The sequence below is a fragment of the Mesorhizobium sp. CNPSo 4689 genome, assembly GCF_057784325.1.
In genome coordinates this window covers 1-115,343 of record NZ_JBWLUZ010000009.1, presented here as the reverse complement: position 1 = coordinate 115,343, position 115,343 = coordinate 1, and the positions used below count along the sequence as shown (strand labels likewise).

The window sequence follows — 115,343 nt, the reverse complement described above, 5'->3', positions numbered from 1 at the left end:
GCCGCCGCCAGCTTGACCGGGTCGTCGTAGCCGTCGGTGACCAGTTCGTTGGACCATGTCCCCTTCGGCAGAGCCTTGATCCGTTCCAGCATGGCGTTATGCGTGCGCGAGAAGATGAACGCGCCGAGACCATCGAGCGATGCCAGGCCGATCTCGGTCATCATGCCGACAAGCCGCCGATGGCCGACCTCGTTGCACGCTGCAAGCGAATAGAAATCGCCGACAACCTGGTTCGGCTCGCGGACGTTGCAGCGCAGGATCTTCACCAGATCGCGGTTGACCACGCCCTTCTCGGCGAACTTCATGATTGGGATCTGGATGCCTTCCTCGTAGACCGACTTGCCGTCGGCGCCAAAGCCCCGCCCGCCGACATCAACGACATGCGCGGTGCAGGCGAAGAAGGCGACGAGTTCGCCATTCAGGAACGAGGGCGAGACCATCGTGATGTCGTGGAGATGGCCGGTGCCTTGCCAGGGATCGTTGGTGACGTAGGTGTCGCCCTCGTACATCTCCTCGCGCGGAATCTCGTTCATGAACTGCAGCACGGCCTCGGCCATGGTGTTCACATGCCCGGGCGTGCCGGTCACCGCTTGCGCCAGCATTTCGCCGCGCGGGTTAAACACGCCGGCGGACAGATCGCCCGACTCGCGCACGGAAGTTGAGAAGGCCGTGCGCAGCAGGGTCAGCGCCTGTTCCTCGACGACGGAGATCAGCCGGTTCCACATGACCTGCATGCGGATTTCGCCAATGTCGCTCATGCCGCGCTCTCCTTGCGGATCATCAGAATGGCACCGTCGCTCTGCATGACGGCGTCGAATGGTGTGGTGACGACCGTCGATGTCTCGCGCTCCACGATCACGGCCGGTCCCTTCACGCGGTCGCCTGCCGAAAGGCTGGTGCGTTCGACAATCGCCGTAGTCTGCATCGTCCCGGTACCCGGATCGAAGACCTCCCGTGTCACCGAGACCGGCACGTTGCGCGTGCCGGTCGTGATCTTGTGCTTTGCGGAGGCGGGCCGCTCGTCGCTTGCCTTCACGGACCAGGTGACGACCTCGATCTCGAGCCCGTCGAGCCCATCGATGGCGCGGCCGAAAAAGCGCTCGTAATTCTTGCGGAAGGCATCCGCCAGGGTGACGGCGGCGTCTCCGGCGAAAGGCTTGTCGGGCAGAGCAACGGGGATTTCCCAGCCTTGGCCCGCATAGCGCATGAAGGCGGTGATCTCGCGCACGATCTTGCCGCTGGTGCCGGCACGCACGAAGCTCTCGGCCGAAGCTTTCAGATCGTCGAGCAGCGCATTCGCCTCATCCGCCTTGAACTGCGAAAGCCGGATCAGTTTGGACGCCAGCGCCTCATAGCCGAAGGGCGCTTTGAGGAAGCCGATCGCCGAGCCGACGCCGGCACCCTGCGGCACCAGGCATTGGTCGAGGCCGAGCTTTTCGCAGAGCCGCGCCGCGTGCAGCGGTGCTGCGCCACCGAAGGCGATCATGACATTGTCCGAGATGTTCTTGCCGTTCTCGACCGCGTGAACACGGGCGGCGTTGGCCATGTTCTCGTCCACCACCTCGCTGATGCCGAACGCCGCCGACAGCGGGTTGAGCGACAGGCGTGCGCCGACATCGCTCGTGATCGCGCCTTGCGAGGCCGCAGCATCGAGCTTGATGGCGCCGCCCGCGAAATTGTCGGGGTCGAGCTTGCCCAGCACCAGATCGGCATCGGTGATCGCCGGCCGTTTGCCGCCACGCCCGTAGCATGCCGGCCCCGGCTCGGAACCGGCGCTCTCAGGGCCGGTCTGGATGCGTCCCATCGCATCGACCCAGGCAATCGAGCCGCCGCCCGCCCCGATCTCGATCATCTCGATCACCGGGATCGAGATCGGCATGCCGGAGCCCTTGCAGAACCGGTAGGTGCGCGCGACCTCGAAGGTCCTGGCCGTCTGCGGCGCATAATCCTCGATCAGGCAAATCTTCGCGGTCGTTCCGCCCATGTCGTAGGAGACGACGGTATCCAGATCGAAACGCAGGGCGATATCGGCGGCGAAGATGGCGCCGCCAGCCGGACCGGATTCGACCAGCCGCACCGGAAATTCGGACGCCGTTTCGACCGAGATCAGCCCGCCTCCCGAATGGATCATGAAGACCGGGCAGTCCGCGCCCATGTCCTTCAGCCGCGTCTGCAGCCGGGCGAGATAGCTGGCCATCTGCGGGCGGACATAGGCGTTGGCGCAGACCGTGTTGAAACGCTCGAACTCCCGCATCTGCGGCGAGACTTCGGCGCTGACGGAAATCGGCATATCCAGTTTTCGCGCCAGGATTTCGCGAGCCCGCTGCTCGTGCGCTGGATTCATGTAGGAATGGATGAAACCGATCGCGACCGCGCCAAAACCGCCCGCGGCGATCTGGTCGGCGATCTCTTCCAGGGCGGCCTCGTCCAGCGGCTGCAATTCCTGGCCTTCGGCGCCGATGCGGCCCTTGACGGTAAAGCGATGCTCGCGCGGGATCAGCGGCATCGGCAGTTTCAGGTTGAGGTCATACTGCTCGAAGCGGTTCTCGGTCCGCATCTCGATCACATCGCGAAAACCCTCGGTCGTCACCAACGCCGTTTTGGCGCCGCGTCGCTCGATGAGCGCGTTCGTCGCCAATGTCGTGCCGTGAATGACGATGCCGATGTCGGCTGTCGAAATCTTTGCATCGCGCACCACGATGGCGATGCCATCGAGGATCGCCTGCTCGGGCGCCGAATAGGTGGTGAGCACCTTGGTCGAAAAGATCGTTCCGCGCACGTCGAGCGCGATGTCCGTGAACGTCCCGCCGATGTCTGCGCCGAGACGGATGTCGTCTGTCCTGGTGGTCATGCCTTGGCCTTCTGCGAAGCAAGTGCCGCCTCGCGCATCTGGGAGAGGGTCTGGCGCGGGGTCAGCGCCTCGGGGGAAATCACGAGTTCCAGAACCGCACCAGTCGGCGATGCCAGCGCCCTCTCGAATGCGTCAGCGAAATCCGCGGTGGGTTCGACGCGTTCGGCATGGAAGCGGTAGGATCTGGCAAGGCCGACGAAATCCGGGTTCTCGATATTCGTTCCCGAAACGCGCGCCGGATAGTGCCGCTCCTGATGCGCGCGGATCGTGCCGTAAATGCCATTGTTCAGGATCAGCACGATGGGCTGCGCGCCGGCCTGCATGGCAGTCCCGAGCTCCTGGCAATTCATCTGGAAATCGCCGTCGCCGGCGAAGCAGACGACGGTGCGGTCGGGAAACGCCACCTTGGCGGCAATCGCCGCCGGCAGGCCGTAGCCCATCGCGCCGGACTGCGGCGCGAGCAGCCGCGCCTTCGGCCCGAACTTGAAGAACTTGTTCGGCCAGACCGTGAAATTGCCGGCGCCGTTGGTCAGGATCACGTCGTCGGGCAGGTTTTTGCGCAGCCATGCGCTGACTTCGACCATGTCGACCGGACCAGGCTGGGCGGGTGCCTTGAACGCACCTTCGTAGCTTGCCCTGGCCTTGGCACGCCATTCGGCCCACCCGCCCTCGACCGGGGTCAGCGCTTTGGCGAAAGCATTGGGGCCGGCATGGATGCCGACGGAAGGAATGTAGACCTTGCCGATCTCGCGGTCCGACCCGTGGACATGGATCAGTTTCTGGCTTGGCTCGGGCACCGACAGCAAGGTGTAGCCATCGGTCGTCATTTCTCCGAAGCGCACATTGATGGCCAAGATCACGTCGGCTTCGCGGATCAGCGCCTTAACGTGCGGCACCATGCCCACACCGGCCTCGCCGACGAAAACCGGCGAGCCATTGTCGAACTGATCCTGGAACCGGAAGGCTGCCACCACCGGAATGTCGGAAGCCTCGGCGAAGGTCTGCAGCGCAGTGCGTCCTTCGGCCGTCCAGTTGGTGCCACCGATCAGGATCACCGGCCGGCGCGCCGCGGCAAGCATTTCTTGGGTTGCGGCAACCGCCTCCACTGCAGCAGCGGGTTCGAACATTGCAGCCGGACCACTGAGCGGAGCGGCGTTCGTCATCGTGGTCAGCATGTCCTCCGGCAGCGCCACGACGACCGGGCCAGGCCGTCCCGTCAGCGCCGTGGTCCATGCCCGCGCCACGATCTCGGGAAGACGCGAAACCTCGTCGATCTCGACCGCCCATTTCGCCAGCGTGCCGAACACCGCGCGATAGTCAACCTCCTGGAATGCCTCGCGGCCCTTCATGTCGGTGCCCACCTGGCCGACGAACAGCAGCATCGGCGAACTGTCCTGCATGGCGGTATGGACGCCGATGCCGGCATTGGTGGCGCCGGGGCCGCGCGTCACGAAGCAGATACCCGGAGAGCCGGTCAGCTTGCCATAGGCGGAAGCCATGAACGCTGCACCGCCTTCGTTGCGGCAGAGCACGTAATCCAGTCTGCCTTCGGTATCGTGCAAGGCGTCAAGAACAGCCAGGTAGCTTTCTCCGGGCACGCCGAAGCTCTTGGTCGCGCCCAGTGCCATCAGGCACTCGACAAGAAGCTGGCCGCCATTGCGCATCATGGATCAACTTTCTCAATGCCCGGCGGATGGGCGTGAATACTTTGTCGCCTGCCGAGCTTGGGCCACTTTTCGTTTTGAACCTGCACGTTGACGAGACGCGGCGAAATCAAGAAATCTCATCTATTGGAAAGTTTTTCTTTGCCTGACGGAAGAGATCAGAACGCCCGGATTCATCACGCCCGACGGATCCAGGGCATCTTTAAGGACCGCCATCAAGTTTCGCTCCACCGGACTTCTGTTGGTGTCGGCCAGCACGATCTTCGAGCGGCCGAGGCCATGCTCGGCGGCAAAGCTGCCGCCCATATCAGTGGCCAGCGCGGCCAGCGCCTGGCCGAGCTCCAACGCCTTGTCGGCAAAGTCGCTTTGCCCTTCGGGAGGGCTCAGATTGTAGTGGATGTTGCCATCGCCGAGATGGCCGAAAGGATTGATGCGCACGCCCGGCAGGATCTTGCTGCACGCCGCTTCCCCAGCCTCTACAAATTCGGCGATCTTGCCTGGCGGCACCGAAATGTCGTGCTTGAGCTGCTGTCCCTCCAGCCGCTGGCCTTCGGGTTGCTCCTCGCGCAGATGCCAGAAGTGCGCCCTCTGGGCATCCGACATTGCAAGCGCACCGTCGATCACAAGCTCCTGCTCCATGCCCCACTCCAGTGCCGCCGTCAGGATGTCATCCAGCGGAACCCGGGCCGAGCTCGACGCGAGTTCAGCCAGAAGGTGAACCCCGCCCCGGGTTTCCAGCGGAAAGGAAAGGTCCGCCATATGTTTCAGCACCAGCTTGAGGCCGAAATCGGAAAAGAACTCAAGGCCGGAAAGGAATTCGCCCGCTTCGCCCCTCAGATACGTGCCGAAAGAGACCGCCGCGCCGCAATCGGCGAAGGTGAGCAGCGCCGTCGTCCGCTGCTTGGGCGCCGGAAAAAGCTTCAGCACCGCGCGCGTCACAATGCCCAGCGTGCCTTCCGAGCCGCAGAACAGCTTGCGCAACTGGTAGCCGGCATTGTCCTTCTGCACGGAGCGCAGCCCGTTCCACACCGTGCCGTCGGCGAGAACGACTTCGAGGCCGAGGACGAGGTCCTGCATCATGCCGTAGCGCAAGGCGTGGCTGCCGCCGGCATTGGTGCCGATCAACCCGCCGATCCGGGCGCTGCCCTCGGCACCGAGATGCATCGGAAAGATCAGACCATGCGGCTCCAGGGCCTCGTGCAGTGTGGCTAGGACCACGCCGGCTTCGACAACGATCGAACCGCTCGCGAGATCCGGCTTTTCCATCGCCGCCATGCGGGAGAGCGACAGGATCACGGCGCCGGCTTCGTGCGCGACGGCACCACCGCACAGGCCGGTGTTGCCGCCCTGGGGCACCACCGCCACGCCCGCCTCATGGCAGATTTCGACGACCCGCGCCACCTCCTGCGTGTTTGCCGGACGGGCGACGCCCAGCGGATTCGCTCCGTAGCGGCGCAGCCAGTCCCATCGATAGGGCTCGACGTCACCGCCCGAAAGCCAGCCTTTCGCACCAAGAACATTCGACAAGGCAGAGACGGGATCGGTCATGGGATAATCTGTGTGAGTTCGAGAGGCTCAGATGCGCCGCATCGCATCCGTACGGCATGGAACCCCGATCAATGCCCCAGAACCTGGGCGAGGAACAGTTGCGTTCGTTCGCTTTTGGCCGATGTGAAGAAGATCTCCGGCGGCGCCTCTTCGACAATCTCACCCGCATCCATGAAGATCACCCGGTCGGCAACCCGCCGCGCAAAGCCCATCTCATGGGTGACGCAGATCATCGTCATGCCCTCGGAGGCGAGCGTGACCATCACATCCAGCACTTCCGAAATCATTTCCGGATCCAGTGCGGATGTCGGCTCGTCGAAAAGCATGATCTGCGGCTGCATGCACAGCGAACGCGCGATGGCGACCCGCTGCTGCTGGCCGCCTGAAAGCTGGCCGGGATATTTCAAGGCCTGTTCGGGGATGCGGACCTTTTCCAGATAGCGCCGCGCCGTCGCTTCCGCCTCAGCGCGGGGCATCTTGCGCACCGGCATCGGCGCGAGCACGCAATTCTCCAGCACCGTCATATGCGGAAACAGGTTGAAGTGCTGGAACACCATGCCGACTTCGCGCCGGATCTCGTCGATGTTTCCGACATCATCGTTCAGTTCCGTGCCAAGCACCATGATGCTGCCGGCATTGTGTTCCTCCAGCCGGTTGATGCAGCGGATCATCGTCGATTTGCCAGAGCCGGAGGGGCCGCACACGACGATCTTCTCGCCGCGCGCGACGGTCAGGTTGATGTCACGCAGCGCATGAAAGGTACCGTAATACTTGCTCATGCCTTCGACGCGGACGGCTATTTCCTGCGTGGTTGGAACGGTCATCACGAAACTCCTTATCGCTCGCCGACCGACATGCGCCGTTCGAGGAAGGCGCCGTATCGGGACAGGCTGAAGACGAAGACGAAATAGATGAGGGCGATGAAGGCGTAGACCTCGACATAGGCGAACCGCCATTCGCCGGTTCCGTAGGCGGCGTTGCCTGACGCCAGGATCTCGAAGAAACCAACGATGACCACCAGGGACGTCTCCTTGAACGAGATCACGAACTGGTTGATCGTGGCCGGCAGCGCGTTGCGCATCGCCTGCGGCAGGAGGATGCGGCTGATGCGGTGCCAATAGCTGAGGCCGAGCGCCATCGCGGCCTCCTCCTGTCCTCGCGGAACCCCCTGCATGCCGCCCCTCACGATCTCGGCCTGATAGGCGGAGAAGAACAGCGCCGAGCCGAGGATCACCCGATACAGCTTGTCGCCCTGCAGCCACTGCGGCAGCGCGAAAGGCAGGACGATCGCGAAGGTGAACAGGATCGAGATCAGCGGAAGCGAGCGGACGCCATCGATGATGAGGCCCGTCGTGCGCGATATCCAGGGCAGTTCGGAGCGGCGCAGCAGGGCAAGACAGATTGCCAGCGGAAAGCCGATCAGGCAGGTCGTTACGAAGATGAAGAGCGTCAGCGCAAGCCCGCCCCACATTTCCTCGCCGACGAAGCTCAGGCCGAGCAGACCGCCTTTCATCAGCACATAGAAGACGGCCGCTCCGACCCCCCAGACGAGCGCGATGCGACGTCCCGTCCAGAAGGCGGGAATGCAGCTCAGCACTGTCATGGCCACGACCGTGACGCAGGCCAGCGCGGAGCGCCATTGTTCCTCATAGGGGTACAGACCGAAAAAGATGATGCGCCACCGGGCGGCGATGACCGACCAGCAGGCTCCGGACGCCGCATGGCAGGCGTCCGCCCCTCCGCTGGCATCGAACACCGCGGAGAAGACAGCCCAGTTCAAGAGCTTCCACCAGAAAGACAATCACCGAGAGAGAAAGCAGTGAAACCACGGCCTGAAGAGGCGTCGCGAAGAAGCGTCTCTTCAGATCCTCAAGTTTTCCTGAGGCAGGCGGAGCGACAACGACCATTTCCATCTCTCATCCCCTCAGTTGATTGCCCTTGAGGGCGATCGCTTTGTTGATGCGGTTGAACAGAGCCGCCAGGCTCAGATTGATGATCAGGAAGCCGGCCATCAAAATGCCGATCGCTTCGAGGGTCTGGCCGGAATGGTTGATCGTCAGCGCCGTGATCATGAAGAAGTCGGTGAAGCCGACTGCTATGCCCATCGTGGTGGCCTTCATCAGCCAGACATACTGGTTGGCCAGGATCGGCAGCATGGCGCGCAGCGCAAGCGGCAGCCGGACAAGCGTGAAAACCTGCCAGGGCGTGAGCCCCAGCGAACTGGCGGCCTCCACCTGGCCTTTGCCGACGGCCTTGAAGCCACCGCGCACGATCTCACCGATATAGGAACCGCCATAGATCGCGATGGCCACGACGAGTGCGGAAAACTCCGGCGGGATGCGCAGGCCGCCTCGCAGGTTCAGGCCTTGCAGCGAGGGCAGATCAAGCAACGGCGTGTCGGGCAAGCGACCAACAAACAGAAACAGAACCGCGCATACGAGCGCGGCTGCAACGGCGGCAAGCTGCACCGAGGTTCGTTGACCCAACGGACGGCTGAGCAGGGATGTCCGGCCCAGCCAGATCGGCAGGACGATGGCCGCGACCACGGCCAACGAAGCCGCCAGCAGTGCCAGCCCGCCGACGTTCGGCGACGGCATGTAGAGCCCACGGCTCGTGAGCAGCATGCCCCAGCCCTCATGCGCGTTGCGCGGCGTCGGCAGGTGCGTAATCAGCGCATACCAGAAAAACACCTGCAGGATCAGAGGGATGTTTCGAAAGACGTCCACGTAGGTGCGGCCGAGCAGCTTCGCCAGATCATTCGCGGACGTCTGCGCAAGCCCTACGATCATTCCGACCAGCGTCGCCAGCGCGAGACCGAAGCTGCCAAGAAACAGCGTGTTGAGGATGCCGATCAGGAAATACCACCAATAGGGATCATTGGCCGATGCCGGCAGAAGCGAGAAGCCCAAATCCCAGCCGGTCGACTTGAACAGGAAGTCGAAACCCGAGGTAATGCCCTGGGCAGCGAGATTCTGTCGCGCGATCAGGGTGCCGGCGATAACCAGCGCTCCAAGCGCGCCGACATAGAGCGCCTGCAGCAATGCGTTGCGAACCTTCTGATTTCTCAGCAGCTTAAACATCGACCGACCTTTCCTGGGAGGGAGGGCCGGCTCCGCGTTGGCGGAGCCGGCTATGCGTCAGTCGACCACCAGCGGGAACAGAACGCCGCCATTGGTCCACAGATTGGTCAGGTCACGATCCATCTTGTAGGGCGAGTCCTTGCCGAGATCGCGATCGAAGATCTCCGCATAGTTCCCGACCTTCTTGATGACGTTGTAGGCCCAATCGTCGGGCAACCCGAGACCCTTGCCCATGCCCGGTGCGGCGCCGAGGAACTTGGCGACCGCCGGCGACGTCGGCTTGGCCTTGATCTCGTCGACGTTCTTGGAGGTGATGCCTTCCTGTTCCGCGAACAGCAGGGCGCTGAGCGTCCAGTTGGCGACGTCGACCCAATTGTCGTCACCCTGCCGCAGGATCATGACCTCCGGCTCGACCGCGATCACGTCAGGCAGGATCACATGATCTTCGACCTTGCCCTTGGCCACGCGTGCGATGGCCAGGACCGGACCCCATTGCGCATAGAGGTCGCACCGGCCGGAGAAGTAGGCCTGTTCGAGCTCTTCCGTCTTTTCGATGACGACCGGCTCGAGCTTGATTCCGATCTTCTGGCTGTAGGCGGCGACCTGCTGTTCGATGGTCGTGCCCGCCGGGATGCAGATCGTGCCGCCCTCTGCGTCCTTGAGCGACTTCAGGTTGAGCTCCTTGTGCGCCATCACCTTGGTCGTGCCGAGGTAGTACGACATCGAGAACTGCAGCCCCAGTTCCGTGTCGCGGCTCAGCGTGCCGCCGGAAGCCTTGATGACGATGTCGACGTCGCCCGACTGAAGCGACGGCCAACGCTGTGCCCAGCTGATCGGCACGATCTTCAGCTTCGCCGGATCACCGAAGACGGCGGTGGCCACGGCCCGGCAAAGGTCGACGTCCATGCCCTTCCAATTGCCCTTGTCGTCGACTTCGGCAAAACCGAGATACGAGCCGTCATGGCCGGTGCAATTGAGCACGCCCCGCGCCTTGACGGTTTCGAGCGTCTTGCCGCCCGCCGCCTGAGCCGGCGCTGAAATCTGGACAAGGCTGAGCGCAAGGGCGGCAGCCGCCCCCCATTTGAGAAACTGCATAGTCATTCTCCGCTGTTGAGGTTGTTGGATTTTTATGTTGTTGGGGCTGTCTGGCCCGGGTTGAAAGCCGCCTTCACTCGAGAAGGGGGGTCGGCTTCGGTAGGGCAGAGATCTTCAGATCGCTGCCCCAATCTTGTTGCGTCAGCCATCGGTGCAGGGCAGCGACAGCTTTCACGCGTAGGTGCCCTCTGGGCACGACCAGGTAGAAGCCCGGTATTTCCTCCTCCTTCATGTCGACGAGCACGTCGCGCCCAAGCGGCGCGACAAGCGCGCCCGATCGCAAATCTTCTTCGGCATCCATGACCGACACGAGCCCGATGCCGATGCCCTGCAGCGTCGCGCGCCGCATCGTCGCGGCGTCGTCGAAGCCGATGCTGCGGTCGCCGTCCGCCAGCTCGACGCCGAGGTGCCGCAGGATGTCAGGCCACAGACGCTTCGACTTCACCGTGTCCAGCAGCGTGAAGCGGGTCAGGTCCTTCGCCGATCCGATCTGCCCGCCGATCGCCGGCGTGCAGCAGATGATCTTCGGGTCCGGCACAAGCAGCGTCGTGTCGTAGTCGGACCAGCCGCCATACCCCCACTGCACTGTCATATCGACATCGTCGCGTCCGAAGTCGGGCAGATCGACCATCGTCGTCAGCCGAAGATCGGCGCCCGGCAATATCTCGCGGAACAGCGACAGGCGCGGCAGCAGGTAGTGGGTGGCGAAATACGGGCTCGCATTGAGATTGATGCGATCCCGGTAGGTGGATTTGGTGACCCGGCGCACCCCTTCGGCAAACTCGTCGAAGCCGGCCTTGACGTAGTGCGACAAAAGGATCGCCGACTCGGTCAACTCGATCGAGCGCCCCTTGCGCTCGAACAGGGTCACCTGCAGCGTGTCTTCCAGCAGCTTTATCTGCTGCCCGACAGCCTGAGGCGTCACCAGCAATTCGTCGGCGGCCTGCCGAAAGCTCTTGTGCCGCGCGACCGCGTGAAAAACCCGCAGGGCATTCAGCGGCGGAAGGCGCGGCTTGCCAGTCATCGTTCGTTCAGCTCCTTCCGGTTTTCGAACTCCATTGTGCACGGCACGTCACGGTCACTGCGGCCAGCGCACTGACCTCAAGCGTAGATGTAACCGCCTGAAACGATTATGTTTTCACCAGTCATGTAGGTGTTCTTGGGGCCACCGGCCATCAGCACCCATTCGGCGATTTCCGTCGGCTGCGCGCCGCGGCCCAGCGGGCTCGCCTTGGCCAGTTCCTCCAGGAAGCCGAGAGCGGCCGCGCGCTCGGTCGCCATGCCGGCGGGAGCCACGGAATTGACGAGAATACCGTCCTTGGCGACGTGATGCGCGAAGGAGCGGGTGAGGCTGACCACCGCCGCCTTGGTCGCCGCATAGTGGGCGTTCTGCGGATGCGCTTTGAAGGCGTCCACCGACGTCAGGTTGACGATGCGCCCGCGAATCTCGGCCTTGGGTTCCTGCGACTGCATATGCCGGACGGCCGCGACCATCATGTGGTAGGTGCCCTTGATGTTGATGCCGTTGGAGGCGTCCCATTCGGCGTCGCTGATTTCGAGCAGCGGGCGGCGGGGATAGATCGCGGCGGAGTTGATCACCGTGTCGATGCGCCCCAGCTTCGAAGCGATTGCATCGAAGGCGGCGTGGCACTGCGGCCCGACCTGGATGTCACATTTGGCAAAGGCCGTCGGCAGGCCTTTCGCGCTTGCCGGTTCAAGTGCTGCTTCAGCCGCCTCAAGGTTGATGTCGATGATGCCAATCTTGGCGGCACCTTCGTCGACCGCCATGCGGGCCAGCAGCGCGCCGAGGCCGGAACCGCCACCCACGATGAGTATCGAAAGACCCTTCATGTCCTATGTCCCTACTTGCTGCCGCTCGGCGTGGTCGGGCGGGTTGGCATGATGTCGAAACGGGTAACGTCGGCCCAGGCGGGCAAACCAAGCAGGGCCACGACCATCCGGGCCACGTCCTCGGGCTGGACAGCGACATTGCCGGCATACATGGCGGCGCGGGCCTTGGCGTCGAGGATGTCCTTGTAGAGCTGCGTCTCGACCCGACCCGGCACGATCTCCGTCACGCGGATGCCATGGCTGGAGAGGTCGGCCCGCAGTGCTGCGGCAAAACCCGCGATCGCCGCCTTGGTCGCGGAATAGACGGCTACATTTGGAAACGCGGCATGGCCGGCCGAAGAGCCGGTGAAGACGATGTGCCCTGCCCCGCGATCGCGCATCTGCGGCACGACCAGCCGGGTGAGGATGATCGCCGAACTGAGGTTGACCTCCAGCGTCGCGTCGATGTCCGATATTTTCATGTCGGCGAAATTGCCGAGCGGCGGCATCACACCCACATTGTTGATCAACACGTCTATGTGCAGATCGCTCACCACAGCCTCGAGCGCCTCCCGGTCGGTGACGTCGACGGCGATGGGCGTGATTCCGGGTCGCGTGGCCCGCAATTCCTCCAGCGCGCTCTTGCTGCGGCCGACGGCATAGACATCGTAGCCGGCCTCGCTGAGCGCCACCGCCATCGCTCGCCCGATGCCGCTCGTCGCTCCTGTGATGAAGGCTGTCGTCACGTAGGCTTCCCCGTTGTCTGGAGATCAGTGTGTGGCTTTGGCCGGCACAGTGAAACCAAGAAAACCAGGAAAAAGGAAAGATAAGCTTTCTCATCGACCAATGCCACGACATTGCTGCACTGCGGTCCGCAAATGCTGCATGCCCGCAAAAGTCAGGCATCTCGCAGGTACTGTCCGACTTTTTCCTTCGCGGAATCGCCCACGACCAACCGTCTTGAGCGAAAAACCTGGCTTTGCCTTTGGTCGAGAAACGGCTTGCCGGCACATGTTGGCAAGACCGCTTCCGCATGATCAACGCGTCGGGGCAGCCGTCCCTTTCAGATCGGAGAAAAGAGAGGCCGCGGCGGCCTTCTGGGCCGCATCCGTCGTTTCGACGCCGGAGGCCAGCGCAAGAGCACGGACACGCTCGAGACTGTTTTGAAGATGCTTGCGCATGGCGTCCCGCGCGGCGCGGCCATCCTGCTTCTCGATGGCTTCGACGATCTTCCGGTGCTCGCTGTGGATACGCGCGTAGTAGGCATCCTTGAGTTCGGGCACCACCACGTGACCAAGCTGGAAGCGCGGCACGATGACGGGGCGCAGATACTCCAGGAAGCCATGGATGAACTCGTTGCGCGCGGATTTGGCGATGGCCAGGTGAAAATCGTAATCGTAGTGGACCGGCACCGCGCCGGGATCCTCATTACGGGCGTCAACCTGCTCCATCAGCCTGCGAATGGTGCCGGCCTCTGCCTCCGTCCGCCGCTCGGCGCAAAGGCCGGCGGCCTCCACTTCCACGCTCAGCCGCAATTCCAGCAAAGACACGGTTTCCGGCAAGGTCTTGAGCGCGTCCTGCGGTATCGAAAAATTGCGCGGCGCCGGCGCCTCGCTGACGAACATGCCACGGCCCTGCTGGGGAATCACCATGCCTTCGGAGCGCAGCCGCGCAACCGCCTCGCGCACAACCGTGCGACTGACATCATATTCGGCGCCAAGCTCAGCCTCGGTCGGCAACTGCGCGCCGGGTTGCAGCCTGCCCGAGCGTATCTTCTCCGACAGGCTTTCGGCCACGACGGTGGAAAGTGGCTTGCGCTTGGTCATCGGTCTCCTTCCACCATGCCCGGATGCCAAATGAAAGGTCCGAATGCCGGGATGATGCCCCAACCGGCAAGGCCTTTCAAACCGCCGCCGTCACGATCAACTCGACCAGCATGCCAGGCTTCGCCATCCGGCCTTCGCCAGACGAGCGAGCCGGCGCATGCTCCTTCGGCATCCAGGCGTCCCAGACCGCGTTGACCTCGTCGAAATCGCGGATGTCGTCCAGCCACATCTGCACGTGCAGGATGCTTCTCTTGTCGGTGCCGGCCTTGGCGAGCAGCGCGTCGATCTTGCCGAGCACTTCACGCATCTGGTTTGCCGCGGACTGGCCGGGCGTGGCGACCTGCCCGGTCAAGTAGAGCGTGCCATTATGGATGACGCCATGATGGATGCGCGTGTCGAATGCAAACCGCTGGATAGCGTTCATTGGCTTTCTCGTCATGCACCGGGAGTGGGACGGATCGGGTTGCCCTGCAGGTACTGCGCATAAGGCGCCTGGACGAGCCAGCCGGCATCGACCGGCAAGGTCACCCCGGTGATCGACGCGGCGCGCTCCGAGCACAGGAACAGGGCGGCCTCCGCCACGTCGCGCGGATCGACGAAGCGGCGCAGCGCCGTGGTCGCCCTGATCGCGTCGGGGTTGCGCTCGCCGCTGGCGATCTTGGCCTTCAGCCCGTCCGAGAGCGTGTAGCCGGGCGCGACCGCGTTCACCCGCACCCCTTGCGGGCCGAGTTCGGCGGCAAGGATTTGCGTCAGCGCCAGCACCGCGTGCTTGCCGGGCGTATACGCCGGAAGCGAAAGCGGCGCGAATGAAGCAAGCGAGCCGACATTCAGGATGGCGCCCCTTCCCGCGGCCGCCATCAGTCTGCCGAACACCTGGCAGCCGAGCAACGTGCCGCGATAGTTCACGCGCCACATCTTCTCGTCCTCGTCCAGGCCCTGGTCGAGGACCCGCTTGCCGCTCTGCAGCATGCCGGCGCAGTTGACGACGACGTGCGGCACGCCGAACGCCACCTCGACGGACCGTGCCAGCGCTTCGACCGACGCGGCATCCCCGACATCCGTCTCGAAGAAGCGGGCGGCGGGAGACCCTGCGGCTTCGCACGCGGCGGCGACGGCATGGCCGCGCGCCGCATCGCGCCCCGACACGGCGACACACAAGCCCTCCTCGGCAAAGCGCAAGGCAATCGCGTGGCCGATGCCGGAGGTGCCGCCGATCACGACGGCCGTTTGCGCCTCAGCCATTGCCGCGGTCCTTGCGCTCGATGTCGAAGAATTCCGACATGCCGCGGACCTGGAAATCCATCATCGGGCGCCCCGGCTGGACACGGCAGCCTCTTTCGCGTCCCGCGCGCAGCAAGGCCGTCTCGGCCGGTTCCATGATGATGTCCACAACCGTCATGTCCGGGGTCAGCCGGCTGACATCCAGCGGCAATGGATCGCCGGCGTGCATACCGACCGGCGTCGCGTTGATCGCCATATCCATGCCCGAGGGATCGGCGTCACCGACCTCGATGCGACAGTTCGGAAACGCCTTGGCAACCAGCCCCGCCAGTTTCCCGGCTCGGTCGGCATCGATGTCCGCCAGGCGGATCTCCTCGGCACCAGCTTCGGCGAGGCAATAGGCCAGCGAGGCGCCCGCGCCCCCTGCCCCCACCTGCAGGACGCGCCGGCCGGCAATCTGATGGCCGCCGGCCTTCAATCCGTCGATGAAACCGACGCCGTCGAAATTGTCGGCATACCAGGTTCCGTCGGCCTGGCGGCGCACCGAATTGGCGCTCTGCACGCGCGCTGCCCGATCATGCGCGGCGGCGCATTTATGATAGACCGCCGTCTTGTAGGGCACCGAAATGATCACCCCGCGGATGTTCTCGGCAGCGGAAATGCCTGCCCAGAATGTCTCGAAATCCTCGGGACGGCAGCTCAACGGCACCATCAGGCTGTCGAGGCCCTTCTGTTCGAAGATTTCGTTGAACATTCCGGGACTTTTCGCATGGCCCACAGGATGGGCCAGCATCACGAAGATATCCGCCTTGCCGGTTCCGCGCATTGTATTCATACCCTTTCGTTTGACAATTCGTGGCCGCTCAGCGCGCCATCGGAGCGCCCATCACGCCCAGCCCGATAAAGCCGATCCTCATGCACCACCTTTCTTTTTGTGACACGGCCTGCAAGATCTGTTGCGGCCCGATGCAGGTATGATATATGACATCATACAAATTTCAATCCATGTTTTACCGGAGTCTGGCGAAAATGCAGGAGCGCCCAAATCCTTTGAAGGCGGCCGTGGCTGACGGACAGCCGCATATCGGCCTGTGGTGTTCGCTGGCGTCCGCCCTGACTACGGAGGTGGTCGCGGGCTCCGGCGCGGGCTGGCTGCTGATCGATGGCGAGCACAGCCCGAACGATTTGCGCAGCGTGATGGCGCAGCTCCAGGTGCTTGGCGGCTTTGCCTGCGAAGGCGTCGTGCGCCTGCCGTCGGACGACCCAAACCTGATCAAGCAGGCAATGGATATCGGCGCCCGCAGCCTGATGATCCCGAATGTGCGCTCGGCGGACCAGGCCCGCGCGATTGTCGCCGCGATGAGCTACGCGCCTCTCGGCTTCCGCGGCTTCTCCGTCGGCCATCGCGCCAATGCCTTCGGCCGCGTCGCAGGCTATCATGCCAATGCGCGCAAGCAGCAGTTGCTGGCCGTGCAGATCGAATGCGAAACCGGCGTTGCCAACGCGGTAGATATTGCTGCGGTGGACGGCGTCGACGTCCTCTTCGTCGGCCCCGGCGACCTGTCGACCAATATGGGCGCCATGGGAAATCCCGGCGCCGAGCACGTGCAGCAGGCGATTTCGTCGGTGCGGCAGGCGGCCGCCAGGGCCGGCAAGGCAAGCGGCATCCTGGCGCCCGTGAAGGCCGATGCCGACCGCTATATTGCGGATGGCTTCACCATGGTCGCGGTCGGTTCGGATCTTGGCCTTCTGGCGCGCGGCTCCGACGCCCTGATCGCTTCCTTCAATCACTGACGAAAAGCGCGCCATGGCCATTCCGCCCTACAAAACCCCTGCCCGCACCGGCTACGACATCGTCATCGTCGGTGGCGCGGCGGTCGGGTCGTCGATCGCCTACTGGCTCAGCCAGGCCCTCGGCACAAGCGCATCGATCCTGGTGGTCGAGCGCGACAGCAGCTACGAGTTCTCCTCCACAGCGCTGTCCACCAGCGCGATCCGCCAGCAATATTCGAACCCAATCAACGTCAAGATCAGCCAGTTCGGCATCGAGATCATCCGGGGCTTTGCCGAGCGGATGGCGCCCTTCTTCAAGGGCGAGCCGGCGCCCGATCTCGGCTTCCGCGAACATGGCTATCTCTATTGCTGCTCACCCGAGGGAGTCGAAGCGGCCCGTGCGCGCGTCGACCTGCAGCGTAGCCTCGGCGCCCACACTCTGTTCCTCGAGCAGGGCCCGTTGAAGGACCGCTTTCCCTGGCTCAACGTCGAGGATCTCGGCGGCGGCGCCTGGGGATCGCGCGACGAAGGCTGGTTCGATTCGATGGGCCTGCTCAACGGCTTTCGCCGCGCCGCGCGCGGCTCAGGCGTGGAGTACGTGGACAACGCGATAACCGGACTGGACGTCGCGGACGGAAAGGTCGTCGCGGCAAGGCTGGCGACCGGCCAGACCATCTCGTGCGGAACCCTTGTCGATGCGGCCGGTCCGCGTGCCCAGCAGGTGGCCGCCATGGCAGGGCTGTCGATCCCGGTCGCGCCTTACAAGCGATACAGTTTCGTCTTTTCGAGCGCCACGCCGATCCCCGGCCGGATGCCGAACGTAATCGACCTCTCAGGCACGTTCGTGCGGCCGGAGGGGGAGCTTTTCCTGACCGGCAACACGCCGCTCGACGATGGCCCGGCGGACTACGACGATTTCGAGATGCATCATGAGGAATTCGAAGAGCGGATCTGGCCTGCGCTTTGGCATCGCATTCCTGCGTTCGATGCCTTGAAGGTCCAGACAAGCTGGACCGGCCACTATGAATACAACATGCTGGACCACAACGGCATCGTCGGCTTCCACCCTGAGGTGACGAACTTCATGTTCGCCAACGGGTTCTCCGGGCATGGATTGCAGCAATCGCCGGCTGTCGGCCGCGCTGTATCCGAACTGATCGTTCACGGCGCCTTCCAGACGCTCGACCTGTCGCCTTTCGGCTATGAACGGATCCCACGCAACGAGCCTTTCCTCGAGGAAGCGGTGATCTGAATTTCCGAATTGCGCGGGCGCGTCAGCGAAAGATCCGTGTACGACGATTGCTCGGCCCTGACGGGCCTTCATCGGAGATCATCAACCGACCAACACGGCCACGACGGCTGCACAATCGCCGGCCTTGACCAAGCCAGGAAAATGCCGCGCCGCCAGCAAGCCCGACATCCTGGCCCTGATCTCGTGCGGCGCGACACCGGTACGGCCGACGGAATGGATGCGGGCCAGCACCTGCCCCTCTTCCACCTTCTCGCCGAGATCTACCATCGTTTCGATCATGCCGTCGTCCTCGGCGAAGGAGAAGCATTCGCCCGACGGCATATCCAGCCATTGGGTTCTGACCTTCTCGACCGCACCAGAAACGATGCCGGCATGGCGCAGTAAATTGAGCACGCCGCGCCGGGCAATCCGCACGGTCTCCGCGCGGGACGTCCCGCCACCGCCCAACTCGGTGGTGATGAACAGCTTGCCCATCTCCTCGGCGGCGGTGTCGAACATGCCGACCGCGTCGATCTCCAGCATCTTCATCGACCACGGTGCCGAGAACGCCTCGACCGCGTCAAAACCCTTGGCTTCCAGCACCTTGTCGGGGCGGATGTGGGCGGCGCAGAACGGCACGAAGTCGAGCGTCCTGCCACCGGAATGGAAATCGAGCGCGATGTCAGTGCGAGGCAGAAGCTCGCGCTGGAAGTAGTCGGCGATCTTTTCCGTCACGGTGCCGTCGGGGCGGCCGGGGAAGCTGCGGTTCAGATTACCCTTGTCGATCGGCGAGGTGCGCGTGCCGGCGCGGAAGGCCGGATAGTTCATCGCCGGCACGATGATCACGGTGCCGCTGACCTCTTTCGGGTCGAGCGTGCGGGCAAGGTCATAGAGCGCCAGCGGCCCCTCATATTCGTCGCCGTGGTTGCCGCCGGTAAGCAGCGCCGTCGGCCCCTTGCCGTTGCGGATGACGCAGATCGGGATCATCACAGAACCCCAGGCGGAGTCGTCGCGGCTGTAGGGCAAGCGCAGGAAACCGTGCTGGACGCCGTCGCGCTCGAAGTCGACGGTCGGCGCGATCGGCGACGGACGAAGACTGGACATCGGGCTCAATCCTTCACCACCAGTTTGCGTGGCACATTGGCCAGGCACTCGACGCCCGCCTCGGTGATCAGGATCGACTCGGTGATTTCGAGACCCATCGTCTCCAGCCACAGGCCGGTCATGAAGTGGAAGGTCATGCCGGGCTTGAGCTCGGTGCGGTCGCCGGGGCGCAGGCTCATCGTGCGCTCGCCCCAGTCCGGCGGATAGGACAGGCCGATCGGATAGCCGGTGCGGTTGTCCTTGACGATGCCGTACTTCTTCAAAACGGCGAAAAAGGCGTTGGCAATGTCCTCGCAGGTGTTGCCGGGCTTGGCCGCGGCAAGGCCGGCCTCCATGCCTTCCAGCGTCGCCTTCTCGGCATCGAGGAATTCCTGCGTCGGCTTGCCGAGAAAAACCGTGCGCGACAGCGGGCAATGGTAGCGATTGTAGCAGCCGGCAATCTCGAAGAAGGTGCCCTCGCCCGACTTCATCGGCTTGTCGTCCCAGGTCAGATGCGGCGCCGAGGCATCGGCGCCCGATGGCAGCAGCGGCACGATCGCCGGATAGTCGCCACCAATACCGTCGACGCCGCGCGTGCCGGCGTCATAGATTTCGGCGACGAGATCGCATTTGCGCATGCCGACCTCGATTGTGTCGACGATGCGCTGGTGCATGGCTTCGACGATGCGGGCGGCCTTGCGCATATAGTCGATCTCGGTCGGGCTTTTGACCGCGCGCTGCCAGTTGACCAGCGCGGTAGCGTCGACGAAACGGGCATTGGGCAGGTGCTTTTGCAGCGAGGCGAAGGCAGCCGCCGAGAACCAGTAATTGTCCATCTCGACGCCGACGGTCAGCTTGCCCCAGCCGCGATCGGCAAGCACGCTGGCCAAAAAATCCATCGGATGGCGCTCGGTCGACTGCACATAGTGGTCGGCGTAACCGACGATGTTGTCGTGGGCGAGGTAGGCGGTGCGTTTGGCGCCATTAGCGTCCTGGCCGCGGCCATACCAGACCGGCTCGCCCGACGGCGGTACGATGACAGCTTGATGCACATAGAACGACCAGCCATCATAGCCGGTCAGCCATGCCATGTTGGAGGGATCGCTGACGATCAGGAGATCGACGCCTTTGGCCTCCATGGCCTTCCGGGTCTTGGCGAGGCGCTCCGCATATTCGCCGCGCGAGAATTTCAGGTTTGGCTGCATTGTTCTTGATCCTCGTTTTTTGGGCCTCGCGGCCAGTATCAGCTTTCGAAAATGGTTCCGGCGTTGGCGGCCCGTGCGCGGTCGCGAGCCAGTGTGGCAATTGCGGTGTCCTGCACACCGGTGCCGGTCAGGTCGGCAACAGTGATGTCGCTGGCCGAGCGCCGGCCGTGCTTTTCGCCGGCGATGATCTGGCCGAGTTCGGTGACATCGGCGTCGGCTTCCATCACGCCGGCGGCGATGGCGTGATGCAATTCGCCGAGACGCCGGGTCTGCTTGGCGCTGTCGGCGACATAGAGATCGGCCATGCGCAGGATCGCCGGCGCGATCTCGTTCTTGTGCTCGGCGTCCGAGCCCATAGCGGTGATGTGCTGGCCGGCCACAATAAACCCGGCCTTGATCAGCGGCTCGGTCGACGGCGTGGTGGTGACGATGATGTCGGCGCCGGCAGCCGCCTTTGCAGCATCGGGCTCGGCGCGCACGATGATGCCCAGCTTCTTGCGTAGGCCGGCCGCGGTGGCTTCCGCCTTGGCGGCATCGCGCGCCCAGATGCGGGCTTCTTCGATCGGCCGCACCAGGCGCAACGCTTCCAGTTGCAGCCCGGCCTGCACACCGGCACCGAAGATCGCGGCAACGGAGGAGTCCGGCCGCGACAAATGCTTGGCCGCCACCGCCCCGGCGGCGGCAGTACGGACATCGGTCAGATAGCCATTGTCGAGCAGCAATGCTTCGACCAGTCCGGTCTTTGACGACAACAGCACCATCATGCCGTTGACGCTGGGCAGGCCGAGTTTTGGGTTGTCGAAGAAGCCGGGACTGATCTTGATGGCGAAGCCGTCAATGCCCGGCACGTAGGCGGTCTTGACGTCGACCTCGCCGCGATGCTCGGGGATGTCGAGACGCAGGATCGGCGGCATCGCCACCGGCACGGTGGCAAGCGCGCGAAAGGCATTTTCGACACAAGCGACGGCGTCGAGATCGAGTTTCACGATTGTGCGCAGTTCGGCCTCGGTGAGGATGGTCATCCGGCTCATGCGGCACGCTCCACGGTTGATGGCACTTCACCGCAGACGATCCTCCGGTGCAGCGTCATGTCGATGTTGCGGCCGGATAGGATGAGCACCGTGGGGCCGCTGGCTTTGACTTTGCCGGCAAGCAGCGCGGCGATGCTGACCGCACCGGCGCCTTCGACGATCTCTCGTTCCTGCTCATAGGCGTGACGGATCCCGGCGGCGATCTCATCCTCGCTGAGCAGCACGACATCGTCGAGCAGGTCGCGGCACATGGCAAAGGTCAACCGGTTGTCGCGGCCGATGCCGCCGCCAAGCGAATCCGCCAGTGTCGGCAGTTCCTCGACCTCGACCGGGCGGCCGGCATCAAGGCTCGCCTTCATCGCTGCGCCCCGCGCCATCGAAACGCCGATGACCTTTGTCCTCGGGCTGACGCCCTTGACGGCAGCCGCAACGCCCGAAGCCAACCCACCACCGGACAGCGGCACCAGCACCGTTGCCGCGTCCGGAACCTGCTCGATGATCTCCAGACCCAGCGTCCCCTGCCCGGCCACGATGTCAGGATGATCGAAAGGCGGCAGCATGACCAGGCCTTGTTCGGCGACCAGCTTCTCGACTTCCTGCTGCGCGTCGTCCTGGCTGTTGCCGACGATGCGGATGTCGGCGCCGAGGCGGCGGATGGCGTCGAGCTTGTTTTCGGGCACCAGCCGCGACATGCAGATCACCGCACGCAGGCCTTCGAGCTTTGCCGCATGGGCGAGCGCCCGGCCATGATTGCCGGTCGAGGCCGCGACAGCACCGCGCAACTTCTCTTCAGGGCTTAGCGAGGCGATGGCGTTCGAGGCGCCGCGCAGCTTGAAGCTGCCGGTGGTCTGGCGGTGTTCGAGCTTGAGGTAAACCGGTGCACCCAAGTGCTCGGAAAGACTCAGGGAAAGCGCGGTCACCGTTTGCTCGACCTTGCCGGCAATGCGGTCGCGCGCTGCGCGAATATGCTGAAGCGTGACCTCTGTCATCTTATCAACCAAGCGGCAGCGTCATCAGCCGGCCGAATTCGGGACGCTGCTTGTCGTCGCCACAAAGTCGCAGGCAGTTCCAGGCACTGGCCTGGTTGCTGGTGACAACGGGGAGACCGATCGCCTGTTCCATGCCGGGCACCGCAAGGGCTGCCCGCAGTGCCGTGCAGGAGACAAACAACGCATCGGCCTCTGCATGCGTTGCTTCCCGGGCCAGTTCGACCAGCGAGGCCGGCGCAATACGCGCCATCTCGCGGTCGTCCTCGAAGCCAAGACAAGTGAAGCTCAGTATGTCAAAGCCGCGCTCGGCGAAATAGGTCGCCATCGGCCGGCTGGTCTCGACGGTGTATGGGGTGAGGATGCTGATCCTTTTCGCGCCCAGCGCTTTCAGCCCACGCACGCCAGCCATGGGTGGCGTCACCACCGGTACGCCCGGCTTGGCGACCTGCACCGCTACCTCGATCTCGGCATCGCCGATCACCACCGAGGCCGAAGTGCAGGAATAGCAGATGGCGTCGAGCGGCTCGTCCGGCAGGATCAGCGCCGCGCCGGCCGACAGCTCCGGCTGCATCTTGCGCAAATTCTCCGGCGTGGTCGGATTCTTGTAGGGGATGCGGGCGATATAGACGCCGATCCTGTCGCTCGCCACCATGCGGCGGAAATCCGGTTCGCTGGTGTGGTCGGTGGCAAGGATGATCAGGCCGACGCGCTTCTCCAACGGACGCGCGTCGAGCGCCGGCCTGGTCGGCATCAGTCTGATCTCGGGCAGCGGTTTCATGAAAAGCTACCTTTCGATCTTGCCGTAGCGATGTTCCAGCCAGCGCAGCAGCACGACCGAGAACAGGCTGATGACGAGGAAGAAGGCGCCGACCAGGGTCATTGGCTCGATGTAGCGGTAGTAGGTGTTGGCGACGCTCTTGGCCTGGTTCATCAGCTCCAGCACGGTGATCGCCGAAAGCAGCGGCGTCTCCTTGAACATGGCGATGAAATAATTGGCCAAAGCCGGGATCATCGGAGGGATTGCCTGCGGGATGATAATGTGGGTCCAGGTCTGGCCGGCGCTCAGATTGCAGGCCTTGGCGGCTTCCCATTGGCCGCGCGGCACATTGTCGATGCCGGCGCGATAAACTTCCGCCGTGTAGGTGCCGTAGTGCAGCCCGAGACCGATGATGCCGGCAACCAGCGGCGGCAACAGGATGCCGAAATCCGGCAGCACGTAGAAGATGAAATAGAGCTGCACCAGAAGCGGCGTGCCGCGGATGAATTCGGCAAGGAAGCCGACGCTGCGCGATACGGCCCGGTTCGGCGAGCGCCGCGCCAGCGCGATCGCCAGGCCGACGATCGCCGCCAGCACCGAGCCTAGCAGCGTCGCCAGGATGGTGATCTTCACCCCCTGGATCAGCGTCGGCAGGATCTCTCTGACAAAGTTCCAATCCCAGTCCATTACACGCGCACTCCGTCGAGGCCGCGCGCCATGCGGCGTTCCAGCGAGCGCACGCCCCAGGAGATGATGAGCGCCAGCACGAAATAGATGACGAGAATGGTGGTGAACGGCATCAGCGTGTTGCCGGTCTGCGAGCGCACCACCTGCGCCTGGAAGGTGAGGTCGGCGAGCGAGATCAGAGAGACGACCGAGGTCGCCTTGAGGAGCTCGATGGCGTTGTTGCCGAAGGTCGGCAGCATGACCAGCAGCGCCTGCGGCAGGATGACATGGCGCATGCCTTGCCAGCGGCCGAGATTGAGCGCGATGCAAGCCTCATACTGCTCGCGACCGACCGACTGGATGGCGCCGCGCACCACTTCAGCCGCATAGGCACCGACATTCAAGCCCAGCGCCAGCACGCCGGCCTGCAGCGGCGTCAGCGATATGCCGGCAAGAGGCAGCACGAAATAGACCCAGAACAGCTGCACGAAGATCGAGGTGCCGCGGAAGAATTCGATGTAGGCGGTGGCGAGCGCCCGCAGCACGAAGAAGCGCGACAGCCGCCCCATACCGGCGAGAAAGGCCATGATCAGAGCGAGCACCGACCCCATCAGCGTCAGCTCGATGGTGACAAGCGCTCCCTGCAATATCAGACCGAGATAGCCGGACCACTGGGTCATCTGGGTTCCAACGTTGGCGGTTCTTGGGTCCTTCTCCCCGTTCACGGGGAGAAGATGCCGGCAGGCAGATGAGGGGCAGCGCGAACCAACCGAAGTATGGTGCCGCCCCTCATCCGGCTCTTCGAGCCACTTCTCCCCGTGAACGGGGAGAAGGAAGTAGGCGCGCCCTACTTCGCGGCGCAGAGCTTGTCGCGCGTCGTCGACATCGCCGCTGCTGCCGAGAAGCCGTAGGGCTCGATGATCTTGGCGAACTCGCCCGACTTCTTCAGCTTGGCAAGCTCGACGTCATAGGCGTCGCGCAGCGCCTCGTCGCCCTTCTTGAAGGCCGCACCATCGCAATAGACCGGCGCGCCCTGCACCGGGGCGATGACTTCGAGGTTCGGATCGTTGGCCTTCTTGACCAGGTCGTTGATCGACAGGACGGGGAGCGAATAGGCATCGATGCGACCGTCCTGCAGCATCTTCAACCCGCTCTGGCCGTCCGGCACGACGATGACGCGCTCGCGCGGCACGCCGGCATTGAGCGCCAGCTTCTCCTCGGTACCGCCGCCCGGCGCGCCGATGGTCGCGGTCGTGTCCCTGGCGACATCCTCATAGCTCTTGAAGCCCTTCGGGTTGCCCTTCTTGACCAGCATCGCCTCGGCATCGCACAGCACCGGCTCGGAATAGGCGACCGCCGCGCAGCGCTCCGGCTTCATGAACAGGCCGGCGGTGACGACGTCGAAGCGGCCGGCTTGCAGGCCGGGGATCATGGCGCCATATTCTGAGATCGAGGCGACGATATCGCCGACGCCGAGGCGCTTGAAGATCTCGCGCGCCACGTCGGGGGCCGCGCCCGAGACCTTGCCGTCGGCGGCGACCGCCGTATAGGGCGGCTCGTTGGCGATGGCGACGCGGGCAAAGCCCTGTGCCTTCAACTGCTCGAGCTTGCTGTCGTCGGCCGAGCCGGCGCTCGAGGCGGCAAGAACGGCCGTCAGTGCAAGGCCGGCGACGCCGGCCAGAATGCCAAGTTTTTTCACTGTTCCCAACTCCTTGTTCTGTCTTCTCGGTTTGCTCGATTTGGGCGTTTAAGCCCTGAGGACGGCTTCGCCGCCTCTAAGGACGACTTCATCGCCTCGGGACGGCGTTCGCCGCCCGTTGCATAGCGGTCAGACACGGTGTCCGGCCGCGATGATCTTCTTCAGGAACCCCTGCGTGCGCTCCTGCTTGGGGTGGCGGAAAATCTCGTCGGGCTTGCCTTCCTCGACGATCCTGCCGCGGTCGAAGAACAGCACCCGGTCGGCGAAGTCGTGGGCGAAGCCCATCTCGTGGGTGACCAGAAGCATCGTCATGTCGGTCTCGGCGGCGAGCTTGCGCATGACGTTCAGCACCTCCTCGACCAGCTCAGGGTCGAGCGCCGAGGTGACTTCGTCGAACAGCATGATCTTCGGCGACAGCGCCAGTGCGCGGGCAATCGCCACGCGCTGCTTCTGGCCGCCGGAAAGCTGCGCCGGCATCGCCTTCGCCTTGTCGGCCATGCCGACCATCTCAAGCAATTCCATCGCCCGCTTCTCGGCGGCGGCGCGCGCCACACCCTTGGTCAGCATCGGCGCCAGCGTGACGTTGTCCATGACGCATTTGTGCGGAAACAGGTTGAACAGCTGGAAGACCATGCCGATCTTCTGCCGCATCTTCGCCAGATGGCGCTCGTCGGCGGCCAGCAGCTGTCCGTTGCGCTCCATGTGATAGAGCTGTTCGCCGTCGATCTGGATATGGCCGCCGTCGATCTTCTCCAGGGTCATCAGGATGCGCAGGATGGTCGTCTTGCCGGAGCCGGACGGGCCGATCAGCGCCAGCTTCTCGCCGGGCATGACCTGCATCGACAGGCCGTCCAGCACCTTGAAGGCGCCGAAGCTTTTCGAAATGGCGTCGACCTTGATGATGGGTGCGGGCAATCAATTTCCCCGTTCTGGAGAAGCCTATGCCCTTAACGATGCGGAACGCGCGAAATCATGTCAATTAGGAAAATAATATCATGACAATATTTCCGGCGCCGCCCAATTTCAGGGCAATCTGTGCCCAAAAGCGCGCTGCGGTTTTTAGGCGGTATGCATCAGATAGCAAGCAGGAGATGTTCCGGATCGCCAAGCAGAAGCTTGGCGACAACGCTCAGGCCCGCGCGCAGTTCCCCTTCGGTGGTCGATCCCAGCGAGATGCGCACGGCGGGGTGCCAAGGCGCGTCGGCAATGCGGAAGGATGTTCCCGGCGCAATCGCCACCCCTTGCAGACGGGCCTGCGAGACAAAGCTCTCTTCGGCGCGGTCGCCGGAAAGCTCGAGCCACAGATGCAGCCCGTCGCGGTGGACGCGATAGTCGACGCCGGCCAGCACTTCCGCGGCGATATCCTGGCGCCGCCTGAGCGCGTCACGCTGCCAGCGCACCAACTCCATCGCCGTGCCGTCGGTCACCCATTTCGTGGCGATCTCGGCTACCAGCGGCGTCGCCATCCAGTTGGAAACGAGATGGCGGTTGGCGACGGCGGCGACATAGCGGTCGGGCGCGGCGAGATAGCCGATGCGCAGGCCGGGCACGGTGATCTTGGTGAAGGAGGTGACGTAGAGCGTGCGCTCGGGCGCGAAGGCGGCGACCGGCGGCGGCCGGTTCTCGACCAGTGGGCCGAGCACATCGTTCTCGATGATGGCGATGTCGTGCTTGCGCGCGACCGCGGCGATCTGCTCCCGCCGCACGGCGTCCATCAGCGTTGCCGTCGGGTTGATCACCGAAGGCTGCACGAACACGGCGCGGATATCGGAGAGCCTGCAGGCTTCGTCGAGCGCTTCCGGGATCAGGCCGTTGCCATCGATCGGCAGACCCTCGAGGTTGAAGCCGAGGTAACGGGCGAGCGGCACCAGCGTGTGGTGGCCGATGGCCTCGGTGGCGACCGTCGAGCCGGGCGGCGCCACGCTCATCAGCGCCACGGTCATGCCGGCGGTGGCGCCATTGGTCAGGCTGATGTTCTGCGGCGAGGCTTCGAGGCCGCAGAGCCTCAGCCATTCCACCGCCACCGCCCGATGGCGCGGGAACACCATATTCGGGCGGAACGACAACGCCGAACTCGACGGCAGGTTCTCGGCCAGCCAGCCCAGCGCCTGCTTCAGCCGTTCCAGATGCATCGGCTCGCAGACCGGCTTCAGGATCGAGAGGTCGATGACTTCGCCGAGCCGCTCCGGCAGATAGGGCGGCTCCGGCTCGCGGCGCTGCGTCTGCACGAAGCTGCCGCGGCCGATCTCGCCTGATATCAGGCCGCGGCGGATCAATTCCTCATAGGCGCGGCTGACGGTCTGCACCGACAGCTTCAGCTCGTCGGCCAGGCGGCGATGCGTCGGCAGCCGGGCACCGTTGGCCAGCCGCCCGTCATGGATGGCGCGGGCGAACTGGTCGGCGAGCGACTGGTAGGCCGGGCGGCGAATGAGCGCGGGATCGGGTTGCCACAATGTCATGACTTATTAGAGATCGAAATCAGTGCAATTGACAATCGAAATCATGCGCCCCCATGGTGGCGTGCAGCAAAAAGTGGACGCCCATGGCCGCAGCCAAACTCGATCCGATCGACCTTAAAATCCTCGACGCCATCCAGCGCGACGGGCGCATCACCAAGCTGGCGCTGGCCGACAAGGTCGGCCTGTCGCCGACGCCGTGCTGGATGCGGCTGCGCAAGCTGGAAAAGGCGGGCATCGTTTCGGGCTACCATGCCTCGATCGCCATGCGCGCCGTCGCCCCGGTCGCCACCGTGCTGATGGAGGTGACATTGGCCAGCCACCGCCAGGCCGACTTCGACCGCTTCGAGCGGGTCATCCGCGACATTCCGGAGATCGTCGCCTGCTGGTCTGTCGGCGGCGGCGTCGACTATGTGCTGAAGGTGATGGCGCGCGACATCGACGCCTATCAGCGGCTGGTCGACGCCTTGCTCGAACGCGAGATCGGCATCGACCGCTACTTCACCTATATCGTCACCAAGACGGTAAAGGACGAGACGGTGCTGCCGGTGGCCGATCTGCTGCCGCTGCAGGCGTGAGACGGAGAGATCGTCTGGTTCGCGGGGCGAATAGAGACAATCTCTCTACGCGCCGGCGGTGAAACAGTCTCTCTGTCTGCCCCGCGCGAATAGTCTTTCCGCATCGCCTCGGCACCGGGAGACCATCGATGTCCGCGCATTTTGCCCGCCAGTTGCGCCATGAAGCGCTCGACCGCCTCGCCGACCGCCGGCTGCTGCGCGCCCTCGCCTATGTCGACGGCCACTGGACGGCAAGCGAGGCAGCGGAGAGCTTTGAAGTTACCGATCCAGCGACCGGCGCCACCGTTGCCTTCGTTGCCGCGCTCGATGCCGGACAGACGACAAAAGCGATCGATGCCGCCGCGCGCGCCTTTCCGGCCTGGCGGGCGCTGCTGCCGCAGGAGCGGTCGAGGATCTTGCGAAAATGGTTCGAGCTGATCCTTGCCGCCAAGGAGGATCTGGCGCTGCTGATGACGCTGGAGCAGGGCAAGCCGCTGAAGGAGTCGCTCGGCGAGATCGACTACGCCTCCTCCTTCGTCGAGTGGTATGCGGAAGAGGCAAAGCGCCTCAACGCCGAGAGCGTCACCAGCCATTTGCCTGGCGCCGAGATGATGGTGCGGCGTGAGCCGCTCGGCGTGGTCGGCGTCGTCACGCCGTGGAATTTTCCGTCGGCGATGCTGACGCGCAAGGCTGCAGCGGCACTTGGCGCCGGCTGCACCATTGTTGCGCATCCCTCTTCTGAAACGCCGCTGTCGGCGCTGGCGTTGGCCGAACTCGGCGAGCGCGCCGGCCTCCCCGCCGGTGTCTTCAACGTCCTCACCGGCAATGCGCGGACCATCGTTGGCGCCATGTGGGCCGATGCGCGCGTCCGCGCCATGAGCTTCACCGGCTCGACCGAAATCGGCCGGCTGATCGCCGCGCAGAGTGCGCCGACGATGAAGCGGCTGGTGATGGAGCTCGGCGGCCACGCGCCGCTGATCGTGTTCGACGACGCCGATGTTGAAAAGGCAGTGGCGATCGCGCTCGACGCCAAATTCGCCACCTCCGGCCAGGACTGCCTGGCCGCCAATCGCATCTATGTGCAGCGTCCGGTCTACGATCGTTTCTGCGCCGCCTTCGCCAAGCGAATCGAGACGCTGCGGACGGGCAATGGTCTGGCTGATGAAACCGACATCGGACCGCTGATGCACGAGCGTGCCGTCAACAAAGTCGAAGAGCAGGTCGTTGACGCCCTTGCCCTCGGCGCGCGCTGCCTGGCGGGCGGCAAGCGCCATGCGGCGGGGCCGCTGTTCTACCAGCCAACGCTGCTTGTGGATGTGCCCGACGAGGCGCTGATCATGCGCGAGGAAACCTTTGGTCCGGTCGCGGCGGTGACGCCGTTCGTCGACGAGGAGGAGGTCATCTCGCGCGCCAATGCCACTGAGTACGGTCTCGTCGCCTATGTCGTGACCGAGAACGGTGCCCGGCAGCTGCGCCTGGGCCGCGCGCTCGACTACGGCATGGTCGCCATCAACCGGGTGAAGATCACAGGCGCGCCGATCCCGTTCGGCGGCGTCAAGCAGTCCGGCATCGGCCGCGAAGGGTCTCGCCACGGGCTCGAAGCCTTCACCGATCTCAAATACCTTTGTCTCGATGTAGCCTAGGCTGCGCCGACCTTCCTTTCAGGAGTCAAAAAAATGCTCGAACAGTCCAACGAACTCGCCGCCTGGGACCGCGACCACTTCTTCCATCCCTCGACCCATATGGGCATGCACGCGCGGGGTGAATCGCCGGCCCGCGTCATGGCCGGCGGCGAAGGCGTCACCGTCTGGGATAACAATGGCAAGAAGAGCATCGATGCCTTTGCCGGCCTCTATTGCGTCAATGTCGGCTATGGTCGCCAGAAGATATCGGATGCGATCGCCGCCCAGGCCAGGAACCTCGCCTACTATCATGCCTATGTCGGCCACGGCACGGAGGCCTCGATCACGCTTGCCAAGATGATCATCGACCGCGCGCCAAAGGGCATGAGCCGCGTCTATTTCGGCCTTTCCGGCTCCGATGCCAACGAGACCAACATCAAGCTGATCTGGTACTACAACAACGTGCTTGGCCGGCCGGAGAAGAAGAAGATCATCTCGCGCTGGCGCGGCTATCACGGCTCCGGCGTGATGACCGGGTCGCTGACCGGGCTCGACCTGTTCCACAACGCCTTCGACCTGCCGCGCGCACCGATCCTGCATACCGAGGCGCCCTACTATTTCCGCCGCGTCGACCGTTCACAGAGTGAGGAGCAGTTCTCGCAGCACTGCGCCGACAAGCTCGAGGAGATGATCCTGGCCGAAGGCCCGGAAACAGTCGCCGCCTTCATCGGCGAGCCGATCCTCGGCACCGGCGGCATCGTGCCGCCGCCGGCCGGCTATTGGGACAAGATCCAGGCGGTGCTGAAGAAATACGACGTCCTGCTGGTCGCCGACGAGGTGGTGACCGGCTTCGGCCGGCTGGGCACGATGTTCGGCTCCGACCATTACGGCATCAAGCCAGACCTCATCACCATCGCCAAGGGCCTGACCTCGGCCTATGCGCCACTTTCGGGCGTCATCGTCGCCGACAAGGTGTGGCAGGTGCTGGTCCAGGGTTCCGACAAGCTGGGTTCCCTCGGTCACGGCTGGACCTATTCGGCGCATCCGATCTGCGTTGCCGCGGGTGTCGCCAATCTCGAACTGATCGACGAGATGGATCTGGTGAAGAACGCCGGCGAGACCGGCGCCTACTTCCGCACCGAGCTTGCCAAGGCCGTCGGCGGCCACAAACATGTCGGCGAAGTTCGCGGCGACGGCATGCTGGCGGCGGTCGAGTTCGTCAAGGACCGCGACGACCGCGCCTTCTTCGATCCATCGCAGAAGATCGGTCCGCAGATCGCGACAACACTCGCCGAACGCGGCGTCATCGGCCGCGCCATGCCGCAAGGCGATATCCTCGGCTTCGCACCGCCGCTGTGCCTGACCCGCGAGGAAGCCGACATCGTGGTGGCGAAGACCGCCGATGCGGTGAAGAGCGTATTTGCCAATCTCTGATATCGACCCTTGAACGCCATGACCAAAAACCTCCCCGCCACCATGGCCGCCGTGCTGCTCACCGGGCATGGCGGACCGGAAAAGCTCGTCTACCGAACCGACGTGAAGGTGCCCTCGCCGGCTGCAGGCGAAGTGCTGGTCAAGGTCAGTGCCTGCGGCATGAACAACACCGATGTCTGGGTGCGGCAGGGCGCCTATGGCACCGAGGAGGATGCGGCGGCGGTATCAACTTGGCGGCGCCAGGGCAACACGCTGACCTTCCCGCGCATCCAGGGTACCGATACGGTCGGCACCATCGCCGCCGTCGGCGACGGCGTCTCGCCTGACCGCGTCGGCGAGCGGGTGATGGTCGATTTCTCCATCTACAACCGCGACGACGATTCACTCGCCGACATCGACTATATGGGCCATGGCCGTGACGGCGGCTATGCCGAGTACCAGGCGGTGCCGGCCGAGAACGCACATGTCGTCGATACCGAAATGAGCGACATCGAACTCGCCACCTTCTGCTGCGCCTATCTCACCGGCGAGCAGATGCTGGAGCGCGCCGCGCTGAGGGCCGGCGAGCGGGTGCTGGTGACAGGTGCCTCCGGCGGCGTCGGGTCGGGCATCGTGCAGCTGGCGCGTGCGCGCGGCGCTATCCCCTATGCCGTCGTCGGCAAGGGCAAGGAGCAGGCGGTGCTCGATATCGGCGCCGAGGCCGTCATCACCCGCGGTGTCGCCGATCTGCCGGCCGCCGTGAACGAGGCGACGGGCGGCAAACCGATCGATGTCGTGGCCGACCTGGTCGGCGGCGCCATCTTCAACGACCTCTTGCGCATCCTCAGGCCCGAAGGTCGCTACACGACGGCGGGCGCGATCGCCGGTCCGGTGGTGCAGCTCGATCTCCGCACCATGTATCTCAAGCAGCTGCAGCTCCACGGATCGAGCCAGGGCACGCGCGCGGATTTCCGCCGCATCGTGCGCTACATCGAGGAGAAAAAGATCCGGCCGCTGGTCGGCGGCGTCTACAGGCTGTCCGATTTCCACAAGGCGCAAGCGGACTTCATCGCCAAGGATTTCGTCGGCAAGCTGGTGGTCGTTCCGGACGCGATGTGGAACGGGAAGACCTGTCTCTGAGCAATGGCAGGCTTTTGGCCGACTGCGCGACACTCAGCGTGGGGCGACAGTGAATGCCCGCGAAACGCAGCAGGAGCCGGCGCTCGCTGAGGTTGGCAGCCCCCTACCCAGACTGTCGGTCGTGGACCGGTAGCGGTTTCCTGCCCCTTCATGCCAGCGTGCCGCGCGTGCGGCACCGGCCCAACAGGTTTGTATCGTCCGCGCCTCAACTCGTTGGAAACGCCTGGTTTGCAGGCGGCCAACCGGCCAAAGGCCGACTATGTTGCCTGTTTCACAGTCAGCGTCACCGTTTCGTTACAGAAAAGAGCGACCTTAATGTACTCGGCAGGGAGTTCACCGTGGCTATGACGTACAAGACAGTTCAGGAAGCGCTCCGGGCGGCGGGGATTGTCATGAGCAAGAGGGGCGAAACCCATCGCATCAACTTCTTCTTCGGCCTCGAAGACACCGCGCACTACACGACAAGTCTTCAAGATGCCCTGGAGAAGGGATTGGCGATGGCGAGACGCCAGCGCAGTGTCAGGGTTGGTCCTGGTCCGCTCGCCTCGTTGGTCGAACCGATGCAACTGTCGAGATTGCAAAATGTCCGAGGCTCTCTCGGTCCCGGTTACGCCAGGTAGGACGGGCCCGGCTTGATCAGTTCAAGCTGGAGGCGCAGCGGACCAGCTCGACCAAATCGAGCATTTCGTCCCAATGTGGTGAAAGTTCGACTCCAAGGCCGGAGCCATAGGAAAGCAGGGAAAACTGGGTCGCCAGTTCTTCCTGAAAACGCAAGGCTTCAGCCGGGTCAGGGATTGAGGTAGTGGCCATCACCGCCAGATTGCGGCACTGCGCCTCGGTTTCAAGGCCGAGGCCGCCAACAATCACACCCAGTTCAACCATGATCGAGATCAGTCGCACAAAGCCCCTCCGGCCATCCTGCGCAACACGAACGACCAAAATCAATCACGACTGATCGGAAATGAAAAGCGCCGTTTCCGCGCAATCCCCAAATTTCCCCCGAGGTTAGCCGGCTGTCTGAAAAGGCCTGCGTCGGCACTAGCCACAATGCCGACAACGGCGGAGTTGGGATCACAGCCATCGGTTGCCGGCGGTTGGGCCCAAAGGATCTTGTCCGTCACGCGCCGCGGCGAAGGACCCAGACGACAAGGTGGGCGCCCATGCAGGCGCCCACCCCGAATTCCATTGGATTGCGGTGCGCTCGCGGGCTCAGCCGCCGCTACCGCCCGAGCCGCCGCTGCCGCCTGAGCCACCGGAACCACCAGAGCCGCCCGAACCGCCGCTACCGCCAGAACCGCCGCTACCACCAGAGCTGCCACCCGAACCGCCGTCGCCGCCCGAACCACCGCTGCCGCTGCCAGAGCCGCCACCCGAACCGCCGTCGCCGCCCGAACCACCACTGCCGCCAGAACCGCCGTCGCCGCCAGAGCCGCCTGAACCGCCGCTACCACCGGAGCCGCCCGAACCACCACCAGAGCCACCGCCACCATCGCCGCCGCCGTCGCCGCCACCATCGCCACCGCCATCGCCGCCGCCACCGGAGCCGCCGCCACCGGAGCCGCCTGAACCACCACTGCCGCCGGACCCGCCGCCTTCACCGTCGCTGAGAGCGGCTGCGATGAGAGCCGTCGTGATCGGTGGGCACATTGCGATTTGTGCACGGCTCAGAATACTGCTGCGATTGCTCGCGATGCAGCAAAGCGCGTAGTTGGCTTCCGTCAGCGGCTGGCATTGCGCAGCCGTCATCCGCGGTCTGGGGCCATTCTGTGCTGCTGCTGGGAGTACAAAAGTCGCCGCCACGAGGGCGGTTGAAACAAGCAAGGTTGTGCGAACCCTGCTCGCGCAGGTTGAGTACAGGTGCATTTCTTCCTCCTAAGGGAAAAAAGGCGCTCCCGTCCCCAAACTGGGCGCTATATCAAAGTTTCCGACCATCGGAAACATATTGTTAAGTATACATTGTTTTAGAACCTGTGCAAACGCTATTGGCGAGCGTTGATTTACCATATTCCTCGAGCATGATCTCCGACCGCGAACTCGAGGGGACGGAACGTGATTCGTTTGGCGGCGCTCATTGCCGCAGCCTTGGCCATGGCCGGCTGCAGTGAAACCATGCAAACCTCCGGCAGCGCGGCCATGATGGTCACCAAAGGCTATGCCTTTGCACCGCCCGCCTTTCGTCCCTTCTGCGCCCGGCAGCCACGGCTTTGCAGCACCGGCGGGCAGGTAAAGCAGGTTAAGCTCACACCGGCGCGCCGGGCTGAACTGCAAGCCGTGAACAGTTCTGTCAACGCCAGGATCAAAGAGCGGAGCGACGCTTCCGCCGGCAGCGCCGACGATTGGCGCATCCCGACGAAAGAAGGCGATTGCGAGGATTTCGCGATCCTGAAGAAGAGCGAACTCATGAAGCGCGGCTGGCCTGCCTCAGCCCTTCTGCTGACGGTCGTGACGCTTGGCGGTCAGGGACACACGGTGCTTACCGTTCGCACCGACAAGGGCGACCTGATCCTCGACAATCGCAGCGGCGCCGTCAGGAATTGGTCGCAGACCTCCTATCACTACTTTGCCCGGCAATCCCAGTCGCAAAACGGCAAGTGGACGCAGATCGACTCCTAAGTCAATTTCAGGAAAAGCGCACAGGGGTTCCGTCCGGAATTGCGCAAAAACAAACATTTATAGCAATTTTGGCGATTCAAAAGCTGAGCCGCTCCGGTCGGCTACCCGGGCCAAATAGGCTGTATTGCCTGCCGGTCTGACGGCAGGATTTCGCGCCTGGCTGTCTCGCGATCGCTCAATCCTTTGATCGTCTTGCAAGGCCAGTCCCGCCATGGGACCATCAGCGGCAATTCCTTGGCTTTGCCACGGGTTCGGGGGAAATAGCTCAGACCGCGACCAGCGCCTCTTGCCGACGCTCTTTGAGCACAGGTCAACACCATGCGTGTGGATGTCATCGATAGCTTCGATACTCTCGTTCAGCTGAGAGGCAATTGGGATGCGGTCTATGAGGCGGATCCCGAAGCTCAGTATTTCATGTCCTGGACATGGATGGCGGGCTGGTTCAAGCGGCTTCGCTACCAATGGCTTGTTCTGGGCGCGAGAGAAGACGATGCATCCGGCTATGTCGGCTTTTTCCCCTTGCAGCTTCGAACAGAGAGGGCCAGGGACGGCGCATTCCACAACGAACTGAGGACCGGAGGCGGCTACTTCGCCGGTTACGCCGGCTTCATCTGCGATCCGGACGTTCAGGATGCCGTCATCCGCGCATTCGCCGAACACACCAAGCAGCTGAGCTGGGCCAAGCTGCACCTCGAGAACATCTTTGCGTCGCAGCGGCGGCTGGACGCCTTTCTGGGGGAGTTTGCGGCCCCCGAATTCCAGACCGGCAAGGTAAGGCGCCCGGACGACGGCGATCGCATCGATCATGACATCTATGTCTATGTGAATCTGCCCGGCGACTGGGAGGCATTCCTCAACGAAAGGCTGGGGGCCGCGACGCGCAAGACCGCGAGGCGCACGCTGAGGGCAATCGACGATGCGGCCGAGTATCGGGTCACCGATGTCACCGCCGCGACCCTGGAACGCGATCTGCAGACGCTTCTTCAGTTCTGGGAGAACCAGTGGGGCGCCAAGCTGGCGGCGCGGTATCACCCGGGCCTGCCGCAGGCCATGATGACCAATTTCCGCAACATGCTGCGGTGCGCTTTCGAGGATGATGCCCTCTATCTTCCCGTCCTCTGGCAGGGTGACAACCCGATCGGCGCGCAGGCCACCTTGATCGATCGGAAAAACCGGACGCTGATCGGCATGCTCAATGGGCGTGATCTCGAGATCAAGAAGCCGGCGCCCGGCTTTGCGCTTCACCTCTACAGCATACGCTGGGCCATTCAGAACGGCTTTGCCGTCTATGATCTGCAGACCGGGGACTTTTCTTACAAGTATGATTTCGGCGGTCTCGAGCGCAGGGTCGAATGCCTTCTCGTGAGCACCGCGACGCGCCGCAATCTTCGCGACAGGCTGGAGGACCGGAGCCTGCCCGTCGTGCTCGCGCGAGCAAAAGCGCTCCGTCAGGCCGGCGACCTAGAAGGCGCCGCGCGCGCCTGCCGGCAAATCCTGGATGCCGATCCGGACCATGCCGGGGCACTTCAGCTGCTTCAGCAGCTGGATACCGCGCGCCGGTCCCGTTTGCCGCAAGATCTCAGCACCGCCGCTCGCCTGCACCAGGCCGGAAACCTGGCTGAGGCGGAAAAGATGTATCGCGAGATACTGGATATCGAGCCTGGGCATTTTGATGTCCGCTATCTCCTTGGCGTGGTTTGTCTTCAGCAGCGGAGATATGAGGATGCGGAACGGCAGCTCCGCCAGGCAATAGCTATCAGGCCCGATGTGCCCGCGGCGCACTACAATCGCGGTCTCGCGCTGGTGAAGCTCGACCGCATCGAAGAAGGGCTCGCAAGTCTGGATGATTGTATCGGGCTGGAGCCGGGCCACGCCCAAGCTCTCGCCCTCCGCGACACAGTGTTGAAAACCTTTCAGCATGCCGCGCGCGCCGCGGAGTAGATGCGGCCCGCACGAAGAGCGCAACAGCTTGCCCGGATCGCCTGCAGCGAGGCCACCTGGGATTATCTTGAGCTTCTGAAGCTGGGGGCTTTGGTGGCCGCGAAGATACGTACGCCTCACCTCGGAAACGAATTCTCTTCGACAATTGACCAAATATCTTTGTTTATATCTCTTATGCGCTCGATAGACTCGTGTATTTTATTTATTTCCTTTTCGTCTATCTCTTCAATCTTGCCATACCTTACCTCGTCCTTGCCATCCACGATGCGCATCAGTTGCGTACTTGCATGATTCCCGGTTTCGTCGAACGAATAAATGCAATGGCTGTATTTATTTCGCAACTTCGCTTGACGTGTAAGTTTGTCGGTAACAGTCAGGACTGCCTGGCGGCATGGCGCCAACGTTTTCGGCATCTTCGCCAGCCGCTCGACCAGCTCGATCCGTGCCCGAGTTGTGTTCAGCGTCAGGAAAATGATGATTGCCGTTTCCTTGTCGACCTTCGCCAGGCCAGCAATCAGATAGATCAGCAGGCTTTCAGTGTTGGTCCAGGTGTAATTCAACTGGCCAACGAGGAGCAGGACCTCCTGAAAGCGGGGCATCGTCGACTCAGAGCGAAGATTGAGAAAGGCGCGGCGGCCTTGCTCGTTCCATGTCGTTGAGAAACGTACCCTTTCGATCATGGAATATCGCAGCCGCCTCGGTCCTGTTGTGGGCGCCGAGTTTGGTGATGATATTGTGCAGATGGATCTTGACCGTATGTTCGGAAAGACGGAGCGCCGCGGCGATGATCTTGTTCTGCAGTCCACGAGCGACCATCTCGAGAATCTGAAATTCCCGTTCGGTCAGCTCGCCCATCTCATCGAAACCGCCATCGCTGCTCGTCGCTTGAAGAGCCCGTCCGGCATCCGGAGCTTTGTCGGAAGAGCCCTTCGCATGGGACTGAAACATGGCCAGCGGAAAATACTCTCCGCCACGAAGCACGAGCCTGATGACGGAAAGCCAGACGTCAAGTTTCAGATCCATCGGCAGCACACTGCGCACGATTTTCGAATCGAAGACCTCCTGGACGGAAACGGGAGCGCGGCTGTCGTGTTGCACCAGAACGACAGGTGCTGCCGAATGAACCCGCATGAGATCGGCGGCATGATCGCCGATCCTGTCCAGGAATTCAGTGTCGACAAGTATCAAGCAAACGGGATGCTCGAACGTGGCGCATGCGCCTTCCAGGCTTGTAGCCTGCTCCACCGCTATGGAGGGAAATTCCCTCTCGATTGCGTATACAAGACATTCTGGAAAGCTGTCGGCCGAGGAAACTGTCAGTAGAATTCTGCGAGCCCAACTCTCTCCCACACCGCTACCCACGGTGCTACGCACATTGACGTTTGACATGGTTGCCACCCCACCTAGACCACTTTAGACCACTGTTTGGTCTCGTTTTTTTCCTTCTTCGATATCGCGGGCCTCTACCCCGCAAAACAGCTAGCCTTAACGACTTATACACTAAGTTAGCCCTGCCTGATATAGTTCGGAGGAGCTATTGCCGATTTGCCACGTCGCTTCGAAGGCGGGCGGCGTCCAACGGCACGACAGCGACCGCAAATCATTGCGGAATTCAGGCTCATTTGAGGACTGCAATACCTTTCGCCCCATTCCATTGAACGGGCTAGCCCGAACTGTCAGCTTACAATTCACCCCCCGTGGCCACAAACTTCCCGTGTTCACTACAGGAGCGGGGAGCTCCCAGGCTTTGCGGTAGCTGAGCGACCGGATCTTTGAGGATCCGGCGCGATGACCGAGCATTGCCTGATCAAGCTGCCCCTCCCCAGTCAACGGGAGGTACTCAAGCAAACTTATGATGAAAGTCGGATTTCGGACCTCAGTCCCCTCGGTCCGACAATCCATTCACCGCATTAAACGCAACGTCCGCGAACAGCTCAAGACCGCGTAAGAGAAGAATGCGGTCCGGCCGTCGCGGCCTCAACTGAGGACACGATCATGTCTCTCGACCTCGACAAGAACAACATCAATGCATTCGGTTTGCAGATCGTCGATAGCGAATTCGATATCGGCGGCAGCGACGGCGAAAACGAGAACGAAAACAAGAACCAAAACACCAACGACGCCAAGAACGAGAACGACAACTCGAACGACAACAAGGCGTCGAACGAAAACGAAAACAAGAGCGAGAACGAAAACTCGAACGAGAACAAGGCCTCGAACGAGAACGAGAACAAGTCCGAGAACGAGAACTCCAACTCAAACGAGTCCAAGAACGAAAACTCGAACGAGAACAAGAACGTCAACGAGACCAAGGTCGACGTCGACGTCGATGTTGGCGTCAAGCTCGAAGGCGAGCTCGGAAACTCGGACGACGATTTCGCCGACATCTATTCCAGCGGCGACATGAAAATCGATACCATGATCAACAACAAGGACGGCAACGTCTCTTATGATCCTGGTGACGACGTCACTTTCAAGGACATCCTGAACAATTCGATGACCGGCGCCGGAACCAACACCGCGTCGATCATCAACCAGACCCTCAACATGTACGACAACGACAAGCTCGACAACGCGACCGTCAAGAACGACGCCGATTTCAAGCTTGATCTGAACGCCAAGGGTGGCGAGTCCCAGGCCGGCGACGGCATCTCGGCTGGCGGCGGTGGCGGCGACGGCGGCGATGACGCCAAGGCCAATGGCGGCGAAGGCGGCAATGGCGGCGACGCCAAGAGCGGCGACATCGAAGCCGGCGACGGCAAGGGTGGCCTGGCGCTCAGTGCGGCCATCGGTGGCGACTCCAAGAGCGACAACAAGGCCGACGGCGGCGACTCCAAGGCCGGCGACGCCGATAGCGGCGACGCCAAGGGCGGCACCGGCGATGGCGGCAACGCCAACGGCGGCGATGGCCTCGGCCTCGGTCTCGGGCTCGGCCTCGGGCTCGGTGTCGGCGCGGCCGAAGCTGGCGATGCCAAGTCGGAAGACGGCGGTGACGCCAAGGCGGAAGCCGGTGACTCCAAGGCTGATGGCGGCGATGCCAAGGCTGATGGCGGCAATGGCGGCGACGGCGGCAATGGCGGTGACGTGACCGGCGGCGACGCCAAGTCGGACGGCGGCGACGGCCTCGATGTCGATGGCAAGCTGTCGCTCCTGAACTACGGTGAAGGTGGCGACGCCAAGAGCGAAGCTGGTGATGCCACCGGCGGTGGCGGTGGTGGCGGCGGCGGCGGCGGTGGTGCCGATGCTGACGGCGGCAACGCCAAGTCCGACGGCGGCAACGCCGATGCCGATGGCGGCGACTCCGAATCCTATGGCGGCGATGCCCTCGGAGCAGGCTATGGCGCAGGCTACGGCGCAGGCGTGGGCGCAGGCACCGGTGGTGCTGGCGGCACGGGCGGCGACGGAACCGGTGGCACGGCAACCAGTGGCGACGCGACCGGTGGCGACAGCCTCGGCGGCTTCGCAGGGGCGTTTGGCGGTGACGGCGGTCATGCGCTGAGCGGCGCCTGGGCCGATGGCTACGGCGGCGATGCCAAGGGTGGGTTCACCCTCGCTGGCGACGGCGGTGCCGGTGGTGCTGGCGGCTACGCCTACAATGGTGACGGCGGCGCCGGCGGCGACGGCGGGACCTGGGGCTCGAGCAATGGTGATGACGGCTTCGTGACCGGCACCAGCCATGCCTCGGCCGACGGCCTGATCGACGTCAGTGCCTTCAACCAGCAGATCGTGATGGGCGCCAACCTGCAAGAAAACCTGGTCGATCAGACCGTGGTTGGCGGCAACTTCACCAACACGCTGACTGGCGAAGACGCCGGCGACAACACTGGTGCGTAATTGGTTGCACGACTGATTTCTCAGGAAGTCAGACAGCTACGGACTGCGCGGAGTTTTCCGCGCAGTCCTCCATCCGGGAGACATGCCGCCCGATCGTGCGCGAATGATCTCAAGATACGGAGGCTACCGTGTATTCCATGCAGCTGGACAAGATCACCGAAGCTATTTCGCATTTCATAGGAATGCTCGAAATCTCGGTCGAGGAAGCACGGCAGCTTAAGACCTACGACGATTTCAAGATTGCCGAGACCGTCAAGGACGAGACCCCCGACCTTCCCAACACGGATATCAACGTCAAGGCGCCTTACACGCTGGACGATTTCGATCCGCACGTTCCGTATATGGGGCTCAAGCCTGAACTGGTGCCGTACACCGTTAGCACGAGCTTCTGGTACACGCCTCCCGAAATTCCGAACCCCGGCCATCTGAACCCGGGCCACCACCTGTTTCATATCCCGCAACTGCCGGGGTTCGGCGGCCACATGGTCCTGCCGCACATCGAACCTCCAGGCGCGGTCGCCAGTTACATCAACCAACAAATCCACCTGTCCGACAACGACTATGTCGGCGCCGGAGGGCACGGCCTGGTATTCACCCCGGCAGCCGACGACGGCAGCCAACTGGCTTCCCTGATGAACCGCGCAGCGGAACTGTCGCCGCTCGACGATCTGGCAATGCCCGGCTCCGGCGCGGACATGGCAGCCACCGTCGTCGCGGCGGGCGACCGCATCGCGGCCTTTGCCGCAAGCTCCGACGGCGACGCGAACGTTTTCGTGTTGCACCCGGACGCGGCCTCGGGGCCGATCTTGGGAACCTATGTCAATGGACAGCTGGTCGACGAAGCCGACGCGCCAAAGGCGGAGGACCATCTCAATATCCTCAAGGAACAAAACGACGACTCCGACGCAACCGAGGAAGGCGCCAACAAGGATGACTACAACACGCCTCCGGACTCCTCCGACTTCATGTCGGGTTGGGGCAACGGCCTGCTGAACCCTTGCGTCGAATTGGAAGCCGGCGGCAACACGCTGGTCAATTCGGCCGTGCTGACAAACAACTGGACAACGACATCTGTCGTCGCCGTTGTCGGAAACAGCTATGAAATCAATGCCATCATTCAAATCAACGCGAGCTGCGACACCGATGTGGTCAGCTCCAGCCTGAACGGGTGGACGTTGGGCAACGCCCCCGACGAGAGCTTCAACATCGCGATGTTCAAGCACATCGATCCGTCGGCCGGCAGCGAGGCGCCAACCGCGGCGGACGGTTTCCCCGCCGCCTGGGTGGTGACGCAAGTTACCGGCGACCTGATCATCATGAACTGGATCCAGCAGTACAGCTTCATGACGGACAACGACACCTCGATCCTGTCCTCGTCCGGCGTCAGGACCGTGGTCAGCACCGGCGACAACACGGCGATAAACGACGTGTCGATCAATGAGCTGGGTCAGTACTACGACCTGATCATCATCGGCGGCAACATCTATGACGCCAACATCATCCATCAGCTCAACGTGCTGCTCGACAATGATCTCATCGGCGCTGTGGATGGTTTCGAGACGTCCGGAGAGGGCTCGTACTCGACCGCCGGGAACCTGCTCTGGAACGACGCCACGATCATCAATGTCGGCGGGCAGAACCATTTCGAGACATTGCCGAACTCCTATCTGCAGGCGGCCCACGATATGGCGGCCGGCAAAGACGCCAGCCATGGCGACATCCTGAAGGACGAGGCATTCCACGGTGTCGGTCACTTGCGGGTTCTCTACATCTCGGGCGACCTGCTCAATGTGCAATACGTCTCCCAGACCAACGTGCTGGGCGACAGCGACCAGGTCGCCTTGGCGATGAACCAGTTCGTCGCCCATCCCGAAGCGGAATGGACAATCACCACCGGCGGCAACCAGGTGGCAAACTTTGCCGGCATCGTCGACGTCGACGGCACCGACAAGACCTATGTGGGCGGCGAGCACTATTCGCAGGAGATCCTGATCCAGGCAGACATCATCTCGTGCGATCCGGAACTCGGCGGGCAGAATCCGGACGCGCTGGTGAACGAAGCGGTCGCCTTCCTGGTCGACGACACCACCGACGACGATGCGCAGATAGACCATCCGATCGTGCCGACGCCGGACCACGTCCAGGCCGACGGCATGCAGACAATTTTGGCCTGATCTGAGATCCGGGGGGATATCATGACCGACGATCGCGACCTGGCTTGGGAAACGTTTGCCGAGGATCTGGAAGCAGCCTTGCAGGAGGGCGACCAGGCACCGCCGAGTTCCGCAACGCCCCGCAAGACACTTTCGAACGCCTTGCAGCAGCATGAGCGGGCCATCGACCGGACCATCAAGGCAATCGACAACGTCATCGACCAACTGCACGACGTAGCGGCCCGCCCGCAGACGAAGGTCGAGCAGGATCGGGCCCTGCCCCAATCCCGCAACCAGGCAGCCGAGACCGCCCACCGCACTCCCGCACCAGAGCAGGCCACACCGCCTGCCGCCGCCTCCCAGGCCAGGATGGCACCAGCCGCCGGAGCATCGGCGCCACCCATCGCAGCGAAGCTTGCGCCTGCGCCAAGCTGCGGCGAGATCAAGCCAGCCGGCACGGCGGCGACCCCAGCCGCAGCCCCACAGTCCGTGACGGGGAGAAAGCCGACGGCCGATCCTGCCGCGCCTGCGCCCGCCATGCAGGAGAAGCGGCTAGAGGACAAAGCGATCTCCGCAGGACAGACGACCGCGCGTTCAAGCGACCCGTCCGCCCAGGCGCGTCCCGATGGCGCGCCGGCACCGGCCACCGTGCCAACCCCGAAGCCGGCGCCCGCCAGCGACAAGGCGACCGCTGAATCCTCCGGTCAGCCCGCCCGCGCGGAACCAGCCCGCCCGGAGCCGGCCCGGCAACCAAACCAGAGCATCACGGCCGGCGCCAGGGAGATCAATGCCACGGCCTCGCCCGAGCCCGTCCCGCCACGCGAGAGCAGGTTCCCGCGGCCGGCGCCAAAGCCGGAGCCAGGGGCAGCTTCGACGGCGGAGAACCAAGGCGCTTCGGCCGCGCCAGCGGCCAGACCGGAGCCTGTGCTGCGACGGCCTGCTGAACCGCTGGCCAAGGCAGCACCTGGCGCTCCCGGGACACCTGGTGCTCCCGGAACACCTGGTGCTCCCAGAACACCTGGTGCGCCTGGGACACCTGCTTCTCCCAAAACATCCGAGATGAAGGACGTCCCCAAAACACCGGGCATGATCGTCATAGAAGGCGACACGGGTCCGATAAAGGCCAAGGAACCGCACCAGGGCGGCGGGTCTCCTCCCAGCGACGACGACAGCGGCCGGCGCGGCGGCGGAGGCAGTGGCGGCGGCGGCGTCTTTCACAAACGCCTCGGCCCGGTCGATTTCGGCGCTTCTCTCAAAGCCGGGTTGCGAGCGGTCAAGAAGAACCTGCTCATCGTCATGCTGTTCACGGTCGCCTGCAATGTGCTGGTCTTGGCGATCCCGATCTATCTGTTCCAGATCTCGGATCGCGTTCTTACCAGCCGTTCCGCCGACACCTTGATCATGCTGACGGTGGTGATTGTCGGCGCGGTGGTCTTGCAGGCGGTATTCGATGCGCTTCGCCGCTTCATCCTGATGCGCACGGCGGTCGAGGTCGCGGCCCAGCTGGGCGCACCGATCCTCAGCGCCGCGGCCAGAGCCTCCCTAAACAGCAACGGCAAAGAGTATCAGGTCCTGGGTGACCTGCAGCAGCTGAGGACATTCCTGACATCCGGCACGCTGCTGTCGTTCCTCGATGCGCCGATGGCTCCCTTCATGATGCTGGCGGTGTTTCTCATCCACCCGCACCAGGGCTTCATCGTCATGGCCTCGGCGCTGCTGCTCCTGCTGATCACGATCCTCAACCAGCGCGCGACGGCGGCGGCCTTCGGCGAGGCGAATGCGCATCAGAGCAAGGCTAACATCCATCTCGATTCGATGTCGCGCAATTCCCAGATCATCAATGCGCTGGCCATGATTCCCGAGGCGGTGCGGATCTGGGGCAAGGACACGGCAAACTCCCTGCGCGCACAGGTGATCGCGCAGGATCGCAACATCGTCTTTGCTTCGCTGTCGAAGGCCGTGCGGCTTCTGACCCAGGTGACCATGCTTGGCTGGGGCGCCCATCTGTCGATCGACGGCCATCTCACCGGCGGTATGGTTATTGCCGCATCGATCATCGCCGGCCGGGCTTTGGGTCCGATCGAAGGCGCCATCGAGGGCTGGAACCAGGTCGTGCATTCGCGCGCCGCCTACGGCCGCATCGCATCGCTCCTGCAGTCGTCCCCGCTCAATTTCGAACGGCTGAACCTGCCGCGGCCGGAAGGCCGTCTCGACGTCGAACGCCTTCTTTTCGTGCCCCAGGGGACCAAGCGCGTCGTGCTCAACGGCATCTCGTTCGCGCTCTCGCCGGGCGACTCCTTGGCGATCATCGGCAATTCGGGCGCCGGCAAGACGACGCTGGGCAAGATGCTCGTCGGCTCGATCCTGCCCACATCAGGCAACGTCCGGTTGGACCTGATGGATCTGCGCAACTGGGATCCGCGCCAGTTCGGCGAGAACATCGGCTACCTGCCCCAGGACGTTCAGCTGTTTCCGGCCTCGATCAAGGCCAATATCGCCCGCATGCGCGACGACGCGACCGATGCCGAAATCTACCAGGCCGCCGCGCTGGCCGACGTCCATGAAATGATCTCCACTCTGCCGCACGGCTACGAGACCTTCGTGGCCGCCGACGGGGCGCCGCTGTCCGGCGGGCAGAAGCAGCGCGTCGCCCTTGCGCGCGCCTTTTTCGGCAATCCTCGCCTGGTCGTGCTCGACGAGCCGAACTCGAACCTGGACTCGGCCGGCGACGCGGCGCTGGAGCGCGCGCTGCAACACGCCAAGGAGCACAAGATCACGGTCATCACCATCACCCAGCGCCCATCCCTCCTCAAGAGCGTCGACAAGATCCTCCTGCTCGTCAACGGCACCGTCGCCCTGTTCGGCATGCGCCAGGATGTGCTGCAGGCATTGGCGAGCCGCGGGCTGAGCATCGAAGGCGGGGCGTTTGGTCATCAGATCCAGTAGCCGGGTAATCAAAAATGACAACCGAGATCGCAAAAGTTCACGACATGCAGTGGTACTCCGAGGTGCCACGCTCGATCTGGAAACAGACCGTGGTAGGCGTCCTGCTCATCTCGGTGGCCTTCGGCGGCTTCGGCACATGGGCTTTCACGGCGCCGCTGGCATCCGCCATCGTTGCCCAAGGCAGTTTCGTTGCCACCGGGCAAAACAAGGTCATTCAGCATCTCGAAGGCGGCATCATCAAGGAAATCCTGGTCAGCGAAGGCGACCATGTCAGCCTCGATCAGCCGCTGGTCAGGCTTGACGAAACCGCCGCCCAGACCAACGAACGGCAATTGTTCCTGCGAAAGGCCAGGCTCGAGGCCATCGCCGCCCGCTTGAATGCCGAGGTGCAAGGCAGCGCCGGGATCCAGTTTCCATCGATCATCCTCGACAACCGGCACGACCCAGAAGTCACGCCGATCATGGAGAGCCAGCAACTCAACTTCGAGGCTGCGGAACGCAAGCGTGACAGCGAGATAGGGCTGTTCGATCAGAACAAGAAGGCGATGGAATTCCGCAACGAAGGGATCGAGGAGCAGATCTCGTCAGTCCGGCGGCAATTGCAATTCCTCAAGGAGGAATACCAGGGCAAGAAAAAGCTTCTCGACCAGGGTTTGATCCGCGGAACCGAGGTGAAGGCGATCCAGCGGGCAATGGCGGACGCGGACGGCCAGATCGGCAAGATGCTGGCGGAAGTTTCCGAGAACCGCGAACAGATCGTCAGGTTCGAGCAGCAGATCACCCAGACGAAGGACGCCTACCGCCAGGTAGCGCTCCAGGAGTTGCAGAGCCTGGAGGCCGAACTGGACGCGGTGCGCGAGCAGTCACGCGAGGCGCAGAATGTGCTTCGCCGTGTCACCATCAATGCGCCGGTGCCCGGCACGATCATACGCATGCATTACCACACCGCCGGTGGCGTCATCGAGAGCGGCAAGGCCATCCTCGAGATCCTGCCTTCAGACGTGCCTTTGGTCATCGAGGCGCAAGTCCCTCGCACCGACATCGACAACGTCAAGGTCGGGCAGCAGGCCTCGATCAGGCTGATCGCGCTCAACCGGCGCACCACGCCGGTTCTGGAAGGCGAGGTCTACTACGTCTCGGCCGACGCGCTGCCTGAGATGAGCGGCCCCACGCCCAAGGAGGTCTATCTGGCGCGCGTACGCTTGCCGGCAAGCGAACTGGCGAAGGCGCACGGCTTTACGCCGACACCGGGCATGCCTGCCGAAATACTGGTGCAAACCGAGTCGCGGACGTTCTTCAGCTATCTGACGAAGCCGATCGCCGACAGCATGGCCAGGGCATTCATGGAACAGTGAGCTTCGCAAACAAGGGACAAATTCGGGGGGAACCATGCATATCGATGTCATCACGACACGGGAGGGCCTCAACGGGCTCAGGCAGAACTGGGACGATCTTTACGAGAAGGACCCCGAAGCCCAGTTCTTTCTGTCCTGGACGTTCCTGTCGTCCTACCTTCGCCGGTTTGAAGGCGCCTGGTCCATTCTGGCGGCACGGTCGGGACCGCAAGGGTCTCCCTATGTCGCCCTGCTGCCGTTGCGGCTCCGCACCAGGCTGAACAAGAAGACCGGCTTTTGCCACAACGAAATCAACATGGGCGCAAACTACGCGGCCGACTATACGGGCATCGTTTGCGCGCCAGGCTTTGCCGACCGCGCGATCCCGGCGCTTGCCAAACATCTCATGAAGATGAACTGGGCCAAGCTGCATCTCGAAAATCTGCGCATGTCGGAGAAGCGACGCCGCCTGCTGCTCGACAACCTTGCCGACAAGCGGCTGACCGCCCAAAGGATGCAGCGCGTCAACAAGACCGACAATGTCGACAACTGCATCTGCCCGGCCACCAACCTGCCGGGGGATTGGGACGCTTATCTCGAGCAGAAGATCAGTTCAAACACGCGCCAGAAGATCAGGCGCTTCCTGCGCAAACTGGACGGGTCGGACGAATTTCGCATCACCCATGCCGACGCCTCGACGATCGACCGCGACATCGGCATCATCCTCGAAATGTGGCGCATCAAATGGGCGCCGCGGAAGGGCAACCTTCTGCCCGGCCTTTTGAGATCCAACCGGATACTGTTCAAGGATGCCTTCGAGAGCGGGACGCTGTTCCTGCCCATTCTCTGGCATCACGACAAACCGCTCGCAGGCTTGGCGTTCCTGGTCGACCCGGTCAAGAAGGCGATGCTCTTCCACCTCGCCGGACGCGATGAGACCGCCAACGAAATCCCGCCGGGACTTGTGCTGCATGCCTATTGCATTCGCCGTGCGATCGAGCAGGGCTTCCGCAGCTACGATTTCCTGCGCGGCAACGAGTCCTACAAATATTCATTCGGTGTCGAGGAGACCAGAATTCATTGTGTTCTGATCAAAACGAGGACGGGCCGAAATCTCGGTGACCGGCTTGACGCCAGATCCGTGGCAAGCGTGCTTGAGCAGGCGACCAAATTCCACGAGGCGGGCAAGCTGGCCAATGCCGAAAATGCCTATCGCCAGATTCTCGAGATTGATCCGCGCCATCCTCGTACCCTCTACGGACTGGGTCAATTGCTCGCGGCCAAGAGGGATCACTGGTCAGCCGCCGATACCTTCGGCTCGCTGGTGGAGATCGCACCAAAATCGATCAAGGCATGGTCGCGGCTTGCCGTTGAACTGCATGCGCTCAGTCTCCATGGCGAGGCCGCGGACGCCTTCCGCAAGGTGCTTGAGCTCAATCCGGAGCTGCCCGGGGCACAGTACGGCCTTGGCCGCTGCCTGGCGGAACTTCGGCAGATTGACGAAGCGGCGAAGGTGTTGAGCGCGGTGCAGGATCGATCAGAAGGTCCCGTAGACCCGCTGCTTCGCGCCAAGGCACGCATGCAGCTGCAAAAACTGAAGCAAGATGCAAACCCCTGTTACATCAGGCGGGATCCGGTGAAGGCAGAGTCGCCGATGTTTGCGCATGCAAGCGCCAACGCATCGATCCTGTCTCTCGCAAAAGGGCCGATTTCCACCGGCCCTGCCGGCTAGACCGCTTGCGTCCACCGCCGCATGCTTCCGGCTTCGGCAAGGAGCTCGCAACACCTTCGTCGTGTTGCATACTATCGATGTAGCCCGCAAAGATGGAGTTCTTGCGGATGTTTTTGGGGCCGTAGAAGACGCAGATCATGCTGCAATCATCAGCCTATGGGCGTCGTAAATGGCAGCATGAATGTTCCGGCTGGCGACCGCATCGCCAATTCTTACCAACCTGAAGGAGCCGCTGGCATTCCTCGCAACTGATTGGGGTCTGAGCGATAGAAGTTCGTCTTGATCAACCCCACCGCTGTTTATTGAATGGCTCCTCAACTGGAAATACAGATCATCCAGAGGCGAAGTCCCGTTTTCAACCACTACATGATCAACCTCACGTTCAACGCGCCGTTTCGCATACTCGTCATCGAAAATGGCGAGGAGTTTATTGCCTCGCCGCTCGATTCTCTCGAGCCGCAGGTTGATCGTTATTTGTGCGTTGGCTCGATTCAAAGCCTTGATGTACGCAGGATAGCTGGTGGCCCCGAGATCGGGAGCAAGAATGCGTTCAGGGGTAACAACTTCCAGGGAGCGTCCAGATTGAGCGATGAATTCCGCGATCGACATTCCTGGGTGTGCTCCATTGCTGTCGTAAACCAAGACCGAACCATTCAGCGTTGCGGCACCGGTGAGCACATCCCAGCTCGTTGTGGCTAACTCTTCGCCAGCTTCAAGAAAGCTCAAATTCGGCAAGCCACCAGTCGCCACAACGACGTAGTCGGGATTTCTGTCGATTACGTCAGAAGCATCGACATATTGGTTGTAGTGGATAGTCACTCCAAGGCGTTCGCATTCAGCAAGCCGCCAGTCGACTATTCCAAGAATTTCCTTCCTACGCTTCAACGCCGCGGCAATGAGTATTTGCCCACCAGCGCGGGTACTCGCTTCGAAGACCGTCACTCGATGTCCGCGTTCTGCCGCAACGCGCGCTGCCTCGAGGCCTGCCGGTCCCGCACCGACGACCAGCACGTTGCGTGGCGCATCGCTGGTGCGCGGGACAATGTGGGGCATTTTTTCTTCACGCCCCGTCGCAGCATTGTGAATGCAAACGGCCTGACCGGAATAAATGGAGTCGATGCAGTAACCCATTCCAACACAAGGTCGGATTTGGTCTTCTTTTCCGGAGAGGATCTTCTTCATTATGTGTGGGTCGGCAATGTGCGCGCGCGTCATCGCGACCAAGTCCACCTTGCCGCTGGCAATGGCGTGACGCGCCGTGGCGACATCTTGAATTCTCGCAGCGTGAAACGTTGGTATCTTCACGAGCTCCTTTATCTCGCCCGCAAAGTCCAAGTGTGGCGCCGACGGAGTGCCCATAGTTGGTATGACGTGGCTCAATCCTTCATCGGTGGCTGCGTGACCTCTAATGACGTTGATGAAATCGATCAGGCCGGAAACGGTCAGACGGCGTGCGATCTCGAGACCTTCTGTACGAGCCAAGCCTCCTTTCCAGTCCTCGTCGCAAACAGCGCGAACGCCGACCACATAATCCGGCCCCACCCGCTCGCGGATGGCGGACAAGATCTCCAGGACAAGGCGCAACCGGTTTTCAACCGAACCTCCATATTGATCGCTGCGTTTGTTTGTCTTTGGCGACCAGGATTGTGCAATGATGTGCGTGGCGCATTCCAGTTCGACACCATCAAGGCCCGCGGCCTGCACCCTTTCAGCGGCATCGGCATAGGCTTTCGTAATGCGCTCAACGTCCCAATCTTCGAAGGCCTTGGGGTAGGCTCGGTGCACGGGTTCGGGTATCGCAGACGGCGCAACCATCGGAAGCCAATCCGCCTTGTTCCAGTTGGTCCGACTACCGAGATGGGTAATTTGAATCATTACCGCCGCGCCATGGGCGTGGACATCGTCGGCCAGCTCGCGTAGCCATCGAACGCATTCATCCTTGTACAGCATGATGTTGCCGAAGGCTTGAGGACTGTCGGCAGCCACTACCGACGAACCGCCAATCATGGTCAGGCCAATACCACCCTTGGCCTTTTCAGCGTGATAGAGTCGGTACCGCTCCTTTGGAAACCCATCCTCGGTGTAGGCGGGCTCGTGAGCAGTTGACATTAGTCTGTTTCGCAAATGAAGGTTCTTCAGCGTGAAAGGCTGGAGAAGTGGATCCCTTGACATACGCGTCAATTCCAAACGGTTAGAGGGGGACGCAGAGTTGCCGGCTAAGCCTGTCCAGCATGCATGGTGCGGAGCAGTCTCAACAAAGGGCGGGGAGGTGTACACCTCAATTCCGTTTATGAAATCATGAATCAGCAGCACCAGACTTTGCGCCGTTCAATTCCATCGCTTCACAGTTTGACACTGTTCGAGGCATCTGCCCGGCACCTCAATTTCTCCAAGGCTGCCGAGGAGTTGGCGATAACACAACCCGCCGTCAGCCACGGCGTCCGACAACTCGAAGCCGCCCTGGGACAACCCTTGTTTTCCCGCGAAGGAAGACGGCTAAGCCTGACACCCCACGGTCAACGACTCTACGCTTCCGTCTTCGAGGGTTTCGCGACAATCTCCGAGACGATCAATGAAATCGCACGCACGCCACAGCGCAAAGCTGTTGTTGTTGCAACCTCGATAGTGATGGCGTCCGAGGTGCTGATCCCACTTTTGCCAAGTCTGCGGAGCGCACATCCGGACCTGTTCGTCGACCTTCGCAGCGTCAATCAAGACCCCAATCTCACCGAGTGGGGTATTGATGCCCACATACGGATTGGAGACGGTCTCTGGACGGGGTACGACTGCTTTCGCCTGTCTGTGCACCGCCAACAACAATGAAAGGGAAATTCTACGGGTACTAGCGGTAGCGCTTCTGGCGCTGGCTTTCGTACGCATTGCAGCTCCCTGTCGGTCAGGACTATCTGCCTGGCAAGTAGCGCGGATAGCTGCGCGAGTCCTGAATCACAGCCCTCTTGAGAACACGGAATTCTTCGGTCGAATGGCGCCATTGGCGCCAGCCCTCGATGGTCCATGGCCAGCCTCAATCGATTGTACTCTTTGCGTATAAATAATGTGTACATAGATTATACAAATTGTTGACTCATTCCTCTGATCGTGCAAATTTCCTGCCGTCGACACGGTCGACGGAAGCCGTTGTCGCGAGAATTCAGACAGCAGGAGGCCCTCGGTGAAGAGCGGAAAGAACGGTCTTTACGACGATCTGAAGCGTCAGATTCTGACGATGGAACTCGACCCCGATCAGGATCTGGACGAAGTGAGCCTGAGCGAGCGCTACGGCCTCTCCAGAACGCCTGTTCGGGAAATTTTTCGTCGCCTCGAGGGTGAGGGCTACATCGATATCCGGGCCAACCGCGGCGCGCGCGTCATCCCCATGAACCATCAGACGCTCAGGCACTTCTTCCTGGTCGCGCCGATGATCTATGCCGCGATCGGCCGTCTTGCGGTGCAAAACTTCAAGCAGAAGCAGCTTGCGGACCTCAAGGACACGCAGGAACGGTTCCGCACGGCAAGCGTCACCGGCGACGTGCTCTCCATGGTCCTCGAGAACAATCGCTTCCACGAAATCATCGGCGAGATGTCGGGCAACGCCTACCTGCAGCCGAGCCTCGGACGTCTCCTGATCGACCATGCCCGGATCGGCCACACCTTCTTCCGGCCCCGCAACGATGACATGCGCCGGCGTCTGGTGCTCGCCGTGGAACACCATGATGGCTTCATCGCTGCCATCGGCTCGCACGACGAGGACACGGTGGTCGACCTTGTTTTCGAACACTGGGAACTGTCGCGCGAGAACATGGAAATGTTCATCGCACCGCAAGGAATGAAGGCAGACGCGCTTGTCGAAACGCCTGCCGGCTCGATGGAGAGATCGTCTTGAAGTTCGAAGGTATCTACACACCGGCCATCACGCCACTCGGCCCCGACGGGCAGATCGATCGTGACGGCTTCGCGGCGGTGCTCGAGTCGCTCATCGAAGCCGGCGTGCACGGCATCATCGTTGGCGGATCGACGGGTGAATACTACGCCCAGAGCGCCCAGGAGCGCTTCGATCTCGCCGCCTACGCCAAGGAGGTGATTGGCACCCGGCTTCCGCTCATCATTGGAACGGGCGCCACCAGGACCGAGGACTCGGTCGAATACGCCAAGGCGGCGAAGGAGATCGGCGCCGACGCCATTCTCGTGTCGTCGCCCCCATACGCCTTGCCGACGGAGCGTGAGAATGCGGTTCACGCGCTTACGGTCGACCGCGCGGCGAACCTTCCGATCATGCTCTACAACTACCCGGCCCGCATGGGGGTGACGATGAGGGAGGACTATTTCTCCCGTGTCGGCAAATCCAGGAACGTCGTGGCCATCAAGGAGAGCTCCGGCGAGATGGGCAACCTCCATTTGCTGGCGCGGAAATTCCCCCATATCTCGCTCTCTTGCGGCTGGGACGACCAGGCGCTCGAATTCTTTGCATGGGGCGCCAGGAGTTGGGTCTGCGCCGGCTCCAATTTTCTCCCGCGCGAGCATGTCGCGCTCTACGAAGCCTGCGTGCTCGAAAGGAACTTCGACAAGGGCCGCGCCATCATGACCGCGATGCTGCCGCTCATGGATATCCTCGAATGCGGGAAGTTCGTCCAGTCGATCAAGCACGGCTGTGAGCTGATCGGGCTGAACGCGGGCCCGGTGCGGGCGCCGCTGCGCCCGCTCAATTCGGAAGAAAAGCGAACACTCCAGACTGTCGTCGCCACATTGAAGCGCACGGTCGCCCAGATCACGTCGGGAGCAAACAATGCATGAACCTTTGACCGCTGCCGAATACAAGGCGATCGCCGCGAACATCCAGTTTCCGACCAATGCCTTCATCGACGGGGCGTTCCGTCCTGCGAATTCCGGCAAGACATTCAAGACGACCAATCCGGCGACGGGCGACACACTTGCCGAGATCGCGGCATGCGACTCGACGGACGTCGATCTCGCCGTGGCCAAGGCCAGGCAAGCCTTCGATGACGGCCGCTGGCATCTCCGCTCGCCTGGCGAGCGCAAGGCCGTGCTGCTCAAATTCGCCAAGCTCCTGGAGCGCAACCGTCACGAACTTGCGGTCATGGAGAGCCTCGACAGCGGCAAGCCGGTCCGCGAATGCCAGACCGTCGATGTTCCGGATACGATCCACACCATCCGTTGGCATGCCGAACTGATCGACAAGCTCTACGATAACACGGCTCCCGTAGGCTCGAACGCGCTGACCATGGTCGTGCGCGAGCCGGTCGGCGTCGTCGGCTGCGTCCTGCCGTGGAATTTCCCGCTGCTGATGCTGGCCTGGAAGATCGGTCCGGCACTTGCCGCGGGATGCTCGGTGATCGTGAAGCCCGCCCAGGAGACGACCCTGACCACGCTTCGCGTCGCCGAACTGGCGCATGAGGCCGGTATCCCGGCGGGCGTCTTCAATGTTGTCCCGGGCGGCGGCAAGGATGTCGGCGAACCGATCGGCATGCATATGGGCGTCGACATGGTGGCGTTCACCGGATCGACGCCGACGGGTCGGCGCTTCCTGCACTACGCAGCGGACTCCAACCTCAAGCGCGTCGTTCTCGAATGCGGCGGCAAGAACCCGGCTGTGGTTCTGGAGGATGCCGAAGACCTCGATCTCGTCGCCGAACAGGTGGTCAACGGGGCGTTCTGGAACATGGGCGAGAACTGCTCGGCCACGTCGCGGCTCATCGTCCACGCCAAGATCAAGGACGAATTGCTTGAGCGGATCGGCGCCTATATGCGCGAGTGGAAGACGGGCGACCCGCTCGACCCGGAAAACCGCATCGGCGCGCTCGTCAGCAAGAACCATTTCGAGAAGGTGAAATCCTTCCTCGGCGACGTGAAGACCGAAAAGCTCTCCGTCGTCCATGGCGGCGGCACGCACAAGGGCATCTACATCGAACCGACCGTCGTCGATGGCGTTACGCCTTCGAGCCGTCTCTTTCAGGAGGAGATCTTCGGACCGATCCTTTCGGTCACGACGTTCAATTCGCTTGCCGAGGCCGTGGCTCTCGCCAACGACACCAACTACGGCCTCACCGCGTCCGTCTACACCGGAAGCCTGCGCAAAGCGATCAAGCTTTCGCGCGAAATCCGGGCGGGTGTCGTGACCGTCAACTGCTTCGGCGAAGGCGACGCGACGACGCCGTTCGGCGGCTACAAGGAATCCGGTTTCGGCGGACGCGACAAGTCGGTCTTCGCGCATGACAACTATTGCGAATTGAAGACGGTCTGGATCGACGTCTCGGACCGTTCGGTCGACGAGACCATCCGATGAACCAAATCGTCGTCAAGCGTCTTCCGGCGGAATCCGGAACCTCGGGCTGGGAGGCGATCAGCAGACGCAGCTTCCCCGTCCGGACGCTCGACGGCGACGTGTCGGCCGACTGGCTGATCATCGGCGCCGGTTTTGCGGGCCTCTCGGCCGCGCAGCGGCTGCGTCAACTGCGGCCGAGCGACAGGATCGTCCTGTTGGAGGCGGGAGAGATCGCCAAAGGTACTTCGGGCCGCAACTCCGGCTACATGATCGACGTCCCGCACAATATCTCGTCGGGCGAATATTCCGCCGCGAGCGAGACCGAGACAATTGCAGAGATCGCTCAGAACCGTTTTGCCATCTCTTTCGCCGCCGACGTAGCAGCGGAATACGGCATGTCCGAGCGCACCTTCGATCCGTCAGGCAAGATCAATGCCGCGGCGACAGAGCGCGGAATGAAGCTCAACGCGAATTATGGCCGCTCGCTCAAGGGCATCGGCGAGGAGCACCGCTTCCTGGATGCGGGCGAGATGCGGCAGATCACCGGATCGTCCTACTATCTCGGAGGTCTCTACACGCCAGGCGCCGTGATGATCCAGCCCGCCGACTATATACGCGGCTTCGCCGCCGGGCTGGCATCGAAGGCCGACATGTTCGAGCACTCGCCGGTGCTCAAACTCGAGTGCCAGCGTGGAATGTGGAAGGCCGTATCGCGCAACGGAAGCGTCAGCGCGCCGAAAGTCATCCTCGGCATCAACGGCCACATCGAGGATTTCGGCCATTTCCGCGGCCGTCTGATGCACATCTTCACCTATGCGTCGATGACTGCCCCCTTCACCTCGAAGTCCACGGGCAAGGACCGGTGGGCCTTGCTTCCGGCTGATCCGATGGGCGCGACAGTCAGGAAGATCACCACCGATGGAACCTCGCGTATCCTGATCCGGACCCGGTTCACCTACGACTGGACCGTTCAGGTCAGTGAAAAACGCCTGGCCGGGATCGCCGCTGAGCAGCGGGCTTCTGTTGACGCCCGGTTTCCGGAACTCAAGGACGTGCCGTTCGAGCACGTCTGGGCCGGGCGGCTTTGCCTCAGCCGCAACCATGTGCCCGCCTTCGGCGAGATCGACGCGGGCCTCTACTCGGCGTGCTGCGAGAACGGTCTCGGGACCGTGAAAAGCACGCTCGCGGGCGTCATGGCCGCCGATCTGGCGACCGATACCCGCTCGGACATGCTCGACAAATTCTCGGATCAGCCGGAGCCCGCGAGGCTCCCTCCCGAGCCGCTCGCATGGCTCGGCGTGAACACCGTGATCCGATGGCAGGAATTGCGTGCAGGCCGCGAGGGATGAATCTCGCCGCGCAATGTGAGGACTGAGCCGACGGCAAAAGTCTTCAAATGAGAATGGGAACGAAAAACAAAGGAGTGAGAAAAAATGAAGACGTTGTGGAAAGCGCTTTGCGCTGCGGCGATGGTCGGCATGACCATGCTGTCCGCTCAGGCGGAGGAAAAGACCATCACCATTGGCACGATGCAGTGGGAAGACCTGGGGTCGATCACCGGCGTCACCAAGAGAGTACTGGAAGATTCCGGCTATACCGTAAAGGTGGTGCCTTTTTCTGAATGGGGTATCGCCTATGCCGCGCTGACGAAAGGCGACGTCCAGATCCTGGCCTCGCTGACCGACTACGTCGCACAGGACTATTGGGACAAGAACAAGAAGAAGCTGGAGAAGATCTCGCCGGTTTCGTTCGGCCTGTACCAGGCTATTGCCGTGCCAAATTACGTGACGATCGACTCCATGGACCAACTGAATGACAACGCCGACAAGTTCGGGGGCAAGATCGTCGGCATCGAGCCCGGCTCAGGTCTCATGCGCGATGCGGTGAATTCCGTGAAGACATATGATCTCAAGCTTCAGCTGGTCGAAGGCAGCACCGCTGCCATGACGGCGGAATTGAAGTCGGCGATTGACCGCAAGGAATGGATTGCCGTGACGCTCTGGGAGCCGTCGTGGATGATGCAAAAGTACCCGGTCAAGTTCCTCAAGGACCCCAAAGGTATCTTCCCGCTGGCGCAGACCTACAACTGGATCGCCAAGAGCGGCTTCTCCGTCGAGAACCCGCACGCACGCGAAGTCATCGCCAGCGTCTATCTCCCACTTGCGGATATCACCGCGATCAACGGCGCAGTCGCCGATGGAAAGACCATGGATGAGGCAGTTGCTGCCTGGGTCGATAGCCATGCCGACCTCCTGAAGCGCTGGGAAAATATCAAGTCCGAGTAATTCGAAACGGCGGGCCGCCGACTTTGGTGGCCCGCCCCGGAACTGCGAAAACATGAAGGCCGGCATCAGCCCGGCCCATGGGGAACGCTATGAACATTGCGATGAATGACTCCAGCCAAGTGCTGGTCGACTGCCAGTCCGTATGGAAGATTTTCGGTGGTCGCGCTCAGGCCGCCGTGAAAGCCATCTCCGAACGTGGGCTCTCCAAGAAACAGGTGCTGCAGGACTTCGACTGCGTGGTGGGTGTCTCCGACGCTAGCCTCCAGGTCCGTCGCGGCGAGATCTTCTGCATCATGGGGCTGTCGGGGAGCGGCAAGTCGACGCTGATCCGCCTGCTTAACCGTCTGATCGAACCAAGCCTTGGCAAGATCACGGTGAAAGGCAAGGAGATCGCCAAGCTGAATGCGGCCGAGCTTCGCGAGATGCGCGCCCGCAACATCGGCATGGTGTTTCAGAGCGTGGCACTTCTCCCTCACCGAACAGTCCTCGAGAATGCCGCTTTTGGTCTCGAGGCTCAAGGCGTTGCAAAAGAACAGCGCAACAGAACCGCCCGTGCGGCCCTCGAAAAGGTTGGCCTTGCCGACTGGACATCGCGCTATCCCGACGAACTCTCCGGCGGCATGCAGCAGCGCGTTGGCCTCGCACGGGCGCTGGCCGCGGATCCCGAAATTATCCTCATGGACGAACCCTTCAGTGCGCTCGACCCGCTGATCCGGCGCCAACTTCAAGACGAGTTCCGACAGCTGACGAAGTCGCTCGGCAAGTCCGCCGTCTTCATCACCCACGACCTCGAAGAAGCCATCCGCCTTGGTGACCGCATCGCCATCATGAAGGACGGTGTCATCGTCCAGGTCGGAACGGCGGAGGAAATTGTGACCAAACCTACCGACGACTACGTCTCGGCGTTCGTGGCCGGCATATCCAGGATTCATCTGGTCAAGGCGCACTCCGTGATGCGACCCGTCGCCCAGTTCAAGAATTCGCAGCCGAATTGCGATGTGAACGCGCTGCTTCGGACTTCTCCGGAGGCCGATATTGGCGAACTCATCGACCTCACCATGCAATCCGATCGCGATGCGGTCGCGGTCGTCGAGAACGGCACTGTGGTCGGTGTCGTCACCATCCGTGGTTTGCTGCGTGGTGTTGCCGGGAAGCCTGCAGGATAGCTCGGGAGGGTGAGATGGACATTTCAGTCATTACCGACACGTTCGATACCTGGACGGATTCTGCGCTCGGTTGGATCAACGACAACGGCGAATGGTTGTTTGAATTTTTCAGGACCGTGCTTGAAGGGACCTACGACAGCGTGCTGTGGTTGTTGCAGCTCGCACCGTTTTACATGATCGCGATCATCGCAGCGCTGCTCGCATGGCGATTGATCAATGCCTTGGCTGGCGTCCTTGCGGGGCTTGCCTTGGTCTTCTGCGCGGTCATGGGGCTCTGGACCGAAACCATGAGCACATTGGCCCTGGTGATGACCGCCACGATCCTCGCCCTTGTCGTCGGCATTCCCATTGGCATTGTGGCAGGCTTCGTCAGGTCCTTCGATCGATTGCTCGAGCCAGTGCTCGACCTGATCCAGACCCTGCCACCTTACATCTATCTGCTTCCTGCAATTGCGCTCCTTGGCTATGGACCCGCAACCGCACTTGTCGCCACGATTATCGTAGCAATGCCTCCGGCCATCCGACTTACGTCCCTGGGCATCCGGATGACGCCGCACGAATTCATCGAGCTTGGCCAAGCATGTGGTCTGACGCCCTGGCAGATGTTCATCAAGGTCAGGCTTCCTTTCGCCATCCCAAGCGTAATGGCCGGGATCAACCAGAGCCTGATGATGGCCTTCGGCATGGTCGTCATAGCCGGCATCGTCGGTTCAGGAGGGCTCGGAGAGACAATCTATTCAGCCGTGCGCACGCTCGACATCGCCACGTCGATAAACGCCGCCATCGCGATCGTCATCCTGACCATGGTGCTCGACAGACTCACCCAGAGCGCGGCCCGCCGCGCCAGCGGAGGCGCAAGATGAACGTTGATCTGGTCCAGTTTTCGCCAGGGGCTTACCTGGCCCCAGCCGTGGATTGGCTGAATGCCAATTACCACCCGTTCTTCGATGCCGTGACCAAGCTGATCGAGGCGGTGCTGAGCGGCATCGAAGCAGTTCTTCTCTACCCGCCGCCATACGCGACGATCGTCGTGGCTGTCCTTCTCGCCGCATTCTTCATCAGCGTCCGGGTCTCGGTGGTGACGGCCGTCGCGCTTACGTTCTGCTTGCTGGCGGGTTTTTGGACCGCCTCGATGCAGACGCTGGCGTTGGTAGCGGTAGCGGTGATCATTTCCGTGTCGATCGCTTTCCCGCTAGGCATCCTGGCATCACGCTACAGGAAGTTCGAGGCTGCCATCCGCCCCGTTCTGGATATCATGCAGACCGTCCCGCCGTGGGTCTATCTCATCCCCGCCGTCATGATCTTCAGCCTCGGCCGCGTTCCGGCGATCATCGCCACGATTGTCTACGGCATTCCGCCGATGCTGCGCCTGACAACTCTGGCCTTCAACCAGGTGCCGAAAGACCTCCTGGAACTCGGTCATGCGACCGGTACTTCGCCGCGGTCGATTCTGTTCAAGATCGAAATCCCGTCAGCTACCCCGACACTGCTGGTCGGCCTCAACCAGTGCATCCTGCTGTCGCTGGCGATGGTTGTCCTGGCGGGGCTGGTCGGAGCAGGCGGCCTCGGCGCCGAGGTGACGAGGGGATTGACGCGGATGGAAATGGGTCTGGGCCTGCGGGCCGGACTGTCGATCGTCGCGCTTGCCATCTTCCTCGACAGGCTTTCCAGAGGCGCATTGGATCGGCGCCGCCGACCAGGAATGGCGTAGGCGAAAGGAAAACGCATGCGCCGCAGCTTCTTCTGCATTGATTCCCACACCTGCGGAAATCCCGTGCGCCTGGTCGCGGGAGGCGGCCCCTTGCTGCCCCACATCCCCATCGCCGAGCGACGTGAGCTGTTCGTGCGCGATCATGACTGGATCCGGCAGGCACTGATGTTCGAGCCGCGCGGACACGACATCATGTCGGGCGCGATCATCTATCCCGCCTACCGTCCGGACTGCGATTTCGCCGTGATCTTCATCGAAGTCAGCGGATGCCTGCCGATGTGCGGCGCCGGCACGATCGGCCTCGTGACTGCGGCAATCGAAGAAGGGCTGGTAACGCCCCGGGTGCCCGGCAAACTGTCAATCGAAACTCCAGCCGGCAGGGTCGATATCCAATACGAGAAGCCGGGCGAGTTCGTAGACTCCGTCCGGATGTTCAACGTTGCCAGCTATCTGCATGCCGCGGACGTCGCCGTCGATGTCCCCGGTCTCGGTCGGCTGGTCGTCGACATCGCCTATGGCGGAAATTATTACGCTGTCGTCGAGCCGCAGGAGGCGTGGCAAGGCCTGGACGGCATGTCGGCGAGTGCCATCGTGGATCTCAGCCGTAGCCTTCGCGAAGCGCTCGAGCCCGTCTGCAATCCCGTTCATCCCGAAGATGACAGGATACGCGGCGTGGACCACGCCATATGGTGCGACACGCCCTCAAGCAGCAACGCCGACGGCCGTGGCGCGGTGTTCTACGGCGACAAGGCCATCGACCGCTCGCCGGGCGGCACTGGAACTTCGGCTCGCATGGCGCAACTCTGTGGCAAGGGACGACTGAAGGTCGGCGACACGCTTCGCCAGGAAAGCCTGATCGGCACGGTGTTCGAGGGCCGCGTCGAGGCGGAGGCCGACATCGGCCCCTTCAAAGGCATCAAGCCCAGTGTCGGCGGCTGGGCGCGGATCATCGGCCACAACACGATATTCGTCGACGATCGCGATCCATTGGCCCACGGATTCCAGATCAAGTAGGCGGTATTGGGCGCGTGGGGATAGTCAACAGAGTTGGATGAACGTCAACGGCGGTACGGAGGCTTTTGTGGGTCTAGGCACTGACGACGCGTCCTACTACAGCTTACCTGTTCCTATAACAGCAGGAAGCCAGAGAATTTCTCGGTCACCGCACCGACCTCAAGGCAACTAACAGGGAACTGAATTATAGCGTTCAGGAGAACAGTCCAGGCTATCGATACGCACGGGGGCACTCCAACGCGCGTCGTCCGGGATATTGGGCCTGAACCCGGACCGACTACACCCAGCAGAAATCAACGTGACTTGACCTGCCCAGTTCAGACCACAACGAGGATATCGAGATGGAACAGTTTCCCTTTGAGGGCCTAAACCTAGCGCTTACCACGCCATTTGACTCGACAGGGGCGGTCGATTTCGCAGCCTTCGAGTCCCTGATTGAGCGCTACATTCTGACAGGTGTGCGCGGATTTGTCCTCAGTTCCGGCACCGGAATGCATGTCTATCTGTCGGAGCCAGAATCCAAAGAACTGATTGCCCGCGGCTGCAAGGCCATCAATGGTCGCGCGACCATTGTTGCCCAAGTTTCAGCTCTTATGCTGGATGATATCGTCTCGCGCACAAAACATGCGGCCGATCATGGCGTAAACGGCGTTATGGTTTTGCCGCCCTTCTTCGAAGGGCCGACCGACGACGCTGGGATCATCGATTTCTATGCGGAAGTCGCGAAGGCGAATGTCCCGATTATTGGATACAACGTGCCAAATGCCGTCGGTGTCGAGATCACGCCGGCCTTGTTTGAGCAACTGGCCAGTATCCCAAACTTTGTCACCGTCAAGGATAGCAGTGGCGACCTCATCGGCCAAGGAAACCTCATTCGAACCGGTTTCCCCGTCATGAACGGCGCCGACCCACTTGTGCCATATGCTCTCTATGCCGGCGTAAAAGGCTTGATTTGGGGTGGCGCTAACTTTGCCCCCAAAAGCTGTCTCGCCCTTGTGGAAGCGGCGAAGCTCGGTCTTTGGGACGAAGTCCGTCAGATCTGGCGGCGCCTCGAGCCTGCGATGTCGCTGATCTGGAAGGGCGACTACGTCCAATCAGTATACGCAGCCGCGGACTTGGTTGGCTATGGTGCCGGCGCTCCCCGCCGCCCCCTGTCGGCGTTGAACGCAGACAAGCGTGTCGCCCTCCGCAAAGCATTGGAGCCGCTGATCGAGTTCGAAGGCGCAACTCCATAGGGGAGTGATCCCTTCAGTGGGGGACATCAGGGCCTGAATTTCGGAACTCACCAATAGCCAGAGGTTCGAGCGGACATGAAATCAGCCAATGAAGCTCCGGGGGCCGGCCGATTGAAGATCGGCTTTATCCTCGCTCGTTCCTTCACCCTTTCCGCATTCGCCCTGTTCGTCGACACGCTCAGATTGGCGAGTGACGAGACCGACAAATCCGGCAGGGTTTTGGCTGATTGGCAGGTGCTGGCGAGCACCAGGCACCTGATCACCTCGAGTTGTGGCGTGCAAGTCGCTCCAACATCGGATTTCGTGGACCCCAGGGAATTGCACTACATCGTTGTCGTCGGCGGTCTGCTCAACAACGAGTTCCCGGTCGACAGCGAGACAGTCAGCTACCTGAAGAGAGCGGCGGCCAGCAAGGTTCCCCTGATCGGGGTTTGCACGGGCACGTTCATCCTCGCTGAGGCGGGCCTGATGAAATACCATCGGACTTGCGTAAGCTGGCTCCACTATGAGGCTTTCCGCCAGCGCTTCCCGGATCATGACGTCAGGGCGGACCGCTTGTTTAATCTCGACCAAGCCAGAGGTTCTTGTGCCGGGGGCAGCAGCGCGGCCGACATGGCCGCGTCGATCGTCAGGCGCCACATCAGCAATGAGGCTGAGAGAAACGCCCTCGAAGTGTTGCAGATCGAGAAGGCGCGCGCGCCCTCGGACATCCAGCCGCGCCGGCCCCCGTTCATCGAGTGCAAAAACCCCCGGCTCAAGGCGGCGCTCATCATCATGGAGAACCATGTCGACAACAAACTCTCCATACCCAAGTTGGCGGCATCCGTCGGATTGTCCCGGAGGCAGCTCGAGCGCCTCTTCAGGGAAGAAACAAAGAACTCTCCGGCACTGGTTTACCTTAGGGTGCGTCTTGAGCGGGCGAAGCGCCTCCTGATGCAGACCAAGGCTCCGATGATCGAGATTGCCATCGAGGTCGGGTTCGAAAACGCCTCGCACTTCTCGAAGGTCTTCCACAGGACGTTCGGGCAACCGCCAAGCAAGTTCAGGTCAGAGATTTCAAACTGACTTGTCGTGGCGGAAACCCAGGCTACCGCAACGCGTCTTGCAAGATCATCTCCGCTGCCTTCTCGGCTATCATGATGACCGGCGAATTGGTGTTGCCGGAGACGATGGTAGGCATGATCGAGGCGTCGGCGATGCGCAAGCCCGCAAGGCCATGGACACGTAAGCGGTCGTCGACCACGGCCATCCTGCCCGCCCCCATCTTGCAGGTTCCGACCGGGTGAAAGATAGTCGTGGCGATGTCGCCCGCCTTGCGCACCAGATCATCGTGACTGGAGAATTGCGGTCCTGGCAACATCTCTTCCGGCGAGAAACGTGCAATGGCCTTCGCCTCCATCAGCCGCCGCGCATGCTCGATCGAGGCCACTGCGATGCTGCGGTCGCCCTTCGTCGATAGATAATTCGGCCGGATCATCGCGGGCTGTCGCGGGTCGTCAATTGCCATGTGCACGGTGCCCCTGCTCTCGGGGCGCAGATTGCAGACCGAGACGGTCACGGCCGGGAAACGATGCAACGGCTCGCCCAGTCGGTCGGTGCTGAGTGGCTGCACATGATATTCGAGGTCGGGTGTTGAGAGGCGTGGGTCGGAACGGGCGAAGATGCCGAGTTGGCTTGGCGCCATGGACAGCGGCCCGCTGCGCCACAGGGCATATTCGGCCCCCATCGCCGCGCGGCTGAAGAGATTGTGGTAGCGCTGGTTGAGGGTAACGGCGTTCTTGACCTTGAAGACCATGCGTAGCTGCAGATGGTCCTGCAGATTTTCGCCGACACCCGGCATGGCGTGCCGGACCTGGATGCCAAGCTGCGACAGGAGTTCAGCCTGTCCGACGCCGGAGAGTTCCAAGAGCTTCGGCGAATTGATGGCGCCGGCGGCCAGAATGGTTTCGCGGGCGCTGGCGAAATGCAGCGAGCCGCCTTGACGGAAGACGACGCCGGTGACGCGGCGACCGTCGACCTCCAGCCGTTCGGTTTCGGCGCCGGTCAGGATACGAAGATTGGTGCGGCCCTTTATGCCACGCAGGAAGGCCTTGGAAGCGTTCCAGCGTACTCCCCTCCTCTGGTTGACCTCGAAATAGCCCGAGCCTTCGTTTGTGCCCTGGTTAAAGTCTTCCGTGCGCGGAATTGCGAGCTCTTCGGCAGCGTCGCGAAAGGCGTCGAGGATCGGCCAGGACAGCCGTTGCCGCTCGACACGCCACTCGCCGCCGGCGCCATGCATCGCGCTGGCGCCACCGTGATAATCCTCCGACTTGCGGAAATAGGGCAACACGTCGTCCCAGCCCCATCCGGCATTGCCGGCCTGCCGCCAGCCATCATAGTCGGCAGCCTGGCCGCGCATATAGATCATGCCGTTGATCGAGGAGCAGCCGCCAAGCACCTTGCCGCGTGGATAGTTGAGACTGCGTCCGTTCAACCCCAGGTCCGGCTCGGTCTTCATCAGCCAGTCGGTGCGGGGGTTGCCCATGCAATAAAGATAGCCGATCGGGATATCGATCCAATGATAGCGGTCGCTGCCGCCGGCTTCGAGGAGCAGGACTTTGTTTCGCGGATCGGCGGAGAGCCGGTTGGCGAGCACGCAGCCCGCCGAACCGGCGCCGACGACGACATAGTCGAACTCACCGAAATCAGATGGACGAACGACGGTCACTGGAGAGCCTGTCGGCTGGCGATGCGTTCCCACATCGGGGCCATTGCCTCGTTGATCTCGCCATAGAGCTGGTAGCGCGCGGCATAGGTTGGGGCAAGCGCATCGTTCGGCGCATAGCGGCGCGCGGCCGAGGTCATCGCCATGGCACCGGCAGCGAAATCCGCGAAGACGCCGACGCCGGTACCTGCTGCAATCGCCGCTCCCAGCGCGCCGGTTTCGCGGCTATTCGCGACGGTGACCGGCACGCCAAGCACGTCAGCAAAAATTTGCGCCCAGACGCCGCTGCGTGAACCGCCGCCGGATAACACTGCTTCATCGAACCGCGCGCCCGCCGCATGCAGCGTTTCGACATGACGCTTGTGTTCGAAGACAACGCCCTCGAACAGGGCACGCAGAATATGCGCCCGAGTATGCCAGCCAGCCATGCCATAAAAGCCGGCGCGAGCCTGGCCGTTCTTCTGTGAACCGTAGAGGAAGGGGTGGTAGATCGGGATATCGCCGGTCGGATCTATGGAAGCGACAAGGTCGCTGCACAGTTCGAACGGCGACTTTCCTTCCGGTACATGGTCGAGGAACTCGCGGACGATCCATTCCAGATTGGCGGCCGAAGTAGCACTGGATTCAATCGCCAGATAGCGCTGCGGATCGAAGGTCGACAGCATGAAGATCGACGGCTCGCGGATCGGCTCGTCGGTGATGACCTGGTTGATGCTCCAGGTGCCGGCAATGATCGAAGCGGCACCCGTGCGGGTGACGCCGGACCCGATGGCGCTGGCGACGACGTCGAACAGGCCGGCCACGACGGGAGTGCCGGCGCGCAGGCCGGTGAGCGACGCGACATCGCGCGTGACATGGCCGGCAATCTCGGCCGATTCCAGGACCGGCGGCAGCAGGTCGGCGCAGTCACCAAGGCCATAGGCCTCGAGCAAGTCCTGCTCGTAGCGCCGTCCCGGCATCGACAGCAAACCGCAACCGGACATATCGGTGGCATCCGTGGAGCGCGCGCCGGTCAGTCGGTTGACGATAAGATCCTTGCACAAGAATGCCGTGCCGATGCGGCCGAACAGTTCCGGTTCGAACCGCTTCAGCCAGGCGAGCAAGGTCGGCGTCTGCGCGGCCCAGGGTTTTTGCAGGCAATACTTGTAGGTACGGTCGCCGACATTACTCTTCGCCCATTCGCCGACTAGGCCGACGGCGCGGGTGTCGAGCGACTGGATGCCGATCAGCGGCGCGCCCGCCCGGTCGAGTGCATAAAGGCCGTTGCCGTGCCCGGCGCAGCCGATTGCGACGATGTCGCCGGCGTCGATGCCGGCTTCAGCGATGCAGCGGCCGATCACTGTGACGGCGTTGCGCCACAGTTCACCAAGATCGCGCTCGACATGGCCGGGCTTCGGCATCGACGAATGCGCGTCGAGCGCCGCAAGCGCCAGTTCGCGTCCCGTCATGTCGAAGATGATGGCCTTGATGACTGTATTGCCCGCATCAAGGCCCAGAATGTAACCGCTCATCGGCTTCTCCCGCAGTCGGCCTTACGCCTGGTTGTACAGATCCCAGGCGGTGGCGCCATCAGCGCCGTCGTGAATGATCGCCATCAGGCCCCGCACGACGGCGCTCGGATTGGCGTGCTGATAGATGTTGCGGCCATAGACCATACCCAGTGCGCCTTGCGCCATCAGCGCCGCCGATTTGTCGAACACGGCGTGCAGATCCTCCTTGCCGCCGCCGCGTACCAGCACCGGGCAGCGCGCCGCCTCGACCACGCGGTGGAAGTCGTTGGCGTCGGTCGTCGGGTCTGCCTTGATGACATCGGCGCCTATCTCGCGCGCCAGCCGCGTCAGCGTGACGATCTTCCCGGCATCGCCGTCGACCATGTAGCCGCCATGCTCGGCGACCGGCAGCATGGCCAGGGGTTCGATCATCAGCGGCATGCCGTACTTTTCGCAGTCGGCGCGTACGCGGGCGATGTTCTGAACGCATTGGCGGAAGAGGTCCGGTTCGTCGGGCAGCATGAACAGGTTCACGACCACGCAGGCGGCATCCATCTCGATGGCGCCGATCAGCGGTTCGACCTCGTTTTGCAGCACCGCCCACATCGCCCGGTGGCGCACCTTGTTGTACGGGTTGCCCATGTCGATGCGCATCACCAGTGCCGGCTTGTCCTTGCCGGGCAGGTTCTGCAGCAGGTCGGCCTGGCCGTAGTTCATCTGGATAGCGTCCGGCCCGGCCTTCGCCAGTTTTTCGACAACGCCGGCCATGTCTTCCAACCCAACAAGGAAGCTCGGCTCGTTGCAGACCCCATGATCGATGGCAACGTCGAGGCAGCGACCGTTGCCGAACAGCCGGTTCATGCGGACTTTCTTGTTCACGCGCATATTGCGCTCCTTTTGTTGTTTTCGCCGGGAAGGTTCGGCAGAAGGACGCCGTGCTGATGCTCCAGCAGCGACAGAAGGGCGGCACGTTCGGTATCGGCCTGAGCCGTGCTCCAGCCCTTGCAGATAGCCAGGATTGAAAGCACGGCATCAACCAGTTGGCATGTCAGGTCGCCTGCTATGGCTATGGTGGTACGACGCAGGAAAATGTCAGCCAGCGACTCGACGTGCTCACGCTCGATGATCAGCCGGATCTCGCCGGTGGAATAATCCGTGCCAGGCAACATCGGGTCCGGCACGACCGAAATTGCCGCCGCGATTCCGCCCGCCGACGTGCCGTAGCGTTCCAGAAGAGTTTGCGCGCGCGGCATCGTCAATCCGTGTTCCGCCGCCAGCCTGGCACACCATTCGGCGGGATCGGAAGGAAAATCACGGCCACCGCCGATGGCGAGATCCTCGGTACCGACCGTGCGTACCAGCCCCGACCGCTCCAGCGCCATGTCGGCTGCCAGCGCGCCAAACGAGCGAAACGTCGTCCACTTGCCGCCGATCATGCACAGCGTCGCCGGCAAATTGCCAACCGGCTCGACGAATTCGCAGAAATGGTCGCGCGGGATGCGGCCCGTGAAACTGTCCTTGCTGGCTGGCAACGGCCTGACGCCCGAGAAGCGGAAGACGATCTCATGCTTGGCGATTTTGATCGATGGGAAGACAAAGGCCAGCGACTGCAGGATGTACTGGAGTTCGTCGTCCTCGCAGCGCACGGTGTCAGGATCGTCGACGCGGATTTCGGTCGAGCCGATCAGAACCTTGCCGAGATAGGGAAACAGGATGCAGATGCGTCCATCCTCGTTCTCGTAATAGACCATGTTCGCACCAAGCGCGTCATGGAGCTCCTGGTTGTCGACGATCAGGTGCGAGCCTTTGGTGCCGCCCATCATGCGCGGTGCTGGCGCGCCGATCGCCTTGTTCGTCAGGTCGATCCAGCCGCCGGTGGCGTTGATGACGAGGCGCGGGCGCAGCGACAGGGTCTCCCCCGAAACGGTATCGGTCAGCGCGAGGCCGTCTTCGTCGGAGCCGATGCGCGCATAGTTGAGCGCACGCGCGGCGCGTGAAGCCGCCATCGCGTCGTTCAGCATTTCAAGGCCAAGCCGCTCGGGTCGACTCACCCAGGCGTCGTAATAGGTCGCCGAACTACGGGTCGCCGGATTGATGGCCGGCCACGTCTTCAGCGTTTCCTTGCGCCCTCGGAAGCGATGGGTCGGCATCAGCCGGCGCGATGCCGTGAAGACGTCATAGAGCGTCAGCCCGGCCTTGATGACGAGTGCGCCGCGCCGGCTCGGCCGCCGGGTGAGGCCGAGGAAGCGGACGGCGCCATTGGCGATGCCGGAGAAGATGTCGAAGATCGGCACCGTCGTCGGCAGCGGCGCGACGTAGTGCGGCGCATTCCGCAAGAGCCGGTCGCGTTCCCGCAGCGATTCCTTGACCAGCTTGAACTCGCCATTCTCCAGATAGCGCAGGCCGCCATGCACCATGCGCGAAAGCGCTGCGCTGGCTCCGCTGCAATAATCGCCCTTCTCGGCGAGCAGCACGTCGACGCCCTGCAGGGCAAGCTCGCGAAAGACGCTGATGCCGTTGATGCCGCCGCCGATAATCAGCACGGCAATGTCGGGCCGCTCTCGCAGCGCGGCGAGTGTTTCGGTGCGCTTCATTGCGGAAATGCCTCGTTTGCTCAGGCAGCCATCTGGGAGAGATGCATGGCTATCGCTGTGTCGATGGCGGCCAGTTCATCGCGGCTGAGCCTGATCTCGCCGGCGCGCGCATTGTCGAGCGCCTGATCGGCGTTGCGGGCGCCGCATAGCGCAAAGGTGATGCCTGGCTGCGCCAGCGTCCAGGCAATCACGATCTGGGCCATCGAGGCTTCGTCCCGTTCGGCGATCGGGCGGATGGCCTGCTTGAGCGCCGCCACCTTCTGCCGGTTCCCGGCCGAGAAGCGCGGATTGTCCTTGCGCTGGTCGTCGCCGGTGAAGCTGCGCCCCGGATCGACCGACCCGGTGAGCAGGCCGAGCGCCAGAGAGGAGTAGCTCAGTGTCGCCACATCGTGCCTGCGCGTGATCGGCAACATCGTGCCTTCGATCTCGCGGTCGATCATCGAATAGCGTTCCTGGATGGCGTCAAGCTGCCCGGCGGCGACATAGTGCTCAAGGTCCCTGGTGCTGACATTGCTTGCGCCGATCGCCCTGATCTTGCCGGACGCCTTCAGCTTCTCCAATGCCGCAACCGTCTCGGCGATCGGCGTGGTCGGGTCCTGCCAGTGGGTGATGTAGAGGTCGATGTAGTCGGTGCCGAGCCGCCTCAGGCTCTGTTCCACCTCATAGGCGATGCCGTCGGCGCCGAGATAGCGGTGCACCGGCTTGTCGTCCTGGTCGAAGAAATGGTTGCCCTTGCCGGAATGCCAGTTCAGCCCGCATTTGGTGGCGATCACCACCTTGTCGCGCTTGCCCTTGATCGCCTTGCCAACGATTTCCTCGCTGCGACCGAGGCCATAGGCAGGCGCGGTGTCGATCAGGCTGACGCCGGCGTCGATGGAGGCTTCGATGGTGCGGATCGAGGCTTGCTCGTCAGTGCCGCCCCACATCCAGCCGCCGATCGCCCAGGTGCCGAGACCTACGGCGGATGCCTGGATGCCGGACGCGCCGATCGCACGCAGGATTTGTTCTGAACTCATGCTGCCTCTCTTTCGGCAAGGTCGAGAATGCCAAGGCCGGTGGCCTCGTCGGTTACGATGATGTCGAGATGATTGCCGCGCATGGCGCTGAGGATCGGCGCGATCTTGCTCGGCCCGCTGGCGACGCCGATGGAGCGCGGAATGGTGGCGAATTCGTCAAGGGTGAGCGACACCAGCGAGCGGTTGAGCGAATAGTCGCTGAGCTTTCCGTTTCGGTCGATCAGGTGTGCCAGCAATTCGCCGGATGCGCCCGAACGTTCGATAGCCTGGCGGTCGGCGCTGGAGGAGGGATGCAGGTCGTAATAGCTAGAATCGTCGGTCAGGATAGAACCGACGCCGACCACGGCGACATCGGCCTCGCGCGCCCGGCGAAACACGTCCGCCACCGCGCGCACGCCCATCAGCATCTCGCGCTGTTCCGGCGTGTCGGCAAACAGCGGCGCATGGATCTGGTAGGCGCGGCCGCCCAGTCTGTCGGCCATCAGCGAGGCGACGTGATTGACGTCGGTGTAGTGTTTGCCCTGCACGAGCCCGGTCGCCGGAATGACTTCGACATCATAGCCGCGGCCCGGCTTCAACCCGGCGACCAGCGCGCTGACGCCTTTGCCGCCGGTAATCGAGATGGTGTCGCCGTCCTTGATCGTTTCGAGCAGGAGGTTGGCCGCCGCCTCGCCGACTCGCAGCAAGGCCGTCTGCGGGTTTTCCGAGACCGTCGGCACCACGACCGCACGCTCGATGCCGCCGAGCCTCACCAGCCGCGCTTCGAGATCGACCAGATGGTCGATCGGCGACTTGATCTTGATCTCGACCAGGCCGAGCTGGTGGCCGCGCTTGATCAAACGGTTGACGGTGGCGTGCGAGATGCCGAGTTCCCTAGCGATCTCGGCCTGCGTCTTGCCCTCCATGTAGTGGAGGACAAGCGCCTGATGCATCTGGCGGACGGTCGAGATGTCGTCGCGTGTGTTTGGGGGTGCCATGATCGCTCTATCGTCTCGAACTCAGGACTTCTTGCGGTGCAGGAAGTGGTCGGCCGACACCGCAGCCAGGAGGATGCAGCCTTTGATCATGTCCTGCCAGTAGACGGAGATGTCGAGCAGGATCAGCGAACTGGTGACCACCGACAACAGCGCCATGCCGAGTATGGCGCCGAAGATCGTGCCCGAGCCGCCCTTGAGCGAGGCGCCGCCGATGACGGCCGCCGCGATCACGTTGAGCTCCATGCCGGCGCCGAAGGTCGGCGTGGCGGCGCCGAAGCGCGCCATGTAGATCACACCCGCAAAACCGGAGAGCGTCGCGCACAGCACCGTCACCCAGAACTTCACCTGGTTGGTCTTGATGCCGGAGAACTGCGCCGCCTTCTCGTTCGAGCCGGTGTAGAACACCTTGCGGAAGGCGGTGGCGCGCCGGAGCAGGAAATCGAAGATCGCCACCACGACCACGAAGATGATGATGACATAAGGCACGCCCTGGAGGTTGCCCTGGCCGATCGCCTTGAATTCCGGCGGCAGCTTGAACAACGACAGTGGCGTACCCTTGGTGATGACCAGGCACAGGCCACGCACGATCACCATCGCCGCCAGCGAGGTGATGAAATGGTTCAGCCCCACGACCGTCACGAAGAAACCCATGACCGCGCCGATCAGCGCACTTACTGCGATGCCGATCAGGCTCGCAGTCCAGGGATCCAGCCCGGCCAGGAACAGCGCCCCCGAAACCACCATCGAGAAGCAGACGACCGAGCCTACCGACAGGTCGATGCCGCCGACGATCAGCAGGATGGTCATGCCGACGACGACAATGCCCTCGATCGAGAAGCTCATCAGCATGGCGCGGAAGTTACCCCAGGTGAGGAAATGCGGCGAGGCGAGGCTCATGGCGATGCAGAGCGCCAGGATGATGACGATCAGGCCGGCTTCGCGCATCGAGGCGAACCGAGCGAAGCTGGCACGGCCGCTGGCATCCGCCACCTTGATCTCGGCATGCATCGTGGTTTCTCCCGCGCTAGGCGACATTCTGGGCCTGCCCCTCATACACTGCGTTCGGTTGCACGCCGGAAGCCAGCATGATGATCGTTTCCTCGTTGAGTTGACCCGTTCCGAGCTCGCCGGCGATGCGGCCTTCGCGTACCACAGCCACCCGGTCGCACAGACCGATGAGTTCGGGCAGTTCCGAGGAGATGACGATGATGCCGACGCCCTGGTTGGCGAGGTCTCGCAGGAGGCGATGAATCTCGACCTTGGCGCCGACATCGATGCCGCGCGTCGGCTCGTCCATGATGATGACCTTCGGTGCGACCGAAAGCTGCTTGGCAATCGCCACCTTCTGCTGGTTGCCGCCAGAAAGCGTCGATACAGCCGCATCGATGCCGGACATGCGCACGCCGAGTTGCCTGGCAAGGCTGGTCGCCTGATCTGCTTCGGCGCGGCGGTCGAGCAGGCCGAAACGGCCGGTAAGCTTGCCGAGGTCGAGTGCCGAAACATTGGCCGCGATCGACAGATCGAGGAAGACGCCGGAACCCTTGCGATCTTCGGAGAGATAGACGAGACCAGCGCGCACGGCATCGGCATAGCTGCGGATCGCAAGGTTTTTTCCGTCGAGTACGACGCTGCCGGCGGTCGCAGGCCTCAGCCCGCAGATCGTCTGCGCGATCTCGCTGCGGCCAGCGCCGATGAGACCGCCGATGCCGAGAATTTCACCAGTTCGCAAGTCGAGATCGACATTGGTGAAACGGGTACCATCCGACAGGCCACTCACCGAGAGCAGTGCGCGGCCAGGCTTTGCATCGGCAGGAAGCTTGTCGGGATAGAGCTGAGTGATCTCGCGGCCGACCATCTTGCGGACCACGTCGTTGGGCGACGTCGCCTCGATGGCCTCGGTCGCGACATAGCGCCCGTCGCGGAAGACGGTGACGCGGTCGCACAGCGAAAAGATCTCGGCCATGCGATGGCTGATGTAGATGACGGAAATGCCGCGCTGCTTCAGCCCGCGCACGATTGCGAACAGGCGCTGCGCCTCGGTTTCGGTCAGTGCCGCGGTCGGCTCGTCGAGGATCAGCACCTTGCAGTCGAGCGTCAGCGCCTTGGCGATCTCGACCAGTTGCTGGCTGGAAATGGAAAGGTCCGCGACCTTGGTGCGCACCGTAATAGGTGCGAGCCGGTTCATCGCCTTCTCGGCGTCTGCATGGACCTGTTGGAAATTCATCAGCGGCGCGCGCCGGGCGTTGATCGCCGCCATGCAGATGTTCTCGGCGACCGTCGCATCCTGGCAGAGCGCGATTTCCTGATGCACCAGCGCGATGCCCATCTTCTGCGCCGCCGCGGGCGATGCGATCGTCACCGGCTTGCCGTAGATCAGGATGTCGCCCTCGTCTGGCTGCAGGATGCCGCCGATCATATTCATCAGCGTCGACTTGCCGGCGCCGTTCTCTCCGCACAGCGCATGGACCTCGCCGTGGCGCAGCTCGAACTGCACGCCACTCAGCGCCTGGATCGGCCCGAACGCCTTGGAAAGGCTCCGGATCTGAAGGACGGGCGCGTCGCTCACGCCATGCTCCTGCGAAAAGAGTTCGAAAGCCGGCCGGAAGGGAAGACCCCTTCCGGCTCTCATGTCGGCTCGGCTCGAGACTACTCTTCGATGCCCTTGGTGCCACGCCGCTTGAGATACTTGTCCCAATAGAAATCGTCGGCGTTGTCCTTGGTCACGATCGAGAAGCCATTGTCGACGAACGGCACCTTCATCGCGTTGGCGCCGGCGCGCTTGGCGTCGTTCATCGGGTCGATCAGTTCGGGATGCTTGGCCAGCCACAGAAGCATGAAGCCCATATAGCCTTGCATGCCCTGGTTGGGGTTGACCGAGCCGAAGATCTCGCCGGCCTTGATCATGTCGAGGATCTTGGCGTTGACGTCGGCCAGCATGACCCTGATCTTGCCGCCACCTTCCTTGGCCGCTTGAGCCGCGCCGATCGCCGAATTGGCTTCCGGCATGAAGACGGCACCGAGATCGGGATGGGCCTGGGCGAGGCTGAGCACCGCCTGATAGGCCTTGGTCGGGTCCTGGTTGGACGCGGCGCGGCCGACCAGCTTCATATCAGGCCATTTGGCTTCCATGCGGGTGACAAAGGCCGAGATGCGCTTGTCGTGATTGTCCTGGCCGGGGTTCTCGAGGACCGCATATTCGCCCTTGCCGCCCATCGCCTCGGCGACGGCGTCGGCGGCATAGGTGCCTTCGGCGACATTGTCGGAGGTGATGTAGGAGACACGCTTGGAATTGGGCGAGTCGGCGGCGAAAGTCACCACCGCGGTGCCGCCGTCGGTGGCGCGGTTGATCGGCTCGATAAACGGATCGGAATTCATCGGATGCACCAGGATGCCGGCCGGCTTCTGCGCCAGTGCCTGGTCGAAAGTGGCGATCTGCTTGTTCACGTCATATTCCGGCGTGCCGGTATATTCGGTCTCACAGCCGAACTGCTGCCCGGCCTGCTTGAACATTTCATAGACGGGGAACCAGTATTCGACGCCCGAGACCATGACGTTCATGACATATTTTTCACCCGGCTCGCATTTGAACGGGTTGGCGGTATCGGCGTAGGCCTGGGTCGAGACCAAGATGGTCGACGCGGCCGCCGCCATGGCGAGCGTGCTCAGAAATTTGCGCAAGATTCCTCCTTGGCCGAAGCCATGCTCAATGACAATCGCGAACGCCGCAGCGTCTCGCTGTCTGGATTGATTGACGCCGGACATCCTCCAGAAACCCGACGCTCCGACAATTACCGGCTTTTCCAACGCTGTCAATAAAATTCACTATATGAAATATATTTCAACACAGTGGCTGGCGCGCCATTGTTCAGAAGCCCCAATGCGCGCCTCAGAGCTGACTCTCTTCTGCGCAGCGGCTCGTGTACCCATCGCATGCGAAGCTCAAAAAGACCGTCGCTCGCAGCCATGCGCTGCCAGCAATCCCTCATTACAGGACGACCATGACGCATTCAGCGTGCGCTTCGGCGCAGTTAGCGTCTTTTTTCTTTCGCGTTCGATCCACTATCCGCCCCCCCGCCCTGGAAAACAGATAGGCAGATCATCATGAACATCGCGCAGATGCAGGAACAGCGACTGAAGGCACTCCAACTGACCGGATCGGGCGCGCCAAGGCTGCCGTCGAACCCGTTCTTCGGTGTCGGCCCGATCACCGATGCGACTACCGATGAAGTGGACAGCCGCCTGCGGCGCATCGCCTTCGACGCCTGGATTGAGAAGACCTATCGGAAGTTCGACGACCGGGGCAACGACATCGGTGGCTTCACCACCGCCGAGATTTCCCGCAGCATGCACCGCGGCTACCCGGCAGACAAAATCCTGACCGACATGATGCGGGCGGTCCATCGCTATTTCCATTTCCCGAAGGCGAACCGCATGGCAGTGGGACTCGGCGGTGGCCATAGCGGCTTCACTGTCTGCGTCCAGCACCTGATGAACGCCAACGACGCCTCCCAACGCGTCTATGTCGATACGCCGCGGCCAGAGAGCGATCCGTCCAAGTCCGCCGGCTTCTTCCGCCAGTCCTGGGCCACCCAGTTGATCGAGATGCAGCGTTTCGCCGAAAAAGGCTGCGAGAGCCGCATTCATTTCGCCGTCTCCGAAGGCGTGATCCCGACGGCGGCCGAGCTCTCCGCCCTCGGCGTCTCGATCTTCGTCGGCGTCGGCCACGAGACGACGGGGGCAAATGCCTATACCAGTGCCGAGATCCACGAACTGCTGAGCTGGATAGACGGCGATCCGGCCAACCGTCATGCGGTGTTCGATGCCACCTCGATGCTCGGTGCCATGCCGTGGGAGCCCGAACTCGTCGACGCCGTGATGGCGAAGTGCTGCCTGTTCATGCCATTCCAGAAGGCGATCGGCGGGGTTTCGGGTTATTTTGTCGCCTCCTTCACACCGCACGCCCTGGCACTGATCGAGAAGAACCAGCAAAATCCCGCCTGGGCGATCCCGCGCCAGCTGAAGATCGCGCCGCCGATCGACCCCAAGCTACCGCTTTCGGCCAGGCGCTCCGTAGATGCCGGGCCATTCTACGACGCCGCAGAAGACCGCATGCTCGGCGGCGTCATCAACACCTACAGCGCACTTGCCTTTGCCGAGACCACCTTCGGCCTTTTGCAGTCGGAGGCTCGGGTCGGCTCTGTCGTCGAACTCAACCGCCGTTCCGCCACCAATCGCAAGGTGATTGACGAGTGGGTCAAGTCGCACCCAATGCTATCGCTGACAGTGACCGATGCCGAACGGCGCGGCGCGGCGGTAACGCTCCTTAAGGTCGAGGACGACGGCATCACCGACCCCGGCATCCACGCCCGTATCATCGCCCGGTCGAAACAGCTGCTCGGCTATGAGGGCATCACCCATCCGAATGGCGAATATGAGCCCGGCCTCGACGCGGCCCGCTACGTCAATGCCTTCCCGGGAACGCCAGGCGACTATCGCGCCTGGGTCGGTGGCATCCGCGAGCCCGAAGATATCGTCGCGCTGCTGGAGAACCTGCAATACGCCTATCTGCGCGCCAAGATCGTCGTTCTCGAAGAGGAACTGGCGAAGAACGGCGTCACCTTCGAGGCCCAGGCCAAGACAGGCGGCGGCGTCCGCAAGGACGACCCCGCGCGCGCCTATGCGGTGCTGATCGCCGATCTGGTCGGCCTGCGCTTCGGCGCCGACGGCCAGCCGGATCACAGCGAGATAAAGGCCTACATCGAAGAAAAGCGGGGCGTCTTCCATCTCGGACCGCTCGGCGAGCGGTCGGCGCTTGAGAAGGGCCGCATCCATTTCTTCTACCAGCCCGACCTGAGTACCGAGGCGGAGATTCTCCCGCAGACCGACAAGGGCCAGTACGACGCGCTGATCGCGGCGGCGACCTTCATCCCGAAGGCCTCCGTATTCCCGCTCGGCGGCGTGCGCATTGGCGCCGGCACCGGCAACATGGGCTCGGCCTCCTGGGGCGGCGGCAATGGCGAGGGCGGCAAAGCGCCGCTGATGAACACGCCGGGCATCAACAGCCGGGCGACCGCCCAGATGGCGATGAAGGCGATCCTGAGAGTCGTTCCGGATCTGCCGGTCGACAGGCTGCACCGGATGGTCGCCGGCGGCGACTTCGACACCGGCCGACAGCTCAAGGATTTTCCGACCGCCAAGCTCGAGGGCCGCAAGATCGCCATTCTCGGCTACGGCAACATCGGCCGCGAAGTCGCCAAGCTCGCCAAGGCCTTCGGCATGAAGGTGACGATCTACGCACGCGAGCATCACAAGCGCTGGATCGAAGCGGAAGGCTTCGAACATGCCGCAAATCCGATTGCCGCGGCAACCGGAGCCGACGTGCTCTCTGTTCATATCGGTCTCGGCCGCCTGGATGCGGCGAGAGGCGTCTATTCCAACGCCGGAACCGTCGATGCGAAGGTGCTCGACGTGATGAACGACGGCGCGGTGCTGGTCAATTACGACCGGGGCGAGGTCGTCGATGCCGCCGCGCTCGACGAGGCGCTGTCGTCCGGCAAGATCGCGCATGCGGCGATCGACGCCGATCTCTTCAAAGACGCCGCGACCGGCAGACTCAGCGGACCGATGCTTCCTTACCTGCCGCTCGAAGAGCGCCATAAGGGCAGGCTGGAGCTGCTGCCGCACGCCGCCGCCGACACCGACCATCCCTCCCGGGTGACCGGTGCGAAGCAGGCAGTCGACCAGGTCTTCGACGCCATCCGTTTCAAGTCGGTCACCAATCTCAAAGGCGATCTGCCAGAGGACTATGTGTCAGCCGGCAGCCGCACGCCCGCCGGCATCGGCAAGGTGACGAAGCAGGTGGTTGCTGAAGTCGGCGGCAAGGCGGAACTTCTGGACGAACTGCGGCAGGCCTCGGAAAAGGTCGCGGCGATCCTAGGGGCACTTTCCTCCGTTTCCGATCCGGATCATCGCTACCGGATCATCGATCGCTACACCGGGCTGCTTGTCGAGAGCGCCGGCCGGCAACGGGCGCTGCTCGACCAGTTCGGCCTCTACGGGCCGGCGGAGGGGTGAGCCTGTCGCAGGCGGTTGCCGAGTCGCGCTGTGGGCTGAGACGGCTGCGCGGGACCGGCACCGCGCTTGCTCAGCCAGTCCGCGATCAGCCGCATCATCGAACGGGCTTACACGATCGAACGCCATCTCGGAGCGTTGCGCTCCCGGTATCGCCAGCGACCTCGGCAACGGTTACATCGCTGCTCATGGAAGGTTGAGTGGAGTGCCACCGTGACAAAAACCAATGATCGTCCGGTCGCCGATATCGTCGACTACCTCTTCTCCACATGCGTTATCTGGGATGGTCACTCGGGCTTCTTTCCGCATCCCAAAGCCGACCTGTCCCAATTGCACAGATGGCGGGACGCAAGCGTGAACTTCCTGTCGGTCGATGTCGGTTTCGACGTCCTCGACTGGCACGACGCCGTTCGCAACATCGCCGCCTCCCGCAGTTGGATCGAACAGCACTCCGATCAATTCGTACTGGTCGAATCCGTTCACCAGATCCACCGTGCGAAATCGCAAGGCAGACTGGCCATCGCATTCGACCTCGAAGGCAGCAATGCTCTCGATGGCCGCGTTGAGATGGTCAGCGTCTATCATCGCCTCGGCGTTCGCCAGATGTTGTTCGCCTATAACCGCAACAACCTTGCCGGGGGCGGATGCCACGACGACGATATCGGCCTCACGTCATTCGGAGCCGCGGTCGTCGACGAGATGAACCGGATCGGCATGTTCGTTGATGTCAGTCATTGCTCCTATCGAACGTCGATGGATGTGATGCATCGGTCATCCCAGCCAGTCATCTTCTCCCACTCGAATCCGCGCACGCTCGTTGACCATCAGCGCAACATCACCGATGAACAGATCCGGGCCTGTGCTGCGACCGGTGGCTTGGTCGGGGTCGTCGGGCTCGAGAATTTCCTTGGCGACGCCTCACCGGAAACCTTCAGCGATCATGTCTGCTACCTCGCAGACCTGATCGGGCCAGAACATGTCGGGATATCGCTGGATCACTCGTTCCCGGTCGATGTGCCGGAAGCCGACGAGATGTACCAGAGATTTCCGCAATATTGGCCTGCGTCGCAGGGATATCTGAAGCCCAATCGTTCGCAGATGCATCTCTCCGATCTAAAAAAGGTCGCGGCCATCTTGATCGGACGCGGAATGTCCGATCGCGACCTCAAGGCAATCTTTGGCGGAAACTTTTTGAGGCTGGCCGCGAATATCTGGCGCTGAAACAGCGCCTTACATCGACCTGCCTCAGGCAGGAGGCCACGCCACAAGCCTTTAGCCAACCTGAGCCCGTCGACCGACCAGTGAAGAGCCGGTTGCTTCGAACGTCTTTGCCCTTCTCCATCTGAAATTTTTGAACGGTGTTCATTTTTCTCTTGAACACCGTTCACGACGTGTTATGTTGTGCTTGTGAACAGCGTTCATGAAAGAAGGCACCGCCTGATATGGCGCACCGCTCGGGAGCAATGCCTACACTGCGCTCGAACAGCGACACGGACGAAGCAGGCCTGATTGTTTCCGGCCTGAAACAGGCCAGCGCCGACCCAACTTAGCCCTGAAACGAAAGGATCATATCGATGCCAAGCTATGCTCCCACCATTCAAGCATTTGGAGAACGTCCGTCACCATCACCAAGGCGTTGCGTGATGCGGAGGAAGCGGGCCGGTTCATCAACAGATTGAAAGACGCCAAGACCGAAAAGCTGCTGATGGATATCAACCGAAGTAACGAAGTTTAATCCGGTTCCCGCTAACAACGAAGCTCAAACCGCGCAAGCAACCGCTCGATCCATTCGGATTGCTCGATGGCCTTGCCCAATGGAAATTGCCATGAACAACAACCTGATGACGTCACGGCGCTTCGCACCTCTCTTCTGGACGCAATTCCTCTCGGCCTTCAATGACAATTTCCTGAAGAACACGCTGGTGTTCCTCATCCTGTTCACGCTGGCTGCGGACAAGGCGGCATCATTGGTAACGCTCGCGGGAGCTGTTTTCATGGCTCCCTTCCTGCTCTTGTCCGCACTTGGCGGCGAGATCGCCGACCGCTTCGACAAGGCTGCCGTGGCTCGCAAGCTGAAGCTCGTCGAGATCGGCGCCGCCGCGCTGGCGGTCATCGGCATTGCGCTCTCGTCGATCCCGGTCATGTTGACGGCACTGTTCCTGTTCGGCGTGATTTCGGCGCTGTTTGGGCCGATCAAATACGGCATCCTGCCGGATCACCTCGAGCGCAAGGAACTGCCGCGCGCCAATGCCTGGATCGAGTCGGCCACCTTCGCCGCCATCCTCGGCGGCACGATCGTCGGCGGCATTGTCTCGGCCGACGGCATCGGCGTCGCGGTCTTCGGTCCGATGATGATGATCCTCGCCGTCGGTTGCTGGCTCGTCAGCCGCTACATCCCCGCGACCGGATCGGCCGCACCGAACCTGGTGATCGACAAGAACATCCTGCGCTCCACCTGGCGACTGGTCAGCGAGTTGCGCACCAACCAGCGCATCTGGCGGGCGGCGCTGATGGCGTCATGGTTCTGGCTGGTCGGGGCCATCATCCTTTCCATCCTGCCCCCAATGGTCAAGGATTCGCTGGGCGGCACCGAAATCGCCGTAACCGCCTATCTCGCCGTGTTCGCGGTCGCCGTCGCCATCGGCTCGGCCATTGCCGCGTGGATGTCGCAGGGGCGCATGGTGCTGTTGCCCGCCCCGGTCGGCACGGCCCTGATGGCCCTGTTCGGACTTGATCTCGGCTGGAGCGTCTGGGGCCCGCAGGCCTCTGCCCAGGCGCAGACGCTCAGCGCCTTCTTTGCCGGCCACAACACCATCCGTGTCGCCATCGACCTGGCCGGCCTCGCGATTGCCGGTGCCTTCCTCGTCGTGCCGACCTTTGCGGCGGTGCAGGCGTGGGCGCCGGAGGATCGCCGAGCCCGTGTCGTCGCCGCGGTCAATGTCGTCAGCGCCGGCTTCATGACCATCGGTGGCGGTCTTGTCGCCGCCATCCAGGCAGCCGGTGTCTCCATTGCAGGCGTGCTGTTCGGCCTCGCCGTGATCAATGCCGTCGCCGCATGGCTGATGCTGAAGTATTTGCCGACGAATCCTTTCCGCGATTTCGTCTCCATCCTGTTCCGCGCCTTCCATCATTTGGAGGTCGAGGGGCTGGAAAACCTCAAGGCTGCTGGTCCGGCACCCATCCTGGCGCTCAACCATGTCAGCTTCCTCGACGGTCCGCTGGCCCTGACGCTGACCGATGAGGAGCCGGTTTTTGCCATCGACTACACGATCGCCCAGGCCTGGTGGATGAAGCCGTTCATGAAACTCGCGCGCGCTCTGCCGCTCAATCCGGCCAAGCCGATGTCGACCCGCACGCTGATCAAGATCGTGCAAGGCGGCGATCCGCTGGTCATCTTCCCCGAAGGCCGCATCACCGTCACCGGCGGCCTGATGAAGGTCTATGACGGCGCCGCCATGGTCGCCGACAAGACCGGCTCGATGGTGGTACCCGTCCGCATCGAAGGGCTGGAGAAGAGCTACTTTTCGCGCCTGACGTCACAGCATGTGCGCCGACGCCTGTTCCCGAAGGTCAAGGTGACCATTCTGGAGCCGGTGAAGCTCGAAGTTGCGCAGGAGTTGAAGGGCCGCAAGCGCCGTGCCGCGGCGGGTGCCGCACTCTACCAGGTCATGTCGGACCTCGTCTTCCGCACCCAGGATATCGACAAGACCGTGCTGGAAAAGATTATCCAGACGGCGAACGAACGCGGCATGAAAAAGCTCGCCGTGGAGGATCCGGTCACCGGTTCGCTGAGCTACGGCAAGCTGCTGACGGGTGCCGCGGTGCTCGGCGAGAAGTTCGAACACCTCTATGCCGACCAGCAGACGCTGGGCATCATGCTACCCAACGCCAACGGCGCCTGCGCGACGTTGCTCGGCGTCATGTCGGCGGGCAAGGTTCCGGCGATGATCAACTTCACCGCTGGTGCCGCGAACATCCTCTCGGCCTGCAAGGCCGCGGACGTGCGGACCGTGCTCACCTCGCGCGCCTTTGTCGAACAGGCAAAGCTCGGTGCGGTGGTCGAGGAACTCGGCCGCGCAGTGGACATCGTCTGGCTAGACGATTTGCGGGCCAGCATCGGCCTCAAGGACAAGCTGCTCGGCCTGTTGCGCAAAAGCACGCCGCGCGTTGCCTGCAAGCCCGACGATGCGGCGGTGATCCTGTTCACCTCCGGTTCCGAAGGCACGCCCAAGGGCGTGGTGCTCACCCACCGCAACATCCTGGCCAATGCCGCCCAGGCCGCCTCGCGCATCGACTTCCATTCGGGTGACAAGGTCTTCAACATCCTGCCGATCTTCCATTCCTTCGGCATGACGGCGGGCACGGTGCTGCCGCTGATCTCCGGCGTGCCGGTCTACTTCTACCCCTCGCCGCTGCACTACCGCATCGTGCCGGAACTGATCTACGCGTCGAACGCGACGATCATCTTCGGCACCGACACGTTCCTCTCAGGCTATGCGCGCACGGCACACCCCTACGACTTCCGTTCGGTGCGCTACTGTTTTGCCGGCGCCGAGCCGGTGAAGGCCGCGACGCGCATGACCTACATGGAGAAGTTCGGCCTGCGCATCCTGGAGGGCTACGGCGTGACAGAAGCAGCACCGGTGATCTCCATCAACACGCCGATGTACAACAGGTCCGGCAGCGTCGGCAAAATCATGCCCGGCATGGAGTATCGCCTGGATCCGGTGCCAGGCGTCGATGATGGCGGACGGCTCTATGTGCGCGGCCCCAATGTCATGTCGGGCTATCTGCGCACCGAAAAGCCCGGCGTGCTCGAGCCGCTGGAAGACGGCTGGCATGACACCGGCGACGTCGTCACCGTCGACGAAGCAGGCTTCATCACCATTCGCGGCCGTGCCAAGCGCTTCGCCAAGATCGGCGGCGAGATGATCTCGCTGGCTGCCGTGGAAGTGCTGGCCGGCGAATTGTGGAAGGGATCGCTGTCGGCGGTCGCCACCGTGCCGGATGCCCGCAAGGGCGAAAGGCTGATCCTGATCACCGAGGCGGCCAACGCCACGCGCGCCGAATTCCTGGCCTTCGCCAAGGCCAACGGCGCCATGGACCTGATGGTGCCGGCCGAAGTGCGCGTCGTTGCGAAAGTGCCGGTCCTCGGTTCCGGCAAGCTCGACTTCGCCGGCGTGACGAAGATGGTGCGCAGCGAAGAAGACATGAAGATCAAGGCAGCTTGATCCGCATGCGAACGGGCCGGCGCAAAACGCCGGCCCGTTCGTGCGATCTCTCAGCCTTGGCGGTGATCGCAGGGCAAGTCGCCATCACCCGGGCTCAGGGCTAGCAACGAGCCTTAATTCCAAATCGCACGCTGGTTCAAAGATCAGCGAATGCGCACTCCCTCGGCGTCGAAGATGCGGGCTTGTCGAATCGCGGACCGTGACCGCGGCCGTGCTAGGCGACGAGGCCTGGTCTAACTTGGTTTATCTCTTCGATTGGGACGGGATAACCCGTGAGGAAACCCTGTATCGAATGGACGCCCAGGCGCTGCAGCAACATCTGCTGCTCTTCAGTTTCAACGCCTTCCGCGAGCACCGCGTGGTCGAGATTGCGCAGAAGCCCGACCATGTCCTGCAACAGGCTTAGGCCACGAGAGGTCTGGCAATCGTGGAGGAAACTGCGATCGATCTTGACGACGTCGAATTTGAAACGGCGGAGCCAAGAAAGGCCCGCAAATCCCGTTCCGAAGTCATCCAGCCAGATCTGAACGCCCAGGTTTCGCAGCCGCTCCATGTTTCTTACGGCTTGCGCCTCCAAAAAGATGTCGCTTCCTTCGGTGATCTCGATGGCAAGCTTCTGTGGCGCAAGGCCGTGCCGACCGAGGATCTCGGTAATTCGCAGTGAAAAATTAGGAGCCTTGAGCTGACGAACTGATACGTTCGCCGTCACGACCGAGCCCAATCCATATTCCACCATGTCACTGCAGGCTTGATCAATTAACCACGTACCCAGTTCCACTATCGCGCCAGTTTGCTCTGCAACCGGTATGAACACCGATGGACTGATCATAGTGCCGTCAAAGTCGCACACGCGCATGAGCGTCTCATGGCCCAACAGTCGTCCTGACGCCAGGTCGCAAATTGGCTGATAGGCCACGGAAACGAGTTGCTTGGAAACTGCGAGCTTCAACAGTTCTGAAAGATTTTCGCTGGAGCGATCTCGGTCGGTAGCGTGCGGATCGTAAATAGTGAACGTTGCGCGGCCAGCAAACTTGGACGTGTAGAGGGCGCGATCAGCTTCCTGCAGCAGAACTCGAAGTTCCATGCTTTGATCGGCGCGCGTCAACGAGGCGCCGGCGCTGATGGTGACAATGTTTAGCTTGTCGCCCCGATCGGGGTGGTGGATATGCAAATCCTCTACAGCGCGACAAAACTGCTGCGCGAGTTCATTAAGATGAGCACGCCCAGTGACCTTGCAGAGGACAACGAACTCTTCACCGCCATAGCGGGCCGCGATGGCATTGTTCGAAGCTGCCGTCTCGGAAAGGACATGGGCAAGTTTGATCAGGCAATCATCGCCGGCCTGATGACCAAGTCCATCATTGAATCTCTTGAAGTAGTCCACGTCGATCAGAATGAGGCCTATTTCGTCGTCGTCCGTGGCCCATTCGTTGCGCATCTCCGAGAATTCTCGAATGATCGCCCGGCGATTTTTCATTCCCGTGAGCGGATCCGTATCCGCGATTTCCGTCAGCTTTTGCCCCTTTTTGATAGCAGCCTGTTCTTGAATTTGCGCCCGAAGTGCATGCAGGAAAGTTTGGTACCGCTCTACGCTAAGTCGCCAGGAAAGGTAGAGCGACAGCACCAGGCAATTGACGAAATAGGCTGACAGCACGACGCGGGCGACGGCGTCGGTCTGAAGGGAAAAAAGCGCTGCGCCTATGAAGCTTATGGTCACCGTCGCCGATGAAATCGCCGAAAGCCAGAAACGAAAGTTAAAGAATAAGTTCGCTCCAAGAATAAATACTGTTCCAAAGACCATAAAGTGGGACAGCGCCGCCTGGTGGCCTGTTCCAAGAGCAGATAGCAGCCACCCGACTGCACCGACTACAATCGCCAGCGCTGCGACGAGATGTAAGGTCGTAAGAGCGAAGCCCCTTCGGGCAATTAGCTCGACGAGCGCCAGGGAGGTGATCCCCAGCGTTAGGCGGGTCAGCACAAGCCGATCGGCGATGTCCGGAAAAAGAAACCAATCGAAGAGACCGTAAGCCACATAGCTAAGAACAGCAGCCCTCATACCCCATTGCACGAGCTTGCGGTTTTCACCGGCCTCCTTCTGGAGGAACCTCGCCAAAAGTGTCGGATCGGGCGAATGCCACCGCGGGTGCGCAAGCGCTGCGACCACCCTCTGAGCAACCTCCTCAGTCAGTTGCATTGTAAAGCTCCTCCGCCACCCCCGGTAGCGAATGCAATAGCCGAGGTCGCTTGTCGGACGCAGGATGAAGGCATCACTGTCCGCAAAAAAGGCTGAATATCGCTAACCACCAGTAAACGCGGGTAGTTCGGATTAAGCGGAGTCGCGTCGACGCCGGCGCTCCCGCCACTGCATAAAATTTTATGAAAATATTTCGCATCATCCACACCGCGTCTATAGTTGTTCGCCGTGGACCGGAGGGTATACGGCATGCGGCTCAACGCAGAATTGCAACTCGACGAATACAGCCTCGTAACTACTAAGTTGATGAAGACGCATGCCACGACATCTGACGAAACTGTCGATGCCGACGAGTTGCGGAAGAGGACGGCCCAGCTCGCACTCGTGCTGGATCTCGCGAATCAAGCTTTCGTGCGACACAAACCGGCCGGCCTGACTGTCGACCGCCTGGCAGGGAGACTCCATAAGCTTCGCAGGCAGGTTGCTCCTGCGGTCTGGCAGAAACTCATCCCTTTGGCTCAGCAACATCCCGTGGCGCAATATTTGATCCAGGATCCGTTCACGCGCTGGTCGGTTGAAAAGCCGCGCGGGTATTCGGGCGATGCAAGCCTGCTGGACATTTACTACAAACACCCCGTCGCCGAAGAGATCGTTGCTTCGTCGACCTCGCTTGGCCGACAGATCTACGCCTATACCAGTGAAGCGGCGAGTTCTGTGGCGGGGCGCGAGCGCCGGGACATACTAACCAGAACTGTGGACGAAACGGTCCGCAGGGTGGAAAAAGCAGAGGTGCTGGCAATTGCATGCGGTCACCTACGAGAAGCTGAATGCTCTGAGGCGCTCGCCAAGCAACAACTGCAGCGTTGGGTCGGCCTGGATCAAGACCCCGTCAGCGTAGCCACGGTGAACCACGACTTTGTCGGCACTGCAGTCGAGGCACTCCACGGCTCTGTACGTGGTATTCTTCGCCGCGCCTACGCTCTTGGTACATTCGATCTCGTCTACGCATCGGGGCTCTACGACTACCTGCCGCGTGCCATCGGCGTCCGCCTGCTTCAGAGAGCGATGGAACTGGTCAAGCCGGGGGGGGAATTCCTGTTTGCCAATTTCAGCGATGAGATCACGACGGATGGCTACATGGAGACCTTCATGGATTGGCCACTCATCCTGCGTTCGGCCGACGATATGTGGAACATCATCAATGCCGCAATCGGCAAGGGTTCCTTCGAAGCCCAAGTATATTATGGATCGAACCGGAACATCGTTTACGGCAAAGTCAGGAAGGGTGATCTCTGAGCGCGAAATTTCGCGAAGGTATCCTCGGAACAATGTGAGGATCTACCAAGGCAAATCCGCCAGAGTCTACATTTCCAGCGACTTGGCGGGCCTGACAGGCGCGCGCCATGATGGGAGGCAATGGAGCATTCCTCGATGACAGTGACGGACGACTCTATCCGTGACGCTCCCATAACCGACACGTATTGTGGCGATGCCGATGCGGGTTCGGTTCGCTGGGATCACCGCACGGACGGCAACCTTCTGGGCCTGTGTAAGATCTGACCGGCATCGACCTTGCAGCTGCCATTCGTGTCACGACGGAGACCCAACTGGAGCGGCGCAGGAATCTCTGACAATCAGGGTTGATTTCAGCCTGATGGACCGCGGTGCGGAGGACAATCCGTGGATCCGTTCAACGAGCATCTGCGCAGCTCTGCGGCCGATTTCAGTGCAGGGCTGCGCGACCAAGGTCAGCCGAGGCTCGAAAAAGTCCGCCCATTCAAAATCGTCGAAGCCGGCAAGCGATATGTCTTCGGGTATTCTCAGGCCCGCGGTGCGGATTGCTGCCACGGCTCCGATCGTTGTCAGATTGTTTCCGGTGATGATGCCGGTCGGCGGATTTGCCAATCTCAGCAAGGTTGCCACCGCGTGCTGAGTGGCCTCGAAATTCCGGTTCGAAGGCTGCACAAGGTCCGCATCGAAGCCGATGCCATTGCGCTCGAGGCCCAGCCTGTAGCCTTCGATGCGCTCGCTTGTGGTGCTGAACCCTGCCTGACCGCCGATCATGCCGATCCGTCTGTGGCCAAGTCCCGCCATATGTGAAACCAGACTGGCGACAGCATGCTTGTTTTCAACACCGACATGGTCGAAGGCAGACTCAGCGAACCTGTCGACGAGCACGGTCGGAATGCCGCTCGTCTCCAGGTAGCGAATGGTCTTGTTTTCGGGGTCGCCGCAGGGGGCCAGGATGATGCCGTCGACTCTCCGCTCCTGCAACGCCTGAACGACGGCAAGTTCGTGATCCGGCTCGTCGCGTGTGTCGGCGAGGAAGACCAGCAGGCCGAGGCGCGCGCACTCGTTCTCGATGGCGCAGATGATGTCACTGAAATAGGGATTGGTAATCGCCGATATGGCGATGCCGACATAGTTGCTGACGTTGCGCGCAAGCGACCGCGCCAGCGCATTCGGCTGATATCCCGTTGCAGCGATCGCCTCGTTCACCAAGGCCGTTTTTTCGGGGCTGACGAGGCGCGTGCCGTTGATGACATGCGACACCGTGGACATGGACACTCCGGCTCGGCGAGCGACGTCGGTGATCGTTATAGCCGCTCTTCTCGCCATCCCCTCACCTCAATCCGGCACCTGTCTGTCCAGGAATGTCCCGCGGCCGCCGATTCGCAGCCGACTATTCATTGTTGCCGGGCATAATCAATGAGGTTTTCGCCGCTGTCGCCGTTGAAGTAATGGACGTGGTCCATGTCGATGGAAAATAGCCGGCCGTCCCCAAGCTTGGAACGGTCGCTGGGCGGCAGCCGCGCGATGCATCTGTGGTCGCCGGCGCTGAGGTCGAGAAGAATCTCGTGGCCGAGATGCTGAACCACATCGACATTGAACGCGATCGAATCGCTCCCTGGGATGGCGCCGGGCTGCAGGATCCTGAAATGCTCCGGCCGCACGCCCAACGTGACCGTTTTTCCCTGCTGGCCGGCAAGCGCCGCGCGCCGGCACTCCGGAACCTCGATCCGCAACCGGCAGGCCTGGTCCAGGAGGGCGTTGCCGTCGTAGACCAGGCGCAGGAAGTTCATCGCGGGCGATCCGATGAAGCCGGCGACGAACTGGTTGGCCGGCCGGTTGTAGACCTCGAGCGGTGCGGCCGCCTGCTGGATCTTGCCGCCGTCCATGACCACGATCTTGCTGCCCATGGTCATGGCCTCGGCCTGGTCGTGAGTGACATAGACGGTCGTGGTTCCGACCTCCTGGTGCATCTTGGTCAGGAAACTGCGCGCCTCGATGCGCATCTTCGCATCGAGGTTGGACAGCGGTTCGTCCATGAGAAACACGCCGGGACGGCGAACCAGAGCCCGCCCAAGCGCGACGCGCTGCCGCTGGCCGCCGGACAGCGCCTTGGGCAGCCTGTCGAGCAGGTCGTCGATGCGCAGCCGCTGCGCCACCTGCCGTATCTGCGTTTCGATCTCGGCTTTCGGCGTCTTCCGGATCTTCATGCCGAAGGCGATGTTGTCGCGCACCGTCATATGCGGGAACAGCGCATAGGACTGGAACACCATGGCGATGTCGCGGTCCTTCGGCGGCAGCGTGGTGACGTCGCGTGCGCCGATGCGAAGCGTGCCGCCGGTGATCGATTCCAGCCCGGCGATCATGTTCAGCGTCGTCGTCTTGCCACAGCCGGACGGTCCCACCAGCACGGCGAATTCGCCATCGGCAATGTCCAGGTTCAGCCCGGACAGAACCGGCACCATGGCATAGCGCTTCTCGACGTCCTTCAGGGACACTTCAGCCATTACAAAGTCCTTGTTGCACAGTCATCGAAATCAGCCCTTCACGGCGCCGGAGAGATTGCCGCCCGAGATCTGCCGGTAGGTCAGGATGAACAGGATGACGATCGGCAATTGCGAGATGACGAGCCCCGCCGCCGGCAGGTTGAAGACCGCAAGGTAGCGGTCGCTGTTCAGCTTCAGCATGCCGACCGTCACCGGGAAATTCTCCTCGCTGTTGAGGAACACCAGCCCGAACACGAACTCCTTCCAGATGGCGATGAAGTTCAGCGTGTAGCCGACGAGAATGCCGGGAATTGACAGCGGCAGGATCACCTTCCAGAAAACCTGGAAGTCGGTCGCGCCCTCGACATAGGCGGCCTTCTCGATTTCCGGCGGGATCGTCGTCATGAAGCCGCGCAGGATCAGTACCTGCAGCGGCATTCCATAGACGCCGTGAACGATGATTAGGCCGATCTTGGTGTCCAGCAGATGGAAGGTGCGCAAAGTGTCGTAGAGCGGGATCAGCACCGTCTGCTGCGGCAGCATGAGGCCGGTCAGCAGCAGGCCGAAGATCCATTTGCGGCCGGGCACGTTCATGCGGCTGAGCGCAAAGGCCGGAACCAGCGCCAGCGTTACGGCCAGCGCGGACCCGGCCGTGGCATAGATCAGGCTGTTCTTCAAGAGCGTGCCGAAGCCGAGGCCGAACCAGACGTCGATATACGGCTGGATGGTCGGCGACCTGGGCAAGGCGAAGGGCCCGGCCAGGAACTCGGCGTTCGACTTGATCGACGTCATCACGATCAGGAGCAGCGGTCCGAGCCATACCGCCGCCAGCACCAGCATGAGCATGGTCGCGGCGAGTTTGGGCAGGACCGAGGCGAAGCTGCCGCGGCGCATGGCGCTGGCGTTCAGGGTCGCGTCAGACATCGAAGGCACCCTTCAGAACCTTGCCGAGCAGCACGGCCGCAAGCGAGCCGGCAATCACCAGGATGACGACGCTGAGTGCGGCGCCGTAACCGAAGCGGGAGTTCCAGAAGCTCTCCATGTAGACGAGATAGCCGAGCACGTTGGTCATGCCGAAAGGCGCGCCCTTGGTCAGCACCGCGATCAGGTCGAAGGCGCGCAGCGATTCAAACAGCGTCAGCATGACGATGATCGCGGTGACGGGGCGCAACTGGGGCAGGGCGACGCTGCGGATCATGCGCCAGTGTCCGGCACCCTCGATGCGCGCGGCGTCGAAGGTTTCCTTCGGAACATCGCCAAGGCCGGCGAAGTAGAAGATCATCGGCATGCCGGTGAAGGCCCAGCCCGAAATGACCGCCAGCGTGTAAAGTGCGATGCGGTAGTCGCCGAACCATTCATGCACCAGGAAGCCGAGCCCGACCGACCGCAGCAAGGTGTCGAAGGCGCCGAACACCGGATTGAGGATGAGCAGGAACATCAGCCCGACCGCGATCAGCGACATGGTCACCGGAAAGAAGACGATCGTGCGCAGCAGCGACGGGGCAAACACCAGCCGCGCCTTCATCACATAGGCGATCAGGAAACCGAGCGAGACTGGAAACACCAGCGACACGATCAGCCATTTGGCGTTGTTGACCAGCGCTATGTAGAAATACTTGTCGTGGAGGAGGTAGGCGTAGTTGGCGAAGCCGACGAATTTCTTCTGCGGCGCCATGCCGTTCCATTCGAAGAAGCTGAGGTAGATCGTGTAGACGATCGGGTAGCCGATGAAACAGGCGAACACCAGCAACGGCACGGCGACGCCGAACACGGTCACGAACACATGCCGGCGGGCGAAGCCGACGAAGGTGCCGTCATCGAAGCGGCTTGCGCTGCTGGCCATGGTTGCGCCTTTCGATTTGATTTCGGAAATGGACGGGTAGCGTCGGCGTCGCGTTTTCGTCGGCACGCGGGCTCCTGCCGTTGCGGCGGCGCACTGAAGCGCCGCCGCCGGGGAGGATGCGGGAGAAGCGCGCAGCACTTCTCCCGCTCGGTCATCGCCTAGGACTTCTTGACGCGCGCCGCTTCGTCCTCGGTCAGCTTCATGGCGTCTTCAGGTGACATGGCGCCGGCCAGCACACCCTGGACGCCGTCGAGGAACTTGTCCGAGATCGCCGGCGGCGTGGCGTGGTCGACATGCATGAAGGTGAAGGAGCCGGACTCCGCCATCGCCTTGCCGAGCCGCTGTTCCATCTCGCTCAGCCGCGACAGGTCGGAATTGACGTTCGACGGGAAAGGCTTGTCGATCTCGAGCTTCTTGCTCATCGCTGCGTCGGACACCATCCAGTCCAGGAACTCCGCCGCGGCATCCTTGTTCGGGCTGTTCGCATGGATCATGATCGTGTCCTCGGCGAACACCGACATCACCGGCTTCTTGCCCGGGAAGGCCGGCATCGGGAAGAAGTCCATCGGCACGACGCAGCATTGCGGCTGGTCGCCGCGGAAGCGGCCGAGATTGAACGAGCCCTGATACCAGTGCAGGCCGTGGCCCTGCGTCCACGGCACCATGGCAGGCCCGAGATCGATCGAGTTGAACGACGGCTCGAACATCCCGTCCTGGGCCAGTTTCTGCATCATGGCGGTGACATCGACGGCGCGCGGGTCGGTCCACGGAATGGTGCCGTTGATCAGCCCGTCATAGACGTCCAGCCCATGCTTGTTGACCAGGATCGCCGACCACATGAATTGCGAGGGCCACTTCTTCTGGTTGGCCAGCATGAAGGCGGCAAGGCCGGCTTCCTTGCCCTTCTGGGCATTGGCCATGAGTTCGTCCCAGGTGGTTGGAACCTTGAGCCCGAGCTTCTCGTAGACGTCCTTGCGGTACCAGACCACCGAGGCGCACATCTCCGTCGGCACGAAATGCTTCTTGCCGTTGTAGACGGACAGCGTGACGCCGGCCGGGTTCAGTTTCTTGTCCCAGCCATATTTTTCGTAATAGGGCGTCAGATCGGCGGAAAAACCGTTGTCGACGATCTCCTTGCCGCGTCCGCCTTCCCAGGAATAGAAAAGGTCCGGCGGATTGCTCGAAGACAGTTCGATGGTCTGCTTGGTCTTGTAGGTCTCGCCGTCGACGCTGGCGCCGGTAACATGGACGCGGTCGCCGTTCTTCTTGTTCCATTCGTCGATCAGCCAGTTGGCGTAGACCTCGGACGACGGCCACGGCGCCCGGTAGAAATACCGGAGTTCGGCGGGCGCGGCCCGCGCCATCTTGACCCCTGACGCAGCCGCCACGGCCGTGGCGCCAAGAGCCGCCGAAGCTTTCACGAAGGTGCGGCGAGACAGTCCGTTCTGCTTGAAGTTCATCGGTTCCTCCCGTTCGGTTTGACAATTCACAGGCAGCATCAGGCCGCCACGAAGAGCGCGCGCGCGACGTGTGCCGGCAGGGCTGTTGCTGATCCTCCGAAGGCGAATACGGCAGTGCGGTTCTGCATCACCAAATTCGTCACGGAGATTGAATTAATCCAATCGAAGCGCTTGCGCAAGCGCTTCGATGCACATTTTTCGACTTTCTGCGCGTGTCATACGGCCTGTCAATATCTATGGACTGGCAGTGCCCTTCCGTCCGCTCAGGGACACGCTCGCCCAGCGCTTCTCCAAGCCTGTCGCACTCGAGAACGACGGCATCGCCGCCGCTTACGGGGAATGGCGTCACGGCGCCGGCCAGGGTCTGCGTCATCTCGTCTAAGTAGCGGTCAGCACCGGCATCGGCGGAGGCGCCATCGTCGACGGCCATCTTCTGCACGGTCGCCGCGGAATGGCCGCCCATGTCGGGCATTTTCGCATGGCGCCGGACGGCCCGGTCTGCTCGTGTGGGGCCACGGCTTGCTTCGAGGCCTTCGCGGCCGGTACGGCGCTCGGCAAGCGAGCTAAGGCGGCCGCTGCACAATCGGCGTCGGGGTATCTGGCGGAAGTCGCCCGCAGCGAAGCCGTCGACGCGCGCCATGTGGTCATGGGCGCCGGGCCGGCGATCCCCAATGCCTCGAGCTCATCAGGGAAGAGGCGAAGTTTCTGGGCCAGGGGTTCACGAGCCTGATCCACCTCTACAGTCCCGAGCGGGTGATCATGGGCGGTGGCGTGTCGCACGCGTTCGATCTTCTGGCCGAAGACATGCACGACGTTATCCGCAACGACGCGATGGTGTTATTCCGCGATGTCGAGATCGTGCCGGCGGCGCTGGCAGACAATTCCGGAATCATCGGCGCTGCCGAACTGGCCCTGGATGCCGCAGACAACGCACAAAACTAGGAGGAACCCATGTATTTCGAAAAGTATCAGCTCAACGGTCGCCGGCGGGCTCAGGTCATCGTTGCGGACTACAGCGATGACAACCTTGCGGAAGCAAAATCCCGCCTCGGCAAAGCCGCAGCGACCTTCGAAAAGGTCGACATCTCGCAGTTTGTGATTGCGGGAAACACCCTTTCGGAACCGAAATTAGTACCTACCGCCTCATCGTACCATACCGAGCTGCAATGTCCGCTAGTCCAGGAACTGCCTCCCAATGAATGTTGGCAAATGACCAAAATTGGACCGAGAGCAGACCGGCAGCCTTAAGGTGCAAAATAGTCTAAGCGAACGTTGAGGCAACCCGCGCGCATGCCCGCGGATGACCCATTGCTGACCTTTGCGAGCCGCGAATGGATGTATGCCTTAAAAAGCGAAGCGGTCATTTCTAGACTCACTACCTGGTCGCTGCGCATTGTAATTCCGCCCGCGTCCGCCGTGCCGATTTACGGAGTGGCTGAGCGAGATCGTCGCTATTCGCGCATCGCCCCCTGACATTTCATTTTCACGCGACCCGTTCTATGATTTTGGGGGGACAGGACCAATTACCGATGGACCGCAAGCTCTCAGCAATCCTCGCTGCCGATGTCGTGGGCTATTCCGCCCTGATGGAACGCGACGAGGCCGGCACGTTCGAACAGCTTCGTGCCGGACGCAAGGAACTGTTTGAGCCCGAAATTGCTCGCCACCACGGCCAAATCTTCAAGCTTATGGGCGACGGGATGCTCGCCGAATTTGGCAGCGTCGTGGACGCCGTGGAGTGCTCGGTCTCGCTGCAGCGCGGGCTAGCGGAACGGAACGCCGCCGTTCCCGAGGATCAGCGGATCCAGGTGAGGATCGGGATCAATCTCGGCGAGGTGATCGTCGAGGGCGAGGACCGGTATGGCGAGGGCGTCAATGTCGCGGCCAGGCTCCAGCAGCTGGCAGACCCAGGCGGCATCTGTGTCTCGGGAAAGGTCGCCAGGGAAGTCGAGAAGAAGCTGGCCTTCGGCTTTGAGCCGATGGGCGAGCAGAAGGTGAAGAACATTGTCGAACCGGTGCAAGCCTTCCGCGTCATCACAGAAGGACAAGCCAGACGCCTGCCGGTAATACCATCGCAACCGCGCTGGGTTTGGGCAGGAGCAGCGGTGCTCGCCCTTCTTCTCGTTTTAGCCGGGGCGACCTGGCGGTTCTGGCCGACGGCGACAGTGAGCGACATGCCGAGGATTGCGGTCCTTCCCTTCGATGACATGAGTGCCGGCGCGGATCAGGGATATCTCAGCGACGCCGTCGCCGAGGGGATCATCACCGAGCTTTCGCGGAGCAAGACTTACGCCGTCATCGCCCGGAACTCGAGTTTCAGGTACCGCGACAAGCCCACCGACGCCAGGCAGATCGGAGATGAACTCGGCGTCGACTACCTGCTTGAGGGCAGCCAGCAGAAGGTGGGAGACCGGCTGAAAGTGACGGCCCAACTGCTGAATGCGCATGACGGATCGCATCTGTGGGCTAACACCTACAACCGCGACATCGGCGATCTTTTCGTCGTCCAGGAGGAAATCATCCGCACGCTTGCGGATCGTGTCGGGCGCAGGATCCAGCGCCCCCTGCCAAAGAGCACTGCTGCCCAGGTCAGCGCGCTCCACTATTACCTGATGGGGATTGCCGAGATGCGCAGTAATTTCACTGCCGCGGGGAACCAACTGGTGCGGCAACTGAGCCTCAAGGCGATCGAAGCGGATCCAAACGCCCAGTTCGGCTATATCGGGCTGGCCTGGTCCTATCGCAATGATGCGACATTCGGGTGGCACGAGCAGGAACATAACCGGGACGATGCGTTGAAGCGCGCCGCCGAGTACGCCGACAAGGCAATCCTGCTCGCTCCGGACGACGCCGACGCGCATCATGTCCGCGCCCGCATCCATACCGAAGCTGGAGAGATCGAGCAGGCCCTTGCACGGTTCGATCAGGCAATTGCGCTGAATCCCAGCAATCCAAACATCCTCGTCGGCAGTACGGACCCGCTGCTGTATATCGGCCGCACCGACGAAGCGATCGATCGGATCGAGCAGGCCAAGGGCATCGATCCTTTCCACCTTGACAACTTCCACTGGCAGATGGGCTGGGCGCTCTGGGAAAAGAACGATTGCGGGGCCTCGCTGGCGGCGATGCGGAAAATGTCCAGAATCCCGAGCGGCGCACACCGAATGCTTGCGGGGATCCACGCTTGTCTGGGAAACCAGCGGGAGGCAAGGGAAGCGCTTGCGGTTTTCCTCAAAGACTCTCCCGGCCAATCCATCAGTAAAGAACGCAGGGAGTGGGAGAAGATATGGACCGCCCCCGGAAGCCTCGGCCGCTGGATCGAACACATGCGGTTCGCGGGCTTGCCGGAGGAGTGACGGCTGTCCGTGCGCCATACCGATCGGTCGCTAGGCCCTTGAAGCATTAGGATCATGGGCAATGGGGCCACCTTGCGCCACAGTGCGCTCTCACCGGAACTTCTGGAATGGTCGGTCAGCGACTGAGTGCCAATGTCGGAAATTGGCGCAACCGCGACCTCCAGCGTGGTCGCCGCTAACGTCAGCTTTCAGGCAGTGGCAAAGGCATCCTCAACGTCACGAATGAGGCGCAATGCTGCCTGGCAGCTAAGGGGCCGATAGCCGACCGTCCGCTGCTAGGGTACCCAGCACGCAAGCGGACATGTGAGACCTCGGTGCGAAGGTCCGGGATCAGCCGAGCCTGTGTGAAAACGCGACGCGTCAGGATGGCGCATGTGCGCCAGAAGCGGCCAATGGAAATCCTGCTGATGCTATCTCAAGAGTCGCCTTGCCAAGGTGCGGTTTGTTTTACCGCAACCAACTCGACCTTCACTTTGGCAGACCCGCTTTGACGTAGCCGTCAATGAAATGCTGCAGGTCCGCGTCGTTGCGGAACGGTTGTCCGCTTGCCCAGTAATCCACCGAGAAATTCGGGATCGCGGCAAGGTACAGACGGGCTTCCTTCTGGGCCTCCTCAATGCGGCCAAGCTGCGCCAGGCTCGCGGCCAACAGTCGCCGTGAGCCAGTCCCCCGTGCGGCATCTTGCCGAAGCGTTTCGATGGCGTCTTCATACCGATCTGCCGCATATTGAGCCCAACCAAGCACCCAATAGTAGAATCCGGGCGGATACGGATTCAGACGAAAGGCTTTCCGGGCACAATCTATTCCCTCGACAGCGCGTCCTTCGAATACCATCAGGTCGGTGAGCAGCGCCCAGACGTCGGCATGGTTGGGGTTGATTCGAAGAGCCACCTGGAACCCTGCCACTCCTCCATCCAAGTCACCGTCGTAGGCCCGCACATATCCGAGAATCCAATGTGCGTCGGCATTTTGTGGGTCGAGCAAGACCGCGCGTTCGGCAGTGGCACGCGCCTGCGCGCGATGTGGGTCAACGGCTTCTCCCCAATACAACCAGCCGAAATGGTGCGTCATCGCGAGCCAGGCATATGCTTCAGCGAAATCCGGATCGAGTTTTATTGCTTTCTCGAGGAGCGGGCGAGCCACCCGGTTTCCTTCGGGCGATTGCATCGCCAGCACGCGTCCGCGCACGAAAAGATCGTAGGCGTCGAGGTTTGTTGTCCGTTGTCTGGCGATGGGCCGGGCAGACGGCAGGACATTTGCGAGAGCGCTCACGATCTTCGCCACGACCTCGTCTTGCAGGGTGAAGATATCCGCCAGGTCGCGGTCGAAACGGTCAGCCCAGAGATGGCTGCCATTGGTCGCGTCGATGAGCTGGGCATTGATCCGCACCCGCGCTGACGCCCGCCGGACGCTACCTTCGATGACATAGCGAACGCCAAGCTCCCTGGCGATCGCGCGGATGTCAGCCGACCGGCCCGTATACGCAAAGCTCGAATTGCGAGCGATCACCAGAAGGCCAGGGACCTTGGAAAGATCAGTGATCAAGTCTTCCGCTAGACCATCGCCGAAAAACCCCTGCTCCGGATCGCTGCTCATATTCGTGAAAGGCAGCACCGCGATCGAAGCTTCGTCCGGCAGTCCGGGCTGGCCCGACGCGGGCTGGAGCGCCGGGCCCGCTGGAACGGCCTCCCAGCAGACACGATAGACCCGGATCGGGCGAGCGATGTGCTTGAGAACGCGCTCCCCCTGATCGTCGAAGCGGACTGGCAACTTGCGATCGACATGCTCATAAACGGTATGAGAGATAAGTATTCCGCCGGCGTCGGCCAAAGCCTCCAGCCGGGCCGCGATATTGACTCCATCGCCGAAGATATCGTCGTCCTCGCTCATGATGTCGCCGAGATTTATGCCCATCCGAAACGTCAGCCGGCGATCTTCAGGAATGGCCGCGTTTCGCTCCGTCATTGCCTGTTGCAGTTCGACCGCGCACCGCACCGCTTCTATGGCGCTGGAGAACTCAGCGATGAGCCCGTCGCCGGCCGTTTTTACGATGCGCCCGCGATGCGTCTCCACCGCTGGCCTGACGACATTTCGCAACAGCACCCGCAGCCGCTCGTGAGTACCCTCCTCGTCGCGCTCCATCAAGCCACTATAGCCTGCGACATCAGCCGCTAGGATCGCCGCCAACTTCCTTTCAGGGCGGTCAGAAGAGGTGGTCGCATCGCTATCGTCGGGCATTTCATGAGTGTACGCCGCCCCTGAGAAACCACAATCGTCGCAGCGTGATCGGCGTCAGGTCAATCCCTGCCAAGAACTAGCACGTTCCGGGTAGGGCCTAGCGGCGGCAATCCTGGAAACAACGTTCTACGCCTTGCCTGACGCGTCGCGTTTTCACACACGCTCGACCCGAAGCGCTCATTCTGGATACCAAATTCCGTGAAGCGGTCCGAGTGGCGCAGGTGGCGAAAGAAGAATAGTTCAGTCGAAGAAGCCCCTATCCTCTTCCTTGAGATATTTTCTGGCTGCTTCGCCGTCGATATCGAGGCCCAACCCCGGCGCTTCCAGCAGGTCCACCATGCTGTCCTTCACGATCTGCGACGGCAGGCCAATTACGAGGTCCTCCCACCAGGGGTCGGAAGCGCTCGGGTATTCGAAGGCGATGTAGTTGGCGGGCAAGGTGGCGCACACGTTGATCAGCGCGCCGAGACCCAGGAGGCCGTTCGCGGTGCCGTGCGGCGCCATCAGGATCGAGTGCATATAGGCGTGCTCGGCCACCCATTTGAGCTCGGCAATGCCGCCGACATCGGCCGGATCGGGGCCGATGACGCGCACCGCCTGCGTCTCGATCAGTTCCTTGAAATTGTGCCGCAGGTAGATCTGCTCACCGGTATGGATTGGCGTCGAGGTGGAGGTGGTCAGTTCCCGATAGGCCTGCGGATTGACCCACGGCACATAGTCGCCGGTCAGCATGTCCTCGAGCCACATCAAATTGTACCTCTCGACCGCGCGAGCGAATTTGATCGCATCCGGCAACATCCAGCCCGGGCCGCAGTCGAGCGCCAGGCTGACCTTGTCGCCCAGCACTTCCTTCATGGCGATCACGCAGTCGAGCATGTGGTTGAAACCGCGCTCACTGATCACGCCTTGATCCATGGCACCGTGATAGCCGGCCTTCTTCTGCGCCACGCCGTAATGGAAGCCCTCGATGGTGTCCTTCATGTTGGAGTGAAAGGAGATACCTTGCTTGACCATGAAGAAGTTCTGCGGCTGCTCCATCATCCATTTGACATCAGCGGCATAGTCCTCCGGCCGGTCACCCGTGCGCTTCTGGCGGATCGAGCCGTTGTAGACACGCACCTTGTCCCGCACCTTGCCGCCGAGCAGCTTGTAGGCCGGCATGCCCGCGGCCTTGCCGGCAATGTCCCATAGCGCATGTTCGATCGCGCTGACCGCGGCGCCATAGGGCTTGAAAGAGCCGCGTTGGCGGATCTTCAGCATCACCCGCTCGACGTCGGTCGGATCCTCGCCGATCAGAGCCTCGCGGAAATGCAGCACAAAGGGCTTGAGATAGCTTTTGGTGAACTCAACTTCGCCAAGGCCATAGAGGCCCTCATCAGTGACGATGCGAACGATGGGGTGCTTGCCGATAACGGCACAGCGAAGGTCGGTGATCTTCATGTTCGGGTCTCTTCGCCTCAGCTCCAGGTGCGATCCCAGGAATGCTCGTTGTCCCAGTGATCCGTGGGCTGCCAGATTCCGGTGACACCCGGCTGCAGATGCTGCGAGATCACCTCATCGACGACATCGTCGATCCCCAGGCCCGGCTTGTCCGGAACAGTAATGAAGCCATCCTTGACGAGTGGCTTGGGAAGGCCGGTGACGATATCGTCCCACCAGTCGACATCGGCGGAATGATATTCGAGCGCAATGAAGTTTTCGGTCGCGGTTGCAACATGTGCGGCGGCCATTGCGGCGATTGGACTTTCGGCCATATGGATGGCCATCGCGACGCCGTGATCCTGCGCCAAGTCGCCGATCTTCTTCGTCTCGAGAATGCCCCCGCTGGTGAGCAGGTCCGGGTGGATGACAGAGAGACCGCCGCTCTTGAGCAGGGGTTCGAACGCCTCCTTGAGGTAGATGTCCTCGCCGGTGCAGATCGGCACCGTGGTCGCCTGCTGCAGTTGCCGGTACTGCTCGGTGTATTGCCAGGGGATCACGTCCTCCAGCCAGGCCGGAACGTATTTCTCGATACGACGCGACAGGCGTATGCCGTCCTGCAGCGAGATGTGGCCGACATGGTCGATGGCGAGCGGGATCTCGTATCCGATCACCTCGCGAACCTCGTGGATATACTGCTCGAGCAGGTCGATCCCCTTTTCGGTGAAATGCAGGCCCGTGAACGGGTGCTGCACGTTCTGCGCATCGTAGGCGAGATTGCGCGCCTTGCGCTCCTCAAGCGCGCCGCCACGGCCGCGTGGATTGGCGTGAAACCCTTCGAGCGCGCCGGCGGACGCGGCCACGGCGCCCGGGACATGGGCGATCTGCATCAAGCCCAGGTCCATCTTGAGGAAGGTGAAACCGCGGTTCATGCGCTCCTTGAGGCGCTTTCCGGTTTCGGTGCCGCTCGGTTTCTCGGCGTCGGTATCGCAATAGATGCGCACCTTGTCGCGAAACTTGCCGCCGAGCATCTGGTAGATCGGGACGCCATAGGCCTTACCTGCGAGATCCCACAGCGCGATTTCGACCGCCGAGACGCCGCCGCCTTGCCGGCCGTGCCCGCCGAATTGCTTGATGCGGCGAAACAGGCGGTCGATGTCGCAAGGGTTCTCGCCAAGCAGCCGGCTTTTCAGCATCAATGCGTAGGTGGCGCTGGCGCCGTCACGCACCTCGCCAAGCCCAACGATGCCCTGATTGGTGTGGATCTTGAGCAGTGCTGAGGTGAACGGCGCGCCGACGATCTCGGCCACCCGCATGTCGGTGATGCGAAGGTCGGACGGCTTGGAATTAGTGTTCACCCGATTGAGGGGCTCGTCGGCGGCTCCGTCCGTCTTTGGCATGATTTGTCCTCGTTCTGGTCGGGAGGCTTTGTCGCCCCAAACGCCGGCCGGCATGGACCGTTGCTAACTCAGCTCAATCTTATGGGCCTGCAGGTAATCGCGGTTCATCTCGACACCGAGACCGGGTTTTGACGTCAGCTTGAGGCTACCGTTCGAAACGTCGAGCGGTCTGTCGATGAGATGATCGTATTTGCCCAGGTTCCACTCCGACGTTTCGAGTTTGTAGAAGTTGGGAACGGTCATCATCACCTGCGCTCCCGCAACCACGTTGATCGGCCCCGCAGCATCATGCGGCGAGACCGGGATGTAGTAGGCTTCGCAAAGGGCGGATATCTTCTTGAGCTCGGTAATGCCGCCGGTCCAGGTGACGTCCGGCATGATGTAGTCGGCGAGCCGGTTCTCAAGGACCGGCACGAAATCCCATTTCGTGTGGCCGCGCTCGCCCCACGAGATGGCGGCACTGACTTTTTCACGCACCTGCCTGAGGGCGTTGAGGCTCTCGGGCGGACAGGGTTCTTCGAACCAGTCTATCTGGCCGGCTTCCTCAAGGCTCCGACAGAGGCGAATGGCGGTGGGAACGTCGAAGCGGCCATGCGCATCGATGAGAATGTCGACGTCAGACCCCGCCGTTTCGCGGATCAGCGCCGTGAGTTCGGCCGCCTTGCGCTCGTCCTTGCGCGTCATGCTGCCATCGAGGTAGCCATCCCGCTGTTCGCGTGACTGCCCATCGGGGCTGCGGCCCTGGTGCGGGAACGGGTCGAACTTCAGCGCCTTGTGCCCGGATTCGACGATATCGCGAATTTCGCGGACCACAGCCTCCTTGCTGGTAAATTTGGCTTGGTTGGGATGGGTGTAGAGCGCGATTTCATCGCGTACCGGTCCGCCGAGCAGCTCGTAAATCGGCGTGCCAAGGACTTTGCCCCGGATGTCCCAGAGGGCGATATCGATGGCGCTCACGCATTCGACGGCGCCGCCGCGGCTGCCCATATAGGTGAAGCTGCGGAAAATCTTGTGCCACAGATGCTCGATCCGCGCTGGATCCTCGCCGGTCACGGCGAGGCCGATCTGCCGAAGGATCGTGCAGAGAGCGCGGTTGGCGAGCCTGGTAGTGGTTGTGATCTCTCCCCAGCCACTCACCCCCTCATCGGTCGTCACTTCGACAAACAGGTACTCTCCCCAATAAGAAGCATCGGATTTGATCAGCCACGGCCGAATGCTCGTGATTTTCATCTCTCAACTACCTTTATCTGGAATGACCCCGAATAGCAGTGTTCCGGACCGAATATTCTACCCCGCCCGAGCGGCGTTACGCGCGCGCATGTGCTCGAGGACATGCCGACCGGAGCCCTCGACATGGCGCCCAATGAGTTCGGCTGCCTCGTCGGCATTTCCCGCTTTTACATGCGCGATGAGCTCGCGGTGTTCGCGAAGGATCGCGGCACGCCGGGCGAGCGTGAAATTGAAACGCCGGCTCACGGCTCGCAGCACTTCGCGATGCTTCCACCAAAGCTCGGCCGCATGGCGGTTATAGTGCCTCTGGTACATCACGGTGTGAAAAGCGGTATCCAGCTCACTGTGCCTGAACGTGTCGGCAAAGTTGTTCTCTTCAATCAGGGCCTGGATACGTTCGAGTTCGGCAATGTCCTCGACGGTCGCCATATTCACGAACCATCGCGTCAGGGCCGGCTCGATCAGGACTCCGATCTCGTAGATATCCCGGACAAAATCCTGGTCTATAGGTCGAACGCGCGCGCCTCGGTTGGGAACGAAGGTGACAAAGCCCTCGCCGCGCAACAGCTGCAGAGCTTCGCGCACGGGGTTGGTCGAGGTGCCGTGACGCCGGGCGAGATCGGTTACCACAAGCCGTTCGTTGGCGGCGAGCCGCCCCTCGATGATGTCTTCCCTGATCAGTTGATAAAGCGAGGCGCCCTCGCTTGAGGCCCCGAGAGGGTCAATCCCCTCGGGTGGCTCTGCTTTAAAATCGCTTGTTTCGGCCAAGCCCGGCTCCCCTCGATCAATACACATTTTGTTCGATATCACGCACGGTTTCCATAAACAATGTACGATTTATCGCGTTGACAGACAATCTGCGATCTGAAAACGTACAAAGTGCTCGAAGGGATACATTGAATAGCTGTCTCGCAGCCGACGAGCAAAGACCGCTCGCCTCGATGCAGAGCGGCATGGGAGAGAAAACCTGGAGGATACCTATGACGAGGATTACACTCGGCGGTGCCGTCCTGCGCGGCACTGTCTCCGCTGCTTTAATGGCATCTTTGATGTCGGCATCGGCGCTGGGTGCGGCGCCGGTCGACTTGAGCAAGTGGTCGCCGGAATATGTGCGCTCCATTGCAGGCACACAGGATTTTGATACGGCGGCCGATTGCGCCAAGGTCACCCCGCTCGACTACAAGGGGCGACTGACTTTCTGGTATCAGGGCGTGTTCGAGGGCGACCCCGACCTCCTGCGCCAGTACTACAAGGATTTCTTCGAGACCTTCCGCAAGACCTATCCGAACATCCAGCTCGAGGAACAAGCCCTCACCTATAACGACCTTCTTGACAAGTTCCGCACGGCGCTCCTTGGCAATGCCGCGCCGATGGCGGTACGCCTGCAAATCCTGGGTGGCACCGAGTTCGCCTCAAAGGGCTATCTGGAGCCGCTCAAGCCCGAGGACGTGGGATATTCGACCGAGGACTTTTGGCCCGGCGCCATGAAAGCCGTGACTTGGGACGGGGTGACCTACGGCATTCCAACCAACAATGAAACGATGGCGTTCATCTGGAATGCCGATATCTTCAAGCGCGCAGGTCTCGATCCGGACAAGGCTCCGGCAACCTGGGACGACGTCGTGAAGTACTCCAAGCAGATCCACGACAAGCTCGGCGTTGCCGGTTACGGCCTCGTGGCTCGCAAGAATGCCGGCAATACCCCGTACCGCTTCATGCCTCAGTTGTGGGCCTATGGCGGCGGCGTCTTCGACGAAGCCACGGCGAACCCGACCTATAAGCAGATCGAGCTCGCCAGCCCGCAGAGCAAGGCCGCGCTGCAAGCCTCTTACGATATGTATGTCCGCGACAAGTCGGTTCCGGTTTCGGCACTCACTAACCAACAGGCCGACAACCAGCCGCTGTTCCTCGCCGGCCAGCTCGGCATGATGATCTCGCACCCGTCCGACTACAATGTCATGCTCGACCTGCAGAAGAAGGCGACCGGCACCGACAAGGACAAGGCGCAGACCGTCATCGACAACATGCGCTACGGCCTAATTCCGACCGGCCCCGACGGCAAGCGCGCAGTCGTGTTCGGCGGCTCGAATATTCACATCCTGAAGCCAGAATATGTCGAGGGCGGCAAGGTAGACGAGCCGGCTGCAAAGGCCATCATCTGCATGTGGACGAGCCCTGAATGGTCGCTGAAGATGGCCTACGCCGGCTCGAACCCCGGCAACCTTAACGGCTTCAAGACCAAATGGATGAAAGAACGTCTGGACAGCATCAAGTTCCTCGATGTCACGACCTCGATGCTGCCATACGGCATCCCGTTCCCGGCGCTGCCGCAGTCTCCCGAGATCATGAACATCATCGTTCCGGACATGCTGCAAAATGCCCTGACCGGAGCGATGACCGTCGATCAGGCGGCGGACGACGCGGCCAAGAAGGTGAAAGACCTGATGGGCGGCGGACTCTAGCCGAAGCCTGACCCGCGATCTTACCGGTTGCGCCGAGAGCGCAGCCGGTTCGTTCCGAAAAACAAAGGCCCGCCAAAGTGACGATCGTGACCGGCAAGACCGGGGCTCGCGAAAGATTGCGACCCCTGCTGCGGAAGATTTGGGAGCATCGCGCTGACTACGCGTACGTGCTTCCTGCGATTGCCGTCATGCTCATCGTCATCGCCTATCCGATCTACTACACGATCGAGCTGTCGTTCTTCAACACGCCGCCTGGCCTGCAGCTCCGGGACAAGATCTTCGTCGGCGTCGGCAACTACACCTCCATCCTCACAAGTCCGGTGTTCTGGAAGGTCACCTCCAACACCCTTATCTGGACACTGGCATCCACCTTCATCGCATTTGTCCTGGGGTTTGGCTGCGCGCTGGCGCTCCATCGCGACTTTGTCGGTCGGGGTGTGCTGCGCGCTATCCTGATCATTCCCTGGGTCATCAGCGCGGTCGCCGCATCCTATATCTGGAAGTGGATCTACCATTCGGACTTTGGCATAATCGGCGCGGTGCTGGTCGGCCTCGGATTGGCCGACCGGCCGCCGAATTTCATCGACAGCGTCAGCACGGTGCTGCCCTCCCTGATCGTCGTCAATATCTGGCGCGAGTTTCCATTCGCCATGATCATGATGATGGCCGGTCTTCAGACAGTCCCCGACCAGTTGTTGCGCGCCGCAAAGGTCGACGGAGCCAATGCATGGCAGCGCTTCTGGCACGTCACCTTCCCACACCTGAGAAACGTCTCTACGGTGACGATCCTGCTGCTGGCGGTGGCCAACTTCAATTCCTTCATCATCCCCTGGATCATGACCGGCGGCGGCCCGTCGAACGCATCGCATATCTGGATCACCCACATCTATGAGCTCGCCTTCGGCCGGCAGCGCTGGGGAGTGGCATCGGCTTATTCGGTGCTGCTGTTCCTCATCCTGATGACGCTCGGCTACTTCTACGTCCGCGCGCTAAGCGGCAACGACCGGAAGGATGGCAGCGCATGAGCACGATTGCCGAGACAGCCCATCGAGGCCAGACCCGTCGCCGCATGCGCGTCGACGGATGGCGGTGGGGCGGGCGCATCTTCCTCGTGTTCATGCTGCTTTACACCGCATTGCCGATGATCTGGATGCTGATCACCTCGATCAAGTCCGGCTTCGCCGCGATGCAATTCCCGCCGCAATGGTGGCCGGAGGAGCCTACACTTGCCAGCTACCAGAAGCTGCTCGATCCACAGAACAGTGTCGGCCAGGACTTCCTCCGCTTCTTCTGGAACAGCCTTTACGTCTCCACTGCCACGACTATCCTTTCGGTGATCGTGGCGGTTCCCGCGGCCTACGCATTTTCGCGTTTCACCTTCCCGGGCCGGAACTTCCTGTTCTTCGCCGTCTTGCTTCGCAATATGTTCCCGGCGGTGATCTTCCTCGTGCCGCTCTTCATCCTGATGCGCGCGATCGGGCTGGTGAACACGCATGGCTCGCTCATTCTCACCTACCTCACATTCGGCCTGCCGCTGGCAATCTGGCTCCTCAAGGGCTTCTACGACAACATCCCGGTGCAGCTCGAGCAGGCGGCGCGCATCGATGGAGCGACGCGGTTCCAGGCCTTCATCCTGATCGTGATGCCGCTCTCGGCACCAGGAATCATCGCCACAGCGATCTATTCCTTCATCGGCGCGTGGAACGAGTACATCTATGCCTACACCTTCCTCTCCAAGAACGAGCAGCTGACCTTGCCGGTCGGCATCCAACGCTTCTTCTCGGAAAACACGACGGACTTTCCAGGCCTGATGGCGGCCAGCTTCATGATGAGCGTGCCCGTCGTGGTGCTGTTCCTCGTCCTGCAACGATACTTCGTACGCGCCCTTACAGAAGGCGCGGTCAAGCACTAGGGAGTTGCCGATGGCCCACGTGGTCCTCAAAGATCTCGTCAAGACCTATGGCAGCTTCAAAGCTGTCAATGACGTTTCGCTGACGGTCAATGATGGCGAGTTCGTTGCGCTCGTCGGTCCTTCCGGTTGCGGCAAGACAACCACGCTCAATCTCGTCGCGGGGCTGATCCCGATCACGTCAGGCGACATCGTCATCGGCGACCGCGTGGTCAACGACCTCGACCCGAAGGACAGGGACATCGCAATGGTGTTCCAGAACTACGCGCTCTATCCGCAAAAGTCGGTCTATATGAACCTCGCCTTCCCGCTGCAGATGCGCAAGCTGTCCAAGCAGGAGATCGACAAGAAGGTCAGGGAAGCGGCGCGAGTGCTCGACATGACGCAGTTGCTCGAACGCAAGCCGCGCGAACTTTCAGGTGGGCAACAGCAGCGCGTGGCCCTGGGCCGCGCCCTCGTTCGAGATCCGGCGGTGTTTCTGATGGACGAACCGCTCTCCAATCTCGACGCAAAGCTGCGCGTGCAGATGCGATCCGAAATCAAGCGGTTCCACCAGGATCTCAAGGCGACGATCGTCTATGTGACGCACGACCAGCTCGAGGCCGTGACCATGGCAGACAGGATGGCTGTGATGAACGGCGGCTACCTGCAGCAATACGATTCGCCGGCGCAAGTTTTCGCACGTCCCGCCAACATGTTCGTCGCGAGCTTCGTAGGCAGCCCGGCGATGAGCCTTGTCCCATTACAGGCATCGACGGCCAACGGGGACACCGTTCTGACGAGCGCGGAAGGCTGGAGCCTCGCACTGTCGCAACCCAACGCGCGCAAGGTCCAGGGAGCGACCTCCAGGAAGGTTGTCCTCGGTGCGCGACATTCGACGATCAAGCTGCACAAGAACGCCGTTCCCGGCGCCATTCCGGCCAAGGCCTATACGGTGGAACCAACCGGAGACATCACCTTCGTGCAGGCGTTTCTCTCCGGTGCCATCGTCAACATCAGCGTGTCGCCCAACATCGCCGTCACACCCGATGAGCAGATCTGGCTCGAGTTCGACCAGGAACGCGTCCACCTGTTCGACGGCGAAACGGAAATGGCCCTCGAGGCCAACTGAGACGGGGCGGATGCGTGTGGAACGAGCGTAAATGACGACGAAGCTGAAGATCACGGCAATCAAGCCCTATCCAGCCTGGGTGGGGACTCGCAACCAGATGCTCGTCAAGATCGAGACCGATCAGGGCATCTTCGGTTGGGGCGAGAGCGGCTTGAGCGGTCGCGAGAAGGCAGTGGCCAGCGCGCTTGAGCACTATCGTGAGTTTCTCATCGGCCGCGACCCGATGCAGATCGGCCGGATCTGGCAAGAGGTTTATCGCAGCCAATACTTCGAAGGCGGGCGCGTTCTGCAGGCCGCGATTTCCGCCATCGACATCGCCCTTCACGACATCAAGGGCAAGGCGTTGGGGGTGCCGGTCTACGAGCTGCTAGGCGGCAAGCAGCGCGACCGCATCCCCACCTTCGCCTCGACCGGAGACGAGGCCGAGGGCGACGCTGCCATCGAACGAGCCCGGGAACTGCGCGCGCAGGGGTGGCAGGCGATCCGCTTCTTCCCGTTTGGCCAAAGCAGCAAGGACATCTTCGAGCCGCGCGAGTCGATCGGCGCTACCGCGAGGATGCTAAACAAAGCACGCGAGGCGCTGGGTGACGAAGTGGTCCTCGGCATCGACTATCATCATCGGCTGTCGGTGGCCGAGACGGCGAGCTTCTGCAACAAGCTTGGCCGCGGCGTGCTCGATTTCCTCGAGGAGCCGATACGCGACGAGACACCGGAGGCCTACGAGTCCCTGCGAACGATGACCGACATCCCCTTTGCCATCGGCGAGGAATTTGCCAGCAAGTGGCAGTTTCTGCCCTATATCGAGCGCGGCATCCACCAGTTCAACCGGATCGATGTTTGCAATGTCGGTGGGCTCACTGAGGCGATGAAAGTCGCTGGCTGGAGCGAGGCGCACTATGTGGACATGATGCCGCACAATCCCCTTGGTCCAGTGTGCACGGCCGCCACCGTGCATCTCGCCGCCGCTGTAGCGAACTTTGCGTGGCTCGAGACCAGGGTGCCGGAAAGAAAGCTGGGCTTCGACAATTCCGAGTTCTTCCCCGTGCAACCACGGCTGGACGGCCCCGACTATGTGGTCAGCGATCTGCCGGGGCTGGGCGTCGAGATCAACGAGGAGGCGATCCAAGCGGAGAGTTTCCGTTTCTGGGAAGCGCCTCACCTCAAGCGCCGCGACGGATCTGTGACGAACTGGTAGTTCCTTTTCAACCGGAGTCCACGATGACACACGCTTCCGACATCACGCGACCGCCTAAAGGCTTGATCGACGCGCTAAGGGAGATCGGCGCCGCGACGGTTTCCGGCACGCTTGGCCACATGGGCTTCCGCAATCCGCACATGGTCGGTCCTGTGGCGCAGAACCACGGGAAGTCGATCGTCGGGCCGGCGCTGACGCTGCAGTTCCTGCCGCAGCGGCCCGACCTCTTCAACGAGGGAGAATATGCCGATCCGGAGACACAACTGCACCGGCACGTGCTCTATCACGCACATGAGGGCGATGTGGTCGTGGTCGACGCGCGCGGTGATATGAGCTCGGGCGTCTTCGGCGATATGATGTCGACGTATTTCAAGGGCAGAGGCGGCGCGGGTATCGTCATCGATGGATGTATGCGCGACCGGCCCAATGTCGAAAAGCTCGATCTGCCCCTATGGCTGCGCGGCTGGACGCCCAACTACCATGTGCAGACCAGCATCTATCCCAATGCCGTCAACGTTCCGATTGCCTGCGGTGGTGTCACGGTGATCCCCGGCGACATCATCATCGCCGACGACGACGGGGTGGTGGTGCTTCCCGTCGCAATGGCCCCGAAGGTAATCGAAGAGTCACAGAAGCATCACGATTGGGAGGAATTCTCGCGAGTGAAGCTCATGGAAGGCGGGTCGTTGCAACGCTATTATCCGCTGCATGACGACGCCCGCGGAGAGTACGAGGAGTGGCGAAAAGCGAGGCGCTTGGAGAACCCAAGCTAGCGCAAGGGTCAGCCGCGACGGGCGGTAGACCTTATGGCGGTGTCGCCGGCGTCTACACCGAAAGTGGGGAGGCGAATTTCGCCGCCGGGCGTCAGCTTTGCGGCGCGATGGCGGCCTCAGGCGTTAACGTCACCAGTGACCTGCTGCCAGACAACCAGCACGTCGGAATTGAAGCCGATGGCTCGCTGCACTTCAGCCGAGGTGGCGAACCGTCGCGCTGTCCGCCTCTCCGGAAATGTCAGGGGCGGATCGGGACTGGCGGTTGCCACGAAGGACCGGCCGTCCATCGAGTCATTCTTATTATTCAGACAACGTACATTGGTGACGTTGTCTTGACGTCAGCGCTGGTGCGCAATCTACGTCTCGCCTATCCAGACGTCAGAATAGCAAAGCAATCGGGTTCGATCGCCGCAGCAAGGGAAAGAGTTTGTTCCAGCGACTGAGAGAGTATCGGAGCTTGGTCTCGGATCTCCGCCAACGCCCAACACCCGCCGCAAGTCCTCGGGATCATATCGGTCTACGGGAAGCCGCTGCACTTTTCCGGCCCATCCGGCGCGAATGTTCCGATGATATCGAGCGCTTCAAAGCCGCCTTCAACACTCCGCAGGTACCTACGAAATCCCTCGCCGGGTGGCGGAGGAGCAGTGGGTCTACTACTGCGCGAAGATTGCCGTAGTCGAGACCATGACGATCATGCGTGCCTCGGCGTTTTGTCCCGCCGGCGACAAGCTAATGCGCAGCGGCAAGCCCGGTCTGCTACCCCGATGCCGTCAGCTACAATGGCACGATCGTAAAATTCTACTACGAGACCAGGCCTGACCTGATCCTGATGGGCAATGGCCGCGACATCTCCGAGACCAGCCAGCGTATCAAGGCGATCTCGGTCAAGGTCAGCGGCGCTTTCGCGGCGCCTGCAAGCTAACCTACGACCAGGCGCCGTTCTCCAACACCTCGCGGCTCACCCAGGTCACCCGCTACGGCACCGATGCCACCATCGCCGCCGACGGCACCATCACCGGCGGCACTGCGAAGGTCATCGGTCAGATGACTTATCAGAATACCGATGGGGTGTATGGGACGGTGTCGCCGGCCTTCGGGGGAGCAGGAGAAGTCGCCGATTTGGACTTTGATGGCCGAGACGAGGTCTTCGCTGACAACGTAGCCAAATCCCAAGACAGCGGCGGCCACAATGGTAGTCCAACCAATATATGGACGCGAACGAAGCGAATACACAAGTTCAACTCAAGCGGAGCGCGATCAGAAACTTTATCTGTGCAACTTGAAACAATTTCCCAGCCGGTCGACGGATCTGACAATTCTCCAACGTACTTCTCGCAGCCGGGCCGATTTATCGCGGGTAAGAGCACAATAGATTTTGCGATTTCTGCAACCAAGGGCACTGTAGACGGCGCTACCGGCAGAATTACATATACGACAACAAGATCGACTGTTCAGACGACACCACAATTGTCGATGACAAAGGTTGGCTGTGCGTCGTCATCCGGCTACGAAGCAGTATGCGCAGCAATACCGGCCGGTTCGTCTGGCGCTGTCGTCGCTGATGCCGACGGCGACGGCATCGACACGCTCAACGTTGGCGGTGGCATCGGGGTTGGCGATTTCCTTGGCAACGGCCGCCAGCAGCCGCTGGTGTGGGGTAGCGGCGGAACGGTAAGGAAGGGAACGCTATCGAACGGCACTTGGCAGGCCAGCGGTCCGTCATTCTCCATCGCGTGCCCCTCAACACAATATACGGACACGGGAAGCTGCGTTCTCGCAGACGTCAATGGCGACGGTGCGAGCGACATATTCCGCTACAACGGCATAAATATTAGCACCGGCTTGTGGCTGTCGACGGGGGCAGGCTTCAAGAACTATTCCATAACTTCGATGTCAGGCACATCCGCGGTCCTTCGAGACTTCGACAATGATGGCCGTGTGGACGTCATCACCGTCGGCGGCACGATAACCTCGCAGCCAAACCGGACTGGCACACTTCGGATTTTCTCGCTCCGGCCATCGTCGACATCGATGATGCCGGTTCAGTTCACGCTGCCGGCAGCTATGACCGCAGGCACTGTTGTCGGCGACTTCAACGGCGACGGGCTGCCGGACCTGACCAACTACAGCAGTATGTTCATCTCGAACGCCGGGACTGGCAATCCAAACCTGCTGCGCAACGTGGTGACGGAACTCGGCGGCACGGTCGCGGTCGAGTATGCGCCGTCGTCGACCTGGGCGAACAACTTCTTGCCGCAGGTGGTGCATGCGGTGACAAAACTTTCGGTCGGCGACGGCCGCGGCCAGACGGGGGTGAGCACCTATACCTATGCAGGCGGCAAGTACGATCCGGCGGCACGCAAGTTTTTGGGCTTTGCCTCGATCGTCGAGACCAAGCCGTGGGCCAATGGCGAGACAGCACCATCCAAGATCGAGACCACCTACCGGCAGGACCTGGCGAGCTATGGCCTGCCCTCGCTGACGGTGTGGAAGGACGGCGCCGGCACCGTGCACAAGCAGGTGGCCGAGACCTATGCGGTCAACACGGCGAGCAAGCCGTATTGGGTGCAGAACACGGCGACCGATACGACGGTCACCGAGGGCAGTGTCGTGCGCAGCCTCAAGGTGCAGCGCATCTTCGATGCCTATAACAACATCTTCATCCAGGACGACCACGGCCGCACAGATATCACTGGCGACGAGATACGGACGGTGCACTACTTCGCACCTAACACGTCAGCCTACATCGTGTCGTTGCCGCGTGCCGAGACAACGCAGCCAGACTTCGACGGAACGCTACCATACATAGGCTGGATTTCTAACTACTACGACAACAACCATGCCGACAACACGACGCCGCCTACCAAGGGTAACCTGACCTTGCGGGTGAGCTATAACGACATCTATTCGACCCCGCAGAAAACGACTTTCCAGTATTTTGCCTATGACAGTTTTGGCAACAGGATCTCGGCCACCAACGGTCTCGGCCACAAAACCGAGTGGGACTATGACGCCACCTATCACCTCTACCCGGTAACGCAGCGCAGCCCGCGCTATTTTGCCACCGGCGGACAGACGGCCGACACGCGTATTGTCTCGACGGCCACCTACAATGCAGTCTGCGGCCTGCCGGCGACCAAGACCGACTTCAATGGTCTCGTAAAAACCTTCACCTACGATGCCTTCTGCCGGCCTTACCACGCCTCGCAGAGCGTGACCGGCGCCTATGCCAAGACCCGCCTTCGAGAACGAGGGCAATCCGGCGACGCAGGCGCTGGTCAAATACACGCCGCTGCCCAATGGCGCCGGCGAGGACTTTGTCCGCTCCTATTATGACGGGCTTGGGCGGGTCTATCGCGTCGAGACGCCCGGAGAGACGGCGGCCGGTGCAAGACGCATTGCCGACACCGACTACGACCTTCGCGGGAATGTCCTGCGCACGGCCTTCCCGAGATTCGTCGGCGACGCAGCGCAGTGGACCACCAATTCCTATGACTGGTCGGATCGACTGGTGAAGACGGTCAACCCGGATGCCAGCCAGCGGACCTACATACACTTCCTCACCGACACAATCGGCACACCCAACCCACGACTTTACGCAGTAATCCTGACGGATGAACTCGGCCATCAGACCAAAACATGGTCGACGACTCGAGGCGACATCGCCGGCATCATGCGCGACCAGGGCGGTCTCAGCCTGACGGAGAACCGCGGCTACGACCAGCTCGGCCGGCTGATCGGGGTGACCGATCCCGGCGGCTCGAACTGGACCTATACCTACGATATGCTCGGCAACCGGCTGACGGCCTCCGATCCCGATCTCGGCACCTGGTCCTATGTCTACGATGCCGCCAACCGGCTGGTCAGCCAGACCGATGCCAGGGGTACCGTCACCAATCTCAGCTACGACCAGATAGACCGGCTGACGCTGAAGACGGCGACCGCCTCGGGCGGCAGCCCGGTGACGCTGACCCAAAACACCTATGATCAGGCCGCCGCCGGCTATTACAACATCGGCCAGTTGACGACCTCGACCAATCCGGCCGCCACGCAGAGCTACAAATATGACGGCTTCGCCAAGGTCGCCCGTCAGGACGCAACCATCGGCACGCTAACCCACACCACGACCAGCGTCCGCGATGCCTCGGGCCAGGCGATTGCCACACAATACCTGCCGGTGCAGCTCGACTTCGGCACGACTGCTGCCCCACTGCAATACACCGCTGGCAACATGCTGCTCTCCGCCCCCGGCTTCATCACCTCGACGCTCTACGAGGCCGATGGCCAGACCAAGGAGATCAACTATGCCAACGGTGTGAAGACGGCCTTCACCTATTCGCCCACCCGGCGCTGGCTGACACGTGTCACCACGGCCAAGGGCGCAACAATCCTGCTCGACGATCAATATGCGAGAGACAACCTCGGCCGCATCACCGGCACGACGGGGCTGACCGCTTCCGACAGTTGGACCTATGGCTATGACAATGCCGACCGGCTGACGTCGTCCGACAATCTCGGCAATAACATGCTGGACGAAACCTTCGTCTACGCCGCCAACGACAATATGATCTCGCGCAGCCGTGTGGCTGGTACCTATGTCTATCCCGCGGCAAGTGCTGCTCGTCCGCACGCACCAACCTCGGTCGGCGCCAATGCGATGGCCTATGATGCCAATGGCAATCTCACCTCCGATGGCAGCCGCACGCTTGCCTGGGACGAGGCCAACCGGCTGAAGACGGTCACGCTCGCTTCCAACACGGTGACGCTCGCCTATGGTCCGGATGGAGCGCGAGCGAAGAAGACCTCCTCCTTCGCCACCACGCTCTATCCCGACGCCAATGTCGAGATCAATCCGGCGACGCCGGGAGCGGAGGTCTACACGCGCTATCCGCATCCCGACATCAAGGTGGTGG

At 62.0% G+C, this 115,343-nt stretch carries 92 protein-coding genes (1 of these 92 running past the window's edge); 42 read left to right on the top strand and 50 right to left on the bottom strand.

Annotation, left to right across the window (positions count from 1 at the left end; all coding sequences use genetic code 11):
* The 15 genes from AC04SI_RS15445 to AC04SI_RS15375 all read right to left on the bottom strand — a co-directional run.
* Positions 1 to 758: the 5' portion of a hydantoinase B/oxoprolinase family protein gene (locus tag AC04SI_RS15445; protein ID WP_404278898.1), read on the bottom strand. 862 nt of this gene lie to the left of the window's left edge; 758 of the gene's 1,620 nt are visible here — the first part of the coding sequence; its start codon is at positions 756 to 758; its stop codon lies beyond the left edge, outside the window.
* A complete protein-coding gene (locus AC04SI_RS15440) occupies positions 755 to 2,851 on the bottom strand; it encodes a hydantoinase/oxoprolinase family protein (protein ID WP_404278900.1) in 2,097 nt (698 codons plus the stop codon). The genes AC04SI_RS15445 and AC04SI_RS15440 overlap by 4 nt, the downstream gene beginning before the upstream one ends.
* Complete coding sequence (locus AC04SI_RS15435; RefSeq protein ID WP_404278902.1) at positions 2,848 to 4,518, bottom strand: thiamine pyrophosphate-binding protein; 1,671 nt, start codon at positions 4,516 to 4,518, stop codon at positions 2,848 to 2,850. The genes AC04SI_RS15440 and AC04SI_RS15435 overlap by 4 nt, the downstream gene beginning before the upstream one ends.
* Positions 4,519 to 4,638: 120 nt before the next feature.
* Positions 4,639 to 6,063, bottom strand: a complete 1,425-nt coding sequence (locus AC04SI_RS15430; RefSeq protein ID WP_404278904.1) for an FAD-binding oxidoreductase — start codon at positions 6,061 to 6,063, stop codon at positions 4,639 to 4,641.
* A 68-nt stretch (positions 6,064 to 6,131) separates the two neighbouring features.
* Positions 6,132 to 6,887, bottom strand: coding sequence for an amino acid ABC transporter ATP-binding protein (locus AC04SI_RS15425; protein WP_488474442.1), 756 nt, complete (start codon positions 6,885 to 6,887; stop codon positions 6,132 to 6,134).
* 11 nt (positions 6,888 to 6,898) lie between these two features.
* Entirely contained in the window at positions 6,899 to 7,843 is a 945-nt protein-coding gene (locus AC04SI_RS15420; RefSeq protein ID WP_488474441.1) for an amino acid ABC transporter permease, read from the bottom strand.
* A 136-nt stretch (positions 7,844 to 7,979) separates the two neighbouring features.
* A complete protein-coding gene (locus AC04SI_RS15415; RefSeq protein ID WP_488474440.1) occupies positions 7,980 to 9,143 on the bottom strand; it encodes an ABC transporter permease subunit in 1,164 nt (387 codons plus the stop codon).
* A 57-nt stretch (positions 9,144 to 9,200) separates the two neighbouring features.
* A complete protein-coding gene (locus AC04SI_RS15410) occupies positions 9,201 to 10,238 on the bottom strand; it encodes an amino acid ABC transporter substrate-binding protein (RefSeq protein ID WP_404278912.1) in 1,038 nt (345 codons plus the stop codon).
* Positions 10,239 to 10,311: 73 nt separating this feature from the next.
* The gene (locus AC04SI_RS15405) at positions 10,312 to 11,262 is read right to left on the bottom strand and encodes a LysR substrate-binding domain-containing protein (RefSeq protein ID WP_404278914.1); all 951 of its coding nucleotides are present in this window, start codon (positions 11,260 to 11,262) and stop codon (positions 10,312 to 10,314) included.
* Between the two features lie 77 nt (positions 11,263 to 11,339).
* Positions 11,340 to 12,089 (bottom strand): SDR family NAD(P)-dependent oxidoreductase, encoded by a 750-nt coding sequence (locus AC04SI_RS15400; RefSeq protein ID WP_404278916.1) that lies wholly within the window; start codon positions 12,087 to 12,089, stop codon positions 11,340 to 11,342.
* A gap of 11 nt (positions 12,090 to 12,100) precedes the next feature.
* A complete protein-coding gene (locus tag AC04SI_RS15395) occupies positions 12,101 to 12,814 on the bottom strand; it encodes an SDR family oxidoreductase (RefSeq protein WP_488474439.1) in 714 nt (237 codons plus the stop codon).
* Positions 12,815 to 13,105: 291 nt separating this feature from the next.
* Positions 13,106 to 13,864, bottom strand: a complete 759-nt coding sequence (locus AC04SI_RS15390) for a FadR/GntR family transcriptional regulator (RefSeq protein WP_488474438.1) — start codon at positions 13,862 to 13,864, stop codon at positions 13,106 to 13,108.
* 106 nt (positions 13,865 to 13,970) lie between these two features.
* Complete coding sequence (locus AC04SI_RS15385; RefSeq protein WP_404278922.1) at positions 13,971 to 14,318, bottom strand: RidA family protein; 348 nt, start codon at positions 14,316 to 14,318, stop codon at positions 13,971 to 13,973.
* A gap of 11 nt (positions 14,319 to 14,329) precedes the next feature.
* A complete protein-coding gene (locus tag AC04SI_RS15380; RefSeq protein ID WP_488474437.1) occupies positions 14,330 to 15,136 on the bottom strand; it encodes an SDR family NAD(P)-dependent oxidoreductase in 807 nt (268 codons plus the stop codon).
* The gene (locus AC04SI_RS15375) at positions 15,129 to 15,950 is read right to left on the bottom strand and encodes a shikimate dehydrogenase family protein (RefSeq protein ID WP_404278926.1); all 822 of its coding nucleotides are present in this window, start codon (positions 15,948 to 15,950) and stop codon (positions 15,129 to 15,131) included. The genes AC04SI_RS15380 and AC04SI_RS15375 overlap by 8 nt, the downstream gene beginning before the upstream one ends.
* A gap of 194 nt (positions 15,951 to 16,144) precedes the next feature.
* On the opposite strand from AC04SI_RS15375, the gene AC04SI_RS15370 reads away from it, so the two are divergent.
* On the top strand, positions 16,145 to 16,909 hold the full coding sequence (locus tag AC04SI_RS15370) for an HpcH/HpaI aldolase family protein (RefSeq protein WP_404278928.1): 765 nt from the start codon (positions 16,145 to 16,147) through the stop codon (positions 16,907 to 16,909).
* 13 nt (positions 16,910 to 16,922) lie between these two features.
* Positions 16,923 to 18,140: an NAD(P)/FAD-dependent oxidoreductase gene (locus AC04SI_RS15365; protein ID WP_488474436.1), complete on the top strand. Its 1,218-nt coding sequence runs from the start codon at positions 16,923 to 16,925 to the stop codon at positions 18,138 to 18,140.
* Positions 18,141 to 18,221: 81 nt separating this feature from the next.
* On the opposite strand, the gene doeB is transcribed toward AC04SI_RS15365, so the two are convergent.
* The 10 genes from doeB to ehuR form a co-directional block, all read right to left on the bottom strand.
* Positions 18,222 to 19,223 (bottom strand): N(2)-acetyl-L-2,4-diaminobutanoate deacetylase DoeB, encoded by a 1,002-nt coding sequence (gene doeB, locus AC04SI_RS15360; protein ID WP_404278932.1) that lies wholly within the window; start codon positions 19,221 to 19,223, stop codon positions 18,222 to 18,224.
* Positions 19,224 to 19,228: 5 nt separating this feature from the next.
* Complete coding sequence (gene doeA / locus AC04SI_RS15355) at positions 19,229 to 20,407, bottom strand: ectoine hydrolase DoeA (protein WP_404278934.1); 1,179 nt, start codon at positions 20,405 to 20,407, stop codon at positions 19,229 to 19,231.
* 38 nt (positions 20,408 to 20,445) lie between these two features.
* Positions 20,446 to 21,438, bottom strand: a complete 993-nt coding sequence (eutC, locus tag AC04SI_RS15350) for an ectoine utilization protein EutC (RefSeq protein ID WP_404278936.1) — start codon at positions 21,436 to 21,438, stop codon at positions 20,446 to 20,448.
* On the bottom strand, positions 21,435 to 22,427 hold the full coding sequence (gene eutB / locus AC04SI_RS15345) for a hydroxyectoine utilization dehydratase EutB (RefSeq protein WP_404278938.1): 993 nt from the start codon (positions 22,425 to 22,427) through the stop codon (positions 21,435 to 21,437). Before eutB ends, eutC begins: the two co-directional genes overlap by 4 nt.
* A gap of 4 nt (positions 22,428 to 22,431) precedes the next feature.
* Positions 22,432 to 23,205 carry an ectoine utilization protein EutA gene (eutA, locus tag AC04SI_RS15340; RefSeq protein WP_404278940.1) on the bottom strand — a complete coding sequence of 258 codons (774 nt, stop codon included), beginning with the start codon at positions 23,203 to 23,205 and terminating at the stop codon, positions 22,432 to 22,434.
* A gap of 6 nt (positions 23,206 to 23,211) precedes the next feature.
* Entirely contained in the window at positions 23,212 to 23,871 is a 660-nt protein-coding gene (ehuD, locus tag AC04SI_RS15335; protein ID WP_404278942.1) for an ectoine/hydroxyectoine ABC transporter permease subunit EhuD, read from the bottom strand.
* Positions 23,871 to 24,530, bottom strand: a complete 660-nt coding sequence (gene ehuC / locus AC04SI_RS15330) for an ectoine/hydroxyectoine ABC transporter permease subunit EhuC (protein WP_404278944.1) — start codon at positions 24,528 to 24,530, stop codon at positions 23,871 to 23,873. Before ehuC ends, ehuD begins: the two co-directional genes overlap by 1 nt.
* 167 nt (positions 24,531 to 24,697) lie before the next feature.
* Complete coding sequence (gene ehuB, locus AC04SI_RS15325; RefSeq protein ID WP_404279056.1) at positions 24,698 to 25,531, bottom strand: ectoine/hydroxyectoine ABC transporter substrate-binding protein EhuB; 834 nt, start codon at positions 25,529 to 25,531, stop codon at positions 24,698 to 24,700.
* 147 nt (positions 25,532 to 25,678) lie between these two features.
* Positions 25,679 to 26,464 (bottom strand): ectoine/hydroxyectoine ABC transporter ATP-binding protein EhuA, encoded by a 786-nt coding sequence (gene ehuA / locus AC04SI_RS15320; RefSeq protein WP_006206685.1) that lies wholly within the window; start codon positions 26,462 to 26,464, stop codon positions 25,679 to 25,681.
* A 158-nt stretch (positions 26,465 to 26,622) separates the two neighbouring features.
* A complete protein-coding gene (gene ehuR, locus AC04SI_RS15315; protein WP_404278946.1) occupies positions 26,623 to 28,008 on the bottom strand; it encodes a MocR-like ectoine utilization transcription factor EhuR in 1,386 nt (461 codons plus the stop codon).
* Between the two features lie 83 nt (positions 28,009 to 28,091).
* Here ehuR and AC04SI_RS15310 point away from each other — a divergent pair, with 83 nt between their 5' ends.
* From AC04SI_RS15310 to AC04SI_RS15290, 5 genes are all read left to right on the top strand, one after another.
* A complete protein-coding gene (locus AC04SI_RS15310; RefSeq protein ID WP_120013821.1) occupies positions 28,092 to 28,583 on the top strand; it encodes an Lrp/AsnC family transcriptional regulator in 492 nt (163 codons plus the stop codon).
* Positions 28,584 to 28,711: 128 nt separating this feature from the next.
* Complete coding sequence (locus AC04SI_RS15305; RefSeq protein ID WP_488474435.1) at positions 28,712 to 30,205, top strand: NAD-dependent succinate-semialdehyde dehydrogenase; 1,494 nt, start codon at positions 28,712 to 28,714, stop codon at positions 30,203 to 30,205.
* 33 nt (positions 30,206 to 30,238) lie between these two features.
* A complete protein-coding gene (locus tag AC04SI_RS15300; RefSeq protein WP_488474434.1) occupies positions 30,239 to 31,618 on the top strand; it encodes an aminotransferase in 1,380 nt (459 codons plus the stop codon).
* A 9-nt stretch (positions 31,619 to 31,627) separates the two neighbouring features.
* On the top strand, positions 31,628 to 32,737 hold the full coding sequence (locus tag AC04SI_RS15295; RefSeq protein WP_488474433.1) for an alcohol dehydrogenase family protein: 1,110 nt from the start codon (positions 31,628 to 31,630) through the stop codon (positions 32,735 to 32,737).
* A gap of 344 nt (positions 32,738 to 33,081) precedes the next feature.
* Positions 33,082 to 33,357 (top strand): hypothetical protein, encoded by a 276-nt coding sequence (locus AC04SI_RS15290; protein WP_404278956.1) that lies wholly within the window; start codon positions 33,082 to 33,084, stop codon positions 33,355 to 33,357.
* Between the two features lie 16 nt (positions 33,358 to 33,373).
* Here the strand turns inward: AC04SI_RS15290 and AC04SI_RS15285 are convergent, their stop codons facing one another.
* Positions 33,374 to 33,637, bottom strand: coding sequence for a hypothetical protein (locus AC04SI_RS15285; RefSeq protein ID WP_404278958.1), 264 nt, complete (start codon positions 33,635 to 33,637; stop codon positions 33,374 to 33,376).
* Between the two features lie 309 nt (positions 33,638 to 33,946).
* On the bottom strand, positions 33,947 to 34,384 hold the full coding sequence (locus AC04SI_RS15280; protein ID WP_488474432.1) for a hypothetical protein: 438 nt from the start codon (positions 34,382 to 34,384) through the stop codon (positions 33,947 to 33,949).
* A 441-nt stretch (positions 34,385 to 34,825) separates the two neighbouring features.
* Here AC04SI_RS15280 and AC04SI_RS15275 point away from each other — a divergent pair, with 441 nt between their 5' ends.
* Entirely contained in the window at positions 34,826 to 35,350 is a 525-nt protein-coding gene (locus AC04SI_RS15275) for a transglutaminase-like cysteine peptidase (protein ID WP_488474475.1), read from the top strand.
* A gap of 318 nt (positions 35,351 to 35,668) precedes the next feature.
* Complete coding sequence (locus tag AC04SI_RS15270; RefSeq protein ID WP_488474431.1) at positions 35,669 to 37,291, top strand: GNAT family N-acetyltransferase; 1,623 nt, start codon at positions 35,669 to 35,671, stop codon at positions 37,289 to 37,291.
* A 116-nt stretch (positions 37,292 to 37,407) separates the two neighbouring features.
* Here the strand turns inward: AC04SI_RS15270 and AC04SI_RS15265 are convergent, their stop codons facing one another.
* The gene (locus AC04SI_RS15265) at positions 37,408 to 37,890 is read right to left on the bottom strand and encodes a hypothetical protein (protein WP_488474430.1); all 483 of its coding nucleotides are present in this window, start codon (positions 37,888 to 37,890) and stop codon (positions 37,408 to 37,410) included.
* A gap of 7 nt (positions 37,891 to 37,897) precedes the next feature.
* Positions 37,898 to 38,680, bottom strand: coding sequence for a response regulator transcription factor (locus tag AC04SI_RS15260; protein ID WP_488474429.1), 783 nt, complete (start codon positions 38,678 to 38,680; stop codon positions 37,898 to 37,900).
* A 606-nt stretch (positions 38,681 to 39,286) separates the two neighbouring features.
* Between AC04SI_RS15260 and AC04SI_RS15255 the strand changes: the two genes are divergently transcribed.
* The 5 genes from AC04SI_RS15255 (at position 39,287) to AC04SI_RS15235 (ending at position 49,290) form a co-directional block, all read left to right on the top strand.
* Positions 39,287 to 41,125 carry a hypothetical protein gene (locus AC04SI_RS15255; RefSeq protein ID WP_488474428.1) on the top strand — a complete coding sequence of 613 codons (1,839 nt, stop codon included), beginning with the start codon at positions 39,287 to 39,289 and terminating at the stop codon, positions 41,123 to 41,125.
* Between the two features lie 128 nt (positions 41,126 to 41,253).
* Positions 41,254 to 43,299, top strand: coding sequence for a type I secretion protein (locus AC04SI_RS15250; protein WP_404278970.1), 2,046 nt, complete (start codon positions 41,254 to 41,256; stop codon positions 43,297 to 43,299).
* A gap of 741 nt (positions 43,300 to 44,040) precedes the next feature.
* The gene (locus AC04SI_RS15245) at positions 44,041 to 46,224 is read left to right on the top strand and encodes a type I secretion system permease/ATPase (RefSeq protein ID WP_404279060.1); all 2,184 of its coding nucleotides are present in this window, start codon (positions 44,041 to 44,043) and stop codon (positions 46,222 to 46,224) included.
* A gap of 14 nt (positions 46,225 to 46,238) precedes the next feature.
* A complete protein-coding gene (locus AC04SI_RS15240) occupies positions 46,239 to 47,579 on the top strand; it encodes an HlyD family type I secretion periplasmic adaptor subunit (RefSeq protein WP_404278972.1) in 1,341 nt (446 codons plus the stop codon).
* A 34-nt stretch (positions 47,580 to 47,613) separates the two neighbouring features.
* The gene (locus AC04SI_RS15235; protein WP_488474427.1) at positions 47,614 to 49,290 is read left to right on the top strand and encodes a GNAT family N-acetyltransferase; all 1,677 of its coding nucleotides are present in this window, start codon (positions 47,614 to 47,616) and stop codon (positions 49,288 to 49,290) included.
* A 135-nt stretch (positions 49,291 to 49,425) separates the two neighbouring features.
* Here AC04SI_RS15235 and AC04SI_RS15230 read toward each other — a convergent pair whose 3' ends face one another.
* The gene (locus AC04SI_RS15230; protein WP_488474474.1) at positions 49,426 to 51,462 is read right to left on the bottom strand and encodes an oxidoreductase; all 2,037 of its coding nucleotides are present in this window, start codon (positions 51,460 to 51,462) and stop codon (positions 49,426 to 49,428) included.
* 126 nt (positions 51,463 to 51,588) lie between these two features.
* Between AC04SI_RS15230 and AC04SI_RS15225 the strand changes: the two genes are divergently transcribed.
* From AC04SI_RS15225 to AC04SI_RS15170, 12 genes are all read left to right on the top strand, one after another.
* Positions 51,589 to 52,113, top strand: coding sequence for a LysR family transcriptional regulator (locus AC04SI_RS15225; RefSeq protein ID WP_488474426.1), 525 nt, complete (start codon positions 51,589 to 51,591; stop codon positions 52,111 to 52,113).
* Between the two features lie 403 nt (positions 52,114 to 52,516).
* Positions 52,517 to 53,173, top strand: coding sequence for a GntR family transcriptional regulator (locus AC04SI_RS15220; RefSeq protein ID WP_488474473.1), 657 nt, complete (start codon positions 52,517 to 52,519; stop codon positions 53,171 to 53,173).
* Positions 53,170 to 54,081 carry a dihydrodipicolinate synthase family protein gene (locus AC04SI_RS15215; protein ID WP_488474425.1) on the top strand — a complete coding sequence of 304 codons (912 nt, stop codon included), beginning with the start codon at positions 53,170 to 53,172 and terminating at the stop codon, positions 54,079 to 54,081. The genes AC04SI_RS15220 and AC04SI_RS15215 overlap by 4 nt, the downstream gene beginning before the upstream one ends.
* Positions 54,074 to 55,591: an aldehyde dehydrogenase gene (locus tag AC04SI_RS15210; RefSeq protein WP_488474424.1), complete on the top strand. Its 1,518-nt coding sequence runs from the start codon at positions 54,074 to 54,076 to the stop codon at positions 55,589 to 55,591. The genes AC04SI_RS15215 and AC04SI_RS15210 overlap by 8 nt, the downstream gene beginning before the upstream one ends.
* A complete protein-coding gene (locus AC04SI_RS15205) occupies positions 55,588 to 56,919 on the top strand; it encodes an NAD(P)/FAD-dependent oxidoreductase (protein ID WP_488474423.1) in 1,332 nt (443 codons plus the stop codon). The genes AC04SI_RS15210 and AC04SI_RS15205 overlap by 4 nt, the downstream gene beginning before the upstream one ends.
* Positions 56,920 to 57,003: 84 nt before the next feature.
* The gene (locus AC04SI_RS15200) at positions 57,004 to 57,855 is read left to right on the top strand and encodes a glycine betaine ABC transporter substrate-binding protein (RefSeq protein WP_488474422.1); all 852 of its coding nucleotides are present in this window, start codon (positions 57,004 to 57,006) and stop codon (positions 57,853 to 57,855) included.
* Between the two features lie 89 nt (positions 57,856 to 57,944).
* Positions 57,945 to 59,021: a quaternary amine ABC transporter ATP-binding protein gene (locus AC04SI_RS15195; protein WP_488474421.1), complete on the top strand. Its 1,077-nt coding sequence runs from the start codon at positions 57,945 to 57,947 to the stop codon at positions 59,019 to 59,021.
* 14 nt (positions 59,022 to 59,035) lie between these two features.
* Positions 59,036 to 59,884 carry an ABC transporter permease gene (locus AC04SI_RS15190; RefSeq protein ID WP_404278976.1) on the top strand — a complete coding sequence of 283 codons (849 nt, stop codon included), beginning with the start codon at positions 59,036 to 59,038 and terminating at the stop codon, positions 59,882 to 59,884.
* A complete protein-coding gene (locus tag AC04SI_RS15185; protein ID WP_404278978.1) occupies positions 59,881 to 60,732 on the top strand; it encodes an ABC transporter permease in 852 nt (283 codons plus the stop codon). Before AC04SI_RS15190 ends, AC04SI_RS15185 begins: the two co-directional genes overlap by 4 nt.
* Before the next feature lie 15 nt (positions 60,733 to 60,747).
* Entirely contained in the window at positions 60,748 to 61,746 is a 999-nt protein-coding gene (locus AC04SI_RS15180) for a 4-hydroxyproline epimerase (protein ID WP_404278980.1), read from the top strand.
* 341 nt (positions 61,747 to 62,087) lie between these two features.
* Positions 62,088 to 62,981 carry a dihydrodipicolinate synthase family protein gene (locus tag AC04SI_RS15175; RefSeq protein WP_404278982.1) on the top strand — a complete coding sequence of 298 codons (894 nt, stop codon included), beginning with the start codon at positions 62,088 to 62,090 and terminating at the stop codon, positions 62,979 to 62,981.
* Between the two features lie 75 nt (positions 62,982 to 63,056).
* Positions 63,057 to 64,046, top strand: coding sequence for a GlxA family transcriptional regulator (locus AC04SI_RS15170; RefSeq protein WP_404278984.1), 990 nt, complete (start codon positions 63,057 to 63,059; stop codon positions 64,044 to 64,046).
* A gap of 22 nt (positions 64,047 to 64,068) precedes the next feature.
* Here AC04SI_RS15170 and AC04SI_RS15165 read toward each other — a convergent pair whose 3' ends face one another.
* The 9 genes from AC04SI_RS15165 to AC04SI_RS15125 all read right to left on the bottom strand — a co-directional run bounded on the left by AC04SI_RS15165 (position 64,069) and on the right by AC04SI_RS15125 (position 75,440).
* Positions 64,069 to 65,688, bottom strand: a complete 1,620-nt coding sequence (locus AC04SI_RS15165) for a GMC family oxidoreductase (RefSeq protein ID WP_404278987.1) — start codon at positions 65,686 to 65,688, stop codon at positions 64,069 to 64,071.
* On the bottom strand, positions 65,685 to 67,196 hold the full coding sequence (locus AC04SI_RS15160) for an FGGY-family carbohydrate kinase (RefSeq protein WP_404278989.1): 1,512 nt from the start codon (positions 67,194 to 67,196) through the stop codon (positions 65,685 to 65,687). The genes AC04SI_RS15165 and AC04SI_RS15160 overlap by 4 nt, the downstream gene beginning before the upstream one ends.
* Before the next feature lie 21 nt (positions 67,197 to 67,217).
* A complete protein-coding gene (locus tag AC04SI_RS15155) occupies positions 67,218 to 68,060 on the bottom strand; it encodes a class I fructose-bisphosphate aldolase (RefSeq protein ID WP_488474420.1) in 843 nt (280 codons plus the stop codon).
* The gene (locus AC04SI_RS15150; RefSeq protein WP_404278992.1) at positions 68,051 to 69,769 is read right to left on the bottom strand and encodes a glycerol-3-phosphate dehydrogenase/oxidase; all 1,719 of its coding nucleotides are present in this window, start codon (positions 69,767 to 69,769) and stop codon (positions 68,051 to 68,053) included. The genes AC04SI_RS15155 and AC04SI_RS15150 overlap by 10 nt, the downstream gene beginning before the upstream one ends.
* 20 nt (positions 69,770 to 69,789) lie before the next feature.
* Positions 69,790 to 70,785: an aldo/keto reductase gene (locus AC04SI_RS15145; RefSeq protein WP_404278994.1), complete on the bottom strand. Its 996-nt coding sequence runs from the start codon at positions 70,783 to 70,785 to the stop codon at positions 69,790 to 69,792.
* Positions 70,782 to 71,762: a sugar-binding transcriptional regulator gene (locus AC04SI_RS15140; protein ID WP_006206592.1), complete on the bottom strand. Its 981-nt coding sequence runs from the start codon at positions 71,760 to 71,762 to the stop codon at positions 70,782 to 70,784. The genes AC04SI_RS15145 and AC04SI_RS15140 overlap by 4 nt, the downstream gene beginning before the upstream one ends.
* Before the next feature lie 21 nt (positions 71,763 to 71,783).
* Positions 71,784 to 72,770: an ABC transporter permease gene (locus AC04SI_RS15135; RefSeq protein ID WP_404278996.1), complete on the bottom strand. Its 987-nt coding sequence runs from the start codon at positions 72,768 to 72,770 to the stop codon at positions 71,784 to 71,786.
* A gap of 16 nt (positions 72,771 to 72,786) precedes the next feature.
* A complete protein-coding gene (locus AC04SI_RS15130; protein ID WP_488474419.1) occupies positions 72,787 to 74,328 on the bottom strand; it encodes a sugar ABC transporter ATP-binding protein in 1,542 nt (513 codons plus the stop codon).
* 80 nt (positions 74,329 to 74,408) lie between these two features.
* Positions 74,409 to 75,440 (bottom strand): substrate-binding domain-containing protein, encoded by a 1,032-nt coding sequence (locus AC04SI_RS15125; RefSeq protein WP_404279000.1) that lies wholly within the window; start codon positions 75,438 to 75,440, stop codon positions 74,409 to 74,411.
* Between the two features lie 420 nt (positions 75,441 to 75,860).
* Here AC04SI_RS15125 and AC04SI_RS15120 point away from each other — a divergent pair, with 420 nt between their 5' ends.
* The 3 genes from AC04SI_RS15120 (at position 75,861) to AC04SI_RS15110 (ending at position 84,064) form a co-directional block, all read left to right on the top strand.
* A complete protein-coding gene (locus AC04SI_RS15120) occupies positions 75,861 to 78,836 on the top strand; it encodes an NAD(P)-dependent oxidoreductase (RefSeq protein WP_404279062.1) in 2,976 nt (991 codons plus the stop codon).
* Between the two features lie 210 nt (positions 78,837 to 79,046).
* Positions 79,047 to 80,054 (top strand): dipeptidase, encoded by a 1,008-nt coding sequence (locus AC04SI_RS15115; protein ID WP_404279002.1) that lies wholly within the window; start codon positions 79,047 to 79,049, stop codon positions 80,052 to 80,054.
* Between the two features lie 605 nt (positions 80,055 to 80,659).
* The gene (locus tag AC04SI_RS15110; RefSeq protein WP_404279004.1) at positions 80,660 to 84,064 is read left to right on the top strand and encodes an acyl-[ACP]--phospholipid O-acyltransferase; all 3,405 of its coding nucleotides are present in this window, start codon (positions 80,660 to 80,662) and stop codon (positions 84,062 to 84,064) included.
* A gap of 214 nt (positions 84,065 to 84,278) precedes the next feature.
* On the opposite strand, the gene AC04SI_RS15105 is transcribed toward AC04SI_RS15110, so the two are convergent.
* Positions 84,279 to 86,258 carry a putative bifunctional diguanylate cyclase/phosphodiesterase gene (locus AC04SI_RS15105; protein ID WP_404279006.1) on the bottom strand — a complete coding sequence of 660 codons (1,980 nt, stop codon included), beginning with the start codon at positions 86,256 to 86,258 and terminating at the stop codon, positions 84,279 to 84,281.
* A gap of 249 nt (positions 86,259 to 86,507) precedes the next feature.
* Between AC04SI_RS15105 and AC04SI_RS15100 the strand changes: the two genes are divergently transcribed.
* A complete protein-coding gene (locus AC04SI_RS15100; RefSeq protein WP_488474418.1) occupies positions 86,508 to 87,554 on the top strand; it encodes a class I SAM-dependent methyltransferase in 1,047 nt (348 codons plus the stop codon).
* Between the two features lie 294 nt (positions 87,555 to 87,848).
* Here AC04SI_RS15100 and AC04SI_RS15095 read toward each other — a convergent pair whose 3' ends face one another.
* The 5 genes from AC04SI_RS15095 to AC04SI_RS15075 all read right to left on the bottom strand — a co-directional run bounded on the left by AC04SI_RS15095 (position 87,849) and on the right by AC04SI_RS15075 (position 93,337).
* On the bottom strand, positions 87,849 to 88,820 hold the full coding sequence (locus AC04SI_RS15095; RefSeq protein WP_404279010.1) for a LacI family DNA-binding transcriptional regulator: 972 nt from the start codon (positions 88,818 to 88,820) through the stop codon (positions 87,849 to 87,851).
* Between the two features lie 125 nt (positions 88,821 to 88,945).
* A complete protein-coding gene (locus AC04SI_RS15090) occupies positions 88,946 to 90,055 on the bottom strand; it encodes an ABC transporter ATP-binding protein (protein WP_404279012.1) in 1,110 nt (369 codons plus the stop codon).
* Positions 90,056 to 90,085: 30 nt separating this feature from the next.
* Positions 90,086 to 90,958: a carbohydrate ABC transporter permease gene (locus AC04SI_RS15085; protein ID WP_404279014.1), complete on the bottom strand. Its 873-nt coding sequence runs from the start codon at positions 90,956 to 90,958 to the stop codon at positions 90,086 to 90,088.
* Positions 90,951 to 91,877: a carbohydrate ABC transporter permease gene (locus AC04SI_RS15080; protein ID WP_404279017.1), complete on the bottom strand. Its 927-nt coding sequence runs from the start codon at positions 91,875 to 91,877 to the stop codon at positions 90,951 to 90,953. Before AC04SI_RS15080 ends, AC04SI_RS15085 begins: the two co-directional genes overlap by 8 nt.
* A gap of 158 nt (positions 91,878 to 92,035) precedes the next feature.
* Entirely contained in the window at positions 92,036 to 93,337 is a 1,302-nt protein-coding gene (locus AC04SI_RS15075; protein WP_404279019.1) for an ABC transporter substrate-binding protein, read from the bottom strand.
* A 400-nt stretch (positions 93,338 to 93,737) separates the two neighbouring features.
* Between AC04SI_RS15075 and AC04SI_RS15070 the strand changes: the two genes are divergently transcribed.
* From AC04SI_RS15070 to AC04SI_RS15055, 4 genes are all read left to right on the top strand, one after another.
* The gene (locus AC04SI_RS15070; protein WP_488474472.1) at positions 93,738 to 94,067 is read left to right on the top strand and encodes an ROK family protein; all 330 of its coding nucleotides are present in this window, start codon (positions 93,738 to 93,740) and stop codon (positions 94,065 to 94,067) included.
* On the top strand, positions 94,022 to 94,279 hold the full coding sequence (locus AC04SI_RS15065) for an ROK family protein (RefSeq protein WP_488474471.1): 258 nt from the start codon (positions 94,022 to 94,024) through the stop codon (positions 94,277 to 94,279). The genes AC04SI_RS15070 and AC04SI_RS15065 overlap by 46 nt, the downstream gene beginning before the upstream one ends.
* Before the next feature lie 9 nt (positions 94,280 to 94,288).
* Positions 94,289 to 94,585, top strand: a complete 297-nt coding sequence (locus AC04SI_RS15060) for a hypothetical protein (protein ID WP_404279021.1) — start codon at positions 94,289 to 94,291, stop codon at positions 94,583 to 94,585.
* A 281-nt stretch (positions 94,586 to 94,866) separates the two neighbouring features.
* On the top strand, positions 94,867 to 96,693 hold the full coding sequence (locus AC04SI_RS15055) for an adenylate/guanylate cyclase domain-containing protein (protein WP_488474417.1): 1,827 nt from the start codon (positions 94,867 to 94,869) through the stop codon (positions 96,691 to 96,693).
* A gap of 468 nt (positions 96,694 to 97,161) precedes the next feature.
* Here AC04SI_RS15055 and AC04SI_RS15050 read toward each other — a convergent pair whose 3' ends face one another.
* From AC04SI_RS15050 to AC04SI_RS15030, 5 genes are all read right to left on the bottom strand, one after another.
* The gene (locus AC04SI_RS15050) at positions 97,162 to 98,931 is read right to left on the bottom strand and encodes an adenylate/guanylate cyclase domain-containing protein (RefSeq protein WP_404279025.1); all 1,770 of its coding nucleotides are present in this window, start codon (positions 98,929 to 98,931) and stop codon (positions 97,162 to 97,164) included.
* A 240-nt stretch (positions 98,932 to 99,171) separates the two neighbouring features.
* A complete protein-coding gene (locus tag AC04SI_RS15045) occupies positions 99,172 to 100,371 on the bottom strand; it encodes a mandelate racemase/muconate lactonizing enzyme family protein (protein ID WP_488474416.1) in 1,200 nt (399 codons plus the stop codon).
* Positions 100,372 to 100,388: 17 nt separating this feature from the next.
* Complete coding sequence (locus AC04SI_RS15040) at positions 100,389 to 101,750, bottom strand: mandelate racemase/muconate lactonizing enzyme family protein (RefSeq protein WP_404279029.1); 1,362 nt, start codon at positions 101,748 to 101,750, stop codon at positions 100,389 to 100,391.
* A gap of 63 nt (positions 101,751 to 101,813) precedes the next feature.
* Positions 101,814 to 102,980 carry a mandelate racemase/muconate lactonizing enzyme family protein gene (locus AC04SI_RS15035; RefSeq protein WP_488474415.1) on the bottom strand — a complete coding sequence of 389 codons (1,167 nt, stop codon included), beginning with the start codon at positions 102,978 to 102,980 and terminating at the stop codon, positions 101,814 to 101,816.
* 57 nt (positions 102,981 to 103,037) lie between these two features.
* Positions 103,038 to 103,748: a GntR family transcriptional regulator gene (locus AC04SI_RS15030; RefSeq protein WP_404279033.1), complete on the bottom strand. Its 711-nt coding sequence runs from the start codon at positions 103,746 to 103,748 to the stop codon at positions 103,038 to 103,040.
* Positions 103,749 to 103,960: 212 nt separating this feature from the next.
* Between AC04SI_RS15030 and AC04SI_RS15025 the strand changes: the two genes are divergently transcribed.
* From AC04SI_RS15025 to AC04SI_RS14990, 8 genes are all read left to right on the top strand, one after another.
* Entirely contained in the window at positions 103,961 to 105,442 is a 1,482-nt protein-coding gene (locus AC04SI_RS15025; protein WP_404279067.1) for an ABC transporter substrate-binding protein, read from the top strand.
* A gap of 77 nt (positions 105,443 to 105,519) precedes the next feature.
* Positions 105,520 to 106,467: a carbohydrate ABC transporter permease gene (locus AC04SI_RS15020; protein ID WP_404279035.1), complete on the top strand. Its 948-nt coding sequence runs from the start codon at positions 105,520 to 105,522 to the stop codon at positions 106,465 to 106,467.
* Positions 106,464 to 107,354, top strand: a complete 891-nt coding sequence (locus tag AC04SI_RS15015; protein WP_404279037.1) for a carbohydrate ABC transporter permease — start codon at positions 106,464 to 106,466, stop codon at positions 107,352 to 107,354. Before AC04SI_RS15020 ends, AC04SI_RS15015 begins: the two co-directional genes overlap by 4 nt.
* Before the next feature lie 10 nt (positions 107,355 to 107,364).
* Positions 107,365 to 108,462: an ABC transporter ATP-binding protein gene (locus tag AC04SI_RS15010; RefSeq protein ID WP_404279039.1), complete on the top strand. Its 1,098-nt coding sequence runs from the start codon at positions 107,365 to 107,367 to the stop codon at positions 108,460 to 108,462.
* A 31-nt stretch (positions 108,463 to 108,493) separates the two neighbouring features.
* A complete protein-coding gene (locus AC04SI_RS15005; protein ID WP_488474414.1) occupies positions 108,494 to 109,657 on the top strand; it encodes a mandelate racemase/muconate lactonizing enzyme family protein in 1,164 nt (387 codons plus the stop codon).
* A gap of 23 nt (positions 109,658 to 109,680) precedes the next feature.
* Positions 109,681 to 110,430: a ribonuclease activity regulator RraA gene (locus AC04SI_RS15000; protein ID WP_404279044.1), complete on the top strand. Its 750-nt coding sequence runs from the start codon at positions 109,681 to 109,683 to the stop codon at positions 110,428 to 110,430.
* Between the two features lie 1,044 nt (positions 110,431 to 111,474).
* A complete protein-coding gene (locus AC04SI_RS14995; protein WP_488474413.1) occupies positions 111,475 to 113,766 on the top strand; it encodes a toxin TcdB middle/N-terminal domain-containing protein in 2,292 nt (763 codons plus the stop codon).
* Positions 113,657 to 115,343, top strand: a 1,687-nt coding sequence (locus tag AC04SI_RS14990) for a hypothetical protein (RefSeq protein WP_488474412.1), incomplete at its 3' end; no start/stop codon positions are given. The genes AC04SI_RS14995 and AC04SI_RS14990, both read left to right, overlap by 110 nt.

Excerpts from the sequence above, each read along its gene's own strand:
- AC04SI_RS15440 (WP_404278900.1), bottom strand. The coding sequence starts at position 2,851 with ATGACCACCAGGACAGACGACATCCGTCTCGGCGCAGACATCGGCGGG.
- AC04SI_RS15435 (WP_404278902.1), bottom strand. The coding sequence starts at position 4,518 with ATGATGCGCAATGGCGGCCAGCTTCTTGTCGAGTGCCTGATGGCACTG.
- AC04SI_RS15430 (WP_404278904.1), bottom strand. The coding sequence starts at position 6,063 with ATGACCGATCCCGTCTCTGCCTTGTCGAATGTTCTTGGTGCGAAAGGC.
- AC04SI_RS15425 (WP_488474442.1), bottom strand. The coding sequence starts at position 6,887 with ATGACCGTTCCAACCACGCAGGAAATAGCCGTCCGCGTCGAAGGCATG.
- AC04SI_RS15415 (WP_488474440.1), bottom strand. The coding sequence starts at position 9,143 with ATGTTTAAGCTGCTGAGAAATCAGAAGGTTCGCAACGCATTGCTGCAG.
- AC04SI_RS15410 (WP_404278912.1), bottom strand. The coding sequence starts at position 10,238 with ATGCAGTTTCTCAAATGGGGGGCGGCTGCCGCCCTTGCGCTCAGCCTT.
- AC04SI_RS15405 (WP_404278914.1), bottom strand. The coding sequence starts at position 11,262 with ATGACTGGCAAGCCGCGCCTTCCGCCGCTGAATGCCCTGCGGGTTTTT.
- AC04SI_RS15400 (WP_404278916.1), bottom strand. The coding sequence starts at position 12,089 with ATGAAGGGTCTTTCGATACTCATCGTGGGTGGCGGTTCCGGCCTCGGC.
- AC04SI_RS15385 (WP_404278922.1), bottom strand. The coding sequence starts at position 14,318 with ATGAACGCTATCCAGCGGTTTGCATTCGACACGCGCATCCATCATGGC.
- AC04SI_RS15380 (WP_488474437.1), bottom strand. The coding sequence starts at position 15,136 with ATGGCTGAGGCGCAAACGGCCGTCGTGATCGGCGGCACCTCCGGCATC.
- AC04SI_RS15375 (WP_404278926.1), bottom strand. The coding sequence starts at position 15,950 with ATGAATACAATGCGCGGAACCGGCAAGGCGGATATCTTCGTGATGCTG.
- AC04SI_RS15370 (WP_404278928.1), top strand. The coding sequence starts at position 16,145 with ATGCAGGAGCGCCCAAATCCTTTGAAGGCGGCCGTGGCTGACGGACAG.
- AC04SI_RS15365 (WP_488474436.1), top strand. The coding sequence starts at position 16,923 with ATGGCCATTCCGCCCTACAAAACCCCTGCCCGCACCGGCTACGACATC.
- doeB (WP_404278932.1), bottom strand. The coding sequence starts at position 19,223 with ATGTCCAGTCTTCGTCCGTCGCCGATCGCGCCGACCGTCGACTTCGAG.
- doeA (WP_404278934.1), bottom strand. The coding sequence starts at position 20,407 with ATGCAGCCAAACCTGAAATTCTCGCGCGGCGAATATGCGGAGCGCCTC.
- eutC (WP_404278936.1), bottom strand. The coding sequence starts at position 21,438 with ATGAGCCGGATGACCATCCTCACCGAGGCCGAACTGCGCACAATCGTG.
- eutB (WP_404278938.1), bottom strand. The coding sequence starts at position 22,427 with ATGACAGAGGTCACGCTTCAGCATATTCGCGCAGCGCGCGACCGCATT.
- eutA (WP_404278940.1), bottom strand. The coding sequence starts at position 23,205 with ATGAAACCGCTGCCCGAGATCAGACTGATGCCGACCAGGCCGGCGCTC.
- ehuD (WP_404278942.1), bottom strand. The coding sequence starts at position 23,871 with ATGGACTGGGATTGGAACTTTGTCAGAGAGATCCTGCCGACGCTGATC.
- ehuC (WP_404278944.1), bottom strand. The coding sequence starts at position 24,530 with ATGACCCAGTGGTCCGGCTATCTCGGTCTGATATTGCAGGGAGCGCTT.
- ehuR (WP_404278946.1), bottom strand. The coding sequence starts at position 28,008 with ATGACATTGTGGCAACCCGATCCCGCGCTCATTCGCCGCCCGGCCTAC.
- AC04SI_RS15310 (WP_120013821.1), top strand. The coding sequence starts at position 28,092 with ATGGCCGCAGCCAAACTCGATCCGATCGACCTTAAAATCCTCGACGCC.
- AC04SI_RS15305 (WP_488474435.1), top strand. The coding sequence starts at position 28,712 with ATGTCCGCGCATTTTGCCCGCCAGTTGCGCCATGAAGCGCTCGACCGC.
- AC04SI_RS15300 (WP_488474434.1), top strand. The coding sequence starts at position 30,239 with ATGCTCGAACAGTCCAACGAACTCGCCGCCTGGGACCGCGACCACTTC.
- AC04SI_RS15290 (WP_404278956.1), top strand. The coding sequence starts at position 33,082 with ATGACGTACAAGACAGTTCAGGAAGCGCTCCGGGCGGCGGGGATTGTC.
- AC04SI_RS15280 (WP_488474432.1), bottom strand. The coding sequence starts at position 34,384 with ATGTGCCCACCGATCACGACGGCTCTCATCGCAGCCGCTCTCAGCGAC.
- AC04SI_RS15275 (WP_488474475.1), top strand. The coding sequence starts at position 34,826 with ATGGCCGGCTGCAGTGAAACCATGCAAACCTCCGGCAGCGCGGCCATG.
- AC04SI_RS15270 (WP_488474431.1), top strand. The coding sequence starts at position 35,669 with ATGCGTGTGGATGTCATCGATAGCTTCGATACTCTCGTTCAGCTGAGA.
- AC04SI_RS15265 (WP_488474430.1), bottom strand. The coding sequence starts at position 37,890 with ATGCCCCGCTTTCAGGAGGTCCTGCTCCTCGTTGGCCAGTTGAATTAC.
- AC04SI_RS15260 (WP_488474429.1), bottom strand. The coding sequence starts at position 38,680 with ATGTCAAACGTCAATGTGCGTAGCACCGTGGGTAGCGGTGTGGGAGAG.
- AC04SI_RS15255 (WP_488474428.1), top strand. The coding sequence starts at position 39,287 with ATGTCTCTCGACCTCGACAAGAACAACATCAATGCATTCGGTTTGCAG.
- AC04SI_RS15240 (WP_404278972.1), top strand. The coding sequence starts at position 46,239 with ATGACAACCGAGATCGCAAAAGTTCACGACATGCAGTGGTACTCCGAG.
- AC04SI_RS15235 (WP_488474427.1), top strand. The coding sequence starts at position 47,614 with ATGCATATCGATGTCATCACGACACGGGAGGGCCTCAACGGGCTCAGG.
- AC04SI_RS15230 (WP_488474474.1), bottom strand. The coding sequence starts at position 51,462 with ATGTCAAGGGATCCACTTCTCCAGCCTTTCACGCTGAAGAACCTTCAT.
- AC04SI_RS15225 (WP_488474426.1), top strand. The coding sequence starts at position 51,589 with ATGAATCAGCAGCACCAGACTTTGCGCCGTTCAATTCCATCGCTTCAC.
- AC04SI_RS15220 (WP_488474473.1), top strand. The coding sequence starts at position 52,517 with ATGGAACTCGACCCCGATCAGGATCTGGACGAAGTGAGCCTGAGCGAG.
- AC04SI_RS15210 (WP_488474424.1), top strand. The coding sequence starts at position 54,074 with ATGCATGAACCTTTGACCGCTGCCGAATACAAGGCGATCGCCGCGAAC.
- AC04SI_RS15205 (WP_488474423.1), top strand. The coding sequence starts at position 55,588 with ATGAACCAAATCGTCGTCAAGCGTCTTCCGGCGGAATCCGGAACCTCG.
- AC04SI_RS15200 (WP_488474422.1), top strand. The coding sequence starts at position 57,004 with ATGAAGACGTTGTGGAAAGCGCTTTGCGCTGCGGCGATGGTCGGCATG.
- AC04SI_RS15195 (WP_488474421.1), top strand. The coding sequence starts at position 57,945 with ATGAACATTGCGATGAATGACTCCAGCCAAGTGCTGGTCGACTGCCAG.
- AC04SI_RS15190 (WP_404278976.1), top strand. The coding sequence starts at position 59,036 with ATGGACATTTCAGTCATTACCGACACGTTCGATACCTGGACGGATTCT.
- AC04SI_RS15185 (WP_404278978.1), top strand. The coding sequence starts at position 59,881 with ATGAACGTTGATCTGGTCCAGTTTTCGCCAGGGGCTTACCTGGCCCCA.
- AC04SI_RS15180 (WP_404278980.1), top strand. The coding sequence starts at position 60,748 with ATGCGCCGCAGCTTCTTCTGCATTGATTCCCACACCTGCGGAAATCCC.
- AC04SI_RS15175 (WP_404278982.1), top strand. The coding sequence starts at position 62,088 with ATGGAACAGTTTCCCTTTGAGGGCCTAAACCTAGCGCTTACCACGCCA.
- AC04SI_RS15170 (WP_404278984.1), top strand. The coding sequence starts at position 63,057 with ATGAAATCAGCCAATGAAGCTCCGGGGGCCGGCCGATTGAAGATCGGC.
- AC04SI_RS15160 (WP_404278989.1), bottom strand. The coding sequence starts at position 67,196 with ATGAGCGGTTACATTCTGGGCCTTGATGCGGGCAATACAGTCATCAAG.
- AC04SI_RS15155 (WP_488474420.1), bottom strand. The coding sequence starts at position 68,060 with ATGCGCGTGAACAAGAAAGTCCGCATGAACCGGCTGTTCGGCAACGGT.
- AC04SI_RS15150 (WP_404278992.1), bottom strand. The coding sequence starts at position 69,769 with ATGAAGCGCACCGAAACACTCGCCGCGCTGCGAGAGCGGCCCGACATT.
- AC04SI_RS15145 (WP_404278994.1), bottom strand. The coding sequence starts at position 70,785 with ATGAGTTCAGAACAAATCCTGCGTGCGATCGGCGCGTCCGGCATCCAG.
- AC04SI_RS15140 (WP_006206592.1), bottom strand. The coding sequence starts at position 71,762 with ATGGCACCCCCAAACACACGCGACGACATCTCGACCGTCCGCCAGATG.
- AC04SI_RS15135 (WP_404278996.1), bottom strand. The coding sequence starts at position 72,770 with ATGCATGCCGAGATCAAGGTGGCGGATGCCAGCGGCCGTGCCAGCTTC.
- AC04SI_RS15110 (WP_404279004.1), top strand. The coding sequence starts at position 80,660 with ATGAACAACAACCTGATGACGTCACGGCGCTTCGCACCTCTCTTCTGG.
- AC04SI_RS15105 (WP_404279006.1), bottom strand. The coding sequence starts at position 86,258 with ATGCAACTGACTGAGGAGGTTGCTCAGAGGGTGGTCGCAGCGCTTGCG.
- AC04SI_RS15100 (WP_488474418.1), top strand. The coding sequence starts at position 86,508 with ATGCGGCTCAACGCAGAATTGCAACTCGACGAATACAGCCTCGTAACT.
- AC04SI_RS15095 (WP_404279010.1), bottom strand. The coding sequence starts at position 88,820 with ATGTCCACGGTGTCGCATGTCATCAACGGCACGCGCCTCGTCAGCCCC.
- AC04SI_RS15090 (WP_404279012.1), bottom strand. The coding sequence starts at position 90,055 with ATGGCTGAAGTGTCCCTGAAGGACGTCGAGAAGCGCTATGCCATGGTG.
- AC04SI_RS15085 (WP_404279014.1), bottom strand. The coding sequence starts at position 90,958 with ATGTCTGACGCGACCCTGAACGCCAGCGCCATGCGCCGCGGCAGCTTC.
- AC04SI_RS15080 (WP_404279017.1), bottom strand. The coding sequence starts at position 91,877 with ATGGCCAGCAGCGCAAGCCGCTTCGATGACGGCACCTTCGTCGGCTTC.
- AC04SI_RS15075 (WP_404279019.1), bottom strand. The coding sequence starts at position 93,337 with ATGAACTTCAAGCAGAACGGACTGTCTCGCCGCACCTTCGTGAAAGCT.
- AC04SI_RS15060 (WP_404279021.1), top strand. The coding sequence starts at position 94,289 with ATGTATTTCGAAAAGTATCAGCTCAACGGTCGCCGGCGGGCTCAGGTC.
- AC04SI_RS15055 (WP_488474417.1), top strand. The coding sequence starts at position 94,867 with ATGGACCGCAAGCTCTCAGCAATCCTCGCTGCCGATGTCGTGGGCTAT.
- AC04SI_RS15050 (WP_404279025.1), bottom strand. The coding sequence starts at position 98,931 with ATGCCCGACGATAGCGATGCGACCACCTCTTCTGACCGCCCTGAAAGG.
- AC04SI_RS15045 (WP_488474416.1), bottom strand. The coding sequence starts at position 100,371 with ATGAAGATCACCGACCTTCGCTGTGCCGTTATCGGCAAGCACCCCATC.
- AC04SI_RS15040 (WP_404279029.1), bottom strand. The coding sequence starts at position 101,750 with ATGCCAAAGACGGACGGAGCCGCCGACGAGCCCCTCAATCGGGTGAAC.
- AC04SI_RS15035 (WP_488474415.1), bottom strand. The coding sequence starts at position 102,980 with ATGAAAATCACGAGCATTCGGCCGTGGCTGATCAAATCCGATGCTTCT.
- AC04SI_RS15025 (WP_404279067.1), top strand. The coding sequence starts at position 103,961 with ATGACGAGGATTACACTCGGCGGTGCCGTCCTGCGCGGCACTGTCTCC.
- AC04SI_RS15015 (WP_404279037.1), top strand. The coding sequence starts at position 106,464 with ATGAGCACGATTGCCGAGACAGCCCATCGAGGCCAGACCCGTCGCCGC.
- AC04SI_RS15010 (WP_404279039.1), top strand. The coding sequence starts at position 107,365 with ATGGCCCACGTGGTCCTCAAAGATCTCGTCAAGACCTATGGCAGCTTC.
- AC04SI_RS15005 (WP_488474414.1), top strand. The coding sequence starts at position 108,494 with ATGACGACGAAGCTGAAGATCACGGCAATCAAGCCCTATCCAGCCTGG.
- AC04SI_RS15000 (WP_404279044.1), top strand. The coding sequence starts at position 109,681 with ATGACACACGCTTCCGACATCACGCGACCGCCTAAAGGCTTGATCGAC.
- AC04SI_RS14995 (WP_488474413.1), top strand. The coding sequence starts at position 111,475 with ATGACTTATCAGAATACCGATGGGGTGTATGGGACGGTGTCGCCGGCC.